General features: G+C 68.0%; 94 protein-coding genes and 1 tRNA gene (1 of these 95 only partly in view). 58 read left to right on the top strand and 37 right to left on the bottom strand.

Annotation, left to right across the window (positions count from 1 at the left end):
• Positions 1 to 1,125 carry the 3' portion of a C40 family peptidase gene (locus CYJ26_RS06280; RefSeq protein ID WP_101638159.1) on the top strand. 192 nt of this gene lie to the left of the window's left edge, so the window shows 1,125 of its 1,317 coding nt (coding positions 193–1,317); the start codon falls outside the window, past its left edge; it ends in the stop codon at positions 1,123 to 1,125.
• 96 nt (positions 1,126 to 1,221) lie between these two features.
• Here the strand turns inward: CYJ26_RS06280 and CYJ26_RS06275 are convergent, their stop codons facing one another.
• Positions 1,222 to 1,722: an inorganic diphosphatase gene (locus CYJ26_RS06275; protein ID WP_006548262.1), complete on the bottom strand. Its 501-nt coding sequence runs from the start codon at positions 1,720 to 1,722 to the stop codon at positions 1,222 to 1,224.
• Between the two features lie 176 nt (positions 1,723 to 1,898).
• Between CYJ26_RS06275 and dacB the strand changes: the two genes are divergently transcribed.
• The 5 genes from dacB to folE all read left to right on the top strand — a co-directional run bounded on the left by dacB (position 1,899) and on the right by folE (position 7,535).
• On the top strand, positions 1,899 to 3,296 hold the full coding sequence (gene dacB, locus CYJ26_RS06270) for a D-alanyl-D-alanine carboxypeptidase/D-alanyl-D-alanine endopeptidase (RefSeq protein WP_101638144.1): 1,398 nt from the start codon (positions 1,899 to 1,901) through the stop codon (positions 3,294 to 3,296).
• 88 nt (positions 3,297 to 3,384) lie between these two features.
• Positions 3,385 to 3,939, top strand: a complete 555-nt coding sequence (hpt, locus tag CYJ26_RS06265) for a hypoxanthine phosphoribosyltransferase (RefSeq protein WP_034236501.1) — start codon at positions 3,385 to 3,387, stop codon at positions 3,937 to 3,939.
• Positions 3,940 to 3,941: 2 nt separating this feature from the next.
• Positions 3,942 to 4,610 carry an AIM24 family protein gene (locus tag CYJ26_RS06260; RefSeq protein ID WP_006548266.1) on the top strand — a complete coding sequence of 223 codons (669 nt, stop codon included), beginning with the start codon at positions 3,942 to 3,944 and terminating at the stop codon, positions 4,608 to 4,610.
• A 139-nt stretch (positions 4,611 to 4,749) separates the two neighbouring features.
• On the top strand, positions 4,750 to 6,915 hold the full coding sequence (gene ftsH / locus CYJ26_RS06255; protein ID WP_101638143.1) for an ATP-dependent zinc metalloprotease FtsH: 2,166 nt from the start codon (positions 4,750 to 4,752) through the stop codon (positions 6,913 to 6,915).
• On the top strand, positions 6,912 to 7,535 hold the full coding sequence (gene folE, locus CYJ26_RS06250; protein ID WP_006548268.1) for a GTP cyclohydrolase I FolE: 624 nt from the start codon (positions 6,912 to 6,914) through the stop codon (positions 7,533 to 7,535). Before ftsH ends, folE begins: the two co-directional genes overlap by 4 nt.
• A 62-nt stretch (positions 7,536 to 7,597) precedes the next feature.
• On the opposite strand, the gene CYJ26_RS06245 is transcribed toward folE, so the two are convergent.
• The gene (locus CYJ26_RS06245) at positions 7,598 to 8,647 is read right to left on the bottom strand and encodes a zinc-binding dehydrogenase (protein WP_006548269.1); all 1,050 of its coding nucleotides are present in this window, start codon (positions 8,645 to 8,647) and stop codon (positions 7,598 to 7,600) included.
• A gap of 210 nt (positions 8,648 to 8,857) precedes the next feature.
• Here CYJ26_RS06245 and folP point away from each other — a divergent pair, with 210 nt between their 5' ends.
• From folP to CYJ26_RS06200, 9 genes are all read left to right on the top strand, one after another.
• On the top strand, positions 8,858 to 9,736 hold the full coding sequence (folP, locus tag CYJ26_RS06240; protein ID WP_006548270.1) for a dihydropteroate synthase: 879 nt from the start codon (positions 8,858 to 8,860) through the stop codon (positions 9,734 to 9,736).
• Positions 9,733 to 11,784, top strand: a complete 2,052-nt coding sequence (folK, locus tag CYJ26_RS06235) for a 2-amino-4-hydroxy-6-hydroxymethyldihydropteridine diphosphokinase (RefSeq protein WP_101638142.1) — start codon at positions 9,733 to 9,735, stop codon at positions 11,782 to 11,784. Before folP ends, folK begins: the two co-directional genes overlap by 4 nt.
• Positions 11,784 to 12,281, top strand: coding sequence for a DUF3180 family protein (locus CYJ26_RS06230; protein ID WP_006548273.1), 498 nt, complete (start codon positions 11,784 to 11,786; stop codon positions 12,279 to 12,281). The genes folK and CYJ26_RS06230 overlap by 1 nt, the downstream gene beginning before the upstream one ends.
• 93 nt (positions 12,282 to 12,374) lie before the next feature.
• Positions 12,375 to 12,920, top strand: a complete 546-nt coding sequence (locus CYJ26_RS06225) for a PH domain-containing protein (protein ID WP_024036080.1) — start codon at positions 12,375 to 12,377, stop codon at positions 12,918 to 12,920.
• Complete coding sequence (locus CYJ26_RS06220) at positions 12,917 to 14,635, top strand: PH domain-containing protein (protein ID WP_101638141.1); 1,719 nt, start codon at positions 12,917 to 12,919, stop codon at positions 14,633 to 14,635. Before CYJ26_RS06225 ends, CYJ26_RS06220 begins: the two co-directional genes overlap by 4 nt.
• 25 nt (positions 14,636 to 14,660) lie before the next feature.
• A complete protein-coding gene (locus CYJ26_RS06215) occupies positions 14,661 to 15,599 on the top strand; it encodes a Rossmann-like and DUF2520 domain-containing protein (RefSeq protein ID WP_034236453.1) in 939 nt (312 codons plus the stop codon).
• A 185-nt stretch (positions 15,600 to 15,784) separates the two neighbouring features.
• A complete protein-coding gene (gene panC, locus CYJ26_RS06210; protein ID WP_396335618.1) occupies positions 15,785 to 16,744 on the top strand; it encodes a pantoate--beta-alanine ligase in 960 nt (319 codons plus the stop codon).
• A gap of 162 nt (positions 16,745 to 16,906) precedes the next feature.
• Entirely contained in the window at positions 16,907 to 17,362 is a 456-nt protein-coding gene (panD, locus tag CYJ26_RS06205; protein ID WP_006548278.1) for an aspartate 1-decarboxylase, read from the top strand.
• A 62-nt stretch (positions 17,363 to 17,424) separates the two neighbouring features.
• Entirely contained in the window at positions 17,425 to 18,054 is a 630-nt protein-coding gene (locus tag CYJ26_RS06200) for an ATP-binding protein (RefSeq protein WP_024034750.1), read from the top strand.
• 256 nt (positions 18,055 to 18,310) lie between these two features.
• Here CYJ26_RS06200 and CYJ26_RS06195 read toward each other — a convergent pair whose 3' ends face one another.
• The 3 genes from CYJ26_RS06195 to CYJ26_RS06185 form a co-directional block, all read right to left on the bottom strand.
• Entirely contained in the window at positions 18,311 to 19,987 is a 1,677-nt protein-coding gene (locus CYJ26_RS06195; protein ID WP_006548280.1) for a lysine--tRNA ligase, read from the bottom strand.
• Between the two features lie 326 nt (positions 19,988 to 20,313).
• Positions 20,314 to 21,774 (bottom strand): mannitol dehydrogenase family protein, encoded by a 1,461-nt coding sequence (locus tag CYJ26_RS06190; RefSeq protein WP_006548281.1) that lies wholly within the window; start codon positions 21,772 to 21,774, stop codon positions 20,314 to 20,316.
• Between the two features lie 57 nt (positions 21,775 to 21,831).
• A complete protein-coding gene (locus tag CYJ26_RS06185) occupies positions 21,832 to 23,265 on the bottom strand; it encodes an MFS transporter (protein WP_101638140.1) in 1,434 nt (477 codons plus the stop codon).
• A gap of 408 nt (positions 23,266 to 23,673) precedes the next feature.
• Here CYJ26_RS06185 and CYJ26_RS06180 point away from each other — a divergent pair, with 408 nt between their 5' ends.
• Complete coding sequence (locus tag CYJ26_RS06180; protein ID WP_101638139.1) at positions 23,674 to 28,545, top strand: Cna B-type domain-containing protein; 4,872 nt, start codon at positions 23,674 to 23,676, stop codon at positions 28,543 to 28,545.
• A gap of 525 nt (positions 28,546 to 29,070) precedes the next feature.
• Here CYJ26_RS06180 and CYJ26_RS06175 read toward each other — a convergent pair.
• From CYJ26_RS06175 to CYJ26_RS06145, 7 genes are all read right to left on the bottom strand, one after another.
• Complete coding sequence (locus tag CYJ26_RS06175; RefSeq protein ID WP_006548285.1) at positions 29,071 to 29,856, bottom strand: DeoR/GlpR family DNA-binding transcription regulator; 786 nt, start codon at positions 29,854 to 29,856, stop codon at positions 29,071 to 29,073.
• A 10-nt stretch (positions 29,857 to 29,866) separates the two neighbouring features.
• Positions 29,867 to 30,526, bottom strand: a complete 660-nt coding sequence (locus tag CYJ26_RS06170) for a LutC/YkgG family protein (protein WP_024035127.1) — start codon at positions 30,524 to 30,526, stop codon at positions 29,867 to 29,869.
• Complete coding sequence (locus CYJ26_RS06165; protein WP_101638137.1) at positions 30,526 to 32,121, bottom strand: LutB/LldF family L-lactate oxidation iron-sulfur protein; 1,596 nt, start codon at positions 32,119 to 32,121, stop codon at positions 30,526 to 30,528. Before CYJ26_RS06165 ends, CYJ26_RS06170 begins: the two co-directional genes overlap by 1 nt.
• On the bottom strand, positions 32,121 to 32,921 hold the full coding sequence (locus CYJ26_RS06160; protein ID WP_024035129.1) for a (Fe-S)-binding protein: 801 nt from the start codon (positions 32,919 to 32,921) through the stop codon (positions 32,121 to 32,123). The genes CYJ26_RS06165 and CYJ26_RS06160 overlap by 1 nt, the downstream gene beginning before the upstream one ends.
• 290 nt (positions 32,922 to 33,211) lie before the next feature.
• A complete protein-coding gene (locus CYJ26_RS06155) occupies positions 33,212 to 34,903 on the bottom strand; it encodes an L-lactate permease (RefSeq protein WP_101638136.1) in 1,692 nt (563 codons plus the stop codon).
• Between the two features lie 74 nt (positions 34,904 to 34,977).
• Positions 34,978 to 36,507: a glycerol kinase GlpK gene (glpK, locus tag CYJ26_RS06150; protein ID WP_006548290.1), complete on the bottom strand. Its 1,530-nt coding sequence runs from the start codon at positions 36,505 to 36,507 to the stop codon at positions 34,978 to 34,980.
• Positions 36,508 to 36,561: 54 nt separating this feature from the next.
• Positions 36,562 to 38,295: a glycerol-3-phosphate dehydrogenase/oxidase gene (locus CYJ26_RS06145; protein WP_006548291.1), complete on the bottom strand. Its 1,734-nt coding sequence runs from the start codon at positions 38,293 to 38,295 to the stop codon at positions 36,562 to 36,564.
• A 144-nt stretch (positions 38,296 to 38,439) separates the two neighbouring features.
• Between CYJ26_RS06145 and CYJ26_RS06140 the strand changes: the two genes are divergently transcribed.
• The 4 genes from CYJ26_RS06140 (at position 38,440) to CYJ26_RS10595 (ending at position 42,710) form a co-directional block, all read left to right on the top strand.
• A complete protein-coding gene (locus tag CYJ26_RS06140) occupies positions 38,440 to 39,645 on the top strand; it encodes a sugar-binding transcriptional regulator (protein WP_006548292.1) in 1,206 nt (401 codons plus the stop codon).
• Entirely contained in the window at positions 39,642 to 40,238 is a 597-nt protein-coding gene (locus CYJ26_RS06135; protein ID WP_006548293.1) for an amino-acid N-acetyltransferase, read from the top strand. Before CYJ26_RS06140 ends, CYJ26_RS06135 begins: the two co-directional genes overlap by 4 nt.
• Positions 40,235 to 41,185: an HhH-GPD family protein gene (locus CYJ26_RS06130; RefSeq protein WP_024036093.1), complete on the top strand. Its 951-nt coding sequence runs from the start codon at positions 40,235 to 40,237 to the stop codon at positions 41,183 to 41,185. The genes CYJ26_RS06135 and CYJ26_RS06130 overlap by 4 nt, the downstream gene beginning before the upstream one ends.
• Before the next feature lie 133 nt (positions 41,186 to 41,318).
• Positions 41,319 to 42,710, top strand: coding sequence for a hypothetical protein (locus tag CYJ26_RS10595; RefSeq protein ID WP_145990770.1), 1,392 nt, complete (start codon positions 41,319 to 41,321; stop codon positions 42,708 to 42,710).
• Between the two features lie 80 nt (positions 42,711 to 42,790).
• On the opposite strand, the gene disA is transcribed toward CYJ26_RS10595, so the two are convergent.
• From disA to CYJ26_RS06085, 9 genes are all read right to left on the bottom strand, one after another.
• Positions 42,791 to 43,861: a DNA integrity scanning diadenylate cyclase DisA gene (gene disA, locus CYJ26_RS06120; protein ID WP_006548296.1), complete on the bottom strand. Its 1,071-nt coding sequence runs from the start codon at positions 43,859 to 43,861 to the stop codon at positions 42,791 to 42,793.
• A 118-nt stretch (positions 43,862 to 43,979) separates the two neighbouring features.
• Positions 43,980 to 45,410 (bottom strand): DNA repair protein RadA, encoded by a 1,431-nt coding sequence (gene radA / locus CYJ26_RS06115; RefSeq protein WP_024036091.1) that lies wholly within the window; start codon positions 45,408 to 45,410, stop codon positions 43,980 to 43,982.
• Positions 45,411 to 45,453: 43 nt separating this feature from the next.
• A complete protein-coding gene (locus CYJ26_RS06110; protein ID WP_006548298.1) occupies positions 45,454 to 46,188 on the bottom strand; it encodes an L-ribulose-5-phosphate 4-epimerase in 735 nt (244 codons plus the stop codon).
• A gap of 184 nt (positions 46,189 to 46,372) precedes the next feature.
• On the bottom strand, positions 46,373 to 48,457 hold the full coding sequence (tkt, locus tag CYJ26_RS06105; protein WP_006548299.1) for a transketolase: 2,085 nt from the start codon (positions 48,455 to 48,457) through the stop codon (positions 46,373 to 46,375).
• Positions 48,458 to 48,628: 171 nt separating this feature from the next.
• Positions 48,629 to 49,591 (bottom strand): MFS transporter, encoded by a 963-nt coding sequence (locus CYJ26_RS06100; protein WP_101638135.1) that lies wholly within the window; start codon positions 49,589 to 49,591, stop codon positions 48,629 to 48,631.
• Positions 49,592 to 49,606: 15 nt separating this feature from the next.
• The gene (locus tag CYJ26_RS06095; protein WP_006548301.1) at positions 49,607 to 49,849 is read right to left on the bottom strand and encodes an MFS transporter; all 243 of its coding nucleotides are present in this window, start codon (positions 49,847 to 49,849) and stop codon (positions 49,607 to 49,609) included.
• A 229-nt stretch (positions 49,850 to 50,078) separates the two neighbouring features.
• Positions 50,079 to 50,264 carry a hypothetical protein gene (locus CYJ26_RS10820; protein WP_006548302.1) on the bottom strand — a complete coding sequence of 62 codons (186 nt, stop codon included), beginning with the start codon at positions 50,262 to 50,264 and terminating at the stop codon, positions 50,079 to 50,081.
• 48 nt (positions 50,265 to 50,312) lie between these two features.
• Complete coding sequence (locus tag CYJ26_RS06090) at positions 50,313 to 51,002, bottom strand: sugar phosphate isomerase/epimerase family protein (RefSeq protein WP_006548303.1); 690 nt, start codon at positions 51,000 to 51,002, stop codon at positions 50,313 to 50,315.
• A 106-nt stretch (positions 51,003 to 51,108) separates the two neighbouring features.
• Positions 51,109 to 52,836 (bottom strand): dihydroxyacetone kinase family protein, encoded by a 1,728-nt coding sequence (locus CYJ26_RS06085; protein WP_276327962.1) that lies wholly within the window; start codon positions 52,834 to 52,836, stop codon positions 51,109 to 51,111.
• Between the two features lie 181 nt (positions 52,837 to 53,017).
• Here CYJ26_RS06085 and CYJ26_RS06080 point away from each other — a divergent pair, with 181 nt between their 5' ends.
• Positions 53,018 to 53,785 (top strand): GntR family transcriptional regulator, encoded by a 768-nt coding sequence (locus CYJ26_RS06080; RefSeq protein WP_006548305.1) that lies wholly within the window; start codon positions 53,018 to 53,020, stop codon positions 53,783 to 53,785.
• Here the strand turns inward: CYJ26_RS06080 and CYJ26_RS06075 are convergent.
• The gene (locus tag CYJ26_RS06075) at positions 53,782 to 54,798 is read right to left on the bottom strand and encodes a LacI family DNA-binding transcriptional regulator (protein WP_101638133.1); all 1,017 of its coding nucleotides are present in this window, start codon (positions 54,796 to 54,798) and stop codon (positions 53,782 to 53,784) included. The genes CYJ26_RS06080 and CYJ26_RS06075 overlap by 4 nt on opposite strands.
• A gap of 220 nt (positions 54,799 to 55,018) precedes the next feature.
• Here CYJ26_RS06075 and CYJ26_RS06070 point away from each other — a divergent pair, with 220 nt between their 5' ends.
• From CYJ26_RS06070 to CYJ26_RS10590, 5 genes are all read left to right on the top strand, one after another.
• Positions 55,019 to 56,272 carry a sugar ABC transporter substrate-binding protein gene (locus CYJ26_RS06070; protein WP_101638132.1) on the top strand — a complete coding sequence of 418 codons (1,254 nt, stop codon included), beginning with the start codon at positions 55,019 to 55,021 and terminating at the stop codon, positions 56,270 to 56,272.
• A gap of 61 nt (positions 56,273 to 56,333) precedes the next feature.
• A complete protein-coding gene (locus tag CYJ26_RS06065; RefSeq protein WP_244902036.1) occupies positions 56,334 to 57,248 on the top strand; it encodes a carbohydrate ABC transporter permease in 915 nt (304 codons plus the stop codon).
• A 15-nt stretch (positions 57,249 to 57,263) separates the two neighbouring features.
• Complete coding sequence (locus CYJ26_RS06060; protein WP_244902035.1) at positions 57,264 to 58,070, top strand: carbohydrate ABC transporter permease; 807 nt, start codon at positions 57,264 to 57,266, stop codon at positions 58,068 to 58,070.
• Positions 58,071 to 58,171: 101 nt separating this feature from the next.
• Complete coding sequence (locus tag CYJ26_RS06055; RefSeq protein WP_101638131.1) at positions 58,172 to 60,175, top strand: glycoside hydrolase family 31 protein; 2,004 nt, start codon at positions 58,172 to 58,174, stop codon at positions 60,173 to 60,175.
• Between the two features lie 16 nt (positions 60,176 to 60,191).
• Positions 60,192 to 60,365 (top strand): beta-galactosidase trimerization domain-containing protein, encoded by a 174-nt coding sequence (locus CYJ26_RS10590; RefSeq protein WP_219619538.1) that lies wholly within the window; start codon positions 60,192 to 60,194, stop codon positions 60,363 to 60,365.
• A 214-nt stretch (positions 60,366 to 60,579) separates the two neighbouring features.
• Here CYJ26_RS10590 and CYJ26_RS06050 read toward each other — a convergent pair whose 3' ends face one another.
• The 3 genes from CYJ26_RS06050 to CYJ26_RS06040 all read right to left on the bottom strand — a co-directional run bounded on the left by CYJ26_RS06050 (position 60,580) and on the right by CYJ26_RS06040 (position 63,457).
• A complete protein-coding gene (locus CYJ26_RS06050; RefSeq protein ID WP_101638130.1) occupies positions 60,580 to 61,797 on the bottom strand; it encodes a type II toxin-antitoxin system HipA family toxin in 1,218 nt (405 codons plus the stop codon).
• A complete protein-coding gene (locus CYJ26_RS06045) occupies positions 61,794 to 62,090 on the bottom strand; it encodes a helix-turn-helix domain-containing protein (RefSeq protein WP_006548318.1) in 297 nt (98 codons plus the stop codon). The genes CYJ26_RS06050 and CYJ26_RS06045 overlap by 4 nt, the downstream gene beginning before the upstream one ends.
• A gap of 98 nt (positions 62,091 to 62,188) precedes the next feature.
• Positions 62,189 to 63,457: an ROK family transcriptional regulator gene (locus CYJ26_RS06040; protein ID WP_244902034.1), complete on the bottom strand. Its 1,269-nt coding sequence runs from the start codon at positions 63,455 to 63,457 to the stop codon at positions 62,189 to 62,191.
• A 69-nt stretch (positions 63,458 to 63,526) separates the two neighbouring features.
• On the opposite strand from CYJ26_RS06040, the gene xylA reads away from it, so the two are divergent.
• From xylA to CYJ26_RS06025, 3 genes are all read left to right on the top strand, one after another.
• Positions 63,527 to 64,708 carry a xylose isomerase gene (gene xylA / locus CYJ26_RS06035; protein ID WP_034235144.1) on the top strand — a complete coding sequence of 394 codons (1,182 nt, stop codon included), beginning with the start codon at positions 63,527 to 63,529 and terminating at the stop codon, positions 64,706 to 64,708.
• A gap of 172 nt (positions 64,709 to 64,880) precedes the next feature.
• The gene (locus CYJ26_RS06030; RefSeq protein WP_101638128.1) at positions 64,881 to 66,341 is read left to right on the top strand and encodes a xylulokinase; all 1,461 of its coding nucleotides are present in this window, start codon (positions 64,881 to 64,883) and stop codon (positions 66,339 to 66,341) included.
• Positions 66,342 to 66,364: 23 nt separating this feature from the next.
• Complete coding sequence (locus CYJ26_RS06025; protein ID WP_101638127.1) at positions 66,365 to 67,402, top strand: NAD(P)-dependent alcohol dehydrogenase; 1,038 nt, start codon at positions 66,365 to 66,367, stop codon at positions 67,400 to 67,402.
• A 104-nt stretch (positions 67,403 to 67,506) separates the two neighbouring features.
• Here the strand turns inward: CYJ26_RS06025 and CYJ26_RS06020 are convergent, their stop codons facing one another.
• Entirely contained in the window at positions 67,507 to 68,595 is a 1,089-nt protein-coding gene (locus CYJ26_RS06020; RefSeq protein ID WP_101638126.1) for a LacI family DNA-binding transcriptional regulator, read from the bottom strand.
• Positions 68,596 to 68,835: 240 nt separating this feature from the next.
• On the opposite strand from CYJ26_RS06020, the gene CYJ26_RS06015 reads away from it, so the two are divergent.
• On the top strand, positions 68,836 to 70,140 hold the full coding sequence (locus CYJ26_RS06015; protein ID WP_006548324.1) for an extracellular solute-binding protein: 1,305 nt from the start codon (positions 68,836 to 68,838) through the stop codon (positions 70,138 to 70,140).
• A 101-nt stretch (positions 70,141 to 70,241) separates the two neighbouring features.
• On the opposite strand, the gene CYJ26_RS06010 is transcribed toward CYJ26_RS06015, so the two are convergent.
• The gene (locus CYJ26_RS06010) at positions 70,242 to 71,300 is read right to left on the bottom strand and encodes a LacI family DNA-binding transcriptional regulator (RefSeq protein ID WP_040319510.1); all 1,059 of its coding nucleotides are present in this window, start codon (positions 71,298 to 71,300) and stop codon (positions 70,242 to 70,244) included.
• Between the two features lie 322 nt (positions 71,301 to 71,622).
• Here CYJ26_RS06010 and CYJ26_RS06005 point away from each other — a divergent pair, with 322 nt between their 5' ends.
• From CYJ26_RS06005 to CYJ26_RS05990, 4 genes are all read left to right on the top strand, one after another.
• Positions 71,623 to 72,930 carry an extracellular solute-binding protein gene (locus CYJ26_RS06005; RefSeq protein WP_006548326.1) on the top strand — a complete coding sequence of 436 codons (1,308 nt, stop codon included), beginning with the start codon at positions 71,623 to 71,625 and terminating at the stop codon, positions 72,928 to 72,930.
• Complete coding sequence (locus CYJ26_RS06000) at positions 72,927 to 73,835, top strand: carbohydrate ABC transporter permease (protein ID WP_006548327.1); 909 nt, start codon at positions 72,927 to 72,929, stop codon at positions 73,833 to 73,835. Before CYJ26_RS06005 ends, CYJ26_RS06000 begins: the two co-directional genes overlap by 4 nt.
• A complete protein-coding gene (locus CYJ26_RS05995) occupies positions 73,835 to 74,668 on the top strand; it encodes a carbohydrate ABC transporter permease (protein WP_006548328.1) in 834 nt (277 codons plus the stop codon). Before CYJ26_RS06000 ends, CYJ26_RS05995 begins: the two co-directional genes overlap by 1 nt.
• A 135-nt stretch (positions 74,669 to 74,803) precedes the next feature.
• Positions 74,804 to 76,780 carry a right-handed parallel beta-helix repeat-containing protein gene (locus CYJ26_RS05990; RefSeq protein WP_024036373.1) on the top strand — a complete coding sequence of 659 codons (1,977 nt, stop codon included), beginning with the start codon at positions 74,804 to 74,806 and terminating at the stop codon, positions 76,778 to 76,780.
• Positions 76,781 to 76,881: 101 nt separating this feature from the next.
• Here CYJ26_RS05990 and CYJ26_RS05985 read toward each other — a convergent pair whose 3' ends face one another.
• Positions 76,882 to 77,976 (bottom strand): acetylxylan esterase, encoded by a 1,095-nt coding sequence (locus CYJ26_RS05985; protein WP_239668804.1) that lies wholly within the window; start codon positions 77,974 to 77,976, stop codon positions 76,882 to 76,884.
• A 236-nt stretch (positions 77,977 to 78,212) separates the two neighbouring features.
• Between CYJ26_RS05985 and araA the strand changes: the two genes are divergently transcribed.
• Complete coding sequence (gene araA, locus CYJ26_RS05980) at positions 78,213 to 79,730, top strand: L-arabinose isomerase (RefSeq protein WP_180950862.1); 1,518 nt, start codon at positions 78,213 to 78,215, stop codon at positions 79,728 to 79,730.
• A gap of 122 nt (positions 79,731 to 79,852) precedes the next feature.
• Here araA and CYJ26_RS05975 read toward each other — a convergent pair whose 3' ends face one another.
• The 3 genes from CYJ26_RS05975 to CYJ26_RS05965 are packed head-to-tail and all read right to left on the bottom strand — an operon-like array spanning position 79,853 to position 83,785.
• The gene (locus CYJ26_RS05975; RefSeq protein WP_006548332.1) at positions 79,853 to 81,682 is read right to left on the bottom strand and encodes a glycoside hydrolase family 2 protein; all 1,830 of its coding nucleotides are present in this window, start codon (positions 81,680 to 81,682) and stop codon (positions 79,853 to 79,855) included.
• A gap of 31 nt (positions 81,683 to 81,713) precedes the next feature.
• The gene (locus tag CYJ26_RS05970; protein ID WP_101638125.1) at positions 81,714 to 82,775 is read right to left on the bottom strand and encodes a LacI family DNA-binding transcriptional regulator; all 1,062 of its coding nucleotides are present in this window, start codon (positions 82,773 to 82,775) and stop codon (positions 81,714 to 81,716) included.
• The gene (locus CYJ26_RS05965) at positions 82,760 to 83,785 is read right to left on the bottom strand and encodes a LacI family DNA-binding transcriptional regulator (protein ID WP_006548334.1); all 1,026 of its coding nucleotides are present in this window, start codon (positions 83,783 to 83,785) and stop codon (positions 82,760 to 82,762) included. Before CYJ26_RS05965 ends, CYJ26_RS05970 begins: the two co-directional genes overlap by 16 nt.
• A 239-nt stretch (positions 83,786 to 84,024) precedes the next feature.
• Between CYJ26_RS05965 and arfA the strand changes: the two genes are divergently transcribed.
• The 7 genes from arfA to CYJ26_RS05930 all read left to right on the top strand — a co-directional run bounded on the left by arfA (position 84,025) and on the right by CYJ26_RS05930 (position 92,302).
• On the top strand, positions 84,025 to 85,533 hold the full coding sequence (gene arfA, locus CYJ26_RS05960) for an arabinosylfuranosidase ArfA (protein ID WP_024036161.1): 1,509 nt from the start codon (positions 84,025 to 84,027) through the stop codon (positions 85,531 to 85,533).
• Positions 85,534 to 85,670: 137 nt separating this feature from the next.
• On the top strand, positions 85,671 to 87,008 hold the full coding sequence (locus CYJ26_RS05955; RefSeq protein ID WP_040319679.1) for an extracellular solute-binding protein: 1,338 nt from the start codon (positions 85,671 to 85,673) through the stop codon (positions 87,006 to 87,008).
• Between the two features lie 20 nt (positions 87,009 to 87,028).
• Positions 87,029 to 87,973: a carbohydrate ABC transporter permease gene (locus CYJ26_RS05950; RefSeq protein WP_024034428.1), complete on the top strand. Its 945-nt coding sequence runs from the start codon at positions 87,029 to 87,031 to the stop codon at positions 87,971 to 87,973.
• Entirely contained in the window at positions 87,963 to 88,904 is a 942-nt protein-coding gene (locus CYJ26_RS05945) for a carbohydrate ABC transporter permease (protein WP_006548338.1), read from the top strand. Before CYJ26_RS05950 ends, CYJ26_RS05945 begins: the two co-directional genes overlap by 11 nt.
• 179 nt (positions 88,905 to 89,083) lie before the next feature.
• Complete coding sequence (locus CYJ26_RS05940; protein ID WP_006548339.1) at positions 89,084 to 90,049, top strand: aldose 1-epimerase family protein; 966 nt, start codon at positions 89,084 to 89,086, stop codon at positions 90,047 to 90,049.
• Between the two features lie 232 nt (positions 90,050 to 90,281).
• Entirely contained in the window at positions 90,282 to 91,172 is an 891-nt protein-coding gene (locus CYJ26_RS05935) for an NAD(P)-dependent oxidoreductase (RefSeq protein ID WP_006548340.1), read from the top strand.
• 59 nt (positions 91,173 to 91,231) lie between these two features.
• Positions 91,232 to 92,302, top strand: coding sequence for a LacI family DNA-binding transcriptional regulator (locus CYJ26_RS05930; protein ID WP_081449147.1), 1,071 nt, complete (start codon positions 91,232 to 91,234; stop codon positions 92,300 to 92,302).
• 15 nt (positions 92,303 to 92,317) lie between these two features.
• Here the strand turns inward: CYJ26_RS05930 and CYJ26_RS05925 are convergent, their stop codons facing one another.
• Complete coding sequence (locus CYJ26_RS05925) at positions 92,318 to 93,349, bottom strand: LacI family DNA-binding transcriptional regulator (protein WP_101638124.1); 1,032 nt, start codon at positions 93,347 to 93,349, stop codon at positions 92,318 to 92,320.
• Between the two features lie 226 nt (positions 93,350 to 93,575).
• Here CYJ26_RS05925 and CYJ26_RS05920 point away from each other — a divergent pair, with 226 nt between their 5' ends.
• The 4 genes from CYJ26_RS05920 (at position 93,576) to lacZ (ending at position 99,815) form a co-directional block, all read left to right on the top strand.
• Positions 93,576 to 94,886, top strand: coding sequence for an ABC transporter substrate-binding protein (locus CYJ26_RS05920; protein WP_034235232.1), 1,311 nt, complete (start codon positions 93,576 to 93,578; stop codon positions 94,884 to 94,886).
• Between the two features lie 102 nt (positions 94,887 to 94,988).
• A complete protein-coding gene (locus CYJ26_RS05915; RefSeq protein ID WP_101638123.1) occupies positions 94,989 to 95,945 on the top strand; it encodes a carbohydrate ABC transporter permease in 957 nt (318 codons plus the stop codon).
• The gene (locus tag CYJ26_RS05910; protein ID WP_006548345.1) at positions 95,938 to 96,750 is read left to right on the top strand and encodes a carbohydrate ABC transporter permease; all 813 of its coding nucleotides are present in this window, start codon (positions 95,938 to 95,940) and stop codon (positions 96,748 to 96,750) included. The genes CYJ26_RS05915 and CYJ26_RS05910 overlap by 8 nt, the downstream gene beginning before the upstream one ends.
• Entirely contained in the window at positions 96,750 to 99,815 is a 3,066-nt protein-coding gene (gene lacZ / locus CYJ26_RS05905) for a beta-galactosidase, LacZ type (RefSeq protein WP_101638122.1), read from the top strand. The genes CYJ26_RS05910 and lacZ overlap by 1 nt, the downstream gene beginning before the upstream one ends.
• A gap of 133 nt (positions 99,816 to 99,948) precedes the next feature.
• Here lacZ and CYJ26_RS05900 read toward each other — a convergent pair whose 3' ends face one another.
• Entirely contained in the window at positions 99,949 to 100,617 is a 669-nt protein-coding gene (locus CYJ26_RS05900; RefSeq protein WP_006548347.1) for a potassium channel family protein, read from the bottom strand.
• A 52-nt stretch (positions 100,618 to 100,669) separates the two neighbouring features.
• Positions 100,670 to 102,235 (bottom strand): TrkH family potassium uptake protein, encoded by a 1,566-nt coding sequence (locus CYJ26_RS05895; protein ID WP_034235201.1) that lies wholly within the window; start codon positions 102,233 to 102,235, stop codon positions 100,670 to 100,672.
• A gap of 230 nt (positions 102,236 to 102,465) precedes the next feature.
• On the opposite strand from CYJ26_RS05895, the gene CYJ26_RS05890 reads away from it, so the two are divergent.
• The 4 genes from CYJ26_RS05890 (at position 102,466) to CYJ26_RS05875 (ending at position 105,215) form a co-directional block, all read left to right on the top strand.
• Positions 102,466 to 102,705, top strand: a complete 240-nt coding sequence (locus CYJ26_RS05890; RefSeq protein WP_024034580.1) for a helix-turn-helix domain-containing protein — start codon at positions 102,466 to 102,468, stop codon at positions 102,703 to 102,705.
• Positions 102,706 to 102,850: 145 nt separating this feature from the next.
• A complete protein-coding gene (locus CYJ26_RS05885; RefSeq protein WP_005504750.1) occupies positions 102,851 to 102,949 on the top strand; it encodes a 30S ribosomal protein bS22 in 99 nt (32 codons plus the stop codon).
• A gap of 89 nt (positions 102,950 to 103,038) precedes the next feature.
• Positions 103,039 to 104,316 carry a UDP-N-acetylmuramate dehydrogenase gene (locus tag CYJ26_RS05880; RefSeq protein WP_048780317.1) on the top strand — a complete coding sequence of 426 codons (1,278 nt, stop codon included), beginning with the start codon at positions 103,039 to 103,041 and terminating at the stop codon, positions 104,314 to 104,316.
• A 17-nt stretch (positions 104,317 to 104,333) separates the two neighbouring features.
• Positions 104,334 to 105,215, top strand: coding sequence for a DMT family transporter (locus CYJ26_RS05875; RefSeq protein WP_040319512.1), 882 nt, complete (start codon positions 104,334 to 104,336; stop codon positions 105,213 to 105,215).
• On the opposite strand, the gene CYJ26_RS05870 is transcribed toward CYJ26_RS05875, so the two are convergent.
• Complete coding sequence (locus CYJ26_RS05870; protein WP_006548352.1) at positions 105,212 to 106,234, bottom strand: adenosine deaminase; 1,023 nt, start codon at positions 106,232 to 106,234, stop codon at positions 105,212 to 105,214. The two genes, CYJ26_RS05875 and CYJ26_RS05870, sit on opposite strands and share 4 nt — an antisense overlap.
• 66 nt (positions 106,235 to 106,300) lie before the next feature.
• Here CYJ26_RS05870 and CYJ26_RS05865 point away from each other — a divergent pair, with 66 nt between their 5' ends.
• The gene (locus tag CYJ26_RS05865) at positions 106,301 to 107,557 is read left to right on the top strand and encodes a phosphotransferase (protein WP_006548353.1); all 1,257 of its coding nucleotides are present in this window, start codon (positions 106,301 to 106,303) and stop codon (positions 107,555 to 107,557) included.
• A 232-nt stretch (positions 107,558 to 107,789) separates the two neighbouring features.
• On the opposite strand, the gene CYJ26_RS05860 is transcribed toward CYJ26_RS05865, so the two are convergent.
• Positions 107,790 to 109,004: a pyridoxal phosphate-dependent aminotransferase gene (locus CYJ26_RS05860; RefSeq protein ID WP_006548354.1), complete on the bottom strand. Its 1,215-nt coding sequence runs from the start codon at positions 109,002 to 109,004 to the stop codon at positions 107,790 to 107,792.
• Positions 109,005 to 109,193: 189 nt separating this feature from the next.
• On the opposite strand from CYJ26_RS05860, the gene CYJ26_RS05855 reads away from it, so the two are divergent.
• The 5 genes from CYJ26_RS05855 to rplA all read left to right on the top strand — a co-directional run bounded on the left by CYJ26_RS05855 (position 109,194) and on the right by rplA (position 111,873).
• Positions 109,194 to 109,266: transfer RNA gene (locus CYJ26_RS05855), tRNA-Trp, on the top strand.
• A 94-nt stretch (positions 109,267 to 109,360) separates the two neighbouring features.
• Positions 109,361 to 109,603, top strand: a complete 243-nt coding sequence (secE, locus tag CYJ26_RS05850) for a preprotein translocase subunit SecE (RefSeq protein WP_006548355.1) — start codon at positions 109,361 to 109,363, stop codon at positions 109,601 to 109,603.
• Positions 109,604 to 109,663: 60 nt separating this feature from the next.
• On the top strand, positions 109,664 to 110,455 hold the full coding sequence (gene nusG / locus CYJ26_RS05845; RefSeq protein ID WP_006548356.1) for a transcription termination/antitermination protein NusG: 792 nt from the start codon (positions 109,664 to 109,666) through the stop codon (positions 110,453 to 110,455).
• Between the two features lie 224 nt (positions 110,456 to 110,679).
• On the top strand, positions 110,680 to 111,111 hold the full coding sequence (gene rplK / locus CYJ26_RS05840) for a 50S ribosomal protein L11 (protein ID WP_006548357.1): 432 nt from the start codon (positions 110,680 to 110,682) through the stop codon (positions 111,109 to 111,111).
• 75 nt (positions 111,112 to 111,186) lie between these two features.
• Entirely contained in the window at positions 111,187 to 111,873 is a 687-nt protein-coding gene (gene rplA / locus CYJ26_RS05835) for a 50S ribosomal protein L1 (protein ID WP_006548358.1), read from the top strand.
• 98 nt (positions 111,874 to 111,971) lie between these two features.
• Here rplA and CYJ26_RS05830 read toward each other — a convergent pair whose 3' ends face one another.
• Positions 111,972 to 112,757, bottom strand: coding sequence for a hypothetical protein (locus tag CYJ26_RS05830; protein ID WP_006548359.1), 786 nt, complete (start codon positions 112,755 to 112,757; stop codon positions 111,972 to 111,974).
• Between the two features lie 299 nt (positions 112,758 to 113,056).
• Between CYJ26_RS05830 and rplJ the strand changes: the two genes are divergently transcribed.
• A complete protein-coding gene (gene rplJ / locus CYJ26_RS05825) occupies positions 113,057 to 113,578 on the top strand; it encodes a 50S ribosomal protein L10 (RefSeq protein ID WP_006548360.1) in 522 nt (173 codons plus the stop codon).
• 81 nt (positions 113,579 to 113,659) lie between these two features.
• Entirely contained in the window at positions 113,660 to 114,049 is a 390-nt protein-coding gene (rplL, locus tag CYJ26_RS05820; RefSeq protein WP_006548361.1) for a 50S ribosomal protein L7/L12, read from the top strand.
• The last annotated feature ends 527 nt before the right edge of the window (positions 114,050 to 114,576 follow it).

Here is a 114,576-nt window from a genome sequence, read left to right as displayed (position 1 = left end):
AACGCCCAGGCTGCGAACGAGGACTATCTCGAGGCCAAGGCTGACCTGGACACCGCTACCGCCGAGGCGGACGAGGCTCAGAAGAGCGCCGATGACGCAGCGGCCAAGACAGCCTCGGCTCGCAGCGAGCTGGGTGCCGCAGTCGTCCAGACCTACCAGGAGGGTGGGGACGCGCTCAGTGCCCTCCAGCCCTATCTCACGAGCGAGTCCCTGGCCGACCTCGCTGACGCCGACGTCGCGCTGACGCGTGCCGGTGAGAAGGCGGACGCCCAGGTCCAGTCCGTTGAGGCCCTCCAGGCCGTGGCCGAGACGATGCAGGGCATCGCCGACCAGAAGCAGAGTGAGAAGCAGGCTGCTGCGGACACGGCCGCCAGCGCCAAGGCCTCGGCTGACTCCGCGGCCAGCGCCGCCGCCAGCGCGGTCTCCTCCGCCCAGACCAAGCGTCAGGGCCTGATCACCCAGCTTGCCGCCCAGCGCAACACGACGGTGGAGCTGGAGACCCAGTACCAGGAGCAGCTCGACGCCCAGCGCAAGGCTGCTGAGGAGGCCGCTGCCAAGGCGGCCGCGGAGAAGGCTGCCCAGGAGGCTGCCGCTCAGCAGGCCGCAGCCCAGGCGGCGGCTCAGGCCCAGGCTCAGGCGGCGGCCCAGGCTCAGGCGGCGGCCCAGGCTGCCGCTCAACAGGCTGCTGCTCAGGCGGCGGCGCAGCAGCAGGCCGCTGCCCAGCCCCAGGCTCCTGCGCCCAGCGCGCCGGCGGCCTCCTCTGGGCGCGGCGCCTCGGCGGTGGCCGCGGCCAAGACCTTCCTCGGCGTGCCTTACGTGTGGGGCGGCGAGTCCTACAACGGAGTCGACTGCTCCGGACTGGTCATGCTCTCCTATCGCCAGGTGGGTGTGAGCCTCTACCACTCCTCGCGCGTGCAGTACGGCCAGGGCACCAAGGTCCCGCTGTCCCAGATGCAGCCCGGAGACCTCATCTTCTGGTCCAAGAACGGCACGCAGCCGGGGATCTACCACGTGGCGATGTACGTGGGTGACGGTCAGATGATCGAGGCCCCGAACTTCAACATGGTGGTGCGTATCACCTCGGTGCGCTACTCCAAGATCATGCCCTACGCCGTGCGTCCCTGAGGCTGACCGCCTCGCCTGACGCCAAGCCTCACGTCAAGGGGGCGGGCTCGCGATAGCGAGCCCGCCCCCTTGACGTCCTGATGTCCGGTGCCGGGATCAGTGCCCCTCGCGGGCGACGCGCTCGGCCTCACGCTCGTAGGAGCGGCGGATCTCCGCCTCGGCCTCCTCGCGGCCCACCCAGTGGGCGCCCTCAACGCTCTTGCCCGGCTCCAGGTCCTTGTAGACCTCGAAGAAGTGCTGGATCTCCAGGCGGTGGAACTCGCTGACGTCCTCGATATCCGTACGCCAGGAGGCGCGCTGGTCCGCGCTGGGCACGCACAGGACCTTGTCATCCCCGCCCTTCTCGTCGCGCATACGGAACATCCCCAGGGCGCGGCAGCGGATGAGGCAGCCGGGGAAGGTGGGCTCCTCCAGGAGCACCAGTGCGTCCAGGGGGTCGCCGTCCTCACCCAGGGTGTTGTCGATGAAACCGTAGTCGTCGGGGTAACGGGTGGAGGTGAAGAGCATGCGGTCCAGCTTGATGCGGCCGGTTTCGTGGTCTACCTCGTACTTGTTGCGGTTTCCCTTGGGGATCTCGATCGTGACGTCGAACTCCACGAGTGCCTCCCAGCTGTTGTCCGGTGCTTGCCGATGAGGAGCGGCGAGCGGGCCGCTCCGGGACGGGCGGCTTCAATGGCACTAGTGTGGCTCACGACGCCGCCTGAGGCTGGGATCCTGTCACATGACCTGGCCGCGGTGGCAAACCCAGACCTGTCTCATGACGCGGAGGACCAGTGCGTAAGGCCATGATCGGAGCCCTGACAGCAGCGACGCTTCTCGTTGCCGGGGGCTACTACGGGCTGGCTGACGCCCTCGACGTCCTGCCCGGCCCGCTGACGGTCGCTCCGGCCACCAACGAGCTCCAGCCCTTCCCGAGCACGACCACGGCCACGCCGTCGGTCCAGGCAGTAGCCGGGCTGTCCGCCTCCGCCCCGGTGCCACAGGCTGAGGTCCTGGCCGGCTACGCCCAGACCCTGGCCACTGACGAGCTGGTCGGCACCGCGAGCACCGCAGTGGCGATCATCGACGTCGCCACCGGTCAGACCCTCGTGGATCACAACGCCTCCACGGCGCTGACCCCGGCCTCCTCCAACAAGCTGCTCACGGCCTGGGCGAGCCTGTCCACGCTCGGCGCGGACCACCGCATGACCACCTCGGCCACCTTCCAGGACGGCACCCTGACGCTCGTGGGCGGCGGGGACGTGCTCCTGGCTGCCGACGCCGGTGACCCGGACGCCGTCGTCGGTCACGCGGGCCTGGGGGACCTGGCTCGCGACGTCGCCGCCAAGCTGGCCGACCAGGCAGTGACCAGCGTCAAGCTCGCGCTGGATGACACCCTCTTCACCGGGGCCACCTTCTCCCCGGACTGGGAGGCCGGCAACGAGGCCTGGGTCGCCCCGATCCAGCCGCTCATGATTGACGTCACCTCCTACGGCGGCACAACCGCCTACCCCCAGGACCCGGCCATGGAAGCCGCCCAGGCCTTCGCCACGGCGCTGACGGCAGCCGGCATCAGTATCGAGGGGGACATCACCCGCTCCCACGTCGCTGAGGGCACCAGCGTCATCGCCTCGGTGGACTCCGCCCCCTTGTCGGAGATCCTGGCTGTCTCGCTCAAGGCCTCGGACAACACGATGACGGAGGTCGAGGGGCGGGTCCTGGCCGCGGCCACCGGCCACGAGGCGAGCTTTGCCGGTGCGGCGCAGGCCGTGCTGGAGCGGCTCAAGGCCGACGGCTTCGACGTCTCCGACGTCACGATGCTCGACTGCTCCGGCCTGGCCCGGGCAGACAGGGTGCCAGCCCGTCTGCTTGCCCAGATCCTGGCCCGGGCCGCGGGGGATGACGGCGGGACCGTCGGCCGCTCGCTCATCACCGCCCTGCCGGTGGCCGGGCTGGACGGCACGCTGCACGACCGCTTCACGGAGGGGGCGGCCACCGGCACGGTACGCGCCAAGACCGGCTCCCTGGACCAGACCGCGTCCCTGAGCGGAACGGTGGTCACTCGCGAGGGCCGGCTGCTGGCCTTCTCCGTCATCGTCGACGGTTTCGAGGCCGGCGGCCTGTACTCGGCCCGGGTGGCCCTGGACCAGGACCTGGTCACGCCGATGGCTGACTGCGGCTGCCGGGGCTGATCATCGCGCTCGCGCCCGCGGCCGCGTCGTGCCAGACTCGTCCTGCGGTTTTATTTATGTATCGTCTCCAGCCGCACGGAGGGTGAACGTGGACGCCACTGACATGGGTAGCGACCTGGCACAGGTTCTTATCTCGCAGGAGGAGATCGCCCAGCGGCTCGATGAGATGGCCGCCCAGATCGACGCGGACTACGAGGGCAAGGACATCCTGCTGGTGGGTGTGCTCAAGGGAGCCGTCTACGTCATGGCGGACCTCTCGCGCCGTCTGCACCGCAGCGCCCCCATGGACTGGATGGCCGTGTCCTCCTACGGCTCGGGGACCAAGTCCTCCGGCGTGGTGCGCATCCTGAAGGACCTGGACGCGGACCTGACCGGCCGCCACGTGCTCATCGTCGAGGACATCATCGACTCCGGCCTCACCCTGTCCTGGCTCGTGGGCAACCTCTCCAGCCGCGGGGCCGCCAGCGTCGAGATCGCCACGCTCCTGCGCAAGCCGGAGGCGGCCAAGGTGGAGGTGGACGTCAAGTACGTCGGCTTTGACATCCCCACGGAGTTCGTCGTCGGCTACGGCCTGGACTACGCCGAGCGCTACCGCAACCTGCCCTTCATCGGGACCCTGCGCCCTGAGGTCTACGGGGGCTGAACATGCGCAGCGAGATCTTTGCCCAGTCCCACGCGGAGCAGCAGTCGACCCAGCGCTGGACCCTGCAGTCCTCCAGGATGCTGCGCGTGCTCATGGGCCCTGAGGTCATCGCCGCCCAGGGCGCCATGGTCGCCTACCAGGGGCAGATGGACTTTAAGTACCAGGGAGCCCGCTCACTGGGCGGGATGCTGAAGAAGGCTGTGTCCGGCGAGGGCGGCAACCTCATGCGCGTGTCCGGGCAGGGTGAGGTCTTCTTCGCCCGCTCGGCCCAGCGGATCTTCCTGCTGGAGCTGGAAGGGGACGTTCTGACGATCAACACCCGCTCCCTGCTCGCCTTCGACGCGACCCTGGACTACGACGTGACGGCCATGGGCAACGCCGGCCTGCTGGCTGGCGGGCTGTTCAACCTCCAGGTCCAGGGCCACGGGGTGGCGGCCCTGTCCTGTGACGGCACGCCGATGGTGCTGGACTGCTCGGTCCAGCCCACCTACGTCGACCCGCAGGCAGCGGTGTGCTGGTCCGCCAACCTCCAGCCGCAGCTCCACTCGACCTTCAAGATGGGCTCGCTGATCGGCCGCGGCTCGGGAGAGTCCTTCCAGCTCGGTTTCCACGGTCCCGGCTTCGTCGTCGTCCAGCCCTCAGAGGGCCAGCCCGTCGTCGCCGCCAGCTGAGGGGGATCGCGGACCGACGCCGCTGCTCGCCTATAGGGGATCTGCACGCCTGAGGCGAACGAAGCCCCTGCCTCGTGGTACGCGCACGAGGTTGTCGGATACCGTCAGGTGATCACATGCGCGAAGGGAACACACCTCGATGAGTGACACTGGTCAGCCCGGCGGCAGCCGCCCCGCGGACACCAAGGACAAGAAGGGCACCTCGCCCTCAGGCCGTAGCCCCAAGCGGGATAAGGGCGGCAGGTCGCGCAAGCGTGGCCCGCTGGGCAGCCCCTTGATGTGGGCCGCGCCCGTGGTGCTCCTGGCGCTGCTGGCGTGGATGGTCCTGTCCGCCATGGGCGGTTTCCGGGCGATCGACACCTCTGACGGCCTGGCGATCCTCAAGGACTCCCCGGAGACGGTCAAGTCCGTGACCGTCATTGACGGTACCCAGCGCGTGGAGCTCACCCTGACCGAGAGCTACACCCGCAAGGCCAAGGAGTCTGGCCAGACCGACCAGAAGCTGGGCAAGAAGGTGCAGTTCACCTTCACGGACGCCCAGGCTGAGCAGGTGGACAAGCTCGTTCAGGACGCCAAGCCCTCGGGTGGCTTCAACTCCGTCGTGCCGACGGCGAGCTGGTGGTCCTCCATGCTCCAGCTCATGCTGCCCATGCTCCTGCTGCTGGGCCTTATGTGGTACCTCATGGGGCGGATGACCGGCGGACGCGGCGGGGCGATGGGCTTTGGCAAGTCCAAGGCCAAGGTCGGCTCCAAGGAGATGCCCGAGGTCACCTTTGACGACGTCGCCGGTGAGGACGAGGCCGTTGAGGAGCTGGAGGAGATTCGCGAGTTCCTGGCCGAGCCTGAGAAGTTCCAGGCCGTGGGCGCCAAGATCCCCAAGGGCGTCCTGCTCTACGGCCCTCCCGGAACCGGTAAGACGCTGCTGGCCAAGGCCGTGGCCGGTGAGGCGGGCGTGCCCTTCTTCTCCATGTCCGGCTCGGAGTTCGTCGAGATGTTCGTCGGCGTGGGAGCCTCACGCGTGCGCGACCTGTTCGAGCAGGCCAAGGAGAACGCGCCGGCCATCATCTTCGTTGACGAGATCGACGCCGTCGGCCGTCACCGCGGCTCAGGAACCGGCGGCGGGCACGACGAGCGCGAGCAGACCCTCAACCAGCTGCTGGTGGAGATGGACGGCTTCGACGCCTCGACCAACGTCATCCTCATCGCCGCTACCAACCGCCCTGACGTGCTCGACCCCGCGCTGCTGCGCCCGGGCCGCTTCGACCGTCAGGTGGCCGTCGAGGCCCCGGACATGGCCGGGCGCGCTGCGATCCTGCGCGTGCACGCCAAGGGAAAGCCCATGACCCGCGACGTCGACCTCGATCAGGTCGCCAAGCGCACCCCCGGCTTCACCGGCGCGGACCTGGCCAACGTCCTGAACGAGGCGGCGCTGCTCACTGCGCGCTCCAACGCCCAGCTCATTGACAACCGGGCCCTGGACGAGGCGATCGACCGTGTCATCGCCGGCCCTCAGAAGCGCACGCGTGTCATGAACGACCACGAGAAGGCCGTCACCGCCTACCACGAGGCCGGTCACGCCCTGTGTGCGGCTGCCGGCGCCTACTCCGATCCGGTCACCAAGGTCACCATCCTGCCCCGTGGCAAGGCGCTGGGTTACACCATGGTCATGCCCAGTGATGACAAGTACTCCACCACGCGCAACGAGCTGCTCGATCAGCTGGTCTACGCCATGGGCGGTCGCGCGGCCGAGGAGCTGGTCTTCCGCGACCCGACCACCGGCGCCTCCAACGACATCGAGAAGGCCACGGCCACGGCCCGCAAGATGGTCACCGACTACGGCATGACCCGCTCGGTGGGTGCGGTCAAGCTCGGGACCACTGAGAACGAGACGGTCCTGGGCCTGTCCGCTACGCAGCGGGACTTCTCGGAGCAGGTCGCAGCCAGCGTCGACGTCGAGGTGCGTGAGCTTATGGACGCCGCCCACCGTGAGGCCTGGGAGATCCTCACCCGCAACCGGGCCGTCCTGGAGGAGCTGGCCACCCAGCTGCTGGAGAAGGAGACCCTGCTGGAGAAGGACCTGGAGCGCATCTTCGCGCCGGTGGTCAAGCAGGGTGAGCGACCGCTGTGGCGCTCGGACGAGTCCCTGGTCCTGGAGGGGGACCTCGCGGCGGGTACCTACTTCTCCGGCTCCTGCCTACCGCGTCGCCGCGCGGTGGGGGATGACGCGGCCGCGAGCCCGGCCGAGGCTCCCGCGGCGGGCGAGGTGGCCGAGCCTGCTGCGCCGGTGGACGGGGGCGAGGCATGAGCGAGGACCAGGACCCTGGTACCCGGACGCGTGGCGCCGGCCCTTCGCCACGCCCCTACGACGCCGAGGGCGTACGCCGGGCGGTGCGGGACCTGCTGATCGCGATCGGGGAGGACCCGGACCGCGATGGTCTGCGGGAGACCCCTGACCGGATGGCCCGGGCGTATGAGGAGATGTTCGCGGGCCTACGCGAGGACCCCGGTGCTCACGTGGAGAAGGTCTTCGACGTCGGCCATGACGAGATGGTCCTGGTGCGTGACATCCCGATGTACTCGGTGTGCGAGCACCACCTCCTGCCCTTCCACGGGGTCGCCCACATCGCCTACATCCCCAGTGAGGACGGGCACGTGACGGGTCTGTCAAAGCTCGCGCGGCTGGTCGAGGGCTACGCGCGCCGCCCACAGGTCCAAGAGCGTCTGACGGCTCAGGTGGCTGACGCCATGGTCGAGCGCCTGGGCGTGCGAGGCGTGCTCGTCGTCGTCGAGGCCGAGCACCTGTGCATGTCGATGCGCGGGGTGCGCAAGCCCGGGGCCTCCACGGTGACCTCGGCGGTGCGTGGGCAGTTGCGTGCGGCGGCCACGCGAGCTGAGGCCATGAGCCTCATCCTGGGACGCCACTGACTGCCACTGACGCAGAAGGCGGCCCCCACCAGCGGTGGGGGCCGCCTTCGTGCTCAGCCTGCTCAGGCCCAGGGGTCCACGAGGATGCGGATGGGGTTACCCGCCTTCTTCTCCAGGTGCTCGATCCCGGTGGCGATGTCCCGCAGTGGCACCACCTCCGAGATCGACTCGCTCAGGTCCAGCCGGCCGTAGCGCAGCATCTCGGCGAGCATCGCGATGTCCTGGGTCTGGTAGCCCAGGTGTCCCAGCACCTGCTTGCTGCGCAGGTTGAAGGTGAGGAAGTCGCCGAGATTCATGTCCTTGTCGCTCATACCCACGGTGACGACCTTGCCGTGGTTGTCCAGGCTCTCGACCGCCTGGCGCAGCGTGGAGGGGATGCCGACGGCGTCGAAGGCGACGTCGATCATGCGCCCGCCGGTGGCTTGGGTCAGGTGCTCCAGAAGCTTGGGGTCGTCGGCCCTGAAGACGTGGTCAGCCCCCAGCCGCTTGGCCCGCTCCAGGCACTGGTCGTTGAGGTCGATGCCGATGATCGGCACGGCGCCGGCCAGCCGTGCGAGCTGGACGATGTGCGTGCCTACCCCGCCCAGGCCCCATACGGCCACGGCGTTGCCGGGGTGGACCTTGCCGGTGCGCACGACGGCGCCGAAGGGAGTGGACACGGCGTCGGCGAGGATGGCGGCTTCCTTGAGGTCCACCTCGTCAGGTACCCGGGTCATGCCCACGGCGTTGGCGATGGTGTACTGCGCCCAGCCGCCGTCGTAGGCGAAGGCCATGAGCTGGAGGTTGAGGCAGGCGGTGAAGTCTCCGCGGCGACACATGCGGCAGGTCAGGCACGGGCGCCCGGCCGAGGGGATGACGCGGTCGCCGACCTGCCAGCCGGCCACGCCGGGGCCGAGGGCGTCGATGGTGCCGGCTGCCTCGTGACCCTGGGTCACCACAGGCAGCAGGTCCGGGAAGTAGCCGTGGATGAGGGACAGGTCGGAGTGGCAGATGCCGCAGTAGGCCACCTTGACGCGTACCTGGCCTGGGCCGGGCTCCGGAATCGGAATCTCCTCAACCGTCACGCGTCGGCCCTCGGCGTAGAAACGCTCGGCGAGCATCATGTCGGGCATGTGATCACATCCTTGGAATCAGTAACAGAGCCGGCTCGGTGCCGGATCCCGACGATGTCATCGTAGGCCGAATGTCCTAGGTGCGTGGTGGGAATGGGGATCAGCCGTGTGCCATGAGTCCTTGGTGGAGGTTTGGGGTGTGCGCGGTGCCCACGGTGCGCCGGCAGCGAGATCCCGGCGTGAGCCAGGCAGGCACGTTAGGCTGGGGCGGTGAACCAGGCTGATCTTCTCGCTCCGTCGCCGCTGCCGGAGCGCCTGAGCGCTGCCACGCGCCAGGGTCGCACGCTGGTCATGGGGATCATCAACGTCACGCCGGACTCTTTTTCCGACGGCGGCCGCTGGCTCGCGGCGGACAAGGCCGTCGAGCACGGCCTGGAGCTCCTGCGCCAGGGGGCCGACCTGCTGGACGTGGGTGGGGAGTCCACCCGTCCCGGTGCCAGCCGCGTCAGCCCCGCCGAGGAGACCGATCGCGTCCTGCCGGTGGTTCGTGAGCTGGTGGCCGCAGGCGCAGTGGTCTCGGTGGACACCATCCACGCCGCCACGGCCGAGGCCGTCACGCAGGCCGGTGCCCTCATCATCAACGACGTCTCTGGTGGGCTCGCCGATCCCCGCATGCACGGCGTCGTCGCGCGGGCCGGTGTGGTCTACATCTGCCAGCACTGGCGCGGCAACCCCGAGACCATGGACCAGCTGACCGACTATGGCGGCGACGTCGTGGCGGGGGTGAAGGCTGAGCTGCGCCAGCGCCTGGATGAGCTCGAGGCTGCGGGGGTCGATCCTGCCCAGGTGGTCGTCGACCCAGGACTGGGCTTCGCCAAGACCCACGAGCAGTCCTGGCAGCTGCTGGCGGCCACGGCTCGCCTGCGCCAGGACCTGGGGCGCCCAGTCCTCATCGGTGCCTCGCGCAAGCGCTTCCTGGCTGGCGCCGTCGCCGCCGATCGTGCCGGGGACCCGACCTCGCGCGACGCCGCAACCGCTGCTACCTCTGCCCTGGCCGGCGCCGCCGGCGCCTGGGCCGTCCGAGTCCACGAGGTCCCGGCCAACCGGGACGCCGTCATGGCTGCCTCCTTCTGGAAGGAATCACGATGAGCACCGTCCTGACCCAGGACCAGATCCGACTGACCGGGCTGTCGGCCCGCGGCTACCACGGCATGCTCCCCAGCGAGCGCGAGGAGGGGCAGCTCTTCGTGGTCGACGCCGAGCTGCGCCTGGGCGTGCGGGGCACGGCGGTGGCTGCCGTGACTGACTCCCTGAGGGACGCCGTTGACTACTCGGCGGTGGCCGCGGCGATCGTTGACGTCATCGAGGGTGAGCCGGTCAACCTCATCGAGACCCTGGCGGCGCGCGTGGCTGAGGCTGCTCTGGCCTTTGAGGCGGTGCGTGAGGTCGAGGTGACGGTGCACAAGCCGCAGGCGCCTTTGGAGGTGGCCTTCGAGGACGTCTCGGTGACGATCGTGCGTCGCAGCGAGGAGGACCTGACTGCCGCGCCGTCGGCCGGCAGGTCAGCCTTCCTGGCCGCACCGCCGGCACCCGCCGCGCCGGCCGCCCACGCTGCTGCGCCGCCACTGCCCGAGCCTGGGGCGGAGTCCGCGGCCTCGCCCGTGGTCTCATCCGTGGAGGAGGCCGCTGCGGCGGCGCCCCCGGCGGTGGAGGACTCCTCGCCCCTGGCGCAGGAGCTTCCCGAGGCGCCGCTCGCCGTCCAGGTTCAGGATGCGCTCATCGCAGGGATCGCGCCGGAGCCGCCCGCTCCGGCTGACGCGCTGGGAGCCGGAGCGGTGGCCTCCGCCGTCGGGCTGGCCGGTGCCGCCGGCATGGCTGAGGCCGTGGGACTGCTGGACGAGGACGCCGCGGTACCGGTACAGGAGGAGGCCGCGTCCGAGGACCTGGCGGCGCCACTGACCGAGCCCGCGCAGGATGAGGCTGGGCAGGAGGAGGTCGCGCAGGAGTCTGCCGCGTCCGCGGAGCCGATGCCGGCTGACCAGGGTGGGCAGGCCCCGGCGCCAGCCCCTGAGCCTGCTCCCGCACCGCCGGCTCCACGCGACCTGCTGGCGCAGACCCCGGAGCAGGCGGTCGAGGCCGTCATCGCCCTGGGCGGCAACGTGGGAGGTGTTGTCCCGGCGCTGCGCCAGGCCGTGAGCACACTGCGCTCGACGCCGGGCGTGACAATCACTGACGTGGCCCCTCTGGCCCGCACGGCCGCCGTCGTCCCTGAGGGGGGAGCCGAGCAGCCCGACTACCTCAACACGGTGGTCCTGGTGACGACGACCCTTGCTCCGCGCGAGCTCCTGGCCGTGTGCCAGGGCCTGGAGGCTGATGCCGGCCGCGTGCGCACCGAGCCCAAGGGTCCGCGCACCCTGGACGCGGACATCATTACCTACGAGGGTGTGTCCTCGACCGACCCCGAGCTCACGCTGCCGCATCCTGCTGCCGCCCAGCGCGCCTTTGTCCTGGTGCCCTGGGCCCAGGCAGATCCCTTCGCTGAGATCGGGGACCAGCCCGTGGCCGCCCTGGCAGAGGTCGCTCCTGACCGTGAGGGTGTGCGTTGGCTCGCCCTGGACTGGCTGGACTCCGACCACCTGCCTGCCCTGCCGACCGGCCAGTACGTGGCGCCGCCGCTGCCCCAGGAGGCCCCAGTGGCTCAGCAGGAGGCAGCTGCGGCGCCCGCTCCCGAGGCGCCTGCCGAGCCTGCCCCTGCCCCTGAGCCTGCACCCGTGCCAGAGCCCGCACTCGCGCCAGTCCCGGAGCCTGCTCCGGTTCCAGAGCCTGCGCCTGAGGCGGATCCTGAGCCCGCACCCGCGCCGGAGCCGGCACGCGAGGAGCTGAGCGTGCCTGAGGCGGACCTCGCTGCCGCACCTGTGGACGAGGTAGCCCCCAGCCCCGAGGTCCCTGCCCCCGCCTCGGCGTCCTCCCCGGCCTGGCCTGCCTCTGCGGTTCCCGCGCCCCCGGTGCCCCCGGCTCCGCCGTCGACCTCAACCCCTGACCCTGCTGCCGTGCCGTCTTCGGAGACTAATGACACCTCAGCGCTCACACCGGACCCCGCTGCCTTCCCCACGGCCGTGGACGCGGACGGCAAGGAGGAGTGGGCGCAGCCGCTTGGCTGGGACGAGGTGATCGGCGGACGGGACGGACAGTCCTGATGCGCCGCACGCGCTGGACCGGCGTCCTCGCGTGCTTCGCCACGTCGGCCGTCGTCAGCTGGGTCGCCCTGGACCTTGTGCTGCGTCACCGTGGCTGGGTCCCTGCCCTCACCCCCTGGGGAGCGGCGGTGGCCCTCGCGGTGGCTCTGGTAGTGCTCGTGGCCGGCCACGCCGTGCGCCGCATGCGGGAGCACCGCCCGACCTGGATGACGCCGACCGGTGCCGCGACCACCGCGGCCGCCGCCCAGGCCTCGGCCATCGTCGGCGCCATCGTGGCCGGCGTCTACGCAGCTGAGCTGGCGGTGGCACTGATCGCTCCGGCTTCCCCAGCGATGGACACCCTGGGATGGACCGCCGGTGGCTGCCTGATCGCCTCCCTGGCGTGGTGCGTGGCAGGCGTGGTGGTCGAGCACTGGTGCGCGATCGACATGAGCGATGACGACGACGAGGACGGCTCGTCCGGCTCGGCGCTACCCAGCGGCGGCGCGACGGCCTGAGCCTGGCGAAGGAGGGGCTTCCTCCTGGCGGAGGAGGCGGGCAGACGTGCTGGCGTGAGAGGCTGGAAACCCCAGCCCCCGCAAGGAGCCACCGTGACTGCTTCCCGTCCGACCGAGTCCACTGCCCCTGAGCCCGGCCGGCCCGCCGATCCCGCCTCCGTCTCGCCTTTCAAGCCTGAGGGCGTGGAGTTTCGCCCCGTTTCGCCCAAGCTGATCACTGCCCGCCTGACGGTCAACCTCGGCTTCGACGCCGTGGTCATCATCGTCTTCCTCGTACTCGGCGCCATGCACAGCCACTGGTGGTTCCTGGGAGCGGGCGCGACGACGGCGACCACCTTGTGGGAGGCCTGGCTCATTCCTCGCCAGGTGCGTGCCATGGGCTACGCGCTGGGGGAGGACCACCTGCTGTGGCGCAAGGGCATCATGTTTCGTCACCTCTCGGTGGTCCCCTACGGACGCATGCAGTTCGTGGACACCTCCCAGGGCCCGCTGGCCCGCCACCTCGGTATCGCGGAGGTCAAGCTCCACACGGCCTCGGCCTCCACTGACGCCACGATCAACGGCCTGCCGGTGGCTGAGGCCGAGCACCTGCGCCAGCTGCTGTCCGAGCGCGGCGAGGAGAGGATGAGCGGGCTGTGAGCGCCAGGAAGAACGGCACGGACGCGGCCGAGCGCTCGATCAGCCTGCCGCAAGGACTCCAGTGGCAGCGCATGCACCCCGTCACCCCGCTGCTGGAGGGGTGGAAGGTCATTGCCGCGCTCCTGGCCTTCCTCACCTACCAGAACGCGGATGAGGCCTACCAGGCCTACCAGGCCATCTCCAAGGAGGGCCTGCCCTTCAGCCAGTCCCAGCTGGTGTGGATCCTTCCTGCAGTGGGAGCGGTCCTGGTGCTCCTGGGCATCGCCTTGTTCCTGGGCTGGCGTTACAAGACCTATGCCGTGGACCGTGACGGTGTCTACCTGCGCTCGGGGGTGCTGACCAAGCAGCTGCGGATCGCGCGCCTGCCGCGGATCCAGTCCGTCGACGTCGTCCACCCGTTGCTGGGCCGGGTCTTCGGGCTCGGGCAGCTGACGGTCGAGGTGGCCGGCAGCGGCGACTCCCGGGTGGTGCTGGGTTACCTGCCCACCGCGCGGTTGGAGGAACTGAGGGACCTCATCCTTGACCTGGCGGCTGGCGCGCAGACCAACGGAGCCGGGCGAGCAGCCTCTGACCGGGCGAGCCAGGAGCCTGGGAGCGCTGAGGCGCCGGAGGCGGCCACGGCGTCGCCCCTGGCGGCGCCGGCGCAGGACGGAGGCCCAGCCGGGGCCGGGCTGGCGCCACGAGGCTTTGAGGATGCTGCGGCTGCGCCGCCGGCCGGCGGCCGGCAGCGTGAGGAGTACCCGCTGTACGAGGTGGACACGAAGGTCCTCATCGGCTCGATCCTGCGTTCGGCGGCCATCGTGACGACCGCCGTGATCGTGGTGGTCTTCGCGATCTTGTTCGTGGTGACTCTCACTGCGAGCGATACCGCGGACCTGGGAGAGCTCATCGGCGTGATCGTGCCGATGGCGATCATGCCGCTGACCGCCGTCGGCGTCGTGTGGGGGCGCTTCAACCGGGGGTGGCGCTTCCGTGCCTTTGCCACCCCGGCTGGCATCCGCGTGCGCTACGGCCTGACGGCGGACACCTCCTCCACGCTGCCACCCGGGAGGGTGCACGCCGTGAGCCTGCAGCAGGGGCCGCTGTGGCGTGGCAAGGACTGGTGGAAGGTCGTGGCCTGTGTGGCCGGGCGTGAGAGCGTGGACTCCTCCTCGGGCCAGGTACAGGAAAACGGCTCGAACATCCTGCTGCCGGTGGGGGACCGTGACACAGCGCTGCGAGCCCTGTGGCTGGTGACCCCTAACCTGGGGGTGGCTGACCCCGACGCCCTGCTGGAGGCCGTCCTGTCAGGCATGGACGACGACGGCGTGGGGGACCCGGGGGCGCCCATCGGCTCGCCTGAGCGTGGCCTGATCCGTATCAGCCCCCGGGGACGGGTCTTCTCTCCCCTGGCCTGGTGCCGCGAGGGGATCGTGCTGACCGATACCTGCGTCATCCTGCGTACGAGCCGGTTGTGGAGGAACACCAGCGTGGTGCCCTACGAGCGGATCCAGTCGGTCAACATCAGCCAGGGGCCGCTGGCCCGACGTCGCAGGCTGGCCAAGATCGAGCTGTGCATGGTGAGCATCGGTCAGGTGTCCACCGGGATGTCCAACCTCGATCTGGGGGACGCTGCCGCGCTGGAGCGCGTTATCTCTGATCGGGCGCTGCGGCGTCGTCGGGCCGAGAGGATTGACCGCTGGCTGGCCAGGGCCGTGGCCGAGCCTGCTGCCTGACGTCCAGGCGTGAGACGATCACGCCATGACTGAGCCACACTCCTGCGCCAACCCGGTCGTTGAGCCTGAGACCTCTCGGCCAGGGCGGCTCGGGGTCGGCATCATCTCAGCCGGCAAGGTCGGCGCGGTCCTCGGTTCGGCCCTGCGGGCGGTGGAGCACCAGGTCATCGGCGTCCACGCCGTCTCGCAGGCCTCGCGTGAGCGGGCTGAGGTCATGCTGCCGGGCGTCCCGGTGCTGGAGGTGGAGGAGATCATCCGCCGCGCCGAGCTCGTGCTGCTGGCCGTGCCTGACGATGCCCTGGCAGACCTGGTCACTGGCCTGGCTGAGCTCGGGGCGTGGCAGATGGGCCAGATCGTGGTGCACACCTCCGGGCGCTACGGCATCGAGGTCCTCGCGCCGGCGCAGGCGGCCGGTGCGATTCCGATCGCCCTGCACCCGGCCATGACCTTCTCCGGCATGTCCACGGACCTGGCCAGGCTCACGGGCTGCCCGATGGCGGTGACGGCGCCGCCGGCCTTCCTGCCGATCGGGCAGGCGCTGGCGGTCGAGCTGGGTGGGGAGCCCTTTGTGCTGGCGGAGTCGGCGCGGGCGGCCTACCACGCGGCGCTGGCCCACGGAGCGAACCACCTGGTGACGCTCGTGGGGCAGGCCGTGCGGGCGCTGACGGCGGCTGGCGTGGAGGACGGGGCGGCGACTCTTCGCCCGCTGCTCAGTGCAGCCTTGGGCCGTGCGCTGCACGAGGGGGCGGACCAGGCGCTGACCGGGCCGGTGGCACGGGGGGACGCCGGGACCGTCCAGGCGCATCTGGAGGCGCTCTCGCAGCTGCGTGATGATGAGGGGAAACCGCTGGAGGACGTGGTAGCGACCTATCGGGCTCTGGCCCGGGCAACGGTGGACCGCTGCGAGTCCACCGGCCAGATCCAGGCAGCGGCGGCGGAGCACCTACGCGGAGTCCTGGGCTGAGACCAGTGCCAGCCGACCACCTGCGCGCCCTGCGACCACGCAGTCCTCGACCGACCTCCTGTGTGCCCCGCGACCGCGCAATCCCCGACCGACCTCGGCATATGCGCGAATACCGGGGTCGACCGGGGCACACAGGAGGTCGGTCGGCAGGCAGGTGGTCGGTGGGCGCGGACTACTCTGGAGCCGTGACTTCGACTGTGTCTTCCACGTCCTCCCCCCTCGCCACCCTGACCCGTACACGCGCCGAGCTCGCTGCAGCGCTGGACGGCGACGTCGCCCCGCGCGCCGTCGTCATGACCATGGGCGCCCTGCACCAGGGCCACTTCGACCTCGTCGCGGAGGCAGCCCGCCGCGTAGGCCCGAGCGGGACGGTTGTTGTCACGATCTTCCTGAACCCCCTCCAGTTCGCCCCGGGGGAGGACCTCGACGCCTACCCGCGCACCCTGGACGCTGACGTCGCCGGCATCACCGCTGCGCTGACGGACGAGGCCGGCGCGCCGCGCGTGGGCCGTCTCATCGTCTTCGCTCCCACGCCGCAGGTCATGTACCCGGCCGGCGAGCCCACCGTGCGCCTGGACCCGGGGCCCATGGCCACTGTTCTCGAGGGTGCCACGAGACCCACACACTTCGCCGGCGTGCTCCAGGTGGTGCTCACCCTCATGCACCTCACCCGCCCGCGCTGGGCGCTGTTCGGGCGCAAGGACGCCCAACAGCTGGCGATCGTCTCCGCCATGGTCCGTGACCTGGCCGTGCCGCTGGAGATCGTCCCCGTGGACATTCGCCGTGAGGAGGACGGCCTGGCCATGAGCTCGCGCAACGCCTACCTCTCGGCCACCGAGCGCGGCCAGGCGCTGGCGCTCTCCCGTGCGCTGGAGGCTGGGCGGCAGGCCGCGGCCAGCGGTGCCGACGCCGCCGGGGTCCGGCAGGTGGCAGCTGAGCTGCTGGCGGGTGCCGAGGGCGTCGAGGTCGACTACGTCGCGGTCGTTGACCCGGACAGCTTCGTCGAGCGCGCCGGCGCCGGCCTGGGCCTGCCTGCTGCGGACGACGCCGCAGCGGTCGCCACCACCGGGACCGTCCTGCTGGCCCTGGCTGCCAAGGTCGGTTCGACCCGGCTGATCGACAACACGCTGGTGAGCCTCGGCTGAGCGCGTCGGCCCGGGCCAACCGGCTGGCAGGGCGACAGCGCCGAAGGGGTGGCGCGCGCCGTCGTCGGCCCTCCCTCCGCGGCGCAGGTGTGAGGCACGCGTGCTGTCACCTCGCTCACCTCGCCGCCTGGCAGGGCACCGCACGGCATACCCTTGGCCGCGATGAGCACTCGCACCCGGACGATGATGACGTCCAAGATTCACCGCGCCACCGTCACCCAGGCCGACCTCAACTACGTCGGCTCGATCACGGTGGACGCTGCGCTGCTGGAGGCCGCTGACCTGCTGCCCGGCGAGCGTGTGGACATCTGCAACTGCACCAACGGCAACCGCCTGTCCACCTACGTCATCCCCGGCGAGCGTGGCGCGGGCGAGATCTGTGTCAACGGGGCGGCGGCGCACCTGGTCTCGCCCGGGGACATCGTCATTCTCATCGCCTACTCCCAGATCGACGACGCCGCCGCACGCACCTACCTGCCCCACGTCGTCTTCGTGGACGCCAAGAACCAGATCGTGGACCGGGGCAGCGAGCCTGGCCAGGTTCCCGTCGACTCTGATGTTGCCCGGCTGCAAGGCCTGGTGTCCTCCGGGGTCAGCTTCGAGCAGGCTCGCGGCTGAGGCCGAGGCGCCCTGCTCCTGGCCCGCCGCCGCGCAGTCCCCTCCCTTTAGGCTTAGGTCCCGTGAAGGCACGCGTCATCCTGCTCACCGGCCCCTCCGGCTCTGGCAAGACCTCTCTCCTGCGCAGGGTAGGCGCACGCCGGCTCAAGCTGGACGACTTCTACCGTGATGGTGACGAGCCTGGCATGCCGCTGCTGGATGGGCGGGTGTCCGGCGAGGCTGGCGTGAGCCAGTCGGAAGCCATGAGCCTCATTGACTGGGACCACCCGGCCAGCTGGGATGCTGAGCGCGCGATGACGGCGATCCTCCAGCTGTGCCAGAGCGGTCGGACGACGGTGCCGGTCTACTCGATCGCTGACAACGCGACCGTGGGCAGCGAGGTGCTGGAGCTAGGGGCGGAGAAGGCTTTCGTGGCCGAGGGGATCTTTGCTGCTGAGCTCGTGGAGCGTTGCCGTGAGGCCGGTGTGCTGGCTGATGCCCTGGTGCTGCGCAGGCCGACAATCCAGACCTGGTGGTTCCGGCTGCGCCGGGATGTCAATGAGCACCGCAAGCCCCTGCACGTCCTGCTGACGCGTGGGGTGCGCCTGGCGCGTGAGGAGCCGGCCAAGATTGCCGCCTGGGTGCGCCAGGGGTGCCGCGCCGTCTCCCGCCAGGAGTGCGAGGACACGATCCGGGGGCTGATCCGCTCCTGAGCCGCTGTTTGGCGGGCGCCTGGCCGATAGGCAGGCGTTGGCTCTGCCTGCCTTGCTTCTTTTCAGTGCTGCCTCTGCTGTTTTGCGGCGCCGACCCTGCGTGACTCCAGCGCCATCCTGATTGGTGTACGTACCTGCGCGGATAGGTGCGTACACCTAGGACTGTGGCGTGCTCCCCGGGGCCCAGGGAGCACGCCACAATCGTGTATGCACGTATCAATGGGGGTAGCGCTGCTTTTGTCGCGCGCTCGCGGGCTCAGGCGCGCTTGACCAGCGGGAAGGTGATCGTCTCGCGGATGCCCTGGCCGGTCAGGGCCATGAGCAGACGGTCGATGCCCATGCCCATGCCGCCACAGGGTGGGAAGCCCTGCTCCATGGCCACGAGGAAGTCCTCATCCAGCACCATGGCCTCGGGGTCGCCGTTGGCGGCGGCCAGGGCCTGGGCCTCGAAGCGCTCGCGCTGGACCACCGGGTCGGCCAGCTCGGAGTAGGCGGTGCCCAGCTCGAAGCCGCGCACGTACAGGTCCCACTTCTCCGTCAGCCCTGGCTTGGAGCGGTGGTAACGCGTCAGGGGTGAGGTGTCCTCGGGGAAGTCGTAGACGAAGGTCGGGGCCCACAGCTTGTTTCCGACCGTCTCCTCGAAGATGTCCTCGACGATCTTGCCGGCCACCGCGAAGTCATCCACCTCCAGGTCCAGCTTCTCAGCCAGGGCCACGAGGTGCTCGCGGGGAGTCTCGACCGTGATCTCCTCGCCCACGGCGTTGGAGACCGAGGTGTACAGGTCGATCTTGTCCCACTCGCCTGACAGGTCGTACTCGGTGCCGTCGGCCAGAGTGACGACCTCCTTGCCCTCCTCCAGGCCGAAGGCGTCACGGGCCGCCTGCTGGACGAGGTTGCGGGTCAGCTCAGCCATGCCGTTGTAGTCGGAGTAGGCCTCGTAAGCCTCCAGCGCGGCGAACTCGGGGGAGTGGGAGGAGTCGGCGCCCTCGTTGCGGAAGTTGCGGTTGATCTCAAAGACGCGGTCGACGCCGCCCACCACGGCGCGCTTCAAGTAGATCTCCGTGGCGATGCGCAGGTAGAGATCCATGTCGAAGGCGTTCATGTGGGTGACGAAGGGCCGTGCAGCCGCGCCTCCGTGGATGACCTGGAGCATGGGGGTCTCCAGCTCCAGGTAGTCGCGGCGGTGGAAGTTCTCGCGCAGGGAGCGCACGACGGCGGCGCGGGTGCGCACCATGTCACGGGCGGCCGGGCGGGTGAGCAGGTCGAGCTCACGGCGGCGCACGCGGTTGTCCTCGGACAGGGAGACGGTCTCGCCCTTGTCATTGGTCCAGGTCTTGGGCAGCGGCCGCAGGGCCTTGGAGGCGATGCGCCAGGCCGGGACCTCGACGGCGTCGTCGCCGAGCTCGGGCAACTGCTCGGCGGAGTGGCCGGCGGTCAGGGCGGTCTCAGCCATGACGGACAGCTCGCCGCGGCGCGAGGAGATGACGCGGCCGTGGACGAAGAGGTGGTCGCCCAGGTCGACGTCGGACTTGAAGGAGGCCAGGCTCGTGTGACCCTCGCCGGGCAGGTTCTTGGCGGAGATCATGGCCTGCAGGGTCCGGCCGGCGCCGTCGGCCAGGGCAACGAAGCACAGCTTGCCCGAGGAGCGCAGGAAGGTCACGCGCCCGGCCACGCCTACGACGTCGTCAGTCTCCTGGTCGGCCTCCAGGTGGCTGTAGCGCTCGCGGACAGCCTGGATGGTGGTGGTGACGGGCACCTGGACCGGGTAGGGCTCCCAGCCCTCGGCGCGCAGGCGTTCACGCTTGGCGGCGCGGATCTCGAACTGCTCGCCCGGGCCGGGCTCGGCCTTGGACTGCTTCTTGGCCGCCTGCTTGTCCTGGGCCTGGGAGGCATCGGCGGGCAGGGAGGCAGAGCGTTCAGTCGCGTCAGTCATGGGGGAAGTCTAGCGGTCACAGGAAGCGCAGGCCGACGCCGGTTGGTGGGGCGGCGCAGGGCATTGGAACGGGCCGTTGGCGATTGGTGCGTGCCTTCCTGAATGTGCAGCGCTTGTCAGAGCCTGGGACGCACGTACCAATCGCCGAAGGCCGTCTCAATCGGGGAAAGCACGCAGCAGACGGCATGTCCGGGCCTCCGATCTCCCCGGTTCCCACGTTCCAGCAGCGCACGACGACGCCGCCCGCCTCGCGAGCGAGACGAGCGGCGCCGTCGTGGGTCATGACAGGCGAGCAGCCGCAAGCGGCGCGCAGCCTGCGCCCAGCCTCAGTTCTCGGCCGTCAGCAGCGCCTTCATACGAGAGCGCGAGCCCTGCTCGCGCAGGGCGGCGAGCTCGGACAGGTAGGTGGAACGGAAGCGCTCGTCCTCGGCGAGGTTGGAGAAGATGGCGGCGTTGCGGATGAAGGCCAGCTCGCCCTCACCGCCACGCCCAGCCTCCTGGGCCTGGGAGAAGGGCCGCAGATCGTCCACCTGCTCAATCTCCCCGCCGTTCTCGTCGCGTCCGAGCACACCGAGCGACCACGCCGCGCACAGCGCCGTACCCATGCGGATCGGGCGGCCGGCGGCGAGGTTCTCACGCAGTCCGGCGAGCACAAACTTGGGCATGCCCGAGGGGCCGAAGAAGGCCAGGCGCGCCAGGGTGTCGGCGATGGCCTCGTTAGTGAAGCGCTCGAAGAGGGTGTCGATGTACTCACGCAGGTCGATCCCGGGCACCGGCCGCAGGGTCGGCAGCACCTCGCGGTCGAGGTAGGTGCGGATCCAGGTCGAGATGTCCGCGTCCGCGGCGGCGTCGTGGGCGTAGGTCATGCCCAGCAGGCGCCCCCAGTGGCCCAGCGCCTGGTGGGAGCCGTTGAGCAGACGCAGCTTCATCAGCTCGTAGGGCACCACGTCCTCCACCAGCTGGACGCCCACCTCCTCGTACGGCGGGCGGCCCAGGGTGAACTGGTCCTCCAGCACCCACTGGGTGAAGGGCTCAGCGACCACGGGCCAGTTGTCGTGCACACCGAGGACCTTCTCGGCCTCCTCGATGTCCGCCGGCGTGGTCTTGGGGGTGATGCGGTCGACCATGCAGTTGGGGAAGGAGACGTTGGCCTCGATCCACTGCGCGAGCTCGGGATCGCTCATGCGGGCCTGGGAGACGACGGCGGTGCGGGCGGCGTGCCCGTTGCCCGGCAGGTTGTCACAGCTCATGACGGTGAAGGGCGCGGTGCCGGCCGCGCGGCGAAGGCGCAGCGCCTCAACGATGTAGCCGAAGGAGGTCTCCGGCTCGCTGGGGTGGGCGGCGTCGTGCACGGCCCCGGCCGAGTCGGTGCGGAAGGCGCCGGTGACGTCGTCGATGTTGTAGCCGCCCTCGGTGACGGTGAGCGAGACGATGCGGGTGGTCGGTGCGGTCATGACCTCAAGGACGCCGTCGCGGTCCTCGGGGGCGAACTTGTAGTCGTGGATCGAGCCGATGATCGAGGTCTCGTGGTGGCCGTCGGGGTGCTTGAGGGTGAGGGAGTACAGGTAGTCCTGTGCGGTCAGGGCGTCGCGCATGGCGCAGTCCTGGGGCATCAGTCCGACGCCGCAGATGCCCCAGTCCAGGGCCTTGTCTTCGCGCATGAGGCGGTCGAGGTACATGGCCTGGTGGGCGCGGTGGAATCCGCCCACGCCCATGTGGACGATGCCGGTGGTGACGGCGGAGCGGTCGTAGGTGGGGGCGAGGGGGTGGGTGGCCAGGGTGGTCATGGCAGTGTCCTTGTCAGTCGAGGCGGATAGAGGTGAGTGTGCAGTCAGGTGAGTGTCTCAGCGAGCCAGGAGGGCGTCGTCGGGCGTGGGGGCTGAGCCGGAGCGATGGACGACGGTGGGGCCTGCCTGGCCGCTCAGGGCGCCGGGGGCGTTGGTGGGCTTGGTGCCGGTCTCGCCTGCCTTGAGCTCGGCCAGGGCCTCAGCGGTGACCAGAAGGTCAGTGGTGTCGATGATCTTGGCGTTGCCGGGGAGCTTGAGGGCGAAGGTGAGGGTGAAGGCGATGACATACAGGCCCGCGAGCCCGACGGCGACCCACAGGTAGCCCGAGGCGGTGGTCTCATCGCCCAGCAGGAGGGTGACGATGGCCGGGCCGACGAAGGCGCCCAGGCCTGCGCCGAGGTTGAGGATGGCCAGCGCGTTGCCGGTCTCGCCCTGGGCGTGGGCGGTGATCAGCGGCGTCGTCGGCACGAAGGCGGACAGGCCGATGCCGATGGCGGCGGTGCCCAGCGCGATGAGGAAGAAGCTCGGACCGGCGATGATGGGGATGAGGTACATGTAGACCAGCGAGGCGGCGCAGATGGGAGCAGCGGCCCACTGGATGGTGTTGCGCCAGCCGATCTTGTCTCCCATGACGCCCCAGAAGACGTCGCCGATGATGGCCACGAGGCCAAAGATCGAGAACTCCAGGATGGCCTGGGACTCGGGCATGCCGAAGACCTTGTGGAGGTAGACCACGTAGAAGGCCTGCATGCCGTACTGGCCGGAGAGGTTGATGACCTTGACGATCCCGCCGATGGAGACCTTGGGGTAGCGCCACAGCACCGTCACGGCGGAGGAGACCGAGGCGGCGATGGACTTGCCCTGGTTGAGGTCGGCAGAGGGGTGACGGGCGAGGAAGGCCATGCCGAGGCCGCCACCGACGGCGGCCAGGGCCCATCCGGCCCACAGGGTGGCGGTGTGGCCGATGGCGGGGACGAAGAAGCTGGACAGGTAGGAACCCAGCAGCTGCATGCCGAGCGAGAAGGCGAACCAGAACCAGCCCGAGGCAGAGGACTGGCGGGCGGCGGGGATGACCATCATGACCCAGGTGAGGAAGCCGTAGGCAAACATGGGGTAGCCGAAGCCGCGCAGGCCGTAGATGACCATGAGCAGGGGCAGGCTGTGGGAGGCGATGGCCACGGTGATGAACAGGGCATCGAAGATAAGGAAGGAGACCAGGCCGATTGCCATGACCTTGCGGCAGCCCAGGGCGTCGCACAGCGCGCCGGACAGGAACGCGGCGATCGCGACGACGACCCCGTAGGAGGTGACGATCATGGAGGCCTGGGAGACGGAGAATCCGACCTCGGGGGTGGACAGGTAGCTGGTGATCCACACGGCCTCGATACCGTCACCGATGACGAAGATGACGACGGCGAGGAAGCCGACGGCGAGGTCGGTGGGGAATCCGCTGCGTTGGATCGCGGCGACGATCTTGTTCGAGATGGGCATCGAGGCACCTTCCGGGACGACGTTGTCTGCGGGCGGGAGCGCGGGCGTGGTGCCCGGTTCCGGCTGCGCAAGAATCCTGACGCCTGGTTGTGCCCGCGTGGTGACCGGTGTGCCTGGTCTGGATGACCGTTGCGTGTGTGCTTGGAGTGGTGGTGAGGGTTGGAATCGTGCGACGAAAGTGGATGATGTGGGGCGAGTCATGGTGCCAGGTGACCGAAGTGGGTGTGAACGGTGACCGGTGTGGCGGGTGGGGCGGCTGCCTGGGAGGCTAGGGAGCTAGAGACTGCGCAGGGCGCAAGGCCTTGGCGGGGGGGGGGAGGGCGTTACCATGCTGTGTGTCTCCCTTGTCTGCGCCCTGAGTCTCCCCGGTTCGGTGTGGGCAGTCGTGATCGATGAGGATGGTTCCCCATGAGGCTTCCCAAGTCTGTTCTTGGTGTCCTTGCTGCGGGTGCGTTGTTGCTTGGTGGCGCGGTGCCTGCTGTGGCTGAGGACGCGGTTCCCGGTGACGGGCCGACGACGTCGGTGTCCGCCCCTGCTGATGAAGCGGGGGGTGCGGAATCTGATGCACAAGACTCAGACAACGCTGTAGTCGAGGAGCCTTCTTCTCAGGGCGCCGATGGTTCATTGCCTTCGCCGCTGAGCAAGGTCATGGTCGGCCGCTCAGAGGATCGTGCCGCGAATGTGGTGCAAGAGCCGGTCATTGAGGCCAAGCTGACAGCTGGCGGGAACACCCTTGTGGATCTTGGCGACTCCTCGACCACCGTGCAGTTGAACCGCGGTCAGTCCATAAACCTCGAGATCCATGCCGTATTCCCCGTGGCAACGGAGAAGCGTATCGATATCACGCTCAAGCCAGGAGTCCGCTATCGTGGCGACGCGTTCGCCCTCGATAAGACCCAGGGCTGGGTCCAGGAACTCAAAGACAACGGGCAGACTGTCCCGAGCAAGCAGGCTGATTCGGTGAAGAAGCCGACAACCATCTATGGCGCGAACATGAACGACGGCGTCCTGAGCTACGAGTTTCAGGACACCACGCAGGAAGTCACGTTCATGGTCCCCATCCAGCTGGTCTCACACCTCGACGGCGCCCTGACTGTCCCCGAGGGAGTAACGGTTGAGCAGTCCTACGTGGACGAGGCTGGCGCGCAGGCAAACGAGAAGCTCACGACCACAACGTCGCTGAAGAACCCGCGTGTTCTCAACACCATTGGGCGGAATGATGTCTGGAACAAAGTGAACGCTCAGGGAAATATCGAGGTTGGCCTCGATGACCCTCGCGGAACCACAGAGACTGTCAAATGGATCGCCAGCGCAAACGATCGCTCCCAGATTGTGGTCGATGATTATTTCTTCGCGCTTCTTGTTCCCGCGAAGGCTGAGTACCTGGGCTTGTATACGAAGCAAGGGGGAACCGATGTCTCCGATGCCGATCTGACAACCTTCAAGGCGGGGGAGCAGTTCACCAAGAGCGATGGAAGCACATACACCGTTCCGGAAGATAAGACGCTGTATGTGTGGCGCAAGGAGAATAAGCTCGTCACCTTCGAGAACGGGGACAATGCCTTCAATCCGATGTGGCGCTTCCCGGCTGCTAACTTCCCTGCAGGCACCATCGTGACGATCGAGCAGATCGATGTGGGCGTCAAGCTGCACAATCCCTACAGCGAGTCCTCCCACCTGCCCTACGACGCCAAGAAGCTCAGCTCGGTGAATTACGAGATCGTTGAGCCGACCGAGGACGTCTATGTCAACACGCAGATGTACCGGCCGAGCCGTGAGGCTGATTGGCCCCTGTGGGAGGGCTATATCGCCGACAACAACGTCTACATGGGCGCCCCCGGCTTCGAGCACACCCAGGAGCGCACCCTCGGATACTTCACCGTCGGAAACCGCGGCACTGGCAGCTCGCGGGCCAAGACGATCATCATCGACTACGACGTCAATAACACCGGCGTCGGCGGCGTAACGGCGCAGGCCCTGCCCTTCCTCTCGCGCGACTACGCCGGCGCGAAAGCCACCAAGGTCACCGACTTCAAGGTGACGCTGTGGGACTCGAACACGAATAGGACCAAGACCTATTCATATGACAACCCGCCTCAGCGGTTCCGCGTGCAGACGGTGCTCGGAGACGGCGCCCACGAGGGCGTGTATCTCAAGCACATCGAGTACAAGATCGACACGATTCCGGCTAAGACCTCGTTTGTCAGCTACAGGAGCCGCGCCGAGGCAAACGACGGCTCCGGCAAGGAAGACTTCAATCAACCCACTACCACGCTGCCGTATTTCGGTGTTGTGCGGAACAACACGGTCATCGAGAAGGGCAAGTGGGGAGACAATCCCACGTTGTTCAAGGCACGTATCCGCATTGAGAACACGGGTGATGAGGAGCCGGAGTTCAACCACCGTAACCAGGACATCTGGGACTGGGACGGCGACGGCGTCGCCGAGAACAACAAGTACGTGGGTCGTTCGAAGGACCATGTGACCATCGGCGATACCTTCACCGGATTCACCGGTAAGAGCTATATCGAGGGGCATAACTCGGGGAACTACGCGTGGCATGACGGTCTGATCGATCCGGTGATTGGCGAGCAGCAGGCTGATAGGTGGTTCAGCTACTTCCAGTCAGTCTGGAACGGATCCTCGACAGGCGCCCAGACGCTCAACGCGATCTACGTCATCAGCCCGTTCGGTTCGGATATGTCCTTCAGGCTGTACTCGCGCTCGGTCGGAGCCAAGCAAGCGTGGATGGAGAACAAGAACGGCATTGAGTACAGCGCTCAGGCTGACGTGTACGAGGTCGCACCTTCTGACAAACTCAAGGAGGCCTATCCCAAGGCCCGGGTGTACAAGCTCGACCTGACGAAGATCACCAACGAGAAAGATAAATACGAGATGCGCACGGGCGGTGCGCAGTTCTACTGGTATGAGGCGGCAAAGGCGGTCCCGTATACGACGAATATCGGGTACTGGGCTTACGACGGCGACATCGGCCTCAGGATCTCCTACACCTCTGACCCCACGAAGGATGAGGCACGCTACGTTGGCCCTCCGGGTGGCCTTTCCGCTGGATGGCGCGCCGACGAGGGCATCGTCTGGTACGAGTTCGACACGGACACGAAGGAAGAGCTCGTCCACGGTGGGGGCATGACCACCGACAGGTGGGACCTCAACGGCAACGGCTCGACCGACGACCTCTTCGGCCGTCCGGTCGGCGCTATCGAGCCCAAGTCGCCGACCGACGTCGTCGTGCAGTCGGCTGCGAAGATGGCGACCCAGCCCGATTCGCGCTATGTGACCTATGACGGGCGGAAGCGCACCGAGATCGGTGCGGAGTCCACGGTCGACTACCGCTTGATCGCCACCAACCCCACGCAGACGGCGGCGAACGGCCTCACGATCTACTGGCCGGTGCCGAAGGAGGGGCAGAACTGGGGTCAGGCGGTGCAGCCCACGAAGAAGGCCTTCGAGTTCACCATGAACCTGAACGGCGGAATCAAGAGCGAGCTCCCGGCTGGCTACACGGTCTCCTACGCGCGGGATGCCGAGCCCACGAGCCAGGCGCTCAAGTGGGGTGGTTTCGACTGGACGGACGAGGCCAATACGGCGTCCTGGACGGCAGAGGACTGGGCGAGGGTGAACTTCGTCCGGATCAGCTCCCCCGATGACGCTCAGATCCAGCCCAAGGAGGCGCAGACCTTCCTGTTCAACATGAAGGTCGGAGATGTCTCGCATGAGGTCGCGGAGACGAACCCCCTCGATGTCATGGCCCCTGCCTACCTGCGTGACCTCGGCTCCGGTAAGGGTTACCGCTATGGGCAGCCGGTCGCCATGCTCATCGAACCGGGCGTCATCACGGGCAAGGTCTGGTACGACATCGATAACGACAGCATCATCGACAAGGACGATGACGGTGAGGACCTCGAGCAGGCGATCCCCGACGCGGTGGCCGAGCTCAGGGATGAGCGCGGCGATCTGGTCGAGACGGTTCGTACCGGCGAGGACGGCACCTACAAGTTCCAGGGCCTTATCCCGGGCGACCGGGATCCCCTGGGCAAGAAATACACCGTGACGGTCTACAACCCCGCCCCGCCCAAGACCGATCAAGGCGAGGGCGCATCGAACCCGTACACGCGCTTCTCCCCGGTCACGGAGAAGGGCGATGTGAAGCTGACGGGGACTGCGGATGCGCAGAAGGCCGTGTCTGAGCCGGTGACCGCGAGCCTGGCGGGCAGAGTCGTGTTGAACGCCGGCCTGTCGCGTCCGCGCGCGGTTCAGGTTGAGAAGATCTGGGATGAGAACAACGGCGCCGGCGACCAGACCGCGACCACGGTGTCCGAGGTCAGCGTCAGGCTCCTGGCCAACGGCAAGGCGGCGAAGGACATCGACGGCAAGGCCGTGGGTAACCTGACGCTCAGCGCGGCCGGGACCTGGAAGGGCGTGTTCGAGAACCTTCCGATCAAGGACGCCGCCACGAACAAAGCGATCGAGTACACGGTCGAAGAGGCCTCGGTGCCAACGGGCTACAAGGCCACGGTGACCGGCAGCGACTCCGCCGGATACAAGATCACCAACAAGCGCTCGAAGGTCACGGTCAAGGTGACCAAGACCTGGAGCGACAACGAGAACCAGGACGGTAAGCGTCCGGACTCGGTGACGGTGCAGCTGAAGGCGAATGACACCGACGTCGCCGGGAAGACGCTCACGCTGAACGCGGGCAACAGCTGGAAGGGCGAGTTCGTCGGCCTGCTGAGCCACGACGATCAGGGCGAGATCTCCTACACGGTGGCCGAGACGAGCGTGCCCGAAGGGTACGAGGCCACCGTCACCGGTGATGCTGCCAGTGGGTTCACGGTGACGAACACCCTGGTGCGTGGTGTGGTGTCGTTGGTGAAGACCGACGCTGCTGGTGCGCCTCTGGTGGGTGCGGTCTTTGAGCTGCGCACCACTACCGGGCAGGTGTTGGACACCGTGACCAGTGGCGCGGACGGCCGGGTGGTGTTCGAGGGTGTTCCTGCTGGTTCCTACCGTGTGGTGGAGACCCAGGCGCCGGCGGGCTACGTCCTGTCTGGTTGGGCCAAGGCTGCTGTGATCGACCGGATGGGCGTGAGTGTGGATCTGGGTCGTGTGGTCAACACACCCGTCCCAGCCAAGCCTGTGGGGCCGGTGGCTTCGTTGGGCAAGCGTCTGCCGGTCACGGGTGTGGACGTGGCGGTCGGGGTGGTTGCTGTGGGCCTGGTGGGCCTGGGTGGCCTGCTGATCCGTCGCCGCCGCGCCTGAACCAACCAGCCCCGGGGGCCGGGCCGGTCAGAAACGGTCTGACCGGCCCGACCCAGACCGGGCCTGGTCTGGTTGTTGAGTCTGGTGGGTGTGCTGGCGCTGGTGAGCGTGCCAGCACGCCTGCTGGCCGGGTAGACGGTCCTTGTGACGGGGGTTGGTGATGTGCCGCGCCTGTGACTGGTGGGGTTGTCTGCCTGGTGGGCTGTGGGTGGGTGCCTGTGCCTCATCGAGGGTGCTTGCCTGCGGCTGTGATAGGGGAGAGGAGGGGGTGATGCCCAGGTGACTGGGTGTCACCCCCTCCTCATGCCTGCCCACCGCACCCTGGAACCGACTGTGTTGGGCCTGGACCGACGCACCGGGGCAGCGGCACCGCCGTCGTCTTAGGCGGGTCACAGTCGGTTCCCATGCCCACCGCACCCGAACCGACTGTCCAGGGCCTGAACCGACGCACCAAGGGAGGCCGGGGAGACCGCGGAGGAGCGGCGGCCCCGGACGCCAGCGGACAGGATGGCTCAGAGCCGGCTCCTAGACCCGCTCGATGGTTGCACCCAGGTCCGTCAGGCGCCGGGCCGTTGAGGCCCGCAGCTCGCGGCCGGTGATGACGCGCTCCAGGTGGCGCACATGACCAAAACGCGCAAAGGTGTGGTGGCCGAACTTGGCGTGCGAGCCCACAAAGATCGAGCGCTGCGCGGCTGCCAGCACTGCTTCCTTGACCTCGGCCACCGACGGGTTGGGAGTGGTCATCCACCCGTCCTCACCCACGCCGTTCGCCCCCACGATCGCCAGGTCCGGCTCCATGTCCCGCAGCATCGAGGTAGCCCACCGGTCCACGCTGGCCAGGGTGACCGGCCGCACCCGCCCGCCGATGACGATCACCGTGGTGCGTGGGCGCTCGGCCAGCTCGATCGCCGCGGGAAGCGAGGCCGTGATGATGGTCAGGTCCCGGTCGGTCGGCAGCGCACGCCCCACGAGCAGGGGGTGGTAGCCCTCGTCCAGGAAGATCGACTCGGCAGTCCCTAGATACTCCACCGCTGCCGCCGCAATCCGCTCCTTCTCATCGATGTGATGAGAGAAGCGGAACTCACGGCTGGACTCGAAGCTTCCCGAGTCCGCAGCCGTCACGGTGCCGTAGCTGCGCTGGATCCTCCCCGCCGCCTCCAATGCCCGCAGGTCGCGGCGGATGGTCTCCACGGAGACCCCGAAGCGCTCAGGCAGCTCCGCCACCTGCGTCACCCCGGTGGTGCGCAGGTAGGCGATGAGAGCGTCGCGGCGCTCCTTGGCGCCTGAGGCGGGCGGTCGAGGAACAGCCATGACTGCCAGGCTAGTGCGCGATGACCACACGCAGGTTGCGCGGCCCATGCACGCCGTTGACGCGCACAAGCTCAATGTCACTTGTGGCGGAGCCGCCGGCGATCCACGTCGTCGGACGCTCCGGGTGGCACCCGAGCACGTCGACCGCTTGAGGCACGGTCGGCATGATCGACTCACGCTCGATCACCACCACATGCGTGTCCGGCACCAGCGTGATCGCCCGGCGCCCCTGGTCACTCTCGCCGTCCAGGCAGATCGTGCCGGACATCGAGATCGAGACCCGCGAGCAGGTGACCACGGCGTCGATGGCGTCCAGCTCCAGGGTAGGAATCGGCGCCTCGCGCGAGTCCTCGCGCACGCTGCGCCCTCCCCGGGCGGCGGCCTCCTTGTAGGCCTGAGGCAGCCCCGAGGGCACCACCACGCTGCTCGCCCCAGCCTGGGTGAGGAAGCGGTCGATCTCCTCAGCAACGGCGTCGTCCGCAGCGGCCGTGACCACCTGGGCGGAGTAGTCCTCCAGCTTCTCGATCATGTCCGCCACCACCGGCTCGGAGCCGGGGGCGTGCTGGCCAACCCGGATGTAGTCACGCGGGATCTCCCGCACGGGGCGGCCAGCCTGGGAACGGGAGATCGCGTCACGCGCGCGGGCAAGGATCGCGGTCTTGGCATCCATCACTTGGCCTCCTTCGTGGCCGAATCCGCTTCGAGGGCAGCACGGGCCGCCGCCACGGTCTCAGGCGGCGTGACGCCGTCCGGGTGCGTGCGCTTCCACCACTGACGCAGGGACTCACGCGGCGCCACCGGGATGTCACGCGTGCGCGTCCACAGCGAGGCGGGGAAAGGCAGGGCCCCGATGGCCGCGTCCTTGCCCCCGAGCAGGCGCGAGGCCTTGACGGCGTAGGGGGCGCTCTTCCACAGGGCCGGGTTGGACATGACCGGCGTGGTCGCTGCCATTCCCAGGTCCCACATATCCGGCACCGCGCGGCGCTTGACGTCCACGCTGCGGGCACGCAGGTGGATGAGGATCGTGGGAATGTCGATCTTGACCGGGCACACGTCCGCGCAGGCCCCGCACAGCGAGGACGCGTAGGGCAGGGTGTGGACCGGGTCGTCGTCGGCCAGCCCCTGGGTCAGCTGCGGGGTGATGATGGCGCCGATCGGCCCGGGGTAGACCGAGCCGTAGGCGTGACCACCGGTGTGCTGGTAGACGGGGCAGATGTTCATGCACGAGCCGCAGCGGATGCAGGCCAGCGCCTGGCGGCCGATCGGGTCCGTCAGGGTCTTGGTGCGCCCGTTGTCCATGAGGATGAGGTGGAACTCCTGCGGGCCGTCGCCCGGGGTCACGCCCGTCCACATCGAGGTGTAAGGGTTCATCCGCTCGCCGGTGGCCGAGCGCGGCAGGAGCTGGGAGAAGATCTCAATGTCCTGGTAGCGCGGGACCAGCTTCTCAATCCCCATCAGGGTGATGAGTGTGTCCGGCAGGGTCAGGCACATGCGCCCGTTGCCCTCGGACTCGAAGACGGAGACCGTGCCCGTCTCCGCCACGCCCATGTTCGTGCCCGAGATGGCGACGGTGGAGTGCAGGAACTTCTTGCGCAAGTGCGCGCGTGCCGCCCCAGCCAGCTCCTCGGGGTTGTCGGACAGGTCGGCCGGGGCGTCCTCCATGCGGTCCAGGAAGATGCCGCGGACCTCCGCGCGGTTGCGGTGGATAGCGGGGACGACGATGTGGGAGGGCATGTCATCGGCCAGCTGGACGATGAGCTCGGCCAGGTCCGTCTCGTGGGCGGTGATGCCCTCGTCCTTGAGGTACTCGTTGAGGTTGGTCTCCTGCGTGGCCATGGACTTGACCTTGACGACGTCGTCACAGCCCTTGGCCTTGAGGATCGAGGCGATGATGCGGTTGGCCTCGGCGGCGTCGCGCGCCCAGTGGACGATGCCTCCGTGGGCGGTCACGTTGGCCTCGAACTGCTCCAGCAGCTCGGGCAGGCGCGAGGCGACCTCGAACTTGACCGCCTCGGCGGCCTCACGCAGCTGCTCCCAGTCCGGCATCTCCTCCACCCGCTGGCCGCGCTTGGCGCGGATCGTGCGGGTGGCGTGGCCGAGGTTGCGCCGCATTTGGGTGTTGGCCAGTGCGCGGTGGGCGCCCTCAGGGAAGGTATGGCCCCAGCGCAGGGCGTCCTGGGGCGTGGAGACGTTGGTGACCCAGCCGCCGGTGTGGGCCTGGCCCTGGGCCTGGATGGACGGCATTCCGAGGAAGACCTGAGACATTACAACTGCACCGCCTCGTTGGAGGGCTGGAAGGAGACATGACCGGTGAAGGGGGCGTCCTTGGTGGAGGCCAGGATCTCGGCCAGGTGCATGATCCGCACACCTGAGTTCTGGCGTGACAGCGCCCCGCCGATATTCATCAGGCACGAGTAGTCACCCGCGCACAGCACCTCGGCCCGGGTGGACATGATCGCGGTGGTCTTGTCCGCGAGCATGGCGGTGGAGGTGTCAGAGTTCTTCATCGAGAAGGTGCCGCCGAATCCGCAGCAGATCTCCGCGTCCGGCAGGTCCACCAGGGTCAGCCCTTCCACGGCCCGCAGCAGGCGGTAGGGGCGGTCGCCGACCTTGGCGATCCGCATGGAGTGGCAGGTGGGGTGGTAGGTCACCGTGTGCGGGAAGTAGGCGCCCACGTCCTCAAGCCCCAGGACGTCGATGAGCAGCTCGGACAGGTCGTAGGTGTGGGCGCCCACCGCCTCCACGCGGCGTGCCAGGGTGTGGTCCCCCACGTGCTCGGCCACGATCTTCTGCTCGTGACGCACCGCCCCGGTGCATGATCCAGATGGGACGACGACGGCGTCCCACTCCCCGTCCAGCACCGGTGAGAAGGTCTCGACGTGGTTACGCACGATCTTGGCGGCGTCAGAGAAGTAGCCGGTGTTGGCGTGCATCTGGCCGCAGCAGGTCTGGTTCTCAGGAAGCACCACCTCGTGCCCCAGACGCTCCAGCAGGGTGACGGTCGCCTGAGCGGCCTGAGGGAACATCGTGTCAGCCAGACACGTCGCGAACAGAGCGATGCGCACGGAACTTCCTCACCATCGTGGACAGAACGTCCCCAGGCTAGGAGCCTGCTCGGTCACGTCCAGGGGCCGCTAGGTCCCACGGGCCGACGTCGTCGCTCGCCTCCCAGCTCTCGCGCGGCAAAGTCTCTCCTCGCCTCGCCGCTGCGAGCCGGCCCCAGCAGGGGCGAGGACCGGAGGAAAGATCGACAATACGCAAGCCCAGACTGCGGTTATAACCCGGAAATACCGGCCTGTGCACCTGGCCTGGGTGCGCTGCCAGGAGCTCGTATGAGACGGCTGGCTCCGGCCGATCAGCCCACCATGAGCGGGCCGAGCAGGCCCTGGGAGGCCGCGAGCACGAGCAGGCCCAGCGTTACCACGAGGCTGAGGGAGTAAGGCGCCACCTTCTTGAGGATCTCGGCGTCCGTTCCCGGGGAGTCCACTGCCCCGGCCACGATGGCCAGGTTCTGCGGCGAGACGATCTTGCCCAGTCCTCCTCCGATCGTGTTGGCCGCCAGCAGGATCCGCGGGTCGATCCCGGCGCCGGCGGCCGCGGTGGACTGCAGGCCGGCGAACAGGGCTCCTGCCGAGGTCGCCGAGCCTGCCACGGCTGTGCCGATCCATCCCAGGAAGGGGGACAGGAAGGCGAAGGCGGCTCCTGTCTGGGCCAGGGCCGCCCCGATGGCGGTGGTCTGCCCGGAGAAGTTCATGACGTAGGCCAGCGCCATGACGGTGACGATGGTGAGGACGGACAGTCGCAAGGAGTAGATGGTGCGTGGCAGCACCATGAACATCTCACTCACGCTGGTGCCAAAGCGCCCCCCGGAGGAGACCCGGCCGTAGACCACGGCCACGATGGCCGCGGTGAGGAAGATCCAGGTCCCGGGGTTGGACAGGATCTGTAGGGTGTAGACCGGAGCACCTGAGGGCTGACCGGACTCAGTGAGCAGGTGGCCGTACAGACCGGGCCAGCCGATCGCGACATCGGCCGAGGACAGGGCGGCGGACAGATCGACCCCGGTCTTCCACAGCTTGGTCACGGCGATGATGACCACCACGAGCACGTAGGGCAGCAGCGCCAGGAGGATACGCGCGCGGTCAGGGCGGTCAGCGTCCTCCACGTGCGTGCGCAGGTCCTGCGGCGTCGTCGGGCTCCACACCCGCAGGAAGAGGTAGCAGGCTGCCAGCCCCAGCAGCGAGGCGACCACGGCGGTCAGCTCGTAGGAGACCGACGGGGTGACGAAGTGACCGAGCCCAGCCGCGCCACCGGCCACCAGCGCCAGCGGCCACAGCTGACGCAGGCCGCGCACGCCGTCGAGGATGAGCAGGACGAGGAAGGGGACGGCCAGCGCCAGCACCCAGCTGAGGTGGCCCGTATCCGTGGCCATCTCCACAGGGTCGACCCCGCCCAGCCGCGCTGCCGTGGTCACCGGGATGGCCATTGCGCCAAAGCCGACGTTGACGGAGTTGCCTACCACAGTGGCGGCGGCCGCACGCAGAGGACGCACCCCCAGGGTCAGCAGCATGGCCCCGGAGATCGCCACAGGAGCGCCGAATCCGGCCAGGCCCTCCAGCAGGCCGCAGAAGCAGAAGGCGACGATGAGCGCCTGGGCGCGCTGGTCGCCCTTGCCGATGGTGTTGAAGACGGCCTTGAGGTCTTGGCTGCGCCCCGAGGTCTCGGTGAGGTTGTAGAGCCACACGGCCGCCACGATGATGTAGATGATCGGTAGCAGGCCCATGGCTGCGCCCTGGCTGGCGGCCAACGCTGTCATGCCTACGGGCATGGAGAAGGCGGTGACGGCGATGACGCCGGCCACGGCCAGTGAGAGGAGCGCGCACCAGTGGGTGGCGACCTTGAAGACCCCCATGAGCACGAAGAAGACGAGCAGGGGTACCAGCCCCACCAGGGCGGTCAGTGCCACGGAGCCGCCCACGGCCGTGGTCGAGGGGGTGAAGGAGGCAGGGGCGATCATGGGGATCGCGGTGGCCAGGAGCGCGGTCATGAGCTTCTCCGGTCTCGGGGGGGCGGGCGTCGTTGCAGGCCCGGTGGACGCCCCCATCATGGCACCCCTGGCTGTTACCTCACGTCCTGGTCGGCCCAGTCAAAGGTGCGGGTGACCGCCTTCTTCCACAGCCGGTAGGTCCGGTCGCGCTCGGCCGGGTCCATGGACGGGCTCCAGCGCTTGCCCTCCTGCCAGTTGGCGACCACGTCCTCGATCCCGGACCAGAAGCCCACCGCGATGCCGGCGGCGTAGGCCGCGCCCAGCGCCGTCGTCTCGGCCACCACGGGGCGGATGACGTCGACCCCGGACAGGTCGGCCTGGAACTGCATGAGCAGGTCGTCGTGCGTCATGCCACCGTCGACCTTGAGGTCCTTCAGCGGCACCCCGGCGTCGGCGTTCATGGCGTCGAGCACCTCGGCGGACTGGAAGGCGGTGGACTCCTCTACCGCGCGCGCGATGTGGCCCTTGGTGACGTAGCGGGTCAGCCCCACGATTGCGCCGCGGGCGTCATCCTTCCAGTAGGGGGCGAACAGCCCGGAGAAGGCGGGCACAAAGTACACCCCGCCGTTGTCCTCCACGCTCGCCGCCAGCTCACCGATCTCGGAGGAGGAGGTGATGAGACCGAGGTTGTCACGCAGCCACTGCACGAGCGAGCCGGCCACGGCGATCGATCCCTCCAGGGCGTAGACCGGCTTAGAGTCGCCCAGCTGGTAGAGCACGGTGGTCAGCAGGCCTCCTTCAGAGAAGACCGGCTCCTCGCCGGTGTTCATGAGCATGAAGCAGCCGGTGCCGTAGGTGTTCTTGGCTGAGCCCTTCTCGAAGCAGGCCTGGCCGAAGGTCGCTGCCTGCTGGTCGCCCAGGATCCCGCAGATCGGGGTGTCCACGAGCAGCCCGTTCTTGCGGCCGTAGCCGTAGATCTCGGAGGAGGACTTGATCTGGGGCAGCATGGAGACCGGGATGCCGAAGTCGGCGCAGATGTCCTCGCGCCAGGTCAGCGTGCGCACGTCCATGAGCAGGGTGCGTGAGGCGTTGGTGACGTCGGTGGCGTGCACGCCACCGTTGACCCCGCCAGTGAGGTTCCACAGCACCCAGGTGTCCGGGGTGCCGAAGAGCAGCTGACCGGCCTCGGCCTTCTCGCGGGCGCCCTCGACGTTGTCCAGGATCCACTTGAGCTTGGTGGCCGAGGGGTAGGTGGAGATGTTCTCGCCGGTGATCTGGCGGTAGCGCTCGGTGCCCAGCGGGTGGCCGGCGGCAATCTCGTGGGCAATGTCCCCGGTGCGCACGTCCTGCCACACGATGGCGTTGTAGACCGGCTTGCCGGTGCTCTTGTCCCACACGATGGTGGTCTCACGCTGGTTCGTGATGCCGACGGCGGCCAGCTGGTGACGGTTGATCTGCGCCTTCTGCAGGGCCTCGGCCACCACAGCACGCACCGAGTCCCAGATCTCCATCGGATCGTGCTCCACCCAGCCGGGGCTGGGGAAGATCTGGCTGATCTCCTGCTGGCCGACCGAGACGATCTGCCCGCTGTGGTTGAAGATGATGGCGCGTGAGGAGGTGGTGCCCTGGTCAATGGCCAGGACGAACTTCTCCGGCTCGCTCATGATGAGGTCCTTTCACGTCGTTGTGAGGAAGATGGTAGGCGCGGCCCGGCCGCCTTAGATCGCCGTGGTCACGTGGGCGACGGCAGCCGCGTCCGTGGCCTCGGCCTCGGCGGCCAGGACCTGCTCCACGCGCGAGGCGTAGGCAGCCTTCTCCGCGGCGACGGCCTCCTCGTCCCAGCCCAGCAGCGGGGCCATGATCTCGGCCAGCTCGTCGGCGGCGGCCAGGCCGTGGTCGCGGCGCTCGATGTCCAGGCGCACGCGGCGCAGCAGGACGTCGTCCAGGTGGGCAGCGCCCTCGTGGGTGACCGCCCAGGCGACCTCGGCGCGCAGGAAGGCAGGCTGGATCTCCAGCGGCTCGCCCCAGCGCCCAGCCCGGCCCTCCTCGGAGTCGATCGCCTCCAGGATCTGGGGCAGCTCGTCTCCGTAGCGGTCGAGCAGGTGGGTCACTCGTGCCAGCGTCCAGCCGCGCTCGCGGGCGATCGTGCCGGCCTGCTTGGCCAGGCGGTGGTAGCCGGCGGCGCCGACCAGCGGCAGGGTCGCCGTCGTCGAGGGGTGGGCCTTGGCGCCGCCTTCTCCCAGGGCGTGGTCCACGGCGTCTTCAGCCATAACCCGGTAGGTGGTGAGCTTGCCTCCGGCGATCGCCGTCAGGCCGGGAGCAACACGGGTGACGGTGTGCTCGCGCGAGACCTTGGTGCTGGCGGCCTCGGCGCCCGGGCGCAGCTTGGGCTGGAGCAGGGGGCGCAGCCCGGCGTAGACGCCGATGATGTCCTCGCGGCGCACCGGCTTGGCCAGTACGGCGTTGGCGTGCTCGAGCACGTAGTCGATGTCCGCGCTCGTGGTCACGGGCTTGGACACGTCCTCGGTCCAGGGAGTGTCCGTGGTGCCGATCACCCAGTAGCGCGGCCAGGGGATGATGAACAGGACGGACTTCTCGGTGCGCACGAAGATGCCGGTCTCGGCGTCGATCGCCTCCTTGGGAACCACGATGTGGATGCCCTTGGAGGCCAGGACCTTCAGGCCCCCGGCGTCCGTGGCCAGGTCCTGGGTGTCCTCCGTCCACACGCCCGTGGCGTTGATGACCTGGGTGGCCTTGATCTCGTGGCGCTCGCCCGTCTCCAGGTCCGTGACCACCGCACCGTGCACCGCGCCGGCGTCGTCCTTGAGGAAACCGGTGACCTTGGTGCGGTTGGCGGCGTAGGCGCCCAGTCCCACCGCGGTGCGCACCAGGTCAATGACCAGGCGGGCATCATCAACGCGCGCGTCGTAGAAGCGGATGGCGCCGGCCATCTTGGACGGGTCAAGCGCGGGGGCCAGGGCCAGGGTGCCCTTGCGGCCCAGGTGCTTTTGAACGGGGACGGTCTGGTGCCCGTGGGCGCCGGCGATGGCCAGGGCGTCGTACATGCCGATGCCGACGGCGGAGTAGGAGCGCTCGATCTGGTTCTTCAGCGGCCACAGGAAGGGCTGGGCCTTGACCAGGTGCGGGGCGGTGGTCTCCAGGAGGCGCCCGCGCTCGGTCAGGGCCTCGTGGACCAGGGCGAAGTCGAGCTGGTAGAGGTAGCGCAGGCCTCCGTGGACCAGCTTGGAGGACCAGGAGGAGGTGCCGGAGGCCCAGTCGCCCATCTCGACCATGCCGGTGCGCAGCCCTCGGCTGGCGGCGTCGACGGCGATCCCGGCTCCGGTGACCCCGCCGCCCACGACGAGGACGTCCAGACCCTCGGGCTGGCTCATGGCGGCCAGGGCCTCGGTGCGCTGGGTGGTGGTCAGGGCGGTGGACTGGGTGGCGCTCATGATGCTCCTCGGGGTTGCGATCGACTGCGGAGGGCGCGACGGGTGTGCCCTCCGGCGGCGTCTGCACCGAGCATCCCGAGTTGGTGTGACAATGGGCAAGCCAGATGCACGAATGTGCACGATCGGTTTGCGGAGGTGGAAAATATGACCATCGCACCCAGGTCCCGGTCCGCCAGGAAGGCCGGTACGGCGCGCAGCGAGCCGGTTGGTGAGGCCCTCGGCCAGGCTGAGGGTGACGACGTCGCAGCCCCCTCGGCCCTGTCCGGCTCGCCTGACGCCCTGGTCACCTACGAGGCCGCCTCCATGTACTACGCCCAGGGCGAGACCATGGAGGTCATCGCCCGTCACCTCGGCGTCTCGCGCTCGACCGTCTCTCGCCTGCTGGCCCGTGCGCGGGCGCAGGGCATCGTGCGCATCGAGGTGGTCCAGCCCGGCGGGGCCGGCAGCCTGGAACGGGCCCTGCATGACGAGCTCGGGGTGCGCACCCAGATCGTTCCTGTACGCGAGGGGACCACGGAGATCCACCGCCTCCAGCAGGTGGCGGCTGTTGGAGCGGCGCGGATGCTGGACCTGGTCACCGAGCTCTCGCCCCTGCCCGCGCTCGCAGGGGCGGACCAGGCCGCAGGCGGTGCAGGAGCGGTGGGGGATGCAGGAGCCACAGGCGGTGCAGGGGCCGGCGCCGCGGGGCTGCCGGTGGGCGAGGCGGGACTCGTCGTCGGCGTGGCCTGGGGGACCACGATGAGCGAGGTGGCCGCGGCCCTGCCCGTGCGCCAGGTTCCGGGCCTGACCGTGGTCCAGCTCAACGGCGCCTCAGATCCGCTGCGCGAGGGACCCAGCGCCGCCGAGGTCCTCACCCGCATGGGACAGGTCCTTGGCGCCCGCACGATCTCCTTCCCCGTCCCTGCCTTCTTCGACCAGGTCGCCACGCGCCAGGCCATGTGGTCCGAGCGCTCGGTCAAGCGCGTCCTAGCCGTGGCCCGCAGCGCCCGGCTGGCGGTCTTCAGCGTCGGCTCGCTCGGGGCGGACGTGCCCTCCCAGGTCTACGCCGGAGGGCACCTGTCCCGCGCGGACATGACGGTGCTGCGGCGCGAGGAGGTGGTTGGCGACGTGTGTACGGTGCTCCTGCGAGCCGATGGCACCTGGGGTGACATCGACCTCAACGCGCGTGCCACCGGCCCCACACCGGTCCAGCTCTCCCGGATCCCGCGCAGACTGTGCATCGTGGCGGGCACCGGCAAGGCCCGGGCGACCCTGGCCGCGCTACGGGCGCGGGTCGCCACGGACCTCGTGATCGACGACGCCACGGCGCGTGCGGTCCTCGCGCTCGCCCACCGGAAGGAGACGCTATGAGCACGGCCCCCCACACCGCCCCAGGCAGCGAGCACCCCAGCGACCTTCCGGAAGACCGCTCCAGCGGTCGCCACCTCGTGCTGCGGCCGGCGCGTCCGGCGGACGCCCGCTCGATCGCGGAGCTCGTCCGCCCCTACGCCGAGCGTCGCATCCTGCTGGGCAAGGACCTCATCGCCTACTTCGAGGACATCCAGGAGTTCACCGTGGCGGAGAGCTCGGCCGCCGGCCCGGACGGCAAGGCCGTCAGCGGGATCATCGGCTGCGGTGCCCTGCACGTGATGTGGGATGACATCGCGGAGGTACGCACCCTGGCCGTGCGACGCGACCACCTCCACCGAGGGGTGGGCTCGGCGCTCCTGGGTGAGCTGGTTGACCGTGCCCACGCCCTCGGCCTCAAGCGGGTCTTCTGCCTCACCTTCGAGGTCGACTTCTTCACCGCCCACGGCTTCCACCCGATCGAGGGCACCCCGGTGGGCACGGACACCTTCAGCGAGATGGTCCGCTCTCACGACGACGGCGTGGCCGAGTTCCTCGACCTGGCGCGAGTCAAGCCCAACACCCTGGGCAACTCCCGCATGCTGCTGGAGCTGTGAGCGCCGCGCGCCAGGCGCAAGCCGGTCCCGACCCACGCGCCGTGGTCGACTGGTACCGCGCTCACGCCCGAGACCTGCCCTGGCGCCACAGTGGCACCAGTGCCTACGCGGTCCTGGTCTCAGAGGTCATGAGCCAGCAGACCCCGGTGTCCCGGGTGGTGCCGGCCTGGCAGGAGTGGATGCGCCGCTGGCCCGATGCCACCGCGCTCGCGGCGGCGCAGAGGGCTGAGGTGCTGCTCGTGTGGGGCCGCCTGGGCTATCCCCGGCGGGCCCTGAGGCTAGTGGAGGCGGCGCGCGCCGTCGTCGAGCGTCACGGTGGCGAGCTGCCCGCCGACCGTGACCAGCTCCTGGCGCTGCCGGGCGTCGGGGACTACACCGCCGGGGCGGTTCTCGCCTTCGCCTACGGGCGCCGCGCACTGACGCTGGACACCAACGTCCGGCGCGTCCTGGCCCGGGTGGTCGGCGGTCAGGCTCTGCCGGCCCCGAGCCTGACTCGCGCGGAGCGGGAGCGGGCCGAGGCCCTCCTGCCGCCCGAGGGCGGGCCGGTGGACCCGGCCCAGTGGTCCGTGGCGGTGATGGAGCTGGGCGCGCTCGTGTGCACGGCTCGTGACCCGCGCTGCCAGGAGTGCCCGTGGACGGCGCAGTGCCGGTGGGTCGCGCAGGGCAAGCCTGCGGACGAGCACGCCGGACGACGTCGCAGCCAGGCCTGGCACGGCACCGACCGCCAGGCCCGGGGCCTGGTCATGGCGCGCTTGCGCCTGGCGGGCCCGGACATCGCTGTTGCGCGCGCTGATCTCCTGGCTGAGGCCGCTCGTGCGGGCCAGGCCTCTGGCAGGCGCAGGCCCGTGGCGGCCGATCCCAAGCAGCCGGCGCGGGCCCTGGCGGGTCTCCTCGCGGACGGGCTCATCGCCACTGACGACGACGGCGCGAGCTTCCGTCTTCCCTGACGGAGCCGGGGAGCGGAGCGTGGGGAGCCGCCACGACCGTCGTGCGGCTCCCCGGCGGCGTGGACAGCGGACAGGCTCGTGATGGGCGGGCCGCTGCCTGGTGCGCAAGGTACTCGCAGGTAGAGTCAGCGGCATGGCTAACGGACGCGGTTCTCGGGGTGAGGAGCGCCGTGCGCGCGTCTACCAGCTGCGTCCGCGCAGCCAGCAGGAGGACAGCGGCCAGACGCCCTCAGGCTCCCAGCGCCAGGGGCAGCCGGCGCGAGGCCGCCAGGCCGGCCAGGCGGGACAGGCGGGACAGGCGCGGCGGACGAGCGGTGGCGCTGCGCCCTCATCACGCAGCGGGAGCCCGCATGGCCAGGCTCAGCCTCGGCGTGAGGCCCGCTCCTCACGCCCTAGCGCGGCGTCCGGGAAACCGGCCAGCGCAGGCGCAGCGGCGAGTCGTGACCGTGCCGGACGCGGCGCCCGAACGTCGACCGGCCGCGGTCGAGGCGGACGTCCGGGCGCCGGACAGCCCGTCGTCGCTCCGGCCTCCCAGGGCACAGGCGAGTCGGCGGCACGCGCTCGCGCGGCCGCAGCGCGACGCGCCGCCGAGCAACGGGCTGCGCAGCGACGTGCTCGTGCCCGTCAGGCAGCCGGTGGCGGGTCCGGCCGTCCGCCGTCGGGCTCTCGTGCAGGTGCGCAGCGCGCACCCCAGCCACGCTACGGGCTCAGGCGCGCCCTGGTCTTCGGCGTGGCGATCGCCCTCATCGCGGCCTTCTGCCTGGGCCTGGTCTTCACAGCCATCTGGGTGCGCGAGACCATCCGCCAGCAGGATGCTGAGCGTGCGGCTATCGCCACGCCTACGAGCTATCCGGTGCCGGCGGCCTGCAATCCGCAGGACATCGACGTCTCGGTGACGGCTCCCTCGCAGACCCCGGTCGGCGCGGGGGTCACTGCGGCGCTGACGCTGCGCAACAACGGGGGGCAGGCCTGCCTGCTTGACGTAGGCGGGGCGAACCTGGGCCTGGTGGTGAGCTCTGGGAGCGCGACGCTGCTGAACTCGGCCATGTGTACCTCCAACCCGGCCAACCACAAGCTGCTCGTGGACGCTGGGGACTCAGCCTCGGTGTCCTTGTGGTGGGACGGCACGGTGGCCTCGTCCTCCTGCGTCAGCGCAGCCGGCGCCGCGGCGAGCCCTGCTGCCACCCCCTCACCGAGCGTGCAGGAGGAGCAGACGCAGCAGGATGCTGCCCAGGCCGACCCGCAGGCCGCGGACCAGAGCGCTGAGGGCGGCGAGGCGCAGGCTGAGCAGACGCCGGCCGAGGGCGGCGGGGAGGCAGCTGCGACGGCGCAGGCGAGTGACCCGGCGAGCCAGGAGGCCGCGACGCCGTCCGCCAGCGCGCAGGCGACGGAGCCCGCCAGTCACCAGCCCACTGCGCTCAGCGTCAGCGGCGGCGGCTCGTACGCGACGGCTGGGACCTACCAGCTTCGCCTCCAGCTCGCTGGGCAGGACCTGGGGCCCCAGCTCCTTCTGGTCATCACCTAAGGCTCGTGGAGCCTGAGGCGAGCCGGTGCACGGCCTCCAGGCCGGGTGGCAGGCTCCCCCAGGCTGGTGAGCCGGCGGGCTCAGGAGTAGCGGTCGACCAGGGAGATCTCAGCCAGTCGGGACAGGCCGTCACGCAGGGTGCGTGCCCGGCGTGGGCCGACGCCGTCGAGGGCCTCCAGCTCCTCCAGGCTCACGCCCAGCACGGCCTGCAGGGAACCCCAGTGCTCGACGACGGCGCGCGCAGTGACCAGGGGGAGCCGCGGGATCTTGGACAGGATGCGCAGTCCCCGGGAGGCCAGGGAGGCGTCAAGGTCCTGCCCGTCCGGGCCGCCCAGGCCCATCGAGCGCGCTACCATCGCCAGGTCCAGCAGGGCGGGGGACCCCACCCACTTCAGACGCGCCTCGACGGTGGTGGTGTCCAGGCCGTCGGGCAGGTAATCGGCTAGGAGGAAGTCACGCTCGGCCATGAGCCCGCGGGTGAGCTCCTCGTGCTGGAGAGCCAGCAGCCGTCCATCAGTTCCCAGCTCGACGACGTATCCGTCCACGTCGAAGGCGATGCGGCGCACCATCTCCAGCAGCTGGACGGCGGTGGCCACGTCTCGCACGGTGACCAGGTCCTCGATCTCCAGGGCGTCTAGGCTCGCCGAGGTCTGGGCTAGGCGGGTGGTATAGCGCTCCAGCGTGGCTAGCGCCTGGTTGGCGCGAGCCAGAATCGCCTCGCTGGGCTCGATGACGTGACGCTTGCCGTCGACGTACAGGGAGATGATCTGCATCGACTGGCTCACGGAGATGACTGGGTAGCCGGTCTGCCGGGCGACGCGTTCGGCGGTGCGGTGACGCATCCCGGACTCGACCGTCTCGACCGAGGAGTCGGGCAGGAGCTGGACGTTGGCCCGCCGGATCCGTCCTGCGGCACGGTCCACGATGACGGCCCCGTCCATCTTGGACAGCTCGCGCAGGCGTGCGGCTGACAGCTCGACGTCGAGCTCGAAGCCGCCGGAGGAGATGGCCTCGACCGTGGAGTCGAAGCCGAGGACGATGATCGCACCGGTCCGCCCGCGCAGGATCCGCTCCAGACCGTCACGCAGCACGGTCCCCGGCGCGATGAGAGCCAGGGTGTCGCGCAGGGTGGGGGAGTGGGGATCGGTCATGACTGGGGCTCCTGGGAAGGACAGGGCGAGGCGAGAGCCACGTGGCGGCTTTGCGTGCGAATCGTATCGGGGACCTGTCAGGGGCGCCGTGACCTGCGTCGCTCTGAGATGGGCGGGCTCAGCCCCGCGGCAACGCGGCTCCCACCGCCTCCCCGACATGTGAGACGGGCAGGACCTGCAGGCCCGGAACGGCCCGCAGCTCCTGGGAGCCGGCCAGGGGCACGATCGCTCGGTCAAAGCCGAGGCGGGCGGCCTCCGCCAGGCGCCGTTGGATGCCGACGGTCGCGCGCACCTCACCGGTCAGTCCGACCTCTCCGAAGGCGACCAGCCCCGGGGGAGTGGGGAGGTTCTGCGCGGCCGAGACCACGGCGATGGCGACTGCCAGGTCTGTGGCGGGCTCAACGGCCCTCGCCCCGCCCACGGTGGAGACGTAGACGTCCGAGGAGGAGGTGTCCACCCGCAACCGCGCCGTGAGGACGGCCAGCGCCATGGCCACGCGCGAGTGGTCCACGCCTGAGGTGGTACGCCGTGGCGAGCCAGCTGCCGTCTGCGCCACAAGGGCCTGGACCTCGACGGGCATAGGGCGGCGCCCCTCCAGGGTGACGGTGGCACAGGTGCCGGGAACCTCGCTGCGCGCTGCGGACAGGAACAGGCCGCTGGGGTCCGCCAGTCCCACGATCCCGCGCTCTCCCAGGTCGAAGCATCCGACCTCGTCCGTTGGCCCGTAGCGGTTCTTCACCGCTCGCAGCAGTCGCAGCCGGGCGTGCCGGTCTCCCTCGAACTGGCAGACCACGTCCACCAGGTGCTCCAGCACGCGGGGCCCAGCGATCCCGCCGTCCTTGGTGACGTGACCGACCAGCAGGACGGGGATGGCGCGTTCCTTGGCTACGGCGATGAGGGCGCCGGCCACGGCCCGGACCTGGGTGACCCCGCCTGCCGACCCCTCGACCTGGGCGGAGGCGATGGTCTGCACGGAATCGACGATGAGGAGCGAGGGGCTGGCGGCCTCGACGTGCCCGAGGAGGGCACCGAGCTCGGTCTCGCTGGCGAGAAGCAGGGCGGGGTCGATCGCGTCGATCCGCTCGGCGCGCAGGCGGACCTGGCTGGCCGACTCCTCTCCCGTGACATAGAGGACAGGACCCTCACCCCGCTCGCGGGACATCGCAGCGGCCTTGGCTGCGACGTCGAGCAGGAGGGTGGACTTGCCGACTCCCGGCTCCCCTGCCAGCAGGACCACGGCGCCTGGCACGATCCCGCCGCCGAGCACGCGATCGAGCTCGCCGACCCCGGTGGAGCGTGCCCGCGCCTCCTCTGCGCTGACCTCGCCGATGGGGCGTGCAGGTGTGGACGGCCGGACCACGGACTGCTGCGCCAGCGCCGTGCCCTTGGTGGTGCCGGCCTCGGTGAACTCCTCCAAGGTGCCCCACTCGCGGCACTCGCGGCACTGGCCCAGCCACTTCGGGCTGGTCCAACCGCACTCGGTGCACACGTAGGACACGCGGTTCTTACGGGAACCGCGGGCTGTGCCGGAAGTCGTGGTCGAAGGCATGGCAGCAGGCTAGCGCTGCATGGCGGGCCCCCGCCCCTAGCCATCAGTGCTGGCCGTAGACGTTCTGGTAGCGGTCGTTAAGGCGGTCAACGAGGTCCTGCGGGATGAGGTGGATCTCGCCTCCCTGGCGCGCCACGTGGACGGTCTTGGCGACCTCCTCGCACATGACGGCGGCCTTGACGGCGGCGCGTGCGTCCTTGCCGATCGTGAAGGGACCGTGGTTGGCCATGAGGACCGCGGGGGACTTGGAGTCGCGCAGGGTCTCAACGATGCCGCGGCCGATCGAGTCGTCGCCGATGAGGGCGAAGGGGCCGATCGGGATCTCGCCGCCGAACTCGTCCCCCATCATGGTCAGGGCGCAGGGGATGGGCTCGCGCCGTGCGGCCCAGGCGGTGGCGTAGGTGGAGTGCGTGTGGACCACGCCGCCCACGCCCTCCATGTGGCGGTAGACGTAGGCGTGAGCCGCCGTGTCCGAGGACGGGACAAGGTGCTCGGGCGTGCCGTCCGCGATCTTGGTGCCCTCCAGGGTGCACACCACCATGTTCTCCGCGCTCAGCTCGTCGTAGGAGACGCCGGAGGGCTTGATGACGAACAGGTCGGTGGGCTCGGGGCCGTTGCCGCGGTCCACGGTGACCCTCTCGGAGACGTTCCCGGCGGTCCACACCACCAGCCCCCAGCGGGGCAGCTCGGCGTGCAGGGCCGCCACGCGCTCACGGGTAGCGGCGACGGCGGCCTGGAGCGCGTCGTCGAGCTCGGCTAGGACGGGGACGGTGGTCATACAGGCTCCTGTGAGACGGGGCGGGGCTCCAACGGTGGAGCCGGACCGCCGATGTGAACGTTCACTTAGGTGTCATGGTAGCGGCTCCCGCCCGCAAAGTCGCCCGGAGGGGGGTGGAAAATGCGTTCGTGCCCGAGCCAGGACCTCCTGGCTCGGGCACGAACGCGGCGTCAGGTCTGCGGGATCAGGCCTTGTTCAGTGCCTGGGTCGCGACCTCGGCCACGTGCTCGGGCGTGAAGCCGTACTCCTTGAACAGCAGCGAGCCCGGGGCGGAGGCGCCGTAGTGCTCGAGCGAGACGATCGCGCCGTCGTCGCCCACGTACTCGCGCCAGCCCATGGCGATGCCGGCCTCGATGGCCACCTTGGTGGCGTCCTTGGGCAGGACGGAGGCGCGGTAGGCCTCGTCCTGGGCGTTGAACCACTCCAGGCAGGGGGCCGAGACCACGCGCGTGGGCGTCCCGGCCTTCTGCAGCAGCTCACGGGCGCCCAGCGCCACGCCCACCTCGGAGCCAGTGGCCACGAGGACGACGGCGGGGCTCGCCTCGGCGCCGGAGGCGTCAGTGGCCTCAGCCAGGACGTAGGCGCCCTTGCGCAGCCCCTCGCGAGCGGCCTGCGGGGTCGCAGCGACCTGGAGGTTCTGGCGGCTGAGGATGAGGCCGGCCGGACCGCGCTGCTCCAGGATCGCCAGCCAGGCGGCCGCGGTCTCGTTGGCATCGGCCGGGCGCACGACGGCGAGACCGGGGATGGCGCGCAGGGAGGCCAGGTGCTCGATCGGCTGGTGGGTGGGGCCGTCCTCACCCACACCGATCGAGTCGTGCGACCACACGAAGGTCGAGGGCAGGCCCATGAGCGCGGCCAGACGGACGGCCGGGCGCATGTAGTCGCTGAAGACCAGGAAGGTGCCGCCGTAGGGGCGGGTCAGGCCGTCCAGGGCAATGCCGTTGAGGATGCCACCCATGGCGTGCTCGCGGATACCGAAGTGCAGGGTGCGGCCGTAAGGCCCGTCGCCGTCGTTCTGAGCGAGGCTGGCCGGCAGGAAGGAGGGCTCGCCAGCCATCGAGGTGTTGTTCGAGCCGGCGAGGTCGGCCGAGCCTCCCCACAGCTCCGGCATGACCGGGGCCAGGGCGGTGAGCGTCTTGCCGGAGGCGGCGCGGGTGGCCACGGACTCGCCGAGCTCCCAGGTGGGCAGGGCGCCGGCCAGGTCCTTAGGCAGGGTGTGGGCCTCCAGGCGCTCCAGCAGGGCAGCGCCCTCGGTGTTAGCGGACTTCCATGCCTCGAAGCGTGCGTCCCAGTCCTCGTGGGCGGCCTTGGCGCGCTCGGCAACGTGTCCGCGGGTGTAGGCCAGCAGCTCGGCGGGGACGTCGAAGCTCTTGGCTGGGTCCAGACCGAGGGCTTCCTTGAGGCTGGCGACCTCGTCGGTGCCGAGCTTGGAGCCATGGGAGCCGGCCGTACCCTGTTTGGTGGGCGAGGGCCAAGCGATGATGGTGTGCAGGCGGATGAGGGTGGGGCGCGTGGTCTCGGCGCGAGCCTCCTCAAGCGCGGCGTGGAGGGCCTCAAGGTCCTCGAGGTAGGTGCCGCCCTTCTTCCAGTCCACGTCCAGCACCTGCCAGCCGTAGGCGGCGAAGCGTGCGGAGGGGTCCTCGGTGAAGGAGATGTCGGTGTCGCCCTCGATGGAGATGTCGTTGTCGTCATAGATGGCGATGAGGTTGCCCAGCTGCTGGGTTCCAGCCAGGGAGGCGGCCTCGGCGGCCACGCCCTCCTGGAGGCAGCCATCGCCCATGATCGTGTAGACGAAGTGGTCGAAGACGGACTCGCCGGCCGGGGTAGCGGCGTCGAACAGGCCGTGCTCGCGGCGGGCAGCCATGGCCAGGCCGACGGCGTTGGACAGGCCCGCACCCAGCGGGCCAGTGGTGGTCTCCACGCCCTTGGTGTGGCCGTACTCGGGGTGGCCGGGGGTCAGGGAGCCGGCTTGGCGCAGCTGCTCCAGGTCGCTGACCTCCAGGCCGTAGCCAGCCAGGGTCAGCTGGACGTACTGCAGCACGGAGGCGTGCCCGGCGGACAGGACAAAGCGGTCGCGACCCAGCCACTGCGGGTTGGCCGGGTCGCAGGCCATCTCGTACTGGTAGAGCAGGTAGGCGACGCCGGCCAGGGAGATGGCGGTCCCCGGGTGACCGGATCCGGCCTTCTCGACGGCGTCGGCCGCCAGTGCCTTGGAGACGGCCACGGCCTTGCGGTCGTCGTCGGTCAGAGAGAAGGGGGCAGGGCTCATCGCTTGAGGCTCCTTTGTCGTGGGTGGGGCGACGATGAGTGTTGCCCCGACTGTGCTGATCCTCCCGCGCGAGGGTGCGCTGGCTCAACTGCACAGCACGCCCGCGGACGGGAGGTGGTGTTCCCGCCCCAAAAGTATCAGGGGAGAACAAAAGTGGGGAGGGACGTATGGTCAGGCCTGGCTGCGCTCGAACTCGCAGATGCGCTCAACCTTGGGGCCGGAGCGGCCGTTGGGGTCGAACTGGCCGGCCAGGTACTCGCGCAGGAAGACCTTGGCGCTCTCGGGGCCCACGACCTGGGAGCCCATGGAGATGAGGTTGGCGTTGTTGGACAGGCTGGCGCGCTGAGCCTGGTAGACGTCGGCCACGCAGGCGCAGTAGGCGCCGGGGACCTTGTTGGCGGCGATGGACAGCAGGATGAGAGCCGGCACCGGGCTGTGCAGGAAGAAGGCGGAGCCCCCAATGCCGATGCCGGAGAAGGCCAGCATGAGCGCAGCCAGACCAGCGTGGTTCTGACGGCGGTCCGCGACCTTGGGCAGGATGATGACGCCGATCAGGGCCACGGCCCACGGAATGGCCGTGATGAGGGGGGCCTTGAGGCCGGCCTCGCCGTTGATCATGTTGACGACCTGCTTGGGCAGGAAGAAGGTCAGGCCGTAGACCGAGGCCTGGATGCACAGGTAGATGAGGCAGAAGTAGAGGATGCGCGGGTCAAGCATGGCCTGCTTCCACGAGATCGGCTTGGCCTCGTGCTTAGCGGCCTCCTCGTGGGCGATTTGCTCGCTGAGGTGCTCCTTCTCGTCCTGGGTCAGCCAGCGGGCGTTGGCGGGGCGGTCAACCAGGACGAAGGGGCAGATGAAGCCGGCGACGACGGCCAGGAGGCTCTCGACCAGGAACATCCAGTGGATGCCGTCCATGCCCAGCAGGCCGTCAAGCTCCAGCAGACCGCCGGACAGCGGGTTGCCGAACATGTTGGCGATGGGCAGGCCCATGTAGAACAGACCCGTGGCCCAGGAACGGCGCGCTGCCGGGTACCAGTAGGTCAGGTAGAGCATGACGCCGGGGAAGAAGCCGGCCTCGGTGATACCCAGCAGGAAGCGGAGGGTGTAGAAGCTCATCGGCCCCTGGACGAACATGAAGCAGGCGGCGACTCAGCCCCAGCTGATCATGATTCGGGTCATCCACCACCGTGCACCGACCCGGTGCATGATGAGGTTCGAGGGGACCTCGAAGACGGCGTAACCGATGAAGAAGAGCGTGGCGCCGAAGGTGTAGGCGGCAGTAGAGACGCCGTAGTCGGCCTCCCAGGCCTGCTGGGCCCAACCGAGGTTGGTGCGGTCAACGAAGGCGATGACGTACATCAGCAGCAGGAACGGGATGAGGCGCTTGGTCACCTTGGACAGAGCGGACTCAACGATGGCGGGCTTGGGTGTGAAGCCCGTACGCAGAGGGGGTGGTGGGTCATGCGTGACCTCCTTGTCACGTCTGACGGGATGGTAGGTGGTAGGCGACGTGAGGTCGCCGCGGGGTGTTGAGGGCGCACCCTCCCTGTGCGGGGGAGGCGAGTACGTGCGTCCCCCGCACAGGTGTGGCCGTGGAAGGCCTGGTGAGACGGCGTCGTCCTTACTTGTTGTTGAGGTAGGAGCGGATGACGTCGCGGATGTACTCGGCGTTCTCGACGCCTACGCCGAGCCAGTCCGAGCCGTAGTGCTCGACCATGAAGGGGCCGGTGTAACCGAGCTTGAGAGCCTTGCGGATCACGGCGCGGTAGTTGATCGTCCCGTACTTGAGCGGGACAGGCGCGGACATGTAGGAGCCGGTGGCCGGGTCCTCGTCACGGATGTAGTTCTTGATGTGTCAGTAGTTGGCGTAGGGCAGCACGATGTCGTACATGTCCTCGCCCTTGGGCATGGGACGGTGCAGGCGGATGAGGTTGCCGATGTCCGGGTTGATGCCGACGGCGGCGTGGTCGATGTCCTTGAGGAACTGGACTGCGCCCTCGGGGGTGCCGAGGAACGTGTCCTCGTACATCTCCAGGCTGATCTGCATGCCCAGGCTCTGTGCGTGCTCGCCCAGCTCGCGCACGCGCTCTACAGCCTTGTCATACAGCGCTGGGTCGTCATGGTGGCCGTCAGCCAGCCAGAACCACAGGGCCTCCTTCTGGGCGGGGTAGAGCTCCTGGAGGAAACCGACGTTAACGAACTTGGCGCCCAGCTCGGCGCCACGGTCGATGGTGCGGTGGACCATTGCCAGGTTCTCGTCGCCACGCTCGGTGTCGATGACCGAGTTGCGCCCGATCGAGATGGCGATGATGCGCAGGTCGAGGTCGTCCAGGACCTCCTTGAGCTCAGCGAAGCGCTCGTCGCTGATGTCGCCGATCGGCACCCAGTCGTCCATGGGGTCGATGTAGCGGTAGCCCAGCTCGGCCACCTGGGTGAGTTGCTCGCGCCAGACGCTCGCGGGTGCCTGCGCGGCGAGCTGGCCGTCCTCGGTGTAGGGGCCGTAGCTGATCTTGGCCGCGATGGGCCAGCCGTCTGCTGTGTACACGTCATCCTCCTTGATGTCGTTCCTTGGGGGTGTGTCAGGGTGTGTTGGTCCTGGCCTGGCACGCTGGAGGGCGGGCCCGGCTTGAGGGCAAGTGGTGGGGCGGGTGTCAGGAGCGGGTTGCCAGCTCCTGGGAGATAGCGGTGACGATCTGCGAGAAGGAGACCGCGCCGGGGTCGGGGTGTCCCAGAGAGGCGTCGCCGTGGGTCTTGGCGCGTCCCTTGCGGGCGGCCATGTCTGCAGTGGAGGCCGCAGCCTGGGTGGCGATCTCGGCCGCGTCTCGGAAGGCGGAGGCCAGGTCAGTGCCGGCCTCGCTCATGGCTTGGACAAAGGGCTCGGTGGCGTCGACCATCGTCTTGTCACCGACCTCGGCCCCGCCGACCTCGGCCCCGCCGAACTCGGCCACGGCGCGAGCCCCGGCTGCGACCGCCTGGACCAGGTCGCCGTCGTCGGTCTGGGTCTCGTCGCTCAGGCGTGAGGCGATCGTCTCCAGCGCGCGACCCCACAGGGCGCCGGACGTTCCGCCAGCGCCCTCTGCCCAGGCCTGGCCGGCCAGGGTCAGCAGCGTGGCTGCTCCGACCTTGGCCTCCAGCGCGGTGTGCGCGGCACTGGCGGCAGCCGTAGCGCCCAGGACCATGCCCTGACCGTGGTCGCCGTCCCTGGCGATGGAGCCGAGCTGGCCGAGGGACTCGGCGTTGGCCTTGCAGGTGCGGGCCACGAGGTCAAGCAGCTCGGTCACCCGCCGTGCCTGAGCCACGGAGGATTCGGCGCCCGGGGTGATCTGGGCGGCGGCGGCGTCCTTGACCTCACGGCGGGCTCCGCTGAGAGAGGCGCCGTCAACCTGGCCGCGAGTGAAGGCGGGGGTGTAGGCCGGGGCGGTCCACAGCTCCTCCAGCTCCTCGTCCAGGAAGCACACCGTCAGGGAGACTCCGGCCATGTCCAGGCTCGTGACGGCCTCGTCAACGACGGGGGCCACGATGGTGAGCCCCGCCTGCTCCAGCAGCTCGGCGATGTCCCCGTACAGGACGAAGAGCTCCTCGTACTTGGCTGCGCCCAGGCCGTTGACGATGACGGCCACGCGGCCGTGGTAGCCGTCCTTGCCGCGCTCGGGCTCCTCAGCCAGCACACCGGAGACCAGGCGCTGGGCGACCTCGGTGGCTCCCACCAGCTGGTGACTGGACAGGCCGGGCTCACCGTGGATCCCGAGCCCCAGCTCGTAGGTGCCGTCAGCCACCTCGAAGAGGGGCTCGGTGGCGCCCGGCAGGGTCGGCCCGGAGAAGGCGATGCCGAGGGAACGGGTGAGGTCGTCGGAGCGCCAGGCCAGGGCCTCGACCTGGTCAAGGTTGTCCCCGCGTGCGGCAGCCGCACCGGCGACCTTGGCCACGATGAGGTCCCCGGCGATACCGCGGCGCTCGTGGTGCTTGTCCGGCTTGCCCGAGGCGACGTCGTCGGAGATGGTCACGATGCGAGCATCAATGCCCTCCTCGGCCAGAGCCTTGGCTCCCTGGCCGAACTGGAGGCAGTCGCCGGCATAGTTGCCGAAGAGCAGGAGCGTGCCGGCTCCGTTGTCCGCCGAGCGGGTCACGGAGATGACCTGCGAGGCAGAGGGGGAGGCGAAGATGTTGCCGCACACGGCACCGTGGGCGATGCCGGGGCCCACCCAGCCGGCGAAGGCCGGGTAGTGCCCGCTGCCGCCACCGACGACGACGGCGACCTCGCCCTCGGGGGAGGTCGCCGCGCGCACGACGCCGCCGTGGACGGGCTGGACCAGGTCAGCGTGGGCGGCGACGAAGCCACGCAGGCTGTCGGCAGCAAAGGTCAGTGGGTCGTTGACCAGGAATGTCGCGGTGAACTCCTTGATGGGCTCCGTCGCATCCTTGCGACGTGCTGCAGGTGTGTCCTGCGTTACGTAAAGATCCTATAGGATATGGAGTGTGGGGTGTCAAGGGGTGGGATACCCCGTTCCTGATCCCGCTTCCTTGCCGTGTGCAGGTGTGTGCTCCCTTTAAGGTTTTCTCATGTCTCCCACCCCTGTCCCGCAGCCTGCCTTTGAGCCGATTCCGGCGCGGGGCCTGACCGATGACGTCTATGACACGCTCCTCGACATGCTCACTTCGGGTGTCTTTGAGCCTGATGCTCCGCTCTACATTGATCGACTGGCTAGGAGCCTGCAGGTCTCTCCGACTCCGGTCAGGGAGGCGCTGGCTCGGCTGGAGTCAACCGGGCTGATCAGCCGCACGACTCGTCGTGGTTACCGGGTGGCGCCTCCGATGTCAGCGGAGCAGATGCGAGAGCTGGTGGAGGCGCGGCTTGTGCTGGAAGCCGGTGCGCTAGAACGTGCGCTAGAAGATAAGGAAGCCCTCGTCGCCGATCTTCGCTCAGCGTGGGAGCGGCACAGGGCTGAGGCAGAGAAATTCTCTGACCCCACACTGGTCTTCGACGTTCAGGCAGTGCACGAGTACTTCGAGATCGACTGGTCTTTTCACCAGGCGATCCTCGATCACTGTGGGAACCGGTACATCAACCGGTCGGTCAACGCTCTTTCCTTCTCGGTTCACCGCATGCGTCAGACGATCGGGGCTGGCGCCACTGACGCACCAATTGCTGTGGCGGAGCACGCTGCGATCCTGCGGGCTCTGGAGGAAGGGCGCGATGAGGACGCTCTAGACGCCTTGGCTAGTCACCTGCGCAATGTAGCCGCGCGCTCGACGCAGAAGGACGAAGGCGTGGATGAGGGAGTTGGCGACGTGCGGAAGGACGGCAGAAGCGGGAGACGGACTGTCTAACTGATTGGGCGCAGTGAGGCTCCTGCATGGAACAAGGGGGAGATGGTCTGTAGGCCCTGGTTGAGGTTGCGGGGGCCTCCCTCAAGCGTGTTGATGAGGATCTCGATCGCGGTGGAGACCACTGTAGGTACGTCCGCATCGAAGTAGGTGTAGTCGATCTCCGTGTGGGGCGAGTCTGCCGGGTGCGCGGCTGCCACGAGTGAGACGTCCTCGCCGGGAGTCAGGCCGAGGGCGAGCAGGGCGTTGGCGGCGTCGTCGGCGCACAGCGTCGGGCCTGTGATGACGGCGGACAGGTGGGGGTGGGACTGAAGAGCCGTGCTGATCGCTTCTCGCATCGGGGCAAGACCTCGTTGGACCTGTGCCGGTATGAGATCGCAGCCGCGGCGTGCGGCCTGAGCCGTCAGTGTGTGGTCAAAGCGGTGCGAGAATCCCATGGCGCACACGTGCTCCGAGGCGCTGGTCAGGATCAGGGTCTCGGTGTGCCCACGATCAGCAATGAGGTCGATGCAGCGCTCAGCGATCTCCTCGAAGCTGGTGTCGACCGCTGTCACGTCGGAGTCGTGGCTGGTACCGATGAAGATCGACGGGATGCGCGCCTCGTGGGCCTGGAGCACGCGAGGGTCAGAGTCGAGCACGTCCATAATCACCAGCCCGTCGCACTGGGCGGAGTCGATGAGACGGCGCATTCCCTCGATGCCCTCCTCTGAGGAGGCCATGAGGAGCTCGTAGTCGTACTTGCGGCAGGCGGCGGCGATCGAGACGACGTAGCGGTACTGGTTCGCGGTGTCCGTGAGTGCGTGGTAGGGCACGACGGTGCCGATGATGCCGCTGCGCCGACTCCTTAAGGCGCGGGCGCTGACGTGGGGTCGGTAGCCCAGCTCGTCCATGGCCGCCAGGATACGCGCCTCGGTGTCTGGTGCGACGAACCGCTTGCCGCTCAGGACGTAGGAGACCGTCGACTGCGAGACGCCGGCGGCCTCGGCAACATCGCGGCTGGTGACGGAAGTGGCCATCTGTGTCTCCGGGGCGTGTGGTGGGGTCGAAAGGGAAGCGCAAGATTGTCTTGCGGTCAACTTATTCTCACGATACATCCGTGACACGGAGCACGGCGACGAGGCTGTGCCCAACCCCATTAAATCATCGTCCGAGGCACTGAAGGATCAGATTCAATACGTATGCGCATACGTATGCGGCTGAGATTTCAGCGTTTTGACGAGGAGGAAGGATCCACTCATGTCTGCAACGATGCCCATGACCTCGATCGCCCGTCGCCGTCTCCTCCAGGGCACCGCCCTTGCACTGGCCGCCGTGCCGCTGGCCGCCTGTGGCGGAGGCGGTGGTACCAAGTCCGGCTCTGGCGACGTCACCACCCTGAAGATCCTTGACTACTACGCCGACGACCCCGACAACGGCATCTTCGCTGAGACGCTGGAGGCGGCGGCCAAGAAGGTTGGCGTCACGATTGAGCGTGAGACTGTCAACGGTACGATCCTGATCCAGAAGGTCCTGCAGATGAGCTCCTCACGGACTCTGCCTGACCTGCTCATGCTGGACAACCCTGACCTGCAGCAGATCGCGGCGACCGGCGCGCTGACGCCTCTGGGTGATCTCGGTTTCAAGGCGGACGGTTTCATTGACGGGTTCGTGGGTGCTGGTACCTATGACGGTGAGCTCTACGGCATGGGTCCGTGTGCCAACACCCTCGGTCTGTACTACAACAAGGACCTGCTTGACGCGGCGGGCGTTGCCGTGCCGACCACCTGGGACGAGCTCAAGGCCGCCGCGAAGACGCTGACGAGTGGCGACACCTACGGCATCGCCTTCTGCGCGAAGGCGTCCTATGAGGGCTCTTGGCAGTTCCTGCCCTTCTTCTGGTCAGCCGGCGCGGACGAGACTGACATTGCTACTCCCGAGGCTGCCAGTGCTCTCCAGCTGTGGGTTGATCTCGTGCGGGAGGGGTCGGCGTCGGAGTCCGTTCTCAACTGGTCCGAGACCGAGCTCGGTGAGCAGTTCACCTCCGCCAAGGCCGCCATGGTCATTGACGGCCCATGGCTGACGACGACCTTTGACAAGTCTGACGTCAACTGGGCGGTGGCTGAGATCCCGGTTCCGGCTGCGGGTGACACGGCGGTCGCACCGCTGGGCGGTGAGCTGTGGACGATCCCCCAGACCGGTGACCAGGCCAAGCAGGCCAAGGCCATGGAGCTGCTGCAGGCTCTCCTGGACGACGACACGGTTCTGGAGCTCAACACCACCCGCTTCACCATCCCCACGAAGGAAGCTGTCGACGCCGCCTACATCGAGGCGCTGCCTCAGATGGAGTCGCTGGTCACCGCCGTGAACAACGGCCGCTCGCGCACTGCCCAGCTTGGTGAGGCGTGGCCCAAGACCGCCGAGGCGCTCTACAACGCGATCCAGTCGGCGCTGACGGGCAAGGAAGAGCCTCTGGCCGCACTAGAGACAGCCAAGTCTGACTTCCTGTCCTGACAGCGAGGCCGGGGCCCGCAGGCGGGCCCCGGCCCGCGACTGACGAGAAAGGAGCGCAACGGTGCCGTCTGAAACGATCCGACCAGCACGCCGTCGTCAGCAACGACGCGAGGAGCTGGCGAAATGGGCCTTCCTGACCCCCGCAATTGCCTTCCTGCTGTTGTTCTTCGGCTATCCGATCATCAAGAACGTCACGATGAGCCTGCAGGAGTACACGACCAAGACCTTCTACACCGGTGAGGCACCCTTCGTTGGGCTGGACAACTACATCGCGGTCATCCGGTCCTCGGTCTTCACCACTGCCCTGCTGAACACGGTTCTGTTCACCGTCGGATCCATCATCGGGCAGTTCACCATCGGTCTGGCGTTGGCAGTCTTTTTCAAGAAGCGTTTTCCGCTCAGCGGCGTCATGCGCTCGCTCCTGCTGCTGCCCTGGCTGCTTCCGATGATTGTCTCCAGCGCCATCTGGAAGTGGATGCTGGACAAGGATAGTGGCGTCATCAACCAGCTCCTCGGCTTACTCCACATCGACGCTGTGCCGTGGTTGACGAGCACCTCTGTAGCGCTGATTGCCGTCATCATGGTCAATATCTGGCTCGGTATCCCCTTCAACATGACCATCCTCTACTCCGGGCTCCAAGACATCCCGGACGAGCTGTACGAGGCCGCGGCACTGGACGGAGCCGTGGGATGGAAGGCCTTCCGCAACGTCACCTGGCCTCTGCTGCGCCCGGTGGTCTCGGTGGTCCTCATTCTTGGCGTGGTCTACACCCTCAAGGTTCTTGACATCATCCTGGGCCTGACTGGAGGAGGACCCTCTAACGCCACGGAGACGCTGGCGACGCAGTCCTACAAGCTGTCCTTCGCCAACTTCGAGTTCGGAGAAGGCGCGGCACTGGGCAACATCCTCGTGATCATCGCCCTGGTCTTCGCCCTGGTCTACCTGCGGGTCTCCCGCTCCAGCAACCAGGACTGAGAGGCGGATACCACTATGCGACGCTCAACCAACCGCACCTGGTTCCACATGGTGCTGGGTCTGTTCTTTCTGGCCCTCATGCTCTTCCCCGTCTACTGGATGGTCAACGCCTCCCTGCAGCCGGGCGTGGCCACCGTTGACCTCAGCTGGTTCCCGGTCCGTCCGAGCCTGGACGGCTACCGTTCAGCCTTTGCCAGTCAGGGAGCCAATCTGGTCACTAGCCTCGTGGTCGCTGTCGGAGCCACGGTTCTCAGTCTCGTGATCTCCACGCCCGCGGCATACGCGCTATCGCTTTACCGCGTGCGAGGCTCCGGCCTGGTCATGTTCGCCTTGCTCATCAGCCAGATGATCCCGGGCATCGTTATTGCCAACGCTTTGTACTCGGCGTACAACGACCTCGGCATCCTCAACACCACCCTGGGGCTGATCCTCGCTGACTCCGCCTTGGGCGTGCCCTTCTCCATCCTGATCATCCAGGCTTTCATGCGGGCGATCCCGATGTCCGTGCTGGAGGCCGCCAGGGTCGACGGTGCCGGGCGCTTCCGTACCTTCTTCTCCATCGTGCTGCCGCTGAGCACCAACGCCGTCATTACGGCGGCGCTGTTCAGCTTCCTGTTCGCGTGGAGCGACTTCCTCTTCGCCCTGACCCTGAACTCCAACTCCGCGGCTCGCCCAGTCACCTTGGGTATTTACCAGTTCATCGGTGGCTACGTCGCTGACTGGGGCTCGGTTATGGTGACGGCGACCATGGCCTCGCTCCCTGCTGCCGTCCTGCTCGTGGTGGCACATACGTGGCCGCAGGAGCGACCGGAGGGGCGGTGAAGGCCTGACGTCCCTGACACCCCTGGCGCTGGGGCCGGTATGACTGCCCAGACCATGTCCACTCACCATCATCTTTGACCCTAGGAGCGAAGGAGCTTCATATGCTGGAGTACACAGCAATCCAGGACGGCTTTGAGGTTCGGCACGAGCACGAGGTGCTGCGTGTGGAACAGTGGGGGCCGGATTCTGTACGTGTTCGCGCCGCGCAGCACCAGATCCCTGCCAGTGACGTCGGCGCGCTGGAGGAGCGGCCGCAGGGCCTGGCCGCGGTCAGCGCCACGCAGGAGGAGGACGGAAGTGTCCGCTTCGTCGTCGGCAATCTGACCGTGCGTGCTCGCCTGGACTCGGGCGACGGCAAGCCTGCTGTCATGCTGGAGTTCTTGCGCAGCTCGGACGGCACTGAGCTGCTGGCCGAGAAGCGCGAGCACTTCTGGTGGCCCGGTTCCCACGTGTTCTACGGTCAGCGCTCGGGCCTGTACGAGATCCACCAGCAGTTCAAGGCCTACGAGGGAGAGCGCGTCTACGGCCTGGGCCAGCACCAGCACGGGCGCCTGGACCACAAAGGCCTGGTGATCGACCTTGTTCAGCGCAACACCGAGGTCAACATCCCCTTCTACCTGTCCAACCGTGGTTACGGCTTCCTGTGGAACAACCCCGCGGTCGGTCGCGTGGAGTTCTCCGACGATGCCACGCGCTGGGTTGCGGATGCCGCGCCGGGCCTGGACTACTGGGTCACTGCGGGTGAGAACCCTGCCGAGATCATGTCTCACTACGCTGACGCCGTCGGGCACGCCCCGCAGCTGCCGGAGTGGGCCTCGGGCTTCTGGCAGTGCAAGCTGCGCTACCTCAGCCAGCAGGAGATTCTTGATGTTGCCCGCGAGCACAAGCGCCGTGGTCTGCCGCTGTCCGTGATCGTGACGGACTTCTTCCACTGGACAGCGATGGGCGACTACAAGTTCGACCCCGAGGAGTACCCGGACCCTGAGGCCATGATCCGCGAGCTGGACGAGATGGGTGTCAAGCTCATGGTCTCCATCTGGCCGACGATCTCGCCGCTGTCCGAGAACTATGACGAGATGCACGCACGTGGCCTGCTCGTGGGGGCGGACCAGGGGGTGGAGTTCCACCAGGACATCCACGACAAGAAGATGCCGCGCTCGCTGCCGGTGTCCTTCTACGACCCGACCAACCCGCGCTCGCGCAAGTTCCTGTGGGACACCGTCAAGCGCAACTACTTCGACCTGGGCGTGCGCGTGTGGTGGCTGGACGCCTGCGAGCCCGAGCTCAACCCTGGCCACCCGAAGAACCTGTCCTTCTACGCTGGTCCTGGTGCCGCGGTGGCCAACATCTACCCGCGTGACAACGCGCGCACCTTCTACGAGGGCAACCGCGAGGCGGGGGAGGAGCCGACTGTCCTGCTGTGCCGTTCGGCTTGGGCTGGCCAGGCGAAGTTCGGAGCGGCGGTGTGGTCCGGGGACATCCCGCCGACCTGGGACTCTCTGGCTCGTCAGATCCGGGCAGGACTGAGCATCGGAATGTCCGGGATCCCGTGGTGGACCACGGATATTGGTGGCTTCCATGGAGGTGACCCCTCCGACCCGGACTACCAGGAGCTGTACGCCCGCTGGTTCGTCTTCGGTACCTTCTGCCCGCTCTTCCGCCTGCACGGTCACCGCGAGCCTCGCGGGGAGCTCGGGTCGCCCATGAGCGGTGGCCCCAACGAGGTGTGGAGCTATGGCGAGCGCTGCCTGGAGATCTCGCGCGAGCACATGGAGCTGCGCGAGAAGCTGCGGCCTTACATCGCCACGGTCATGGCCGAAGCTGCCGAGCAGGGGACGCCGGCCATGCGCACGCTCTTCCTGCAGTTCCCTGAGGACGAGGCTGCCTGGGAGATCGACGACGAGTTCATGCTTGGCTCTGACCTGCTCGTGGCGCCTGTGCTGGAGGCTGGGGTCAGCGAGCGTGAGGTCTACCTGCCGGCTGGTGCGCGCTGGGTCGAGATTCACTCCGGTGAGACCTTCGACGGCGGTCAGCGGGTGACGGTGGCCGCACCGTATGAGTACATTCCGGTCTTCCGCCGCGAGGGCGCGGAGATCGGGATCTGACGGAGAACCGTTCCGTGTGTCGATCGGGCGGGTACTCCTTCTGCGGGCAGGAGGAGTACCCGCCCTGCTGCGTGACACCGGAGAGCCCGCCCTGACACGGCGTGCGGTGGGCAAGGGGCAGGTCTACTACCTCGGTGCCTGCTTCAGCGAGGAGATGGTGCGCCGTCTGCTGACCGATCCCTCGCTTTAGGTGCTTAACAGTCGATCTCCACTGTTGCCACAACCGAACCGACTGTTACCTGCCTAAAGCGACGGTCTGGGTCGACCCGGAACCCCGAAGTCGACTGTTGCCGGCCTAAAACGAGGCCTCCGGCCAGCCTGCCTTCCCTCAGGAGACTGGCCGACCCCGCGGCGTGAGGGTCTACGCGGTCTGAGCCAGGTCGGCGTGATGTTGGTGTGCCCCGCTATACCCCGTAGCGGGGCACACCGCCGTCGAGCACCGTGGAGAAGTCGCAGGACTGCGCGACTACGTGTTGGCAGGCCCGGGCAACCTCCAGATCAAGTCCCCACTTTTGTGGGGCAGTGTCCCAGACTGAACGTGTGCAGGCGGCGATACGGGCCGTCATGGCCGCAACCTCGTGTCGTGGCAGGCCCCAGTCGGTGTCGAGCAGCTGCTCCAGGCTACGCGAGGAGCTGCCTGCAGTGAGTGGGGTCCCCTCCTGCTCATCTGGATAGGGGACGACGTCGAACAGGGGAGCGATCTCCCAGCCGTCGCCACGGTGGACAAAACCAAGGTTGCGGGCATGGTCATCGATGTTGTGCACGCACATTGCCAGGGCCGCGGCCTGAACGACCTGCCTGACCGCTCGGACACCCACGAGATAGCGTGCTGTCTCGGCGGCCGCCTGGTAGGTCATTGAGTCGTACGGGCCGAGCATTGCTGCAGTGCGCATTGACTGATAGCCGTAACGACCTTCGACACACCGATCGAATCGGTCCAGGAGGAGGATTGCGCGGGTCTCGTCGAGCCGGATGAGACGGAAGTCGGGGACGGCAAGCCCGGCATCCCGTGCTGCGCTGAGAGCGATCGCCTCGCAGGTGAGAACGTCGTAGCTGTCTTCCTGGGAGGGAAACTTGGCAAGCACCAGGGATCCGTCCGCTCGTCGTAGCGTGGACTTCGGGCGAGCCCCGCCCTGGCTGGAGGAACCGAGATAGATGTGGCGTAGCGCGCGAGTGTCCGCCTCGCCACGGGTGAAGGCCTCGACGTCGGCCAGGACGGTAGCCAGCTCCTCGACGTGCGCTACCTGACCCGAGGTAAGCCAGTCGCCTGCCCCGGTGCTAAGACGTAGGGCTCCTTGCCGGGACTCATCGGCAACGGCTGCCAACATGCCGAGACTTGTGCTGACCTCTTCCAACGGTCGGCTGCGGCTGATGACGCGGCGTCCCCAGGAGTCCGGTCCGGCGTCATCCAGGGCGCCGAAGGTCGACATGCCTCCAGGTGGGCTCAAAGGGCCGGTCTGGAGGGGCAGACCTACTCCGATCTCGAAGCCTGACGCCAGCCAGGTGGGAGCGTAGGTGAATGACTGGATCTGTGCGTGACCGGCCAGCGAGAGAGTTCCAACCCATGAGGTCGTACCGTCTGGGTGGGTCCAGTGCGCCTGGAGCGGGACGGCGGAGCTCATCGGGCCTTCTTCTCTAGCGCGCTGAGGACGAGCGTCCGGCCGACGAGGTCCTCAAGAGGATCGACGGCTTGAGCGACCTTGTGGTCAACACCGAGGACGGACAGCACGGCGAAGACGTTTCCGAAGGAGACGCCGGACGGGTCTGTCTCGATCTGACGCAAGGTGGTGCGTGAGATGCCAGAGCGGTCTGCCACCTCGGTCGCAGACAGGCCGCGCGCGCGTCTCCATGAGCGGATGGACGGTCCGATGCTCTCCAGCCTGCGGCGCGTTGCGGGGTGCCAGCTCTTAGCCATGCTCACACTCTGGCTATGGTCAAGATACCTGTCAAGAGGTGATGATATGGCCAGGATTCTGACCATGTGGCCATGGTGGTCAGTGTGAGGTGCTGTGTCTACATCCAGGCGCTCGGGTCGGCTACCACGGTCTCCAGGAGGGACCAGGCGGCTCCGGTAGCGCCGGGCATCTGGTCGCTTCCCGCCTGAAGGATCTCCAGCTCGGTCCACCGCGAGGCCAGGACCCGCCTGCCCAGCTCCTCCTCGACTTCAGGGCGCAGCACCTCAGCCAGTGGCGCAAGGTGCCCTCCCAGCACCACGACGGGGATGTCGAGCAGGTTGACGGCGGCTCCGAGTCCCACGCCCAGCGCGTGGGCGGCTGACGAGATGGCCTGGCGGGCATCGTCGTCGCCGGCCTGCCAGGCGGCCACGAGCTCCTCGGGGTGGGCGTCTTCCGCCAGACCGGCTGCCGCCAGGATCGAACGACGTCCGGCGTAGCGCTCCAGGCACCCGGCGTTACCGCACGAGCACAGCGGGCCGTTGGGGTCGATTTGGACGTGGCCGATCTCGCCGGCGAATCCGTTGGTACCTTCCAGGGCCTGCCCGTCTCGGACGATGCCGGCGCCAATCCCGTTCTCCCCGGACAGGTAGATGAAGGAGGGCCACTGGGGTGCCAGGACGGGGCGGCTGCGTCCAACGGTCAGGGCTCCCAGGCTCGCCTCGTTGCCGACCTCCAGGCTCAGCCCGTTGCCCTCCAGGACGCTGGCCAGGTGCTCGCTCGGGCGGACCCCGGACCAGCCAAGGTTGGGGGCGCGCAGCAGCACGCCGTCGCAGACCAGGCCCGGCAGGGCGATGCCGGCTCCCACCAGCCGCGCGCCGCGAATCATCGGAAGCGCCAGGACGTCGGCGACCAGCGTGGCCAGGCGCCGAAGCGCGACGGCGGGGTCGGAGCCTGAGAAGTCGTCCGGGACCACGCGCTCGGTCAGGAGCTCGCCTGACAGGTCGATCGCACGCACGGCCATGTGGGCGACGTTGACCTCCAGTCCCAGCGCCACGAAGGTGGCGCGCGGCGGGGCGAGGGGTACGGCGGGCCGGCCTGGGCCGGAGGACGGGGCGGGGTCGAGCTCGGTGAGGATCCCTGCACCCACGAGGTCATCGGCCAGGCGGGAAGCGGTGGACCTGGTCATCCCGGTCATGGCGGCCACGTCGGCCCGTGAGATGGGGGTGGGGGAGGACAGCACCTGCCGCGCCACCAGCGCGAGGTTCGCGGTACGCAGCGTCGACTGGCGTGCCGAGGCGGCGGCGCGGGAGCCTCGGGCAGCGGGGGAGGGTAGACGCCGGGCGCGAGCTGCGGCAGACGCCGTCGTCTGGGATGTGCCTAGAACCACGCCTTGACCATACCTCATCTGCGTGCCATAGTTGCGTCAACGAACAAATACCGGCTCGAGGAGGAGACCATGGTTCGCAAGCCCACCAAGGAAGACAAGTTCTCATTCGGTCTGTGGACCGTCGGCTGGCTCGCCGCCGACCCCTTCGGTGACAAGACCCGTGCCGCCCTGCGTCCCTGGGAGTACACCGAGAAGCTCGCCGAGCTGGGCGCCTGGGGCATCACCTTCCACGACAACGACGTCTTCCCCTTCGACGCCACCGACGCCGAGCGTGACGAGATCGTCCGCAAGCTCAAGGACACCGTGGACGCCACGGGCCTGACCATCGAGATGGTCACCACCAACACCTTCACCCACCCGATCTTCAAGGACGGCGGCCTGACCAACAACGACCGCTCGATCCGCCGCTTCGGCCTGCGCAAGATCCTGCGCAACGTCGATCTCGCCGCCGAGCTGGGCGCCAAGACCTTTGTCATGTGGGGCGGGCGTGAGGGCGCCGAGTACGACTCCTCCAAGGACCTCAACGCGGCCTTCGACCGCTACAAGGAGGGCCTGGACACCGTCGCCCAGTACATCAAGGACAAGGGCTACGACCTCAAGATCGGTCTGGAGCCCAAGCCGAACGAGCCCCGCGGTGACATCTTCCTGCCCACCGTCGGCCACGCCCTGGCCCTCATCGGCCAGCTGGACAACGGCGACATCGTCGGCCTGAACCCCGAGGTCGGCCACGAGCAGATGGCGAACCTCAACTACACCCACGGTATCGCCCAGGCCCTCAACCACGGCAAGCTCTTCCACATCGACCTCAACGGTCAGAAGGGCCTGAAGTACGACCAGGACCTGGTCTTCGGCCACGGCGACCTGCTGTCCGCCTTCTTCACCGTGGACCTCATCGTCAACGGCTTCCCGAACGGCGGCCCGCGTTACGACGGCCCGATCCACTTCGACTACAAGCCCTCGCGCACCGACGGCATGGAGGGCGTGTGGGAGTCGGCGGCCGCCAACATGGAGATGTGGCTGCAGCTCAAGGAGAAGGCCCAGGCCTTCCGCGCCGACCCCGAGGTCCAGGAGGCTCTCAAGCTCTCCGGCATCTACGAGCTCGGCGAGCCCACCCTGGCCGAGGGCGAGTCCCTGGAGGACTTCATCGCTGACCGTTCCGCTTACGAGGACTTTGACGCTGAGGCTGCCGCCGCGCGCGACTACCACTTCGTCAACCTCTACCAGAAGGCCGTCATGCACCTGATCGGCTGAGGCCGATTCTGACCTGGCTGCCTGCGAGCCAAGCCGCGGCGCGCAGGCAGCCAGGTCTAGGCGAGTGAAGGGACGACGGCGAGCACCGCCGTCGTCCCTTCGCCGCTATCTGTCCGTCACTACCATCCGATACCGTCTCGCTATCGTCACCTTCACCGTGGAAGGAACTCACATGGCACTCGTCGCCGGCGTCGACTCCTCGACGCAGTCCTGCAAGATCGTCATCCGCGACGCCGCAACCGGCGCCCTGGTCCGCGAGGCCAAGGCCTCTCACCCCGACGGCACCGAGATCCACCCCGACGAGTGGTGGCGGGCCCTGGGCGAGGTGGTCGACGCCGTCGGCGGGCTGACTGACGTCGACGCCCTGTCCGTAGGGGGCCAGCAGCACGGCATGGTCGTGCTCGACGCCGACGGCGAGGTCATCCGCCCTGCCCTGCTGTGGAATGACACCCGTTCGGCCGGCGCCGCTCGCGACCTCATCGCCGAGCTGGGCGAGGGGGACGAGGCTGCCGGTCGCAAGGCCTGGGCCGATGCCGTGGGCAGCGTGCTCGTCGCCTCGCTGACCATCACCAAGCTGCGCTGGCTGGCGGACAACGAGCCGGAGAACGCCGCGCGGATCGCCGCGGTCTGCCTGCCCCACGACTGGCTGACCTGGAAGCTGTCGGGGGCCACGAGCCTTCAGGCCCTGACCACGGACCGCTCTGACGCCTCAGGCACCGGCTACTTCGACTCGGTGACCAATGAGTACCGCCGTGACCTGCTCGCCCTGGCGCTGCGCCGCAGCGAGGAGGAGGTGGCAGACATCATCCTGCCGCGCGTGGTGGGCCCGAACCAGGTTGCCGGCCACGGCGGCACCGACGTGCTGGGCAGCGACCTCAGCCACCTGGCGCTCGGGCCTGGCTGTGGTGACAACGCCGGCGCGGCGCTGGGTCTGGGACTGCGCCCTGGCCAGACCTCGGTGTCCCTGGGCACCTCCGGCGTGGTCGCGGCCGTCTCCGCCACCCCCACCCACGACCCCTCCGGCCTGGTGACCGGCTTCGCCGACGCCACCGGCGCCTTCCTGCCGCTGGCCTGCACCCTCAACGGCGCGCGCGTCCTGGACGCCGCCAAGAAGGTCCTGGGGGTCAGCTACGACGAGTTTGACGAGCTCGCCCTGTCCGCCGAGCCCGGCGCGGGCGGCCTGGTCCACGTGCCCTACCTGGAGGGCGAGCGCACGCCGAACCTGCCCGAGGCCACCGGCATGCTCACCGGCATGACCCTGGCCAGCCTCACCCCCGTCAACTACGCGCGCGCGGCCGTGGAGGGCCTGCTGTGCCTCATGGGCGCCTGCCTGGACGCCGTGCGCGCCCAGGACGTGGACATCAGCGAGGTCGCGATCGTGGGCGGCGGCGTGAAATGGCGCAGCGCCAAGGAGCTGAGCCCGGCGGTGCTGGGCGTGCCGGTGGACGTGCCGCCGGCCGGTGAGTACGTGGCCATCGGCGCGGCCAAGCAGGCGGCCTGGATCCTCGACGGCGGAGCCGAGCCCCCGGCCTGGGAGCTCACTGGCGCCGAGCACCTGACTGCTCCTGCGCAGCCTGAGGTGCGGGCCGCGTATGACAAGGCGGCCGCAGTGGTGGCCGGTATGCAGGGCTGAGCAGCAAGGAAGAACGAAGAATCATGACTGACAACGTCTCTACCCTCCCTGACACCATGCGCGCCCAGGTCCTCCTGCGCGAGCACGAGGTCGAAATCCAGCAGCGCCCGGTCCCGGTCCCGGACCCGGACCAGGTGCTCGTCAAGATCGAGTCCGTGGGCGTGTGCGGCTCGGACGTGCACTACTACCAGCACGGGCGCATCGGTGACTTCATCGTCAAGGAGCCCATGATCCTGGGGCATGAGGCCTCCGGCACCATCGTGGCTGTGGGTGAGCAGGTGGACCCCGGACGCATCGGCCAGCGCGTGTCCATCGAGCCCCAGCGCTCGTGCCGCGTGTGCGAGTACTGCAAGCGCGGGGAGTACAACCTCTGCCCGCACATCGAGTTCTACGCGACCCCGCCGATTGACGGCTGCTTCAGCGAGTACGCGCTCATCCAGGACGACTTCGCCTACGAGATCCCGGAGTCGGTGTCCTGGGACGCCGGTGCGCTGCTGGAGCCCCTGAGCGTGGGTATCGCGGCCGCCCGCAAGGCCCACCTGAGCCTCGGGGACACCGTCCTGGTGGCCGGAGCCGGTCCGATCGGCGCCATCGTTGCCCAGGTGGCCAAGGCTTACGGCGCCCGCGAGGTCGTGGTGACGGACATGGTGGCGGGTCGCCGTGAGACCGTGCTGGAGCTCGGCGCGACCGAGGCCTACGAGCCTGGTGCGCCTGAGCTGGAGGGCCGCAGCTTCGACGCCTTCTTTGACGCCACCGGCGTGACCGCAGCCGTGGTGGACGGCATCAAGCACGTCAAGGCTGGAGGCTCGGCCATCATCATCGGCATGGGGGATGACGACATGCTCCTGCCGGTCTCCTACATCACCAGTCACGAGGTCAACGTCACCGGCATCTTCCGGTACAACAACACCTGGACCACGGCCATCGAGCTTGTGGCCTCGGGCAAGGTCAACCTTGACTGCCTGGCGACCGACCACTACGGCCTGGACGAGGCCGAGACCCCGCTCAAGGTCAAGCCTGCGCCCACGACCCTGAAGTCCATGGTCCACCCGGGACGCTGAGCCAGGGCACGTCCGTAACGCGGCGGTCGTGCGGGTTCCTTGACGGGAGCCTGTACGACCGCCGTCGTCGTGCCAGAGGGCAGGTCGCGCGTGAGACGACGCCGTCATCGCGAGCCCGGCGGCGCCGTCGACCCACGCTGGACGAGCGTGGTCTGCAGCTCGACGGGACGGCCCGGAACGTATCCGCCCTCAATCTCGCGCTTGATGAGCTCCAGGGCCTCGCGCCCCATGTCCTCAAGCGGCTGGTGGACGGAGGTCAGGGCGGGGGAGACCAGCCGGGCCGGGTCGGTGTCATCAAAGCCGATGACGGAGAGCTGCTCGGGTACTGTCAGACCGTGTGCGTGGGCGTAGGCCATGACGCCGAAGGCGATGGAGTCAGCCAGGGCGAAGACGGCCGTCGGCGGGTCGGCGAGCTCGAGGAGCTGGGAGGCACCGGCCAGGCCCGCCTCGTAGGTGTAGCGACCACTGACGACGAGCTCAGGGGTGAAGGCGATCCCAGCCTCAGCCAGCGCTGAGCGGTACCCGGCAAGGCGCTCGATGCTCGGAACGGAGGTTGAGGGGCCGCAGACCACGCCGATGCGTTCGTGCCCGAGCGCCAGCAGGTGCTCAGTGGCCTGGACCCCGCCCCGCCAGTTGCTGGCCGACAGCGCGATGAGTCCCTCGGGTGGTGCACTGGCAGGGTCGATGGAGATGACCGGGATGCCTCGGGTACTGCACAGGCGCGCCAGCTCGACCGAGCAGGGGGTGGTGGCCAGGATCAGGCCGTCCGCGCTCTCGATCGCACGGGCGGCCACCTCCATGGTGCGATCGGGAGAACGAGGGCCGGACTGGTGAGTCGGCGCGCCAATCTGGTCGATGTGGACGACCATGTCCAGCTCGGCCGCCGCCGTGAGCATCCCCGCCAGGACCTTGGGGGTGTAGGCGTTGTCGACAGTCTCGAAGAGGACGGCGATATGCGGCTGCCGGGGACCAGGCGCGGGATCGGCCGTCGCCCCCTCGCGGGGTGAGGAGGACAGCGCCGTGCTGGGACGGACCGGGTAACCGGCCTGGCGGGCTGCGGCCAGGACGCGCTCGCGGGTCCTGGCGGAGATCGTGGGGTCTGCCCGCAGCGCCTTGGAGACTGTTGGCACGGAGACCCCGGCCGCGGCAGCGACGGCGGCCTGGGTTGGCGCGTTGGAACGTGGCCGTGGCATGGGGGTCCTTCCGGGCGGCGATAACTTTCATTATTTTGCGACAGATTCCCATCAAAATGAGCAATGTTATGAAATTGTGACAGCCGAAGGGTTGTCGGTCACACCCCTTCGGCTTGCGGTTTGTATGTCAGTGAAACGAACACTGTGTTTCGCGACCTGCGCCGTCACTGTTGATGGCGCATTCGGACCCGACAACGTCGTCGGAGGGCCCTGCACGGCCCGGATCTGGGAGGAAGCACCATGAACAAGCTCGTGATCTCACGTCGTCAGGCCTGCGTGGGGGCGCTCGTCGCAGGAGTCGCGGCCACGCTGGCGGCCTGCGGCGGCTCCAAGCCTGGCGGGGCCGCAGGAGACGGCGCCACCTGCTGGTTCCTGACCGGTGGATCGGAGAAGACCTTCCGCGACTCCTTTGAGCGCTGGAACTCCGAGCACGCCGATCAGAAGATCACCTACGAGGTCTTCGCCAACGACGCGTACAAGGAGAAGATCCGCACCGCGGTGGGTTCTGGCAACGCCCCGACGCTGCTCTACAGCTGGGCCGGGGGCACGCTGGTGGACTACGTCAACAACGACCAGGTCATTGACCTGACTGACCTGACCACTGACGTGCAGAAGCGCCTCATCCCCTCCATCCTGTACATCGGCAAGGTGGACGGCAAGATCTACGCCCTGCCCAACAACAACACCCAGCCTGTCCTCATCTACTACAACAAGGAGGTCTTCGAGAAGGTGGGTGCGCAGCCTCCTCAGACCTGGGACGAGCTCATGGCGCTCATCCCCACGTTCAAGGATGCTGGCTACATCCCCTTTGCTGAGGCGGGCGCCTCGCTGTGGCCTTACCTCATGTGGATCCAGTACCTGACGGATCGTGTGGGAGGCCACGAGGTCTTTGACCGGGTCCTGGCTGGCGAGTCGGGAGCGTGGTCCGACCCTGCCTTCATTGAGGCCCTGACCAAGATCCAGGACATGGTCAAGGCCGGAGGCCTGGGCGATGCCTATGGCTCGGTGGACGCAGATGCCAACGCTGACATCGCGCTGGTGCACACCGGCAAGGCCGCGATGATCCTTCAGGGCTCCTGGGTCTATGCCAACTTCCTGGCTGATGCGCCGGAGATGGTCTCCTCGGGCAAGCTCGGTTACATCACCTTCCCGACTGTTGAGGGAGGCAAGGGTGACCCGAGCAACCTCACCGGAAACCCGGCGAATTTCTGGTCCGTGACGACGACGGCCAGTGAGGACGCCCGCAAGGCGGCGCTGGACTACCTCAACACCGAGATGCTCTCCGAGCCCTATATCGCCAAGTGTGTTGAGCAGGGGCTCATCCCAGGTGCGCTGGATGCTGAGTCAGTGATCGAGAAGTCCGAGCACGCAGAGTACCTGTCCTTCGGCTATGACCTGGCGAAGAACGCTGCTCACTTCCAGATGTCCTGGGACCAGGCGCTGCCCTCGGCTCAGGCTCAGGAGTTGCTGACCAACCTCTCGCAGATCTTCCTCCTGCAGATCACGCCGGAGGAGTTCGTCGAGAAGATGAACGCGACGCTGTGACGGTCGGTGCCTTGCCCGGTGGCGGCCACAGTCGCCGTCGGGCAAGGCGTCTGCCGCGAGCGGGCTGGCGGCGCGAGCGGAGGCTAGCGCGACGGACAGCCTCAGCGGGCTGGGGCCGCCGTCGAGCCACGTACGACCAGGGTGGTCTGTAGCTCGACGGGGCTGCCGAGGCTGCGCCCCTCATTGAGGGCGTTCATGACGGTGCGGATCGCTTCAGCGCCGATCTCCTGCAGCGGCTGGCGGATGACGGTGACCTGGGGCGAGCACAGCGAGGCGATCGAGGTGTCGTCAAAGCCGATGACGGACAGGCCCTCTGGCACGCGAATTCCGTGACGGCGTGCGGCCTCCAGGATTCCTCCCGCGATGGCGTCGTTGAGGGCAAAGACTGCTGTGGGCGGGTTCTCGGACTCCAGAAGGAAAGAGCCATGAACCACGCCGGTGGAGTACAGGTAGGGGCCGTGGGTCAGCAGGCTCTCGTCAACCTCGATGCCGGCGCGTGAGCAGGCGAACCGAAAACCTGCCAGCCTCTCGATCGTTGGCGTGGAGGAATCAGGACCGGCCACGATGCCGATCCGACGGTGACCGAGGCTGATGAGGTGCTCGGCTGCCTGGACTCCTCCGCGCCAGTTCGTCGCGGACAGCGTCACCATGCCGGGTGGGGGCGGTGTAGCCGGATCGATCGACAGCAGTAGAAGGTCGTGCTCGTGGGCAAAGGTGACGATGTCCGCACTGACGGGGGTGGTCACCAGGATGAGGGCGTCGGCGCCGTCTGCGGTTCGGGCGGCGAGCTCGCGGGTGAGCAACGTGGCGTCTGGCCCCATCTGGTCGGCCGAGACGCCGATGTGGCGCACCTGGAGCGTGGCGCCGAGCTCGTCAACCGTGCGCAGCATGCCGCCGAGGATCTCAGTGGCGTAGGCATTGTTGACCGTGTCGAAGAGAACGGCGATTCGCTTGAAGGGGGAAGCTCCCTCCTCGGCGGCGGGGTCCTGGGTGGAAGGCAGTGGGTAGCCGAGGTCGGCAGCCGCTGCCAGGACGATGTCCTGGGTCTTGCGCGAGATGGAGGAGTCGGCGCGCAGGGCCTTGGACACGGTGGGTACGGAGAAGCCGGTGGCGGCAGCGATGGTGGCCTGCGTCGGGCGGGATGAGCGGGTTCGCGGCATCGTTCCTCCTCGACGGCGGTGGTCGCCGTCGTTCCTGCGTGCCAGTGACGATGAGGGCTGCGGTGCGCCTGTGGCAACCATAGCGGAGAACCTGCTCCGCCGCGAAAAAATTGCGCAAAAAACGGAGCAAAAGCGAGAAAAGTTATCTGATCGTTACAAACAGGCGTGGTTAGTTCCGCAAGAGGGGTGTATTCTTCTGTTCGTCGGTGAAACGAACGAAAATTTTCACCACGGTTTCTGCCGCGGACGCGGTCATCAACGAACTTCTGACGAGGACGTCAGAAGGGGTCCGATGAGGGGCCCAGATCTGAGAGGAAGCATCATGAACAAGCTCGTCATCTCACGTCGTCAGGCCTGCGCCGGTTTCCTTGCTGCGGGCGTGGCCGCCACCCTCGCGGCCTGCGGCGGCTCGAAGCCGGGCGGTGCTGCTGGAAGCGGCGCGACGGCGTGGGTGCTCACCGGTGGCCCCGAGCAGACCTTCCGTGACTCCTTCGACCGCTGGAACAAGGCCCATTCTGACGCCCAGTTCTCCACCGAGTGGTTCGCCAACGACGCCTACAAGGAGAAGATCCGCACCGCCGTCGGCGCCGGCAACGCCCCGACCCTGCTGTACAACTGGGCGGGCGGCACGTTGGCTGACTACGTCGCCAACGACCAGGTCGTCGACATCACCAGCTCGACGGCGGACGCCCAGTCCCGCATCATTCCGGCCCTGCTGGAGGTCGGCAAGGTCGACGGCAAGGTCTACGCCCTGCCCAACAACAACACCCAGCCCGTCCTCTTCTACTACTCCAAGCCTGCCTTCGAGGAGGTCGGCGTCGAGGTGCCCACCACCTGGGACGAGCTCATGGCGCTCATCCCCAAGTTCAAGGACGCCGGTTACATCCCGATCGCTGAGGCGGGTTCCTCCCAGTGGCCTTACCTCATGTGGATCCAGTACCTCACTGATCGCATCGGCGGCCCGGAGGCCTTCAACAAGGTCGTCGCCGGTGAGTCTGGTGCCTGGTCCGACCCGGCCTTCACCGAGGCGCTGACCAAGATCCAGGAGATGGTCAAGGCTGGTGGCCTGGGCGACGCCTACGGCTCGGTGGACGCCGACTCCGGCGCAGACATCGCCCTCATCCACACGGGCAAGGCAGCCATGCTGCTGCAGGGCTCGTGGGTCTACGCCAACTTCCTCACCGACGCCCCCGACTTCATGGCGGACGGCAAGCTCGGCTACGCCACCTTCCCGGCTGTTGACGGTGGCAAGGGTGACGCCTCGAACATCACCGGTAACCCCGCCAACTACTGGTCCGTGTCCACCTCGGGCGACGAGACCGTGCAGAAGACCGCGACCGACTACCTCAACGAGGAGCTCTACTCCGAGGCCTACGTCAAGGCGCTGGTCGACGGTGGCACGATCCCGGCAGCCCTGGACGCTGAGGCAGTTATCGAGGCCTCGGACAACGCCGAGTACCTGTCCTTCGGCTACGAGCTGGTCAAGAACGCCGGCAACTTCCAGATGTCCTGGGACCAGGCGCTGCCCTCGGCTCAGGCTCAGGAGCTGCTGACCAACCTCTCGCAGATCTTCCTGCTGCAGATCACGCCGGAGGAGTTCGTGAAGAACATGAATGCGACCCTGGCATGAGCGAGTCCACCGCCCCTAAGAAGGGCAAGAAGCTGCGGACTGGGCCCAGCCCCTGGATCGCGGCGCCTGCTCTGGCCTTCTTCGGATTCTTCGCCCTTATTCCGCTGGTTGGTGTCTTCGTCCTGTCCTTCATGAGCTGGGACGGGCTGGGGAGCATCACCTTCGCCGGTGTGGACAACTGGAAGGCGATGCTGGGCAACGGAGTCACCCAGCACGCGATCCTCCTGACGCTGGGCATGACCATCCTGTGCTGGGTGATCCAGACGCCGATCAGCCTCCTGCTGGGTGTCTTTATGGCCGGCCAGCAGAAGTACCGTGCCGTGCTCTCGGTGCTCTACTTCCTGCCGCTGCTCTTCTCGGCAACGGCCGTGGGTATCGCCTTCAACGCCCTGCTCGACCCGAACTTCGGGATGTCGCGAGCCTTTGGCCTGGACTTCCTCTCGCAGGACTTCCTGGGCAACCCCACGCTCGCCTTCTACACGATCATGTTCGTGATCGCCTGGTGCTTCGTCCCCTTCCACTCGCTGCTCTACCAGGGTGCCGCTCGGCAGATTCCCAAGAGCGTGATGGAAGCGGCGATGATCGACGGCGCAGGACGCTGGCAGACCTTCTGGCACATCACGCTGCCCCAGCTGCGCAACACGATCGTCACCTCCTCGACCCTCATGATCGTGGGATCGCTGACCTACTTCGACCTCATCTTCGTGATGACGGCTGGTGGCCCCGGAAACGCCACCAGGGTGCTTCCGCTGGACATGTACCTCACTGGTTTCCGTTCCTACAACATGGGTGGTGCCGCCGTGATCGGTGTGCTTCTCGTGGTCGTGGGGCTGACGATCTCTTACCTGCTCAACAAGCTGTCGGGTAGCTCAAAGATGGAGTCGACGATGGAAGGGGCTGTCTGATGTTCAAGCGTCAAGGAGGGCAGCGCCCCAACATCGTGGGCGGGCTGTTCGGCTGGCTGTGGCTGGCGGTCGCCATCGTCCCCATCTACTACATCGTCGTCACCTCGCTGCGCTCGCAGGCCGACTACTACGTCGAGAACCCACTGTCGCTGCCGAGCAACCCGACGCTGCGCGCCTACGTCTCGGTGTTCCAGAACGACTTCGCCACCTACTTCATCAACTCCGTGCTGGTGACGCTGGCAACGGTGGCGATCGTCCTGATCATCTCCTTCATGGCCTCCTACGTCATTGTCCGAAGCCGCACCCGCTTCTCTGACAGGATCTTCTCGCTGTTCCTGCTTGGGATCGCTATCCCGATCCAGGCCACGATCGTCCCGGTCTACTACCTCATCGTGCAGCTCGGGCTGTATGACACCCTGTGGGCCCTCATCCTGCCCTCGATCGCCTTCGCGATCCCGATCTCGGTGCTCATCCTGACGAACTTCCTACGTGACGTTCCCAAGGAGCTGTTCGAGTCGATGCGGGTCGACGGCGCCACTGACTGGCAGATGCTCTGGCGCCTGGCGGCGCCCCTGTCGAAGCCGGCTCTGGTGACCGTTGGTATCTACGACGCCCTCAACGTGTGGAACGGTTTCCTGTTCCCACTCATCTTGACCCAGAGCGCGGACAAGCGCGTGCTGCCGCTGTCCCTGTGGAACTTCCAGGGCTCCTTCAGCTCGGACACGCCCGCGATCCTGGCTGCCGTTGTCCTGTCCGCACTGCCGCTCATCATCGCCTACGCCGTCGGGCGCCGGCAGATGGTGGCCGGTCTGACGGCCGGCGTCGGCAAGTAGATGCTGCCGCAGTGGGGCGGGGCTGTGCTCCGCAGCGTGGCCCCGCCCCCAACCTTAACGACCCGGTGCGCCCCGCGTGGCGGCCGGTCACCGAACCCCACGTCCGTCTTCGCATTCATCACGAAAGAGACAACGATGTCCCCTGTTCTCCATGTCTCGCCTTCTGGCTCCGACGCCGCTGACGGCTCGGCCGAGGCTCCGTTCCGCACGATCAACCGGGCCGTGGCTGCGGCCTACCCGGGTGACACCGTCCAGATTCACGAGGGTGTCTACCGCGAGTGGGTCAAGCCCACGCGCACCGGCCGCAGTGACGACCGCCGGATCACCTTCGAGGCCGCTCCTGGCGAGCACGCCGTCATCAAGGGCTCCGAGCAGGTGACTGACTGGGTGCAGGAGGGCGGCTCGGACTCCACGGTGTGGAAGGCCGAGGTTCCCAACACCCTGTTCGGCGAGTTCAACCCCTTCGCGATCGAGGTCGAGGGCGACTGGACCGTCTACGCCTCGCGAACCGCTCCGCGCAAGCACCTGGGCGAGGTCTACCTCAACGGCAAGAGCTTCTACGAGGTCACCAGCCGTGAGGAGGTGGATACCGCCGAACGCCGCACCGAGGACTACGACCGCTGGACCGGCGTGGCCGAGCCGGTGCGCGAGCCTGACCAGACTCCCTACGTCTGGTTCGCTGAGGTGGCAGATGAGACGACGACGATCTGGGCGAACTTCCGGGGCGCGGACCCGCGCAAGGAGCTCGTGGAGATCAACGTGCGCCGCAGCGTCTTCTACCCCACGGTCCACCACGTCAACTACATCACCGTGCGTGGCCTGGAGCTGGCCCAGGCGGCCACCCCGTGGGCTCCTCCGACGGCGGACCAGCCGGGTCTGATCGGCCCGAACTGGGCCAAGGGCTGGGTCATTGAGGACTGCGACATCCACGACGCCAAGTGCTCGGCGGTCTCGCTGGGCAAGGAGAACTCCTCCGGGCACAACTGGGCCACGGAGCGTCTGGACAAGCCCGGCTACCAGTACCAGCTCGAGGCCGTCTACTCCGCCTTCCACATCGGGTGGTCGAAGGACCTCATCGGCTCGCACGTGGTGCGTCGCAACCACATTCACGACTGTGGCCAGAACGCCGTGGTGGGGCACCTGGGGTGCGTGTTCTCCACGATCGAGGACAACCACATCCACCACATCGCGACCAAGCACGAGTTCTACGGCTACGAGATCGCGGGTATCAAGCTGCACGCGGCCCTGGACACGGTGATCCGGCACAACCTCATTGAGGAGTGCACGCTGGGTATCTGGCTGGACTGGGAGGCGCAGGGCACGCGCGTGACCCGCAACGTCTTCAAGGACAACGCCCGCGACCTGTTCATCGAGGTCAGCCACGGCCCCTACGTGGTGGACCACAACGTCTTCTCCTCGGACGTGTCCCTGGAGGGACACTCCCAGGGTGGCGCCTACGTTAACAACCTCGTGCTCGGTGTGGTTGCCAACCAGCCGATCATCGAGCGCCCGACGCCCTACCACCTGCCGCACTCCACCCAGCCGGCCGGTTACGCCGCCATCCGTGGTGGGGATGACCGCTACATCGGCAACCTGTTCCTCGCCACGGTGGGGGAGGAGTCCTTCGTCAACCCGCCCTCGCACCGCAAGATCTCTAACGGCACCGCGCTGTTCGACGGCCACCCGGCCGGAGTCGAGGCCTACCTGGAGCTCGTCAACGACCCCTCCAAGGGTGACCACGAGCGTTTCGAGGGAGCGCCCCTGCCGGTCTTCATCCGGGACAACGCCTACGGCAACGACGCTCCTGCCTACGAGTCCGAGGAGCGCCCGGTTCACATCGGTCAGGCCAGCGCTCACCTGGAGACCGAGGGCGAGGCGGTCTACCTCGTTGCCGAGCTGCCTGAGGCCATCGCCTCCACCTCGGTCAAGACTGTTACGGGCAGTGAGCTGGGGCGGGCCTGGTACCCGGACCAGACCTTTGAGAACCCGGATGGTAGCGCGTTGTTTGCGGACGTGGACCTGGTGGGTGAGGTCAAGGACCACGAGTCCTCCTACCCGGCTGGTCCGCTCGTCTCGCTGAAGGCCGGTGCGAGCCGCGTGCGGGTGTGGTGATCGCACCGACCCCCAACGCCACGTCTGCTACCCCTTGAGGTCTTTCGCTGCCCCATAGCGCGCGCTATGGGGCAGCGAAAGACCTCAAGGGGTAGCGAGCGTCAGGAAGGGGTAGCGGCGAGCAGGTCTGCGAGCCAGGCCGCCTGCTCGCGCCACTGGTAGGCCTCGCCGCCCTCGTGACCGTTGTACGGGTAGACCCGGATCTCGGCCACGGGACGGGGCGAGGTGACCGTGCCAGGCGCGGCGACGGCGTCGGCGAGCTCGCCCCACTTGTTGCGGGCGGCAAAGACGGTTGACGGCGGGCAGGTGGTGTCCATGAGGCCGGTGGAGAACAGAGCGGGGGCCTGTGCCCGGCGCGCCAGTGCGGCACCGTCGAAGTAGGACAGGGTTCGCATGACCTGCTCGGCCTCGTCGCGGTGAGTGTGCAGGAGGCGCACGACCTCCGGGTAGGGGCCGGCGTCGGTCAGGCCGACCGCTCGCTGCAGGTGACACATGAAGGGGACGTCAGGCATGGCGGCGATGACACGGTGGTTGAGCGCCGCAGCTGCGATCGTCATGCCGCCGCCCTGGGAGACGCCGGTGACGGTGATCCTGCTGGCGTCGACCTGGGGGAGCGTCGCGGCTGCCTCGACGGCGTGGTGCGCGTCAGTGAACAGGCGGTGCCACAGGTAGCCCTCGGGGTCCTGGATGCCTCGGGTGACGAAGCCGGGGACCATGGGGCCGTTGCCATGGGGGTCGGGCGTCTGGCCGCCTGAGCCCCAGTGGCCTCCCTCGCCGCGCGTGTCCATGACCAGGTGGGCGTAGCCGGCGCTCGCCCAGCGCAGGTGCTCAAAGGAGAAGCCCCGGCCGCCGCCCATGCCGAGGAACTCGACGACGGCGGGCAAGGGACCCTGGGTATCGGCAGGCGTAATGAGCCAGGCCTTGATCGGATCATTTGCGTAGCCGCCAAAGGTGACGTCGTGGATGACGACGGTGCACAGCGCCGAGTCGACCGGCACCGCCGTCACGCTGGCGGGGTCGAACGCGTTGTCTGCCAGGGTGGTGGCCCAGAAGTCGTCAAGGTCTGTCGGCTCTGAGATGGCGGGGGAGTAGGACTCCAGCTCCTGCAGTGGCAGGTCAAAGAAGGCCATGGTGGAAGGGTTCCAATCGGGGTGGATCCAGTCCGGCTTGGCAGGGGTCGCCGAACGGAGCGGCACGGGACGTCAGTGTCGCCGGCAGGAGCCTACGGCCGTCGGGGTAGGGAGGCCTCGAAGGCGCGAAGGAGAACTTGACCGAGCGAAAGTGAACGTTCACAATTGGAGTGTCCGGCATCGGTCGGACCCGCCGCAGCGCTTTGCGGAGCCCAGCGATGTGCCCGCCTCGCCTCTGCGACGCAACGCCTTCCCGGCGCGAGCCGGACCACACCACGATCAGTCACCAGGAGCGAGACGCGATGGCTACAGCACTGCCCAACCCCTTTGACGGCAAGGAGATCTGGTTCCTGACCGGTTCTCAGGACCTGTACGGCGAGGCGACCCTCGCCCAGGTCGCCGACCAGTCCCAGCAGGTGGCCCGATGGCTCGACGAGGCCGAGTCGATTCCGGTCAAGATCGTGTGGAAGCCGGTCCTGAAGGACCGCGACTCCATCCGCACGGCCATGCTGGAGGCCAACGCGGACGAGTCCTGCATCGGCATCATCGCCTGGATGCACACCTTCTCGCCCGCCAAGATGTGGATCCTCGGTATCGACGCCCTGGCCAAGCCGCTCCTGCAGCTGCACACCCAGTACTCCGCCGCCATGCCGTGGGACACCATCGACATGGACTACATGAACCTCAACCAGGCCGCCCACGGAGACCGCGAGTTCGGCTACATCCTCTCGCGCCTGGGTCAGCCGAGGAAGGTCGTCGTCGGCCACGCCACCCAGCCCGCCACCCAGGCCAAGATCGGCACCTGGGTCCGCGCGGCCGCCGGCTGGGACGCCCTGCACCACACCCGCCTGGTGCGTTTCGGGGACAACATGCGCAACGTCGCCGTCACCGAGGGTGACAAGACCGAGGCGGAGCTGCGCCTGGGCGTCTCGGTCAACACCTGGGGCGTCAATGATCTGGTCGCCGTCGTCGACGCCGTCAGCGAGGCCGAGGTTGACGAGCTGATCGCCGAGTACCAGGAGGCCTACGAGATCGTCCCCGAGCTCCTGCCCGGCGGCGAGCGTCACGAGTCCCTGCGCTACGGTGCCTGTATCGAGGCTGGCATGCGTCGCTTCCTCCAGGAGCACGGCGCGGCCGCCTTCACCACGAACTTCGAGGACCTCGGCGGTCTGCGCCAGCTGCCGGGCCTGGCCGTCCAGCGCCTCATGGCTGCCGGCTACGGCTTCGGAGCGGAGGGTGACTGGAAGACAGCCATCCTCGTGCGCGCGGCCAAGGTCATGGGTTACGGCCTGCCCGGTGGCGCCTCCCTCATGGAGGACTACTGCTACGAGATGCGTGAGGGCAAGGAGAAGATCCTGGGCGCTCACATGCTCGAGGTCTGCCCGTCGCTGACCGAGTCCAAGCCCCGCCTTGAGATCCACCCGCTGGGCATCGGCGACCGTGAGGACCCGGTGCGCCTGGTCTTCGACGCCGACCGCGGTCCGGGCATCGTCGTCGCCATGTCTGACATGCGCGAGCGTTTCCGCCTGACTGCCAACGTCGTGGAGGTCGTCGGCCCCGACGAGCCGCTGCCCAAGCTTCCCGTGGCGCGCGCTGTGTGGGAGCCGGCTCCTGACTTCCACACCTCCACCGAGTGCTGGATGATGTCCGGTGCGGCTCACCACACGGTCATGTCCACCGCCACCACGCTGGAGACCTGGCAGGACCTGGCCGAGATCGCGCAGATGGAGCTGGCCGTCATTGATGAGTCGACGACGACGCGCAGCTTCACCCAGAACCTGCGCCTCAACCAGGTCTACTACCGCCTGAACCAGGCCTGAGCCGAGCGCGCTCCTCCCCGCGACCGCAAAAGCCACGACCGACCACCGTACTGACGCAAGTGCGGTGGTCGGTCGTGGCTTTCGCGGTCAGTCCATGGCGGCGACTGGGCTAGCCGACTGCGCTACTCGGTCGGGTGCGTGCCCACCACGATGTCTCGGATCCGCTCGGCTGGGATCTTCGGGCGTCGCTGGGCGTCTGCCAGGCCGTTGGCCTCCTGCATCGTGTCCGTGATCTGGGTGTAGCAGAAGCCGCAGAGCACCGGCGAGGCGTGCAGCGCCTCGAAGACCTCAGCCAGCCGCGCCTCAAAGTCCTCGGGGTCGGAGGCCGTTGTGTAGCCCCAGGAGGTAGCGCCGTCGTCCGTGACGTAGCGGATGCCGCCGAACTCGCTGACCATGACCGGCGCCTGCTCGGGCGCTGCGTGCCCCGAGGCCATCGTCTTGCGGCCGGAGGGGCCGAAGCCGTCGAGGACCTGGTCCAGGGCCTCGGCGCTGGCGTAGCGCTCGCGCACGGACACGTTGTTCGGGTCGTAGTCGTGGATCGTGATGATGTCCGAGCTCGTGTGCTCCCACCCGTCGTTGGAGATCACCGGGCGCGAGGGGTCCAGTGCGCGGGTGAGGTCACTGATCGCGCGAGAGAAGGCCTGCTGGTCCGCCCGGTTGCCGATGTGCTGGACGCCCCAGGACTCGTTGATCGGCACCCAGGTGACGATGCACGGGTGGGCCCGGTCGCGGCGCACCGCCGCGCTCCACTCGGCCACCAGACGCGGCAAGGACTGGATCGTGAACTCGTACGGCGCGGCGATCTCTCCCCAGATGAGCAGCCCCAGGCGGTCGGCCCAGTACAGGAAGCGAGGGTCCTCCACCTTCTGGTGGATACGGGCGGCGTTAAAGCCCAGCTCCTTGATCAGCGCCACCTCGTCCCGCAGCGCCTGGTCGCTGGGGGCAGCCAGGTGGGAGTCCGGCCAGAAACCCTGCTCCAGGACGCTGCGCACGTAGTAGGGACGGTCGTTGAGCAGGAAGCGGTCCTTCTCCACCCCCACACTGCGCAGGCCCAGGTAGCTCTCGATACGGTCGGCACTGGCCGGGCCTGCCGGCTCCAGCGTGACGATCGCGTCGATCAGCCTGGGGTGCTCGGGCGACCACAGCAGCTCCTCGTAGTGCTGGCCGTGGACCATCTCGCGCAGATCCACCGTGAGCCGGGCGGTGCTTGTAGCGGGAAGCCGGGTGCTGGCAGCCGCGAGCGGGCGTCCGTCCAGGCTCAGCTCGGCACGCAGAGTCGTGCCTGCTGGCGCCATGGCGCTCAGCGAGACCTCCAAGGTGACTGCGTCGCAGGCCCTCGATGGCGTCCAGGCGATCTCAGTGAGGTGAAGGGCGGGTACGGCCTCCAGCCAAACGGTCTGCCAGATACCGGTGGTGCGTGAGTACCAGATGCCGTGAGGCTCCTCCTGCCACTCCTGCTTGCCGCGCGGCTGGCCCACGTCCAGCGGCTCGTCCTCAGCGCGCACGACGACCAGCGCCTCACCCTGGGCGGGCAGGGCGTGCGTGACGTCGAGGGTGAAGGGGACGTGCCCGCCCTCATGGTCGCCCACGTGCTGACCCTGGACCCACACGCTGGCGCGGTAGTCTACGGCGCCGAAGTGCAGGAGCACACGCCCGGCCTCCCCCGCCTGCTCCCTCAGGCCAGCCAGCTCATGCGCCCCCAGGGTGCGCGAGTACCACACCACCGGGTGGTAAGACGTGTCCCCGATGCCGGACAGGGCACTCTCGGGAGGGAAGGGGACCGTGATCGTGCGGTCCGTGACCCCGGTGGCAGGAAAGCCCTGGCGCACCCCGGTGCGGGCGTCGTCGTAGGCGAAACCCCAGGGGCCGTTGAGGGAGAGCCACGAGGTACGGCGCAGCTGGGGGAAGGGGTGGCCCAGCGTGGGGTCCTCGTGAAGGGTGGTGGCAGTCATGAGTGTCCTCTCGGAGTAACGGAACAGGGCCTCAGCCTCGAGGCTCTGCGGCTGGATAGGACCCCGGCAACGAGCTGCGGTCCTCGCGGTCGGGAAGGCTGGAGAGCGAGGAGACCGCGGAGGACTCGCGGATCGCGAGGAGCGGTGCAACCTCAACAGTTTCAGGCTGGATTGAAGGACTCTTGAGCATCTCGGTGACGACTCTGACGAGCTCACCGGCCAGGGCTTGGGCCCCGCAGGACACGCTCGTGATCCCAGGGGAGGCGAAGGCGGCGGTCTCAGTGTCGCCCCGCCCAATGACGACGACGTCCTCGGGCAGACGAGCCCCTCGCCGCTGCAGCGTGGCTGCGGCTCCGGAGGCGACGGCGTCGTTGTGGCAGACGATCGCCTCCACGCGCGGCCCTTGATGAAGCAGCCTCGTGACAGCCTCAACGCCCCCGCGCACGCTATCGGGCTCGGTCAGACGAATCACGGCCTCCGGGGGGACGTCGATCCCTGCCGCACGCAGGCCCCGGGCGCAGGTCTCGGTCCATCGGTCGGCTGGCTCGCTGACGCCCAGCACCGCCGCGCGGGTGCATCCAAGCTGCTGGAGGTGCCCGGCGACCATCACGGTCTGGGCTGCCGCTGGGCAGCTGATGCGGGACAGGTGGGCCGGCCCGTCCTCGGCCACGAGGACGACTCCCTCAGCCTGCTCGGCCTGCGTGGCCGGGTCGATGGCGCGAGGCAGCAGGATGAGTGCGTCGCACTGACGCCGCCACGATCCCGCTAGCAGTGCTAGCTCCCGCTCCCGCTCCCCACCGGTCAGCTCCAGGACGACCCTCATATCGCCAGCCGTGCACATGAGCTGGGAGGCGAGGTCCGCGAAGATCGGCTGCTGCAAGGTGGGAATGGCCAGGGCGACGGCGCCGTGACGGCCCGAGCGCAGAGCGGCCGCGCCGGAGTTGACCCGGTAGCCCAGCCGCGTGGCGGTCTCGAGCACGCGTTGGCGGGTGCTCTGTGAAGCGCCACCGGCACCGCGCAGCACGTTGGAGACCGTCTTGGTGGAGACTCCGGCGGCCTGCGCGACCTCGTGCATCGTTACGCGTGTGCCCATAGGCCTCGACCTCCAATCGTGGAGTCGCGGGGCAGGAGCGTGACGTCCTCCACCATGGTGCGTGGGGGAAGCGCGGGATCGGCGAGGCGCTGGAGCAGAAGGTCGACGGCGTCGTCGGCATAGGAGCTCAGGCGCGGGGACACGGTGGTCAAGGAGGGGACGGAGAAGCGGGAGATCTCCAGGTTGTCGAAGCCAGTCACGGCGACCTCGTCCGGGACATGGACGCCCTGACGGTTGAGCTCGTGCAAGGCTCCGAGCGCCAGGCCGTCGTTGAACGCCAGGACAGCGTCGAAGCGGCGTCCCTGGTCAAGGAGATAGCGCACCGCTGCCGCTCCCTCGGGACGGCGCCACTCGTCTGAGGCGACGAGGAGACTCGGGTCAGGCTCCAGGCCCAGCTCGGCGGCTGCGCGGCGAAAGGCTTCGGAGCGTGCGCGGGCGGCACCGTGGCTGGGCGTGCCGGCCTCGGGCATACCGATCACGGCGATGCGCTCGCGGCCGAGTGCCAGCAGGTGGGCCAGGGCCAGTCGTACTCCGAGGTCGTTGCCCATGGTGACGCGGTCGACGTCGTCATGCTTGTTCTCTCCCAGGATGACGATCGGGCGCCGTCTAGCCTCAGTGCTCAGACGCTGTGGTCCCAGACCCTGCCAGTAGAGGATGACGCCGTCGAGCTCCACGTGGCGGTTGAGGAAGTCCTCCTCGGCCTCACCATGCTGTCCGGTCACGCCGAGGACCACGGACAGGTGGTGGCGGGCGGCGGTGGTGGCGATGCGGTCGGCGAGCTCAGCGAAGAAGGGCTGGCCCAGTTCCGGGACCGCCAGGCCGATCACCCCCGAGCGCCCGGTGCGGAGGTAGGTGGCGGCACGATCGGGGGAGTAGTCCAGGCGGGCCACCGCCTCCAGGACCTTGCGGCGAGTGGATTCGGAGACTCCAGGTTCATCGTTGACCACGCGCGAGACGGTCTTCGCTGACACGCCAGCGAGGGCGGCAACGTCGAGAATCTTGGAGGTCATGGCAGCAGTGTACTCACATGCATCGTGAATTGTGGGCGATGACATGTTCAACGATGTCATATGGGGTACATCCAGTGATTCGCTGATATTCCTTTCGAAATATCGAACTTTGGGGTCTCGTCTGGGCAAATCTGTTGACAACGATGAAGTGTTGCGAGAACCTTGCCCTGCCGCCAGGTGCAGGAGTCGTTCGCGCGCCGCTGGCGAGCTTGACGAACCCGGAGCTGAAGGAGGCCCTGATGGCTAAGGCACGTATTGCTGTTGACGCCTACCGCCCTATCGGACAGATCGACCGCCGCATGTACGGCGTCCTCGTGGAGCACATGGGTCGGTGTGTCTACACCGGCATCTTCGAGCCGGACCACCCCACCGCTGACGAGCACGGCCTGCGTCAGGACGTCATGGGGCTCGTGCGCGAGCTCGGCATCACGGTGGCCCGGTACCCCGGCGGCAACTTCGTGTCCAACTACCGCTGGGAGGATGGCATCGGCCCGGTGGCCGAGCGTCCCACCCGCCGCGAGCTGGCCTGGCACTCCACCGAGCCCAACTCCTTCGGGCTGGACGAGTTCATGGAGTGGTGCCGTCAGGCAGAGGTTGAGCCGATGATGGCGATCAACCTCGGCACCCGTGGCGAGGAGGACGCCGTCAATATCCTCGACTACACCAACGGTGAGCTTGGTACCCAGTACTCGGACATGCGCCGGGACAACGGCCACGCCGAGCCCTACAACGTGCGCATGTGGTGCCTGGGCAACGAGATGGACGGCCCCTGGCAGGTCGGCCACAAGAACGCCGAGGACTACGCCTACCTTGCTGGTTCCACCGCCCGCGCCATGAAGATGATGGACCAGGACCTGGAGCTCGTGGCCTGCGGCTCCTCGGCCTGGGAGATGCCCACCTTCGGCGACTGGGAGCGCACCATCCTCGACCTCAACTACGACGAGGTCGACTACATCTCCATGCACCGCTACGTCGACCCCGACGTCCAGGACCGCGCCAGCTTCCTGGCTGCCGGTTATGACATGGACCGCTTCATCGACGGCGTCATCGCCACCGCGGACGCCGTGGGTGCCAAGAAGCGCTCGGACAAGAAGATCAAGATCAGCGTCGACGAGTGGAACGTGTGGCGCCTGGCGGAGTGGAACTCCATGGAGCACGGCTTCGCCACCGATGACTGGCCCTTCGCCCCCAAGCGCATTGAGGACGTCTACACCGGTGCTGACGCCCTGGCTCTGGGCGGCATGCTCATCTCCCTGCTGCGCCACGCCGACCGCGTCAAGGCGGCGTGCATCGCCCAGCTCGTCAACGTCATCGCCCCGATTATGACGGAGAAGGGCGGACGGGCCTGGCGCCAGACCACCTTCTACCCCTTCTCCATCGGCTCGCGGATCGCTCGCGGCACGGCCTATGACGCCGTCGTCGAGACCGCCCGCACCAGCACCGAGCGCTACGGCGAGGTCGACCAGCTCGACGCCGTCGTCACCTGGGACAAGGAGACCGGTACCGGCTCCCTGCTGGCCCTCAACCGCTCGCTGACTGAGCCGGTGGACCTCAGCGCCGCCCTCGCCAGCCTGGGCGTCAGCCGCGTCGTTAAGGCTCAGATCCTGGCACCTGAGGACCTGGACGCCGTCAACACGGCGGACAACCCTGACGCCGTCGCTCCCGTGCCCCACGCCGTGGAGCTGTCCGACGGCGTGCTCACCACCACGCTGCCTCCTGCCAGCTGGCTCGCAGTCGAGCTGGCCTGAGCGCCCGCTGCCTGGGGTCGTCAGCCGGTTGGCGGCCCCAGGCAGCGTCCCCACCCCCGACGAGCACCGGCCAGTCGCGCGCAAGAACGCTGCGCGACACACATCCTTATCAGCACTCATTGACGAGGAGGTCAATGATGAGTCAGCTCTGGGTCCCCGGCCGGGGAATGCCGAGCCGGCGCAGCTTCCTGACCGCTGCCATGCTCGGCGGCGCCGCTGTCGCGGGAGGAGGGCTGCTGTCGGGCTGCTCCAACGCCTCGGCGCAGGACCGTACCAAGGTCCAGTTGTGGCACCTGTTCACAGGAGGTGACGGTGGCGTCTTCCAGGAGATGATGAACACCGTCGGTTCCCAGAACCCTGGGATCGAGATTGATCCGGTGGTACTGACCTGGGGAGGCCCCTACTACACCAAGCTCGCGATGTCCTCGGTGGGTGGGCGCTCGCCAGACCTCGCCGTCATGCACGCAACGCGTGTGGTGGGCTACGCCCCCGGCGGTCTGCTTGACACCTGGGATCTGGACCGGCTCGCCGAGCACGGCATCACCCGGGACATGTTCTCCGACGCCTTGTGGGACAAGTGCTTCGTCAACGACAAGCAGTTCGCCGTTCCCCTGGACTTCCACGCCTTCCTCATGTTCTACAACACCGAGCTGTGCGAGCAGGCTGGGTTGCTGGACGCCAGCGGCAAGCCCAGTGGGCTGGACTCGCCCGAGGCCTTCTTGGAGGCCGGGCGCGCACTGGCGGCAGTCACCGGTGGGCAGGGCATCTCCTACGGCTACACCGGCGACGGCGCTCAGGTGTGCCGCATGTGGTGGGGCCTGTACTACCAGACCGGGGCGACGGCGACTCTCACCCCGGGTAAGAAGGCTGACCTGGACCGTGAGGCGGCTGTGGAGGTCACTCAGTTCATCGCTGACATGCTCGATGGTCAGATCGCCGATCCGGATATGGACTACGGCGGTGCCATCGCCTCCTTCTCGACGGGACGTACCGGAATCACCTTCATGGGTAACTGGGAGCTTCCCTCCTTCAAGAAGGCCGAGATCCCCTTTGACGTCATGACGATGCCGACCATCTTCGGCACGCCGGCGACCTTTGGCGACTGCCACACCTTCGTGCTGCCGCACCAGGACAAGGTGGATGAGACGCGCCGAGACGCCGCGTACGAGGTGGTTGCCGGGATGCTTAAGAACTCCCTTGACTGGGCTGGCGGTGGACACACTCCCGCCAACCTGGAGGTTACGGACTCGGCCGAGTACCAGGATCTGGTCCCGCAGTCTCACTACGCCAACGCCATGGACGAGGCGGTCTTCGAGCCGGCCTCCTGGTTCACCGGTTCCGGAGCTGACTTCCAGGCGCGCGTGGCTGAGGTCATGCAGTCGTGCTGGCTGTCCCACTCCCTGACGGCCGAGCAGGCCGTGGACGGTCTTATGGATCGCCTCGATGCCATGCTCGCCCAGAATCCGCCCGCCTGAGAGACGAGGAGCAACGCATCATGTCAGTCAGTACCTCCTCGCGCTCAGCGCGTCACGCTGAGGCTGCAAGGGCCTCTCAGTCCTCCGTCAAGCGGCTGGGCTCAGGCCTGCCTTTCCTCGTGCCCTTCCTCATCGTTGCGGCCCTCTTCCTTATCCTGCCGATCCTGTACGGGCTGTGGCTGTCCTTCACCGAGCAGTCCCTCATGGGTAACGGTGGATGGGTCGGCCTGGACAACTACGTCGAGGCCTTCGGGGACGCCACCATGTGGCAGACCCTGGGGCACACCGTGGCCTTCACCGTCATGAGCACCATCCCGCTGGTCCTCATCGCCTTGGTCATGGCCCTCCTGGTCTACATCGGTATCCCCGGCCAGTGGTTCTGGCGCCTGGCCTTCTTCGCTCCCTACCTGCTGCCGGTGGCCGTCGTGGTTCAGGTGTGGACCTGGCTGTTCAACTCTGACGTCGGTTTCATCAACTACTGGATCGAGCAGATGGGCCTGGACAAGGTCGGCTGGCTCACGGATGTCGACGTCGCCATGTGGTCCATGGTCATCCTCACCGTGTGGTGGACCGTGGGCTTCAACTTCCTGCTGTACCTGTCCAGTCTCCAGGCCATCCCGGACCTGCTCTACGAGGCCGCCGAGGTCGACGGCGCAGGATTCTGGCGCAAGCTGTGGTCGGTGACCCTGCCTCAGCTGCGCGGGACCACGGTGCTCGTGGCCACGCTGCAGGTGATCGCGTCGCTGAAGATCTTCGACCAGATGTTCATCGCCTTCAACGGCGGCTCCGGGCCTGAGGGCTCGACCCGCCCGATCCTCCAGTACATCTATGACACCGGCTTCACGAACTATCGGATGGGTTATGCCTCGGCGATGTCCTACATCTTCTTCGCCGTCGTCATCGTCATCACGGTGGTCTTCCAGATGGTGACCCGTTCGCGGAAGGGCAAGAACAATGAGCGCTGAGACGATCTCCACCTCCGCATCGACCCACCCCTGGCTCGCCCAGATGGCTCGCTCCCGGGCGGAGCGTCGGGCTGAGACACGTCGTACCCGAGGGCTCCTGCTCGGGCAGTCCAAGGTGGCCAGGGTGGTGGCCTTCGCCATCCTCGCCTTCCTGGCCGCCAGCTGGCTGCTGCCGCTGGCCTGGGCGATTGACACCTCGCTCAAGACCGAGAACCAGGCGCAGTCCCTGCCGCTGAGGTGGTTCCCCGAAGGCGGGTTCACCCTGGAGAACTACCGCGTGGTCTTCGAACGCGGTGAGGTCTTTACCTGGATGGGTAACACCTTCCTCATCGCGGCTGCGGTCACGGTGCTGACGGTCATCATCTGCGCCCTGGCCGGATATGCCTTCTCCCGGACGGTCTTCGCCGGTCGGCGAGTGCTGTTCCTGCTGACCATCGCGCTGATCATGGTGCCGGGCCAGATCCTCATCGTCCCCCTGTTCAAGGAGATGGACGCCCTCAACCTGGTGGACACCTTTGCTGGTGTCATCCTGCCCCAGACCATCGCTCCGATGATGGTCTACATCTTCAAGCAGTACTTTGACCAGGTGCCCCAGGAGGTCGAGGACGCTGCCCGGGTGGATGGTGCTGGCAACTGGCGCCTGTTCTGGAACGTCATCCTGCCGATTTCACGGCCCATCGTGACGGCGGTAGCGATCTTCGTGTTCATCGGAGCATGGAACAACTTCATGTGGCCCTTCATCGTCACCAACAACCCTGACCTCATGACCCTGCCGGTCGGGTTGTCCACGGTGAAGAACGCCTACGGCATCATCTATGCCCAGACCATGGCCTCGGCCATGATCGCGGCGCTGCCGCTGACCCTGTTGTTCATGGTCTTCCAGCGCCAGATCATCAAGGCTGTGGCAACCACGGGCTTGGGTGGCCAGTAGGCCCAGCCCATGAGGGCGGGGGCTCATGCCTGGTGCCGGTGCCTGCGGGCAGGCTCCGGCACCAGCCCATGAGCCCTCGCCCTCGTCGCGCAGACTAGGATCGTGAGCGTTCACGCGACGTCGCGAGACCCCATACCAACCCGGCGCCTGGCGCCATTCCACTGCTAGCGAGGAGCAGCATGATCAACGGAGAGCTCATCGACCTGGTTGCCGACCCCTACGAGGCTCGCATTGCTACCTCGGGCGCCACGCTCGTCCACCTACGCCGCGAGGGTCGAGACGTCGTCGTCCCCTTCGATGCCGAGCGGACTCTTCCTGCCGCGTGGCAGGGCAAGACTCTGGTGCCCTGGCCCAACCGCATCAAGGACTCCACCTACACCTACGCCGGCGCAGACTTCCTTGTCCCGTGCAACGAGCCTGACACCGGCTCGGCGCTGCACGGGCTCGTGGGGTGGTGTGACTTCCAGGTGGCCTCGGAGACTGGCGAGGATGACGCCGCTGGGCCGCGTAGCGAGGTCACGCTGGAGCTGACGCTCATGCCCTCCTACGTCTACCCCTGGGCCCTGGAGGTCACGGTCTGCTTCGCCCTGGACGCCGAGCGGGGCCTGACAGTCACCACGACGTCAACGAACCTTGGTGCCGCTGCCGCACCGGCGGCCAACGTGGCCGGAGCACCGGAGGTCGACGGCGTGCTCGCACCCGCCCCCTACGGCGTCTCCTGCCACCCCTACCTCACCCGTGGCGTCGCGCTGGATAAGTGCGTGCTGACGGTTCCGGCCGAGCGGGTCCTGGACGTGGAGCCGGACACGATGGCACCGGCCGGCGAGCGCGAGATCGCGGGAACCGACTGGGACTGGCGTGAGGGGCGTCTCGTGGGACAGACCTCCACGGACAATGCCTACACCGGCCTTCCTGACGGCCAGTGGCAGGTGCGCCTGACGGGCGGTGAGGGCGGACATACCGCCGTCATGAGTTCTGACGTGCCGTGGGTGCAGATCTATTCGGGCGAGCACCTGGGACGGTGTGGAGTCGCGGTCGAGCCCATGACCTGCCCGCCCAACGCCTTCAACTCGGGTACGGACCTGGTGACGCTGGAGGTGGGCCAGTCCCACGAGTTCACCTACCGCCTCTTCGAGGAGGACTGAGGCGGGCGCAGCCTCACTGAGACAGACCTGTTGCGGGCCACCGAGCTGCTTCGGCTCGGTGGCTCGCGGTCTGTCTACGCGGTACCGCCCGGGCTGGGCGGGGAAAGGCGCGAACACGTGCGGTGGTAAAGGGTGCTGCGCCATGAATAAGTGTTATCGTCATACTAACGGCGTTTCGGCAAGGAAGCGGAACGGCTGACATACGAGCTCCACAAGGAAGCGGAGAAGCACGATGACGGATGTGACGGTCGCGGTACTCGGACTGGGGGCCATGGGGCTGCCGATGGCCACGCACCTGGCTCAGGACTTTTCGGTCAAGGCCTTTGACCCCTTCCAAGCGCGTCGCGACCTGGCGCAGGAGGCCGGCGCACAGGCCTGCGTGAGCGCCGCGGAGGCCTCCAAGGACGTTGACGTGGCGGTCATCGCCGTTCGTTCCGCGCCCCAGGTTGAGGCGGTCCTCTTCGGAACGGATGGCGCCGCTAAGGCCCTGAAGCAGGGCAGTGTCGTCGTCGTGACCTCGACGGTCGGTGCCGAGTGCGTCCTGGACATGGAGACTCGGCTGGCTGCCCTCGGCGTCGGGCTGGTGGACGCCCCTGTGTCCGGCGGGGCGGTGCGAGCCGGCGACGGTGAGCTGCTCATCATGCTGGGAGGCAGTCAGGAGTCGCTCGCGGCGGCGCGTCCGGTGCTCCAGGCGCTGGGCTCTCACCTCGTGGACATGGGGGAGTGCGGCGCCGGTCAGAACATGAAGGCTGTCAACCAGCTCCTGTGCGGCATCCACACCGCCGCGGCCGCCGAGGCGCTGGCGATGGCCAAGACCTTAGGCCTGGACCCGATGCGCTGCATCGAGGTCATGGGTACCGGCGCCGCAGCCTCCTTCATGCTGGCTGACCGCGGTCCGCGCATGGTGGAGCAGATGGAGGGACGTACCCCTGAGCTGCGCTCGCGCCTGGACGTCATTCTCAAGGACATGGGCATCGTCGGAAGTCTTACCCGCGTGGCCCAGCTGCCAACGCCGGTGGCCAGCGCAGCGGAGAACCTCTACCGGGTGGCCAAGGCGGCCGGCCTGGAGGCGGAGGACGACTCCGCGCTCGCGGCCTACCTGCTGGGACAGGCTCGGGCCTGAGGGCGGGTGACGGTCCTGTCGGTGCCCGGATCGTGCCGTAGCCAGGGCAAGATAGGGCTATGACGGGAGCGAGACGATCTGGCGGCGGGCGTGGCACTCGTGAGCAGACGCCTGCCGGGACGACGTCGGCGTCTCACGGTCGTCGCCCCGGGATGATGGATGTGGCCCGGGCTGCGGGTGTCTCGCACCAGACGGTCTCTCGCGTTATCAACCGTCCTGACTCCGTCCGGCCGGAGACGCTGGCACGCGTGCAGGCCGCGATCAAGGAGCTGGGCTACCGGCCCAACCTCGCGGCGCGTGCGCTGGTGACTGACTCCACCCGGATGATCGGCGTGGTCACCACCGGTTCAGGGTTCCAAGGGCCGGCCTCCACCACCTCAGCCATCGAGGGGGCGGCCCGGGCCGCCGGGTACGCCTGCCTCGTTGCCTCTCTGCCAGAGGCGGACCGGGCCGGTCTGGAAGGGGTGCTGCGCTTCTTCGTCGCCCGGGGGGTTGACGCCGTCATTGCGGTGGCTTCCCAGCACTGGGCCGCAGACGCCCTACGCGAGATTGCGGCGGCGCTGCCCGTTGTCGTCGTTGCTGACGGCCTGGAGCCGACGGCGCGGATGCACGTGGTCTCAGTCGATCAGGACCTGGGTGCCCGGCTCGCCGTCGGCCACTTGCTGGAAACTGGCCGCGAGCAGGTGGTCCACCTGGCCGGGCCCCAGGACTGGTACGACGCCGAGGCGCGCGTGCGCGGATGGCGTGGGGCGCTGGAGGACGCAGGGCTGGCTGTGCCTGAGCTTCTGGTCGGTGACTGGAGCCCCGAGTGTGGCTACGCCCTGGGGCGGCGCCTGGCGGACGAGGGCCTCCCGCACGCCGTCTTCTGCGGCAACGACCTCATGGCGCTCGGACTGCTCGCGGCTCTGAGGGACGCGGGCGTCCAGGTGCCGGGGAGGGTTGCCGTAGTGGGATTTGATGACATCGAGGGCGCGGCGTTCCTGCGTCCGGCGCTGACCACTGTGCGCCAGCCTTTTGACGAGCTGGGCCGAGTCTGCCTGGAGGTGGCGCTCAGGGCTCTCGACGGCGAGGCTGGCTCCGCGCACTCGATCGCACCTCAGCTGCAGGTGCGTGCCTCGAGCGGGCGCTGAGGCAGCCGGTCGGGCTCAGCTGGTACGCGCCGTCGAGCGCGGCGGCGCCGTTGAGGCGCGCACGACCAGCGAGGTGGGGATGAGTTGGGTAGCGGTGTCGGACTCGTCAGTGGCGATCATCGTGGCCAGGCGCGTGATACAGGCACGTCCCATCTCGGTGAAGTCCTGGTGCACGGTTGTCAGAGGTGGAGTGACGTCACCGGCCAGGGGGATGTCATCGAAGCCGACGACGGACAGGTCTCCGGGCACGCTGCGCCCGGCGTCCTGGGCTGCGTGCATGAGCCCGATGGCCATCTCGTCGTTGGCACAGAAGACGGCTGTGCAACCTGGGTCCTCCAGGAGGCTCGCGGCCCCGCGGTAGCCGGACAGCGACGTCCAGTCTCCGTAGACCGCGGGCGGGACCTGGAGGTTGTGGCTGAGCAGGACCTGGTGCCAGGAGGCCTCGCGCTGGCGCGCGATGGAGGAGGTGAGCGGGCCGGCGAGGTGGTGCACAGTGGCGTGGCCGAGCTCGATCAGGTGCTCGACCCCCAGCCGGGCTCCTTCGGTCTGGTTCGTGTCGATCCGAGCGTGGCCGGGCACGACGGTGGAGTCAAGGACCACCAGCGGCAGTGTGCGGGGAAGGCGGTAGGAGGGGCCGTCGTCGGGGATGGAGTCGATGACGAGGATGAGGCCGTCCACCGCCATCTCCTGCAGGCGCGTGAAAGCGCTGGAAACGGAGGCTGAGGTACGTGAGCGCTCGGTGACGAGAGTGACGGTGTACCCCAGCGCCGTGGCGGCGTCGGAGATCGCGGCGAGGGTGGCCACGTTCCCGGTCTTGGTCAGGTCGAACATGACCACACCGATGGAGCGGAAGCTGCCGCGCTTGAGCGCCCGGGCGGCGGCGTTGGGGCGGTAGCCCAGGGACCGCATCGCGCTGAGCACCCGCTCGCGCGTGGCTGGGGCCACGGCGCCGACCCCGTTGGTGACCCGGGACACTGTTTGCGTTGACACTCCAGCCCTCGCGGCGACGTCGGCCATGGATACCGCGCGGTTGCGGCGGCTGGTCATTGTGGAGCCTCCCTGGTGAGGATATGTCGCTTTTCGCGGAGATTCGGGGTTGGGGAGCGCTTTGTGGCGCTGTCTTCGGCTTGTTGCCGACGGGTGAAGAACGTCCGGTACTCATCGTAGAAGGTTGCTCGTGGCTGTGTGACGAGTTACATTGTGAGCGTAAACAGTCTTCCCGCAAAAGAGTGAGGAGGCTGCCACCACCCCACATCTCAAGGAGGAGATGGACATGTCTCGACTTCTGACCCGTCGTTCGGTCCTCGTTGGTTCGCTCGCCGTTGCCGGCGCCGCCACTCTTGCCGCCTGTGGCGGCGGCGACTCCGGATCCGGTGGAGGAAGCGGCTCCTCTGGCAGCACGCTCAAGGTTTGGGCCTGGGATCCGGCCTTCAACATCTACGCCATGCAGGAGGCGGAGAAGATCTACCAGAAGGACCACCCGGACTTTAAGCTCGAGATCACCGAGATGGCCTGGGATGACGTCCAGCAGAAGCTGACCACGCTGGCGCAGTCCCAGGACTTCGACCAGCTGCCTGACATCTTCCTCATGCAGAACATGGCCACGCAGAAGAACATCGAGGGCTACCCCGACATCTTCTCCGACTACGAGAAGTCAGGCATTGACTTCAGCGAGTTCCCCGAGTCCGTGGTCAACTACTCCCTCTACGAGGACGTTCACTACGGCCTGCCCTTCGACGCCGGCACCTCGATCGGCGCCTGGCGCACCGACTTCCTCGAGCAGGCCGGGTACACCATCGACGACCTGACGGACATCACCTGGTCGAAGTTCATTGAGATCGGTAAGGAGGTCAAGGCCAAGGCTGGCAAGCCCATGCTCTCCAGCACGGCCGGTGCCTCCGACTTCATCATGGAGATGATCCAGTCTGCCGGGTCCTCGATCTTCACTGACTCCGGTGAGGTCAACATCGCCAACAACGAGGTCCTGCTCAAGGCCACCGAGATCTACAAGCAGCTGGTGGACGAGGGCCTGGTCATCGAGGTCAACTCCTGGGACGAGTACGTGGCCTCCTTCACCAGCGAGCAGGTGGTGGGCACGATCAACGGCGTGTGGATCTCCGGCTCCATCCAGACCGCCACCGAGCAGTCCGGCAAGTGGGCCGTGACCAACCTGCCCGCGATCGACGGCGTGGACGGGGCGACCAACTACAGCGCCAACGGTGGCTCGTCCTGGATCATCTCCTCCAACGCCAACTACGACCTGGCCGCTGACTTCCTGAAGTCGACCTTCGCCGGCTCCACCGAGCTCTACGACACGATCCTGTCCTCCTCCGGCGCGATCGCGAACTGGATTCCGGCCGGTAAGTCCGCCGTCTACAACGAGCCGGTGGAGTTCTACGGCGGCCAGACCGTCTACGCCGACGTCGTCGACTTCGGCAAGAAGGTTCCCTCGATCAACACCGGGGTCTACTACTACGAGGGCCGTGACGCGATCTCTGCGGCAGTGACCCAGATCGTGGGCGGGGCTGACCCCGCCGAGGCCCTGAAGTCTGCTGAGGAGACCACCAAGTTCGCCATGGGGTGAGTGGCGCGCTTCAGGGGCGGGGTGGGTACTCCGCCCCGCCCCTGAGGCGGTTCCCGTCCTCCGTGCGCCCAGCGCAACCGTCGTAGAAGAAACGGATTGTCAATGACGACAGCAGTCACGAGTCCGGCAACCGGGCTCAGGCGAGACAAGCACCCCCAGCCGGTCAAGGTTCGCGCCACGCGCTCTGAGCGCCGTCGCAACCTCACAGGCTGGGTCTTCATCATCCCGGCCGCGGCGCTCATCACCATCATGAGCTTCTGGCCGATGCTCCAGGCCTTCCTCCTGTCCCTGCAGACCGGGCGCGGCGCGCGTCTGAGTTACGCCGAGCCCCTGTGGAGCAACTACCAGCGTCTGCTCACTGATGAGACCTTCATCATGACGCTGAAGACCACCTTCATCTACCTCATCATCCAGGTCCCGATCATGCTCGGGCTGGCCCTGGTGCTGGCGGTCATCCTCAACGACCCCAAGCTGCGCTGGAAAGGGCTGTGGCGTACCGCGATCTTCCTGCCCTGCGCGGTGTCACTGGTGTCCTACTCGCTGGTTTTCCGCACGCTGTTCGCCAACGACGGCTTCATGAATGACATGCTCATGGGGCTGCACATCATTGACGACCCGATCAACTGGCTCGGGCAGGCCGGCACCGCCCGCATGGTCATCATCCTGGGACTGCTGTGGCGGTGGACCGGCTACAACATGGTCTTCTACCTCGCCGGCCTGCAGAACATCGACATGGCCACCATCGAGGCGGCCAAGATCGACGGCGCAAGCTCCTGGCAGGCCTTCTGGCACGTGATCGTCCCCCAACTCAAGCCCATGATCCTGCTGACCGCGATCATGTCCACCAACGGCACGCTCCAGCTCTTCGACGAGTCCTGGAACCTGACCAAGGGAGGCCCGGCGTACACCTCGATGTCGATGTCGCACTACCTGTACGAGCTCTCCTTCCTCAAGAGCCCGAACTTCGGGTACGCCTCCGCGATCTCCTACGTCATTCTCATCCTCGTCGCGGTCCTCGCGCTCATCCAGATGAAGGTTGGTGACAAGCGTGATGCGTAAGTCCTCACTGCGTCAGGTCCCCAAGTACGTCTTTCTCGTTGTGGCCTCGCTGGCCTCCGTCTTCCCGCTGTATTTCATGGTGGTCTCAGCGACCAACAGCTCGAACGAGGTGCTGTCCTCCAAGCTCACGCCGGGTAGCCACCTGTTCGACAACTTCGCCAAGATGCAGGAGCTGAGCAATGTCTACCCGGCGCTGGGTTACTCGGCGGCGATCGCCGTGCTCACCACGGTGCTCGCGCTCCTGGTGTGCTCCATCGCGGGCTACGGCTTTGAGATCTACCACTCCAAGGGCAAGGACGTCGTCATGGCGATCCTGCTGCTGGCGATGATGATCCCCTTCGCGGCAACGATGATCCCCCTGTTCCAGCTGTTCGGAAAGGTCGGGCTGGTCAACTCCCTGTGGGCGGTCATCCTGCCCACGGTGTCCACGCCCTTCCTCATCCTGCTCTTCCGCCAGGCCTCGCGATCCTTCCCGCACGAGGTCCTGGAGGCCGCGCGCCTTGACGGCCTGAGCGAGATCGCGATCTTCGCCCGCATCTACATGCCGACCATGAAGTCCACCTACGCCGCCGCGGCCGTGGTCACCTTCATGGCCGCGTGGAACAACTTCATGTGGCCCAAGATCATCCTGGTCAACGTCAAGTACCAGACCATGCCCATGCTGGTGTCCAACCTGGCGGCCGGCTACGTCACCGACTACGGCGTGCTCATGCTGGCGGTCCTCATCGCCTCCCTGCCGGCCGTCGTCGTCTTCCTGGCGCTTCAGCGCTCCTTCGCCAACGGAATCATGGGGGCAGTCAAGTGATGAACCGAGTCGTCGGCTACGAGCAGCTGTCTGACCCGACCTTCTTCGCTGAGCGGCGCCTTCCAGCGCACTCGGACCACCGCTGGTACGCCAGCCAGGCAGAGGTGGAGCGAGGCGAGTCGAGCTTCGAGACCTGCCTGGACGGGGTGTGGAAGCTGGCCTACAGCGCCAATCTGGCCACTGCGCCCGAGGGCTTCGAACGCGACGACGTTGACGTCACGATGTGGGATGACGCTCCGGTCCCGGCCCACATCCAGATGCTGGGATACGAACGCCCTCAGTACGCCAACACGCAGTACCCGTGGGACGGGCACGAGGCCCTTGAGCCTGGAGCGGCTCCGAGGGACTTCAACCCCGTTGCCAGCTACGTGCGTTCCTTCACCCTGGAACGAGGGTTGGAGGACGGCGAGCGGCTGGTGCTGCGGCTGGAGGGCGCGGAGTCCTGCGTCACCGTCTGGCTCAACGGCAGCTACGTGGGCTACAGCGAGGACTCCTTCACTCCCTCGGAGTTCGACCTCACGCCCTACCTGCGCGTGGGTGCCAACCGCCTGGCGCTGCGCGTGGTCAAGTGGTGCTCGGGCTCGTGGCTGGAGGACCAGGACTTCTACCGCTTCTCGGGCCTGTTCCGCTCGGTCTACCTACGCAGGCTTCCGGCTGCGCACCTGGCGGACCTGCGGACCTCAGTGCGCGTGGCCCCGGACCTGTCCACGGCGCGCGTGAGCGTGCGCACCGCCGTCGAGGGATCCGCTCGGGTCACTGCCCACCTTGAGGGGGTCGGTGAGCTGGAGAGTGACGAGGAAGGGACCCTGTCCATTGAGGTGGACCAGCCTCGGTTGTGGAGTGCCGAGGATCCTCAGCTCTACGACCTCACGCTGCGGGTCTGGGACGCCGAGGGCAGGCTGAGCGAGGTGGTCCCTCAGAAGGTCGGTCTGCGCCGCTTCGTGCTGGAGAACGGGGTCTTCACGATCAACGGCCAGCGGATCGTCTTCCGTGGCGTCAATCGTCACGAGTTCGGTGAGCAGGGGCGGGTGATGACCCGCGAGCGCACCGAGGCTGACCTCATTGCCCTCAAGCGCGCCAACGTCAACGCCATCCGCACCAGTCACTACCCGAACAACAGCTTCCTGTACGAGCTGTGTGACCGCTACGGCTTCTACGTCATTGACGAGACCAACCTGGAGACCCACTCGATGTGGGACCAGATCCTCCAGGGACAGCTGGAGCTGGCGGACTCGATCCCGGGGGACCAGCCTCAGTGGCTCGAGGCGGTGCTTGACCGTGCCCGCTCGATGTACGAGCGCGACAAGAACCACCCCAGCATCCTCATGTGGTCGTGCGGCAATGAGTCCTACGGGGGCGACGGCATCGCGGCGATGGCGGACCTCTTCCGGCAGCTCGACTCCCGGCCCGTGCACTACGAGGGCGTCCACTGGGACCCACGGCGTCCTGAGACCACTGACGTGGTCAGCCAGATGTACACCCCGGCCGCCACGGTGGAGCAGTTCCTGGCCACCAACCGCTCCAAGCCCATGATCCTGTGCGAGTACGCCCACGCCATGGGCAACTCCTTCGGCGCGGTGGACAAGTACATGGACCTGGCTGAGCGCGAGCCCTTGTTCCAGGGCGCGTTCATCTGGGACTTCGCCGACCAGGCGATCCGGCTGACTGCGCCCGATGGCACGGCCTACTGGGGCTACGGCGGGGACTGCGGGGAGGCGCCGCACGACGGCGACTTCTGCGGCAACGGCATCTTCTACGCCGACCACACGCCCTCACCCAAGATCCCTGAGGTGGCCCACGTCTACCAGGGGCTGTCAGCCGAGATCCACGGCAATCTGGTCACGGTGACGAACAGGTACCTGTTCACCGGCTCGCAGGCCTTCGAGTGCCGGGTGCGCCTGGCCCGCGAGGGAAGGGAGCTGGCCGAGGCCGTCCTGGACACTCAGGTACGTGCGGGCCACAGCGCCACGTATGAGCTGCCGCTGTCAGTGCCCGAGGATGCCGGTGAGTACACCATCACCGTCTCCTTCCGCCTGCGCCAGGACACCGCCTGGGCACTGGCGGGCCACGAGGTGGCCTGGGACCAGGCGGTGGTCGAGGTGGCGCCGGGCGGCTCGGCAGGTGCCGTTGCCGAGAGGGGGCGGGGCCCCCTCGTCGTCGACCAGCCGCGGTCCGGGGCGCTGACCCTGGTGGAGGGGGGACACAACGTCGGCGTGCACGCAGACGGGTTCGACGTCCTGTTCTCCCGGATTACCGGGGCGCTGACGTCCTACCGCTTCGGACGCAGTCGTGACGGAGGCCATGAGCTCCTCAACGCTCCGGTCACGCCCTGCTTCTGGCACGCTCCGACGGCCAACGAGCGTGGCTACTCCGGTCCCTTCGAGGAGGGGGCGTGGCTGCTGGCCTCGCGCTTCTCACGACCGGTGCGCCAGGGAGTGATCCCTGCGGTCAGCCGCCAGGATGACGCCGTCGAGGTGACCTTCGTCTACGAATTGGCGGGGCTTGCCGGGTCTACCTGCACGATGCGCTACCGGGTCGAGGCGGACGGCACGGTGGGGGTCACACAGGTCCTCGACCCGGTGGGCGAGGTCCCGGACCTGCCGGAGATGTCGACTCTCCTTCAGGTGCCGGGGACCCTGAGCACCCTGACCTGGTACGGCGAGGGGCCTGACGAGTGCTACGTCGACCGCCGTGGGGGAGCGCGCCTGGGTGTGTGGACCTCCAAGGTCAGCGAACAGCTGCCTGGCTACCTCACGCCACAGGAGTCTGGCTCTCACACCGGCGTGCGCTGGGCGCGAGTGACGGACGAGCGTGGCCGCGGGCTGGAGCTGCGCTGTGATCCTGGCTCGCCGATGGAGCTGTCCGCCTTGCCCTGGACGCCTTTCGAGATCGACAACGCCCGCCACCCGTGGGAGCTGCCGACGACGGGCCGCACCGTCCTGCGTCCGGCGCTTATGCGCCGGGGCGTGGGTGGGGACGACTCATGGGGATCTCGGACGCACCCGGAGTACCGCCTGCCCAGCGGCCCGCTTGAGTTCCGCTTCACGATGCGCGGGGTGATGTAGGCGTCTGGTCGCCGTTGTTGACGGAGAGGAGGTGGTCGTCGTCGGCTGTTGACGCACCGACGACGACCACCTCGTCTCCTACGGCCATGACCTGGCGGCAACGGCGGGTGTGGGCCGCCAGGCGCCGCCTTCCTCAGGCCCGGTTGGCGAAGCGCTCCAGGAGCGTGGCGTCGCCGCCGACTACCAGCACGTCCTCTGCTGAGACCAGCGTGTCCGGGGTGGCGTACTCGAAGGGCTCGCCCGGGCTCATGAGTCCGAAGACGGTGACGCCGTAGCGCGAGCGGACCTTGGACTCACCGATCGTGAAGCCGTGAAGCTCCGAGGGCGGACGCATCTTGACGATCGTGAAGCCGCCCTTCTCCATCTCGATGTAGTCCAGCATCCGTCCGGACACCAGGTGGGCGGCGCGCTGGCCGGCGTCGAACTCGGGGTAGACCACGTGGTGGGCGCCGATGCGCCGCAGGATGCGTCCGTGGGCCCGTGAGATGGCCTTGGCCCAGATCTGCGGCGTCTGCAGGTCCACGAGATTGCCTGCGATGAGCACGCTGGCCTCCAGGGACGTGGCTACCCCCACCACGGCGGTGCCGAACTCGGTGGCCCCGAGCTGCTCCAGGGCCTCCATATCCGTTGCGTCGGCCTCCACCAGTGGGATGCGTCCGCTCCACTGGCGCACAATCGCCGGGTTGGACTCCACAGCGAGGACCTCGCGGCCCAGCTTGTCCAGCGTGGCAGCAACGGCCGAGCCGAAGCGCCCCAGGCCGATGACCAGCGTGGAGTCGGTACGGTCGACGGAGGGTGCCATCAGTACTCCTTGGAGGGGAACGGTGCTGCTTAGAGGATAGTCGCCTGGCGGCTCAGCCGATGAGCGGACGCTCAGCAGGCATGCGGATGACCCGGCGCCGCTCCCGCATCGCCAGCGCGCTCGCGGCCGTCATCGTGCCCACGCGCCCGACGAACATGAGCACGATGATGACGTACTTACCGCTCTCGGGCAGGATCGGCGTGATACCGGTGGACAGGCCGACCGTGGCGAAGGCGCTGATGACCTCGAACAGGATGCGGTCCAGGGACAGGTCGGTGAGCTGGAGCAGCAGGAGAGTGGAGATCCCGACCACTGCCGAACCGATGAGTGCCACGGCCACGCTCAGGCGCACCGTCGGCAGGGTGATCCTGCGCCCGAAGGCCTCGATGTCCTGGTCCCCTCGCGCCTCGGCTGCCACGGCCAGGAGCAGGACGGCGAAGGTGGAAACCTTGATTCCGCCTGCCGTGGAGGCCGATCCTCCACCGATGAACATCAGGGCATCCTGGAGGAACCAGGTGGCCTCGTGCATGTGCTCGGGCGGGATAGTCGACAGCCCGGAGGAACGGGCGTTGACGCCGTTGAGCAGCGCGGTCAGCAGCTTGCCTCCCATGGAAAGAGGCCCGTAGGTCTGCGGGTTGGTCCACTCGAAGGCGGCGATGGTCAGCGAGGAGAGCACCGTCAGCGCGAGGTAGGTGGTCAGGGTGAGCTTGGTGTGCAGCGTCCACAGCCGTGGGCGACGGCGGTGGCGCATGACGTCGAGGATGACCGGGAAACCGGTCGCCCCGACGAAGGTGCCGATGATGATCGGCAGGCACATCCACCAGTCCGAGGCGTAGGGGGCCAGCCCCTCCGGCATGATGACGAAGCCAGCGTTGTTAAAGATCGAGGCTGACATGAACACCGCGTACCACAGCGCGTGCCACGGATCCAGGCCCAGGGTCAGGAAGCGCGGCAGCAGGATGAGGGCGAGGACGGCCTCGACGCCGAGCGCGGTGTAGATGACGGCGCGAAGCAAGGAGGCGACGTCGCCCAGCCGGGACTGGTTCTCGGTGGCGGCCAGCATGCGCTGGGTCAGACCCACGTGGCGCGAGACGGCGAAGGACAGCAGTGAGGCCATGGTCATGATGCCCAGGCCGCCGACGGCGGCTCCCAGGATGATGACTCCCTGACCGAAGGTTGACCAGGCGGTGGCCGTGTCCACGGTGCTCAGCCCCGTCACGCACACGGCGGAGGTGGCGGTGAACAGCGCGTCAACGAAGCTGGCGGCGGGTTTGCCGGCCGGTGTGGCCATCGGCAGGCTGAGCAGGGCGGTGACCGCCACGATGATGGAGGCGAAGACCAGCACAGCCAGTCTGGCCGGGGCGAAGCGTGCGGCGCGCTCGACCCGGGCCCGCACTTGCAGCCGTGCAACCAGTCGCCGCAGCCAGCCCTGCTCGTCGTCGACGTGGCGGTGGTAGACCAGCTCAGGGTTGACCCGGCGAGGGCGGTCATCCCGACGCCGTAACCCGGCCAGGGGCAGCGGCGCGCGCCACCCGCGGGCGAGGCGAGGCTCGTCGTCGGCACGGCGGGCACCGCGGGGTGCGCGGGACGGTGAGCTCTGATATGACACAGCCGCCATTGTGGCCTGTTTACCGATGCGGCGCTGGAGGGAGAGGAATGACGCGCGTGGCGCAAGCGGCTGATGGGGCAGGTTGTGTGAAATGCGACGCCTGTGACGCCAGGGGCGCTGACAACGTGTGCGGCGGGTGGGGCGCACGATATAGTGACCTCACTGACGCTTCGGGTTGCGCGCCTGCGGCGTCGAGTACCTATCCCCACAACGATTCCAGCAGACGGGACCTTGCATCCATGGCACCGGGTACTTCTCCCTCCGGCGCATCTGGCGCCCCCTCGTTCCTGACCGTGGCCGAGGTCGCAGCGATGCTGCGCGTGTCCAAGATGACGGTCTACCGCATGGTTCATTCCGGTGACCTGCCTGCCATGCAGGTGGGTCGCTCCTTCCGCGTGCCTGAGCGCGCGGTCGAGGAGTACCTGGCTGCGAGCCTAGGTGACTGGGGCCACGAGGGCTCGGCGTCGACGGGCTCCTGAAAACCGCTAGAATCAGCCGGTCACCTGTGTGATCGGGTGGGCTCGCCCCGACCCGACCACCCTGCTCGCCCGGCCTTGCGTCGGTGCGCTGGCGCAACGCCGTCGGCTGCGAGCGGACCGGCACCCACGACCACAAGGAGTCCCCATGGGATCTGTCATCAAGAAGCGCCGCAAGCGCATGTCCAAGAAGAAGCACCGCAAGCTGCTGCGTAAGACGCGTCACCAGCGCCGCAACAAGAAGTGACGAGATGTGCCCGGAGCCCGTGCTCCGGGCACACTTGTTCCCGGCAGGCCTCACCTGCTACCACCGCGCCTAGCAGCCAGGAGCACCTCATGAGTCAGCACTCCGTATCCGGCAACCTCATTGGAGACTCCATCAACGCCACGGAGCAGTGCATGATGCCCATCTCCGTTGACGCCTCGCCGGACCAGTGGCCCGCCGGCGTCCCGGCGCTGGCCCACGTGCCCGGCTCGGCGCCGGCTCCCACGACCCTGGCTGAGCTGACCACCATGGCAGTGGGCGGCCCGGTGGGTGAGTACGTCGAGGCCACCTCCGAGTCCGAGCTCATCGACGCCGTGCGCCAGGCCGATGAAGCCGGGCGTCCGCTTCTGGTGGTGGGCGGCGGATCCAACATCCTGGCCGCGGATGCCGGTTTTGACGGCCTGGTGCTGCGTGACGCGCGCCAGGAGGTCTCCCTCCTGGCCGACGACCGCTGCGGCGGCGTCGAGATCAGCGCCACGGCCGGCACCACCTGGGACGACCTGGTGCGCCAGGCCGTGGCCTGCGAGTGGGGCGGCTTCGAGACGCTGTCCGGCATCCCCGGGACCGTGGGTGCGGCGCCGGTGCAGAACATCGGCGCCTACGGCACAGAGGTCGCCGAGCTCCTGGCCAGTGTGCGGGTCTGGGACCGCTCTGCCGGCCAGGCTGTTCAGCTGCCGCTGTCACGCCTGCAGCTGTCCTACCGAGACTCCGCCCTCAAGCGCTCGCTGACTGATCCGCAGGTCGGAGAAGGATGGACCTGGGGGCCGACGGGCCGGTGGGTCGTGCTCTCGGCCACCTTCTCGGTGCGTCAGGCCTCCCTGTCCGCCCCGATCGCCTACAGCCAGCTGGCTCAGGCCCTGGGAGTGAGCCTGGGCGAGCGAGTCGACTCCCGCGCCGTGCGCGAGGCGGTGCTGGAGCTGCGCCGCTCCAAGGGTATGGTCCTGGACCCCGATGACCACGACACCTGGTCCGCCGGCTCCTTCTTCACCAATCCGGTCCTCACCGCGCAGCAGGCCGAGCGCCTGCCGCCGGAGGCCCCGCGGTACCCGGTCACTGACCACACCAAGGTGGTGCCGGGTACGGTTGCCGCTCCCGTGGTTGACGGCCTGGTCAAGACCAGCGCCGCCTGGCTCATTGAGCACGCCGGCTTCCCCAAGGGCTTCTCCCTCGCCTCCGGCGACGCTGGCCAGGCTCCGGCCAGCCTGTCCACCAAGCACGTGCTCGCGCTGACCAACCGTGGCAAGGCCCGAGCCAGTGACATCGCCGCGCTGCGCGACGCCGTGGTCGCCGGGGTCCAGCAGGCCTACGGCATCACGCTGGTGCCCGAGCCGGTGCACGTGGGCTGGTGACGGGGAGGCGCTCGCTCGTGGCAGATCGCTCTGCGGTGGCCGGTGGGGTCCTCATCGTCGTCGCCATGATGTGGGGCTCCAGCTTCTTCATGACCAAGGGGCTGCTCACCTCGCTGGCTCCCCTGGACTTCCTTGCCCTGCGCTTTGCCGTGGCGGGCGCCGCCGCAGCCCTCGTCTTCGCCCCTCGCCTGGCGCGCACCGACCGGCGCACCTGGGCCTGTGGCGTGGTCCTGGGCCTGGTCTACTCGGGCGCGCAGATCGCCCAGACCTACGGCCTGACCCTGGCGGCGGCGTCAGTCTCCGGCTTTCTGACCGCCCTGTACGTCGTTGGTACCCCGTTGGTGGCCTGGCTGCTGTGGAAGGCGCGGCCGGCGCGCGCCACGGCCTTGGCCGTAGCCCTGGCGCTGAGCGGCGCCGCCGTCCTGGGGCTCAGCGGCCTGAGCGTTGGCTTGGGAGAAGCGATCCTCGTCCTGGGCGCCGTCGGCTACTCCTTCCACGTGGCCCTGCTGGGCCGCTGGAGCGCGGGGCGTGACCCGCTCGTCCTGGCAGCGATCCAGATGATCACCCTGGGGGTGGTCCACGTCCTGGTGGCGCTACCCGGGGGCATCGCGATGCCGGCGAGCCCGGCGGACTGGGCGCGGGTGCTCTACCTGGCGCTCGCCGTCGGCCTGATCGCGCTGGTGGGACAGTGCTGGGCGCAGGCCCGGATGGACGCGGCGAGGGCCGCCGTCATCATGGCGATGGAACCGGTCTTCTCCGCGCTGTTCGCGGTGGCCTTCGGCGGAGAGCTGCTGACCTGGAGGATCATCGTGGGAGGCGGCCTCATCTTCGCCGGCTCGGTGGTGGCCGAGCTCGGCCCCATCCTCGCCCGGCGGCGTCTGCGCCGCGCGCTCGCCTAGCCCTGGTCCGACGCCAGCCAGTCGTCCACCTCGGCCAGCCACCGCGCCTTGGAGCCCGGCGAGGCCAGCGAGGCGCGGATCGACCCCCGGGCCAGCTCAGCCAGCGCGGCGTCGCCCAGGCCGAGGCTCCGGGCGATCTCGTACTGGTCGGTCAGGCGTGAGTGGAAGAGCAGAGGGTCGTCCGCCCCCAGCGCGACCTGGGCGCCGTGGGCCAGAAGCGTCGGCAGTGGTACGTCCGCCGCCTCGTGGTAGACCCCGAGGCTCACGTTCGAGGCGGGGCAGACCTCCAGGCTGATCCCGCGCCGGACGATCTCGTCCAGCAGCGCCGGGTCCTCCGCGGTGCGCACACCGTGACCCAGGCGGGTGGGGCCTAGGGCACTGACGACGTCGCGCACGTGGGAGGGCCCCAGCAGCTCGCCACCGTGGGGCAGAGAGGCCAGGCCCGCCCGCTGTGCGATGCGGAAGGCCGGGCCCCAGGACGCTGTCCGCCCGGCCCTCTCGTCATTGGACAGACCGAAGCCGACGACGGTGCCCGGCTCCTGCCCGGCGTAGCGGACGGCCAGGCGGGCCAGGGTCCGCGCGTCCAGGGGATGGCGGATCCGTGAGGCTGCCACGATGACGGCGACCTCGACGCCGGACAGGATCGTGGCCTGGCGTGCGGCGTCCAGGATGATCTCCAGGGCCGGGGTGATGCCGCCGACGAAGGGGGCGTAGGAAGTGGGATCCACCTGGATCTCCAGACGGCGCGAGCCTTCGGCGGCGTCGTCGAGCGCGGCCTCGACGACGATGCGTCGCATCGTCTCCTCACTGGTCACCAGGTGGCGGGCCGTGTCATAGGCCCGCTGGAAACGGAACCAGCCACGGTGGTCGGCCGGCACGCGCAGCGGATCGCCGTCGATAAAGGAGGAGGGAAGGCGCGTGCGTGAGCTCTGAGCCAGGTCCACCAGGGTCTCCAGGCGCATCGATCCTGTGAAGTGCAGGTGCAGGTGCGCCTTGGGCAGGGTGGACAGGTCGCGCATAGCGGGATTCTTGCACGAGCGGACAGGTCACGCCCCGGTGGGCCTGGTGTAGGGCAGACTGGGACCATGAGCAACGCACCGGCCGGTTTCGAGCCAGAGGATGTCGCGCTCCTGACAGGCCCTCAGGCGGCCTCGGTACTCGCTGCGGCGCTGGCCCCCGCGGGTCAGCAGCTGGTGAGCTGGGAGGTCCACTCCGTCCACCACCGCCCGGGAGCGGGAGTCTCGGTCGGCTACACGGCCGTGGTGCTTAGCCCGGGCGGGGTCCGCACCACCCAGTACCTGTGCGCGACGACGGCGAGGCTGTCCTTCCCCCAGGCGCCAGGTCTCATGACCGTGGCGCCGGCGGGCCTGCTGCGCCGTTCGCCTGCGCCGATCCGCGTGTGGCGCCACCCCGCCGACCCTGAGCTGCCCGCGCTGCCGGTGGCCTGCACGCCCGCGCTGCTCGGCCAGCGGCTGGGCACCCCGGTCCAGACCTCGATCGTGGCCTACCGGCCCACTCGCCGGGCGGTGGTCCGAGTGACCTTCAGTGACGGCACAACGGCCTACGCCAAGATCTTCCGCCCCGGCCAGGCGGCGGCCTTCGCCGAGCGCCAGCGGATGCTGCGCGCCTCTGGGGTCCCGGTGCCGCAGGTCCTGCGGGCTGACCCAGACGGCCTGGTGCTGTTGGCGACCGGGCACGGCATGGCTTTGTCCGTGCTTCTCTCTCGCGGGATGGATCCGCAGACCTCGGCGAGGGTCTTTGCCTCGCTCACCGGGCTGCTGGATGCCCTGCCGCGCCAGGCCCTGGCCCTGGAGGCCCGGCCAGCCTGGTCGGACCGGGTGCGTCACTACGCCCACGCCGCAGCCACGGTGCTGCCTGAGCATGCTGCACGCGCCCGGGCGGTGGCCGACGGCGTGGAGCAGCTCATGGCCTCGTCCAACCCCGGTCCTGTGGTCCCGGTCCACGGTGACTTCTACGAGGCCAATGTCCTCATGGAGGGCGAGGCCGTGGCCAGTCTGCTGGACGTGGACTCCCTCGGACCGGGCCGACGGGTCGATGACCTGGCGTGCCTGCTCGGGCACGTCAGCGTGCTTGACCACCTGGCGCCGGCCTCCTACCCGCGGCTGCGTCCGGTCCTGGAGACCTGGACGAGCCTGGCTGAGGCCCAGTGCGACCCGGTGGCGCTGCGTGCGCGATGCGCTGGCGTGGTGCTCTCGCTGGTGGCTGGCGCACGCCGTGAAGACGGTGGTCCCTGGCGCCCTGACGCCGAGGGCAGGCTCGCTCGGGCCGAGATCTGGCTGGCGCAGGCCCGTGAGATCCAGGCGAGGCGAGGCGCGCACTAGGGGCCCGTCTTGCTCGCTCGCTGATGGCGTGATCTGCTGCCGCGACCGACCACTTTCGCCCTGACCGACCACGTAAACCTCGACCGACCGCCAGATCCTCCGCCGACCACTGGATTCGCGTGAATCTGGTGGTCCGTCGGGGCATGGGTGGTCGGTAGGGACATGGGTGGGGCCCGTCATCGCGCGACAACGGGCCCCACCTGTCTCATGTGCTGCGGCTGAGCAGCGAGAGCTACTTCACCTCGGCCAGGAGGGAGGCCACGCGGCCGATGCCCTCGCGGATGGCGTCGTCGCTCGTGGCATAGGACAGGCGCAGGAAGCCGGAGCGGCCGAAGGCCTCGCCCGGTACCAGCGCCACGTCAGCCTCGTCCAGGATGGTGCTGGCCAGCGTGATCGAGGAGTCGATGACCGTGCCGCGCAGGGTCTTGCCGATCAGGCCCTCGATGCTCGGGTAGGCGTAGAAGGCTCCCTGGGGGGTGGGCACCGTCAGGCCCTCGATGCCGCTGAGCAGCTCAACCATGAGACGCCGACGCCGGTCGAAGGCCTCGCGCATCCGCTCCACCGCGGTCAGGTCCCCGGCGACGGCGGCCAGGGCGGCGCGCTGGGAGACGTTGGCGACATTGGAGGACAGGTGGGACTGCAGGTTGGTGGCGGCCTTGACGACGTCGCTCGGGCCGATCAGCCAGCCCACCCGCCAGCCCGTCATGGCGTAGGTCTTGGCCACTCCGTTGAGGACGACCGTCTGCTCGGCCAGCTCAGGCACCAGCTGGACGATGTGCGCCGCCTGCGCGCCGTCGTAGAGCAGGTGCTCGTAGATCTCGTCGGTGATGACCCAGATCCCGTGCTCCAGGGCCCACTGACCGATCGCGGTGAGCTCGTCGGGGGTGTAGACCGCGCCGGTGGGGTTGGAGGGCGAGCACACCAGCAAGACCTTGGTGCGAGGAGTGCGTACCGCCTCCAGCTGCTCGACGGTGACCTTGTAACCCTGCTCGGCACCGGCGAAGACCTCCACCGGGATGCCTCCGGCCAGGCGCACGCACTCGGGGTAGGTGACCCAGTAGGGGGCGGGGAGGATGACCTCGTCGCCCGGGTCCACCAGGGCTGCGAAGGCCTCATAGACGGCCTGCTTGCCACCATTGGTGACGATGATGTCGTCGGGGCTGACCTCATAGCCGGAGTCGCGCAGCGTCTTGGCCGCGATGGCCTCGCGCAGGGCCGGCAGGCCCTTGGCGGGGGAGTACTTGTGGTTGACCGGGTCCTTGGCGGCGGCGACTGCCGCCTCGACGATGTAGTCAGGGGTCGGGAAGTCCGGCTCCCCGGCTCCGAAGCCGATCACCGGTCGGCCGGCAGCCTTGAGGGCCTTGGCCTTGGCGTCGACGGCGAGGGTGGCGGAGGGGGCGATGGCGGCGAGGCGGGCCGAGACACGGGCCCGAGGTGCAGTACTCACGAGGCCATGGTCCCACAGGCGCGGCCTGTCAGGAGAGCCGATCGGATGGTGAGAGGGAGGCGGGATCGCGCGGCGGCGTCGTCGTCCTGGCAGGCACGTCTAGGGGGTCTCGCAGAGCAGACGTGTCGTAGCCCACCCGCCCTCGATTTCCTCAGGTGTGTACTGTGTGGCATGATCAGTTCCCGCTGAAGGGCAGTGGCGCAATTGGTAGCGCACCGGTCTCCAAAACCGGCGGTTGTGGGTTCGAGTCCCGCCTGCCCTGCTGAGAACGCCGGATCTGTCGGGAGATCCCGTCGGTTCCGCCCTCTCGCCCGTCTGGGCGCTGAACGAACCGACGAAACCCGAGGATCCTGAGCATGAGTGAAGGCACGACTGTCGCCAAGGGTGCACAGCCGAAGAAGATCAAGGGCGGCCCCTTCGGACGCCTCGCCCTCTTCTTCCGCCAGGTCATCGATGAGCTTCGCAAGGTCGTGTGGCCGACGCGCAAGGAGCTGTGGACCTACTTCCTGGTGGTGGTGGTCTTCATCGTGGCGATCATGGCCTACACCGGCATCCTTGACTTCATCTTCGACCGTATCGTCATGTGGGTCTTCGCCTGATCGCTCGTTGACGACTGAACGCGACAGCACGCCCTAGAACGCACAGGAAAGCAGGTAATCGTGTCCGAGGAGATTCTCCCCGAGGAGACCACGGCAGACTCTGTCGACCCCACGAGCCAGGATGCTGTCCTGGAGGAGTCGGCCGAGGTGGTCGAGGACTCCCAGGCTGTCGAGGAGGCGCCCGCGCCGGTCGCCGAGGTGGACCCGATCGAGGAGTTCCGCAAGCAGATGTCCTCGCTGCCTGGCGAGTGGTACGTCCTGCACACCTACTCCGGCTACGAGCGCCGCGTGGCTGCGGACATCATGGCGCGCGCGGAGAACTTTGAGCTGGAGGACTACGTCTTCGACGCCGTCGTTCCCATGGAGACGGTGATCGAGGTCAAGAGCGCGGGGAAGAAGAAGGAAGTCTCCCGCGTGCGTATCCCCGGCTACGTGTTCGTGCGCATGGATCTGGACGACCCGGAGACCTCGGACCGCGTGTGGCGCACGATCAAGGACACCCCGGCCGTCACCGGCTTCGTGGGCGACCGCTACAACCCGGTGCCGCTGACCTTTGACGAGGCGGTCTCCCAGCTCGGCCCCACGCCGGAGGAGGTGGCTGCCAAGCAGGCTGCCGCCGCCAACGCCGCTCCCGAGGAGGGCGGGCGCACCCAGGTCGTCGAGGGCGGCCAGGTCTACGAGGTCGCCTTCGAGGTCGGCGAGTCCGTCATCGTCACCGACGGCCCTTTCGAGTCCCTGCCTGCCACGATCTCGGAGATCCACCCCGAGACGCAGAAGCTGCAGGTTCTCATCTCCCTGTTCGGCCGCGACACCCCGGCCGAGCTCTCCTTCACACAGGTCGCCAAGATCTGAGCGGCGACGCCGTACCTTACGCGGGTCCGTCACTCGTCCTTCGGGGCGGTGGCGGACCCGCGTCGTTGTGAGCCTCACACGGATATGCCTGTGATTCCAGGCACCGAGCTCGCTACAGCGGCTCTTGCGGGTCTAGCATGGGCGTTCGTGCGTGTGCCCGCGGTGCGGGCCTCGCGCCGTCGCACGGCAGGCGTGCGACGTTCCGGACAAGAAGGACCCAACACATGGCTCCCAAGAAGAAGGTCGCTGGGCTGATCAAGCTCCAGATCCAGGCCGGCCAGGCCAACCCCGCCCCGCCGATCGGCCCCGCACTCGGTCAGCACGGCGTCAACATCATGGAGTTCTGCAAGGCCTACAACGCGGCTACCGAGTCGCAGCGCGGCAACGTCATCCCGGTGGAGATCACGGTCTACGAGGACCGCTCCTTCACCTTCGTGACCAAGACCCCGCCGGCCGCTGAGCTCATCAAGAAGGCCGCTGGTGTGGCCAAGGGCTCCTCGACCCCCCACACCGCCAAGGTCGGCAACCTCACCGCCGCCCAGGTCAAGGAGATCGCCGAGATGAAGATGGCGGACCTCAACGCCAACGACGTCGAGGCTGCCTCCAAGATCATCGCCGGCACCGCCCGTTCCATGGGCATCACGGTCGACGCCTGAGCGTCACCACACCCCCACTGACCACCGTGGAAGGGCCTCGCGCGGCCCGTTCACCACGACTGCAAGGAGAAGCAGATGACTAAGCGCTCCAAGGCCTACCGCACCGCCGCTGAGAAGATCCAGTCCGGGATCCTCTACACCCCGGCCGAGGCCGTGAAGCTCGCCAAGGCGACCGCCGTGACGAAGTTCGACTCCACCGTGGACGTCGTCTTCCGCCTCGGTGTTGACCCCCGCAAGGCCGACCAGATGGTGCGAGGCACCGTGTCCCTGCCGCACGGTACCGGCAAGACCGCCCGAGTGATCGTCTTCGCTCAGGGCGACCGCGCCCAGCAGGCTCTTGACGCCGGGGCTGACGAGGTCGGCGGCGACGAGCTCATCGAGAAGGTCGCTGGCGGCTGGACGGACTTCGACGCCGCCGTCGCTACCCCCGACCTCATGGGCAAGGTCGGCCGCCTGGGCCGTGTCCTCGGTCCCCGTGGCCTCATGCCCAACCCCAAGACCGGCACCGTGACGATGGACGTGGCCAAGGCCGTGTCCGACATCAAGGGCGGTCGTATTGAGTTCCGCGTCGACCGCGCCGCGAACCTCAACTTCATCATCGGCAAGTCCTCCTTCACCGAGGAGCAGCTGGTGGACAACTTCCGCGCCGCTCTGGACGAGATCCTGCGTCTGAAGCCCGCCACCTCCAAGGGCCGCTACATCCTCAAGGCCACGATGACCACGACCATGGGCCCGGGCATCCCGCTCGACGTCACCAAGTGATCATGACGGGAGGCCTCGCCCCGGCATAGGCCTCCTGGAGACGACGGCGCCGCTCACCTTCCGCTTCGAAGGCGAGCGGCGCCGTCGTCCTGCTCGCTCTAGAGCGCCAGGCACCAGGCGACGGCGTAGCCGCCCAGGAGGAAGGGGCCCAGTGGGATGGGGGTGCGTCGGTCCGCGCGACCCAGGGCGATGCGGAATCCCGCGGCGATACCTGCCGCCCCGAGCCCCAGGTACAAGGCGTAGACCTGGCCGGCAGCGGTGAACGGGGCCAGAGCAAAGGTCAGGAGAGCGAGGAGCTTGACGTCACCCGGACCGATCTGGTGGCTGAGGCGGCTCACGACGGCCAGGGCGATCGTGAGTGCGGCCGATACCAGCAGTGGCGCGAGGATCGGCCAGTAGCCGGGCGCGTCGGCAGGGTGAACCGCTTCCACGGCTTGGCACTCCTGTCTGTCCGCGGCCCACAGGCACGGATCGGAGACCTCGGCGGCCATGACCCATGCGCGCAGCAGGTGGCAGAGCACCAGTGGGACCGCGGCCAGGCCCAGGAGGAGGTTGGGCAAGCGCAGACACAGGACGTCGCAGGCACAGGCGAGCGTGACCAGAACGGCCACCGGGCTGGCCGCGAGGGCGAGGCCCGTTCGGGCACCCACGCCAGGGGTGCCGTCGTCAAGCGCCTGACGCAGTACGAGTGCGGCCAGGACCGCGGCGTGGACGAGGAGGCAGCAGGCGGTCACCCGGGCGCGAAGACGGGTAGGCGAGGTCCCGAGCTCCGGGCGCAGCCTCGCGGTATAGCGGACCACGGTGCGCGAGGCGGGCCAGGCTACCGCGGTGGTCAGTGCGAGGCTGACGGTCAGGCTAAGGATGGCGGGAAGAAGCGTGTCCACCTGCCGATGGTGACAGGCGCCACCGCCATGGTCCACAGCGTGACCGATCGCACCAGGTTTCCACAGTGTGCGGCCTTGCGTAGTGGGGGAGGTGGGCCGGTAGTCTGGCACCTGCCAAAGACCGCAGGTCTCCCGCCTTGGCGGGACCAAGTCCACCAGCTCCCCGGAGCGATGGAGCCAGCGCAGGTGAGAACGTGACTCCTCCACGGTTGTGGAGCGTGAGCCTCGTGCCTTGCCGGCGCGAGGCTTTTTTCGTGCCAGAGCCTGGGCGCCTGTGGCAGACCACGGAAGGAGGGCCCATGGCAAGGCCTGACAAGGAAGCGGCTGTTGCCGAGCTCGCGGGTAAGTTCCGCGACTCCGGCGCGGTGCTGCTGACTGAGTACCGCGGGCTGACCGTCGCCGAGCTCAAGGAGCTGCGTCGTTCGCTCGCTGGTAACGCCGAGTATGCCGTGGTGAAGAACACGCTTGCTGCCATCGCCGCCCGTCAGGTCGGCCTGGAGGCCTTCGCTGACGACCTCAAGGGCCCCACGGCTCTGACCTTCGTCTCCGGCGAGCCGGTTGAGGCTGCCAAGGCGCTGCGTGACTTCGCCAAGGACAATGCCAAGCTCGTCGTCAAGGGTGGTGTCATGGACGGCAACGTCCTGGACGCCTCCGAGGTTGACAAGCTGGCTTCGCTCGAGTCCCGCGAGGTTCTGCTCGCCAAGGCTGCGGGTGCCATGAAGGCGTCCCTGTCCAAGGCTGCGTACCTCTTCGTCGCGCCCGCCTCCAAGGCGGTCCGCACTGTCGACGCCCTGCGCGAGAAGCAGGAGACCGCGGCCTGAGCCGCGTGCGCCGTTCAACACCACTTTCATCCCTGTGCTGAAGACAGTGCAGGACCCTTTTTCCAGGAAGGAACGCCCATCATGGCGAAGCTGACCACCGACGAGCTCATCGAGGCCTTCAAGGAGCTCACCCTCATCGAGCTGTCCGAGTTCGTCAAGGCCTTCGAGGAGACCTTCGACGTCACCGCTGCTGCTCCGGCCGCCGTTGCCGTTGCTGGCGCCCCCGCTGCTGGCGGCGAGGCCGCTGCTGCCGAGGAGAAGGACGAGTTCGACGTCATCCTCGAGGCCGCTGGCGACAAGAAGATCCAGGTCATCAAGGAGGTGCGCGCCCTGACCTCCCTCGGCCTGAAGGAGGCCAAGGAGCTCGTCGACGGCGCTCCCAAGCCCGTCCTCGAGGGCGCCAACAAGGAGACCGCCGAGAAGGCCAAGGAGGCCCTCGAGGGCGCCGGCGCCACCGTCACCCTCAAGTGAGTCTCGCCCCGGCCGCCGCGGTTCTCACCATGAGGTGAGCCCGGCCAAGGGGAGTATCGCTTCACGCTGGCCCCGACCACCATTGGTGGTCGGGGCCAGCTGCTGTCTGCGGCGCGGACACGACGCTGTTGCCAGGTGGGCTGTAGGCGATATGCCGACGCCGGACCTGCGCACAAGGTCCCCGGTTCGCGGGGCATCGCGAGCCCGACGGCGATGGTGGCACCTCCCAAGAGCCAGGCTCCCGAGCGAGAGGGTGCCTCTCAGGGGGCGCGAGGGCGCGTACCAATGGCGCGTGCACGTACGTATCGGGGGATGCACGTTCCAGTGGGGGTGGTGGGCTTGATGGCTGCGTCAGTTGAGGTTCTGGACCGTTGGTTTGGTCTTGGTGCGCTTCCTGGATACGTCGGTTTAGGCCGTGGACAGTCGGTTCGGGTGTGGCGGGGATGGGGATCGACTGTTCAGGGCCTAAAGCGACGGAGAGGCGGTGGGGATGCGACGGGGATGGGGCGGCGTGCGGGGGGGGGGGG

The organism is Actinomyces urogenitalis (genome assembly GCF_002861525.1).
In the GTDB taxonomy this organism is placed as follows: Bacteria; Actinomycetota; Actinomycetes; order Actinomycetales; family Actinomycetaceae; genus Actinomyces; species Actinomyces urogenitalis.
This window is presented reverse-complemented; position numbering and strand designations above follow the sequence as displayed.

Excerpts from the sequence above, each read along its gene's own strand:
- tkt (WP_006548299.1), bottom strand. The coding sequence starts at position 48,457 with ATGAGCCCTGCCCCCTTCTCTCTGACCGACGACGACCGCAAGGCCGTG.
- CYJ26_RS06045 (WP_006548318.1), bottom strand. The coding sequence starts at position 62,090 with ATGGCTAAGAGCTGGCACCCCGCAACGCGCCGCAGGCTGGAGAGCATC.
- arfA (WP_024036161.1), top strand. The coding sequence starts at position 84,025 with ATGGCTAAGGCACGTATTGCTGTTGACGCCTACCGCCCTATCGGACAG.
- CYJ26_RS06005 (WP_006548326.1), top strand. The coding sequence starts at position 71,623 with ATGAACAAGCTCGTCATCTCACGTCGTCAGGCCTGCGCCGGTTTCCTT.
- CYJ26_RS06180 (WP_101638139.1), top strand. The coding sequence starts at position 23,674 with ATGAGGCTTCCCAAGTCTGTTCTTGGTGTCCTTGCTGCGGGTGCGTTG.
- CYJ26_RS05970 (WP_101638125.1), bottom strand. The coding sequence starts at position 82,775 with ATGGGCACACGCGTAACGATGCACGAGGTCGCGCAGGCCGCCGGAGTC.
- folE (WP_006548268.1), top strand. The coding sequence starts at position 6,912 with ATGAGCGAGGACCAGGACCCTGGTACCCGGACGCGTGGCGCCGGCCCT.
- CYJ26_RS06260 (WP_006548266.1), top strand. The coding sequence starts at position 3,942 with ATGCGCAGCGAGATCTTTGCCCAGTCCCACGCGGAGCAGCAGTCGACC.
- CYJ26_RS10595 (WP_145990770.1), top strand. The coding sequence starts at position 41,319 with ATGGCTAACGGACGCGGTTCTCGGGGTGAGGAGCGCCGTGCGCGCGTC.
- CYJ26_RS05895 (WP_034235201.1), bottom strand. The coding sequence starts at position 102,235 with ATGGCGGCTGTGTCATATCAGAGCTCACCGTCCCGCGCACCCCGCGGT.
- CYJ26_RS05940 (WP_006548339.1), top strand. The coding sequence starts at position 89,084 with ATGATCAACGGAGAGCTCATCGACCTGGTTGCCGACCCCTACGAGGCT.
- rplA (WP_006548358.1), top strand. The coding sequence starts at position 111,187 with ATGACTAAGCGCTCCAAGGCCTACCGCACCGCCGCTGAGAAGATCCAG.
- CYJ26_RS06055 (WP_101638131.1), top strand. The coding sequence starts at position 58,172 with ATGCTGGAGTACACAGCAATCCAGGACGGCTTTGAGGTTCGGCACGAG.
- radA (WP_024036091.1), bottom strand. The coding sequence starts at position 45,410 with ATGCCTTCGACCACGACTTCCGGCACAGCCCGCGGTTCCCGTAAGAAC.
- disA (WP_006548296.1), bottom strand. The coding sequence starts at position 43,861 with ATGACCGATCCCCACTCCCCCACCCTGCGCGACACCCTGGCTCTCATC.
- CYJ26_RS05950 (WP_024034428.1), top strand. The coding sequence starts at position 87,029 with ATGTCAGTCAGTACCTCCTCGCGCTCAGCGCGTCACGCTGAGGCTGCA.
- rplL (WP_006548361.1), top strand. The coding sequence starts at position 113,660 with ATGGCGAAGCTGACCACCGACGAGCTCATCGAGGCCTTCAAGGAGCTC.
- CYJ26_RS05975 (WP_006548332.1), bottom strand. The coding sequence starts at position 81,682 with ATGACTGCCACCACCCTTCACGAGGACCCCACGCTGGGCCACCCCTTC.
- CYJ26_RS05920 (WP_034235232.1), top strand. The coding sequence starts at position 93,576 with ATGTCTCGACTTCTGACCCGTCGTTCGGTCCTCGTTGGTTCGCTCGCC.
- CYJ26_RS06230 (WP_006548273.1), top strand. The coding sequence starts at position 11,784 with ATGCGCCGCACGCGCTGGACCGGCGTCCTCGCGTGCTTCGCCACGTCG.
- CYJ26_RS06170 (WP_024035127.1), bottom strand. The coding sequence starts at position 30,526 with ATGGATGCCAAGACCGCGATCCTTGCCCGCGCGCGTGACGCGATCTCC.
- CYJ26_RS06025 (WP_101638127.1), top strand. The coding sequence starts at position 66,365 with ATGACTGACAACGTCTCTACCCTCCCTGACACCATGCGCGCCCAGGTC.
- lacZ (WP_101638122.1), top strand. The coding sequence starts at position 96,750 with ATGAACCGAGTCGTCGGCTACGAGCAGCTGTCTGACCCGACCTTCTTC.
- CYJ26_RS06050 (WP_101638130.1), bottom strand. The coding sequence starts at position 61,797 with ATGAGCTCCGCCGTCCCGCTCCAGGCGCACTGGACCCACCCAGACGGT.
- CYJ26_RS05885 (WP_005504750.1), top strand. The coding sequence starts at position 102,851 with ATGGGATCTGTCATCAAGAAGCGCCGCAAGCGCATGTCCAAGAAGAAG.
- CYJ26_RS06060 (WP_244902035.1), top strand. The coding sequence starts at position 57,264 with ATGCGACGCTCAACCAACCGCACCTGGTTCCACATGGTGCTGGGTCTG.
- CYJ26_RS06195 (WP_006548280.1), bottom strand. The coding sequence starts at position 19,987 with ATGACTGACGCGACTGAACGCTCTGCCTCCCTGCCCGCCGATGCCTCC.
- CYJ26_RS05925 (WP_101638124.1), bottom strand. The coding sequence starts at position 93,349 with ATGACCAGCCGCCGCAACCGCGCGGTATCCATGGCCGACGTCGCCGCG.
- CYJ26_RS06075 (WP_101638133.1), bottom strand. The coding sequence starts at position 54,798 with ATGGCCACTTCCGTCACCAGCCGCGATGTTGCCGAGGCCGCCGGCGTC.
- CYJ26_RS06185 (WP_101638140.1), bottom strand. The coding sequence starts at position 23,265 with ATGCCCATCTCGAACAAGATCGTCGCCGCGATCCAACGCAGCGGATTC.
- CYJ26_RS05890 (WP_024034580.1), top strand. The coding sequence starts at position 102,466 with ATGGCACCGGGTACTTCTCCCTCCGGCGCATCTGGCGCCCCCTCGTTC.
- CYJ26_RS06175 (WP_006548285.1), bottom strand. The coding sequence starts at position 29,856 with ATGGCTGTTCCTCGACCGCCCGCCTCAGGCGCCAAGGAGCGCCGCGAC.
- ftsH (WP_101638143.1), top strand. The coding sequence starts at position 4,750 with ATGAGTGACACTGGTCAGCCCGGCGGCAGCCGCCCCGCGGACACCAAG.
- rplJ (WP_006548360.1), top strand. The coding sequence starts at position 113,057 with ATGGCAAGGCCTGACAAGGAAGCGGCTGTTGCCGAGCTCGCGGGTAAG.
- xylA (WP_034235144.1), top strand. The coding sequence starts at position 63,527 with ATGGTTCGCAAGCCCACCAAGGAAGACAAGTTCTCATTCGGTCTGTGG.
- CYJ26_RS06070 (WP_101638132.1), top strand. The coding sequence starts at position 55,019 with ATGTCTGCAACGATGCCCATGACCTCGATCGCCCGTCGCCGTCTCCTC.
- CYJ26_RS05995 (WP_006548328.1), top strand. The coding sequence starts at position 73,835 with ATGTTCAAGCGTCAAGGAGGGCAGCGCCCCAACATCGTGGGCGGGCTG.
- CYJ26_RS06010 (WP_040319510.1), bottom strand. The coding sequence starts at position 71,300 with ATGCCGCGAACCCGCTCATCCCGCCCGACGCAGGCCACCATCGCTGCC.
- CYJ26_RS06140 (WP_006548292.1), top strand. The coding sequence starts at position 38,440 with ATGACCATCGCACCCAGGTCCCGGTCCGCCAGGAAGGCCGGTACGGCG.
- CYJ26_RS06110 (WP_006548298.1), bottom strand. The coding sequence starts at position 46,188 with ATGACCACCGTCCCCGTCCTAGCCGAGCTCGACGACGCGCTCCAGGCC.
- CYJ26_RS05935 (WP_006548340.1), top strand. The coding sequence starts at position 90,282 with ATGACGGATGTGACGGTCGCGGTACTCGGACTGGGGGCCATGGGGCTG.
- glpK (WP_006548290.1), bottom strand. The coding sequence starts at position 36,507 with ATGAGCGAGCCGGAGAAGTTCGTCCTGGCCATTGACCAGGGCACCACC.
- CYJ26_RS05865 (WP_006548353.1), top strand. The coding sequence starts at position 106,301 with ATGAGCAACGCACCGGCCGGTTTCGAGCCAGAGGATGTCGCGCTCCTG.
- CYJ26_RS06020 (WP_101638126.1), bottom strand. The coding sequence starts at position 68,595 with ATGCCACGGCCACGTTCCAACGCGCCAACCCAGGCCGCCGTCGCTGCC.
- CYJ26_RS05965 (WP_006548334.1), bottom strand. The coding sequence starts at position 83,785 with ATGACCTCCAAGATTCTCGACGTTGCCGCCCTCGCTGGCGTGTCAGCG.
- CYJ26_RS06155 (WP_101638136.1), bottom strand. The coding sequence starts at position 34,903 with ATGACCGCGCTCCTGGCCACCGCGATCCCCATGATCGCCCCTGCCTCC.
- CYJ26_RS06145 (WP_006548291.1), bottom strand. The coding sequence starts at position 38,295 with ATGAGCGCCACCCAGTCCACCGCCCTGACCACCACCCAGCGCACCGAG.
- CYJ26_RS05915 (WP_101638123.1), top strand. The coding sequence starts at position 94,989 with ATGACGACAGCAGTCACGAGTCCGGCAACCGGGCTCAGGCGAGACAAG.
- CYJ26_RS05900 (WP_006548347.1), bottom strand. The coding sequence starts at position 100,617 with ATGGCACCCTCCGTCGACCGTACCGACTCCACGCTGGTCATCGGCCTG.
- CYJ26_RS05945 (WP_006548338.1), top strand. The coding sequence starts at position 87,963 with ATGAGCGCTGAGACGATCTCCACCTCCGCATCGACCCACCCCTGGCTC.
- secE (WP_006548355.1), top strand. The coding sequence starts at position 109,361 with ATGAGTGAAGGCACGACTGTCGCCAAGGGTGCACAGCCGAAGAAGATC.
- CYJ26_RS06000 (WP_006548327.1), top strand. The coding sequence starts at position 72,927 with ATGAGCGAGTCCACCGCCCCTAAGAAGGGCAAGAAGCTGCGGACTGGG.
- CYJ26_RS06165 (WP_101638137.1), bottom strand. The coding sequence starts at position 32,121 with ATGTCTCAGGTCTTCCTCGGAATGCCGTCCATCCAGGCCCAGGGCCAG.
- CYJ26_RS05880 (WP_048780317.1), top strand. The coding sequence starts at position 103,039 with ATGAGTCAGCACTCCGTATCCGGCAACCTCATTGGAGACTCCATCAAC.
- CYJ26_RS06135 (WP_006548293.1), top strand. The coding sequence starts at position 39,642 with ATGAGCACGGCCCCCCACACCGCCCCAGGCAGCGAGCACCCCAGCGAC.
- CYJ26_RS06100 (WP_101638135.1), bottom strand. The coding sequence starts at position 49,591 with ATGTTCGTCCAGGGGCCGATGAGCTTCTACACCCTCCGCTTCCTGCTG.
- CYJ26_RS06245 (WP_006548269.1), bottom strand. The coding sequence starts at position 8,647 with ATGCCCGACATGATGCTCGCCGAGCGTTTCTACGCCGAGGGCCGACGC.
- CYJ26_RS06190 (WP_006548281.1), bottom strand. The coding sequence starts at position 21,774 with ATGACCACCCTGGCCACCCACCCCCTCGCCCCCACCTACGACCGCTCC.
- CYJ26_RS05910 (WP_006548345.1), top strand. The coding sequence starts at position 95,938 with ATGCGTAAGTCCTCACTGCGTCAGGTCCCCAAGTACGTCTTTCTCGTT.
- CYJ26_RS05870 (WP_006548352.1), bottom strand. The coding sequence starts at position 106,234 with ATGCGCGACCTGTCCACCCTGCCCAAGGCGCACCTGCACCTGCACTTC.
- CYJ26_RS06030 (WP_101638128.1), top strand. The coding sequence starts at position 64,881 with ATGGCACTCGTCGCCGGCGTCGACTCCTCGACGCAGTCCTGCAAGATC.
- CYJ26_RS10820 (WP_006548302.1), bottom strand. The coding sequence starts at position 50,264 with ATGTCCGCGCCTGTCCCGCTCAAGTACGGGACGATCAACTACCGCGCC.
- rplK (WP_006548357.1), top strand. The coding sequence starts at position 110,680 with ATGGCTCCCAAGAAGAAGGTCGCTGGGCTGATCAAGCTCCAGATCCAG.
- CYJ26_RS06080 (WP_006548305.1), top strand. The coding sequence starts at position 53,018 with ATGTCTCCCACCCCTGTCCCGCAGCCTGCCTTTGAGCCGATTCCGGCG.
- CYJ26_RS06215 (WP_034236453.1), top strand. The coding sequence starts at position 14,661 with ATGACTGAGCCACACTCCTGCGCCAACCCGGTCGTTGAGCCTGAGACC.
- CYJ26_RS05930 (WP_081449147.1), top strand. The coding sequence starts at position 91,232 with ATGACGGGAGCGAGACGATCTGGCGGCGGGCGTGGCACTCGTGAGCAG.
- CYJ26_RS05990 (WP_024036373.1), top strand. The coding sequence starts at position 74,804 with ATGTCCCCTGTTCTCCATGTCTCGCCTTCTGGCTCCGACGCCGCTGAC.
- CYJ26_RS05955 (WP_040319679.1), top strand. The coding sequence starts at position 85,671 with ATGAGTCAGCTCTGGGTCCCCGGCCGGGGAATGCCGAGCCGGCGCAGC.
- folK (WP_101638142.1), top strand. The coding sequence starts at position 9,733 with ATGAGCACCGTCCTGACCCAGGACCAGATCCGACTGACCGGGCTGTCG.
- panD (WP_006548278.1), top strand. The coding sequence starts at position 16,907 with ATGAGCACTCGCACCCGGACGATGATGACGTCCAAGATTCACCGCGCC.
- CYJ26_RS06015 (WP_006548324.1), top strand. The coding sequence starts at position 68,836 with ATGAACAAGCTCGTGATCTCACGTCGTCAGGCCTGCGTGGGGGCGCTC.
- araA (WP_180950862.1), top strand. The coding sequence starts at position 78,213 with ATGGCTACAGCACTGCCCAACCCCTTTGACGGCAAGGAGATCTGGTTC.